Here is a 110645-nt window from a genome sequence, read left to right as displayed (position 1 = left end):
CGTTGGCGGGTTCGTTGGTCAGATCGCGGGTAAAGAACACGCCCTCGGCCAGCGCGGCCAGCGGGCGCGCGGCCTCGGCCACCGCCTCGGGCTTGGCGGTGACGAAGGTCACGGCGCCCGGCGCGGTCTTCTCGCCCGACTTGTAGATGTCGAAATCATAGGCCCGCAGCGCGCAGCCGAACGAGATCTCCGCCGCGCGCGGATGCGCGCCGGCCAGCACCGTGGCGCCGCCCGCGCCAAGGCTGCGGCCGATCGCGGCCCCGGCCTTGCGCGCCGCCGCCACCTCGGCCTTGCGGTCGAGCCGGATCACCTGCACCGCCTCTGCCGCCAGCCCCGCGGGCCAGCCAAGATCCGCCGCGTCGCCATTGCCCAGCTTGGCGAAGGCCGGCGAGGCGGCGAAGCGCGCAAGCGCGCCCTTCATCAGCCGGTCGAGCTTGCGGGCCAGCGGGTCGAGCGCGCCACCCTCGGGCAGGAAGACCGCGATGCGCCCGGTGACCGCGGCGAGATCGAGGGCTTCGGCCTCGCGGAAGGAAATGGCGGGCGGAACGGTCATGGGCGCACCTCGGGGCTGGGATCTGTCAGGCGTGGAGGGGGACGCGACCGGCGCGCCCGCCTCGGGGCCGGGCCATAGGCGGTCCGGCGCCGGGGACCCTAGCCGCTCGGCCCGGGCATGGCCAGATAGCAGTTTTCCCCCGCGCCGGTTTCGGCTAGCAAGGGAAAAAACACTCTAGGGGCAGCAGAGGACGGGCCGTGGCGAGATTCGACAGATACATGCTGTCGCAGCTGATGGCGCTGTTCGGCTTCTTCGCGCTGATCCTCGTGTCGATCTATTGGATCAACCAGGCCGTCGCGCTGTTCGAGCAGCTGATCTCGGACGGGCAGTCGGCGATGGTCTTCGTGCGCTTCTCGGCGCTGACCCTTCCCAACGTGATCCGCCTCGTGCTGCCGGTCGCGGCCTTCGTCGCCGCGGTCTATGTCACCAACCGGCTGTCGGCGGAAAGCGAGCTGACGGTGATGCAGGCCACCGGCTTCTCGCCCTGGCGGATGGCGCGGCCGGCGGTCTATTTCGGCGCGATCGTGGCGGCGCTGCTGCTGGTGCTGACCCATGTGCTGGTGCCCGCGACCCGGGGCGAGCTGGCGACGCAACGCTTCCAGATCGCCAACGACGCCACCGCGAAGCTGCTGGTCGAGGGCAGCTTCCAGCACCCCGCCAAGGGCATCACCATCTATATCCGCGAGGTCGCGACCGACGGGCAGCTGCATGACGTCTACATCTCGGACGCGCGCGACCCGGCCAGCCGCACCTCGTATTTCGGCAAGCGCGCGCTGCTGGCCCGCGACGACACCGGCCCGAAGCTGATCATGTTCGAGGGCATGGCCCAGACCTACAGCCCCGACAACCGGCGGCTGGCGGTCACGCATTTCACCGATTTCACCTATGACATCGGCGCGCTGATCACCCAGACCGAGCGCGGCACCATCGACATCCGCGAGTTGTCGACGATGCGGCTGGTGGCCGAGGATCCGGCCGATCTCGCGCTGACGGAATCGACGGTGCACGAATTCCGGGTCGAGGCGCAAAGCCGCATCGCCCAGCCGCTGACCGCGGCGGCGCTGGCAGTGCTGGGCGTGGCCACGATGCTGACCGCGGGCTTCAGCCGCTTCGGCAATGCCCGCACCATCGGCCTGTCCGTGCTGCTGGCGATCCTCGTGCAGCTGGCGGCCAATGTCGGCACGCAGCTGGCCGACAAGGAGGACGGTCTGGCCGCTGCCGTCTACCTGCCGGTGCTGGTGGGCGCGGTGATCGACTGCCTGCTGCTGTGGTGGGCCGGGCGGCCGCGCCGGGTGCCGGCGATGGCAGCGCCCGCGCAGGGGGCCACGGCATGACCCTGTCGCTTTACATCGCCAAGCGCTTCCTGAAGATCTTCCTCGGGGTCTTCGCCGTCTTCCTCGCGATCCTGTTCCTGATCGACATGATCGAGAAGGTGCGCGACTTCGGCGTCGACATCGGGCTGTCGGGCGCCGCGCATCTGGCCGCGCTCGACGCGCCGGCGGGGATCTACCGGATCCTGCCGCTGGTGATGATCCTGGCCTCGATCGCGCTCTGCCTCGCGCTCGCCCGCTCGTCGGAACTGGTGGTGATCCGCGCCTCGGGCCGCTCGGCGCTTCGCGCGCTGGTGCCGCCGGTCGCGACCGCCTTCCTGCTGGGGCTGGTCGCGGTCAGCTTTGGCAACCCGATCGTCGCCGCCACCCAGCGCCAGGCCGACATCCTGTCCGCGCGCTACAGCGGTCAGGACCGCTCGGCCCTGTCGATCACCTCGGAAGGGCTCTGGCTGCGTCAGGGCGGCCCCGAGGGACAGTCGGTGATCCATGCCACCCGCTCGAACAGCGACGGAACCGAGCTGAAGGGGGCGACCTTCCTCGCCTTCTCGCCCGATGCCGGCCCGATCAAGCGCGTCGACGCGGCGCGCGCGGTGCTGGCGAACGGGGCCTGGCAGCTGACCGACGTCAAGGAATGGGACCTGACCAGCGACAACCCGGAACGGGACGCCAAGGTGGTGCCCTCGCTGGTGATCCCCTCGCCGCTGACCGCCTCGGGCATCCGCGACAGCTTCGGCGCCCCGTCCGAGATCGGCATCTGGCAGCTGCCGGGCTTCATCCAGGGGCTGGCCGATGCCGGCTTCTCGACCCGCCGCCACGCCGTCTGGTTCCAGATGGAACTGGCGCTGCCGCTGCTGCTGTCGGCGATGGTGCTGCTGGGCGCGGGCTTCACCATGCGCCACGCCCGCTTCGGCGGCACCGGCATGCTGGTGCTGCTGGCCGTGGGTGCCGGCTTCGCGATCTTCTTCCTGCGCAATTTCGCGCAGGTGCTGGGCGAGAACGGGCAGATCCCGGTGACGCTGGCGGCCTGGAGCCCGCCGCTCGCCGCGGTGCTGCTCTCGCTCGGTCTGCTGCTTCACCTGGAGGACGGCTGATGCGTCGTTTCGCGTTTTCCGCCCTTGCGGCGCTTCTGCTGGGCACGGCCATCGCCGCCTATGCCCAGGACACCGGCGGCAGCGATGCCCCGGCCTCGCTGGTCGCCGACACGGTGTTCGTCGATCCCGACGGCAAGCTGACCGCGACCGGCCATGTCGAGGTCTTCCAGGGCAGCCGCCGCCTGTCGGCGGACAAGGTGGTCTACGATCCCGACAGCGAGCGCATCGCCATCGACGGCCCGATCACGATGATCGAGGCCGACGGCAGCGAGATCATCCTCGCCGACGAGGGCGACCTGTCGCGCGACATGTCCGACGGCATCCTCAAGGGCGCGCGGATGGTGCTGGACCGCCAGCTGCAGATCTCGGCCAACGAGCTGGCGCGCGTCGACAGCCGCTACACCCGCGCGACGCGGGTGCGCGCCTCATCCTGCGAGGTCTGCGCCTCGAACCCGACGCCGCTGTGGGAGATCCGCGCGACCCGCGTCACCCATGACACCGTGGAAAAGCAGATCTACTACGAGAACGCGCAGTTCCGCGTCGTCGGCGTGCCGGTGTTCTGGACGCCGCGCCTGCGCACCCCCGACCCGACGGTCGAACGCGCCCGCGGCTTCCTCGCGCCCTCGATCCGCGCGACCACCTCGCTGGGCACCGGGGTCAAGCTGCCGTATTTCATCCCGCTGGGGGCCGACAAGGACATCACCCTGACGCCCTACCTCTCGGCCGGCACCCGCACGGTCGAGCTGCGCTATCGCCAGGCCTTCCGCCGCGGCTCGGTCGAGTTCAACGGCGCCTTCACCCGCGACGACCTTGAAAGCGACACCCGCGGCTACCTGTTCGGATCGGGCAGCTTCCGCCTGCCCGCCGACTACCGGCTGAGCTTCGGGGTGCAATATGCCTCGGACGCCTCGTATCTGTCGGACTACGGCTATTACGACGACGTCGACCGGCTGACGAATTCGGTCGCGGTCAGCCGGGTGCGGCGCAACGAATACATCCTCGGCACGGTCCGCCACTACGAGACGCTGCGCAACAACGAGAAGAACGCGACGATCCCCTCGGTCGTCACCGACACGCTCTGGCACCGTCGCTTCGCCCCGGCCCTGCTGGGCGGCGAGGGCGGGCTGAAGTTCACCACCCATACCCACCGCCGCAGCTCGGGCGAGGACGTGATCGGCCGCGACGTCGCCTCGAGCGCGATCACCGGCGACTGGCGGCGCAACTGGGTCCTGTCGAACGGCATGGTCGTCTCGAGCCTTGCCGACCTGACCGCCGACATCTACCGCATCGGCGACGACAGCACCTATGACGACACGATCAGCCGCGGTTACGGCACCCTCGGGGTCGAGCTGCGCTGGCCCTTCCTGCGCGCCGCGACCGAGCCCGACGGCTCGTCCTGGCTGGTCGAGCCGATCGCCCAGCTGGCCTGGAGCCCGCGCTCGGGCGCCGAGGTGCCGAACGAGGACAGCACCCTGGTCGAGTTCGACGAGGGCAACCTGTTCTCGCTCGACCGCTATCCGGGCAGCGACGCCTACGAACGCGGCTTGCGCGCCAACCTCGGCGTCGGGGTCACCCGGCTGGACATGAACGGCTCGACCTTCAACCTGACCTTCGGCCGGGTGTTCCGCTCCGAGGATCTGGACCAGTTCAGCACCTCGACCGGGCTCGACGGCGTCACCTCGGACTGGATGGTCTTCACGCAATATGCGGCCGACTGGGGCTTCTCGGTGTCGAACCGGGCGGTGGTGTCGGACGGGATGGACTTCTCGCGCGACGAGCTGCGGGTGATCTGGAACCGCGACAAGCTCGACCTCGGCACCAGCTACACCTGGCTTGCCGAGGATGCCGAGGAACGCCGCAACGGCGCGACTTCCGAACTGGCCGTCGATGCGGCCTGGGACGTCTCGGACCGCTGGCGCACGACGCTGCAGAACCGCTATGACTTCGAGGCCAACCGCGCCTCGAAGACGAAGATCGGCCTGCAGTATTTCACCGAGTGCGTGACGGTCGAACTTTCGGCCTCGCGCCGCTACACAAGCTCCGATACTGTGCGCCCGACCACGAGCTTCAACCTCGGCGTCGAGCTTGCGGGCTTCGGCGCCAACACCCGCGGCAACGCGGCGCTGCGCCGCTGCAGCGGCTGAGGCCGGCGGACCAAGACCCCGGGCACCGCACGGCGCCCGCAACAGGCCCGGAGGCAGCCGGGCCACGACAGGACAGAGCAGGACGAACCGATGCGTGACACCTTCTCCCTCGCGGGCACCCTAACCGCCGCGGTTCCGGCCCTGGCGCTGGCCGCGGTCCTGGCGCTGGCGGCACCCGCCCCGGTGGCGGCGCAGGGCACCTTCCAGCCGCTCGTCTATGTCAACGGCTCGGCCGTCACCGTGTTCGAGCTGCAGCAGCGCGAGCGGTTCCTGACCCTGCTGAATGCCCCGCCCGAGCTTGTCACCGGCTCGCGCCAGGCGCTGATCGACGAGCGCCTGCGCGCCCAGGCGGCGGCCCAGGGCGACGTGAAGGTCAACCCCGAAGAGCTGCAGGCCGCGATGGAACAGTTCGCCTCGCGCGCGAACATGTCCGCCGACCAGTTCGTGACCGAGCTGGGCAAGGCCGGCGTCGCCGAACAGACCTTCCGCGACTTCCTCTCGGCGCAGATCCTGTGGCGCGACACGGTGCGCGCCCGCTTCCGCTCGCAGGTCACCGTCACCGACCGCGACGTCGACCGCGCCGCGCACGAGATCGACCAGCCGATCGACATGCCCCCGGGCACCCGCGTGCTGCTGTCCGAGATCATCGTGCGCCGCGGCCAGGACGAAGACGCGCGCGCCAAGACCCTGATCGACCGCGTGGCCACGCTGACCAAAACCCCGGCGCAGTTCGCGGCCTCGGCCCGCCAGTATTCCTCGGCGGCAAGCCGTGGCGACAGCGGCAAGCTGGAATGGATGCCGCTCGAGAACCTGCCGCCGGAAGTCCGCGGCACCGTCGCCGGGCTGAAGCCCGGCCAGATCTCGGCCCCGATCCATGCCGGACCCGGCACCTGGGCGATGTTCCTGCTGCACGAGCGCCGCGAAGAGAAGGGCCTGCTGCCCGAGGGGGTCGAGGCGCTCAGCTATGCCGAATACCTGATCCCCGGCGGCCGCTCGCCGCAGGCGCTGGCCGAGGCCGAGAAGCTGCGCGCCCGCGTCACCAGCTGCGACGACCTCTACGCGGTCAACAAGGGCCAGCCGGCCGAGCGGCTGAACTTCGCCACCGCCTCCTCGGCCAGCCTGCCGGCCGACCTGCGCGCCGAACTTGGGCGGCTCGACGCCGGCGAGGCCTCGACCGGCCTCACCCGCGGCAACGCGCTGGTCTTCCTGATGCTCTGCTCGCGCGGCAAGCTGATGGACACCACGACCGTGCCGCGCACCGCGCTGAAGAGCCGGCTCGAAGGCGAGCAGCTGACCCAGCTTGCCGAGGCCTGGATGGCCGAACTGCGCGCCACCGCGGTGATCCGGGAGCCGTGATGACCGCCCAGAAGCCTGCCGAGACCGCGCCCGTCGCCCTGACCTGCGGCGATCCCGCCGGCGTCGGCCCCGAGATCGCCGCCCGCGCCCGCGAGGTTCTGGGCGCGCGCCTGCCGTTCTTTTGGATCGGCGATCCCCGCCACCTGCCCCGCGGCACCCGCCATGCCGAGATCGCCCATCCGCACGAGGCGCTCTCGACGCCCTCGGCGATCCTGCCGGTGCTGCGCCACGACTTTCCCGAAGACGCCGTCCCGGGCGAGCCCTCGCTGGCCAATGCCCCGGCGGTGGTCGAGGTCATCGCCCGCGCGGTGAAGCTCGTCGAAACCGGCGCCGCCTCGGCGGTCTGCACCGCCCCGATCTCGAAGAAGGTGCTGAAGGACGGCGCGGCCTTCGCCCATCCCGGACACACCGAATATCTCGCGCATCTGGCCGGCGTCGACCGGGTGGTGATGATGCTGGCCTGCGAGGGCCTGCGCGTGGTGCCGACCACGATCCACATCCCGCTCTGCGAGGTTCAGGCCCAGCTCACCCCGGACCTGCTGTCGGACACGATCCGCATCACCCATGCCAGCCTGATCCGCGACTTCGGGATCGAGGGGCCGCGCATCGCCGTGGCGGGGCTCAACCCGCATGCGGGCGAGGGCGGCGCGATGGGCCGCGACGAGATCGACCGCATCACCCCGGTGCTCGACGCGCTGCGGGCCGAGGGCTATGCGCTCTCGGGCCCGCTGCCCGCCGACACGATGTTCCACGCCGCCGCCCGCGCCCGCTATGACGCGGCGGTCTGCATGTATCACGACCAGGCGCTGATCCCGATCAAGACCATCGACTTCGCCGGCGGCGTGAACGTGACGCTGGGCCTGCCCTTCATCCGCACCTCGCCCGACCACGGCACCGCCTTCGACATCGCTGGCCAGGGCCGCGCCGATCCTTCAAGCCTTATCGCCGCCCTCAAAATGGCGGTCGAGATGGCCGCCGCCCGCGCCAACCGCCCGGCCTGAACCGCTTTCGCTTTCTCATTGGCCCAAATATCCTCGGGGGTCCGGGGGCAGACAGCCCCCGGCCTTCCCAGCTGCATCCCCCGCCTGCATCCAAGGACCGGCACATGCCCGCGATCGACAGCCTCCCCCCTCTGCGCGAGGTGATCGCCACCCATGGCCTGCAGGCCAAGAAGCAGCTCGGCCAGAACTTCCTTCTCGACCTCAACCTCACCGCCCGGATTGCCCGCGCAGCGGGCGACCTTGCCGGCCATGACGTGCTCGAGGTCGGCCCCGGCCCCGGCGGCCTGACCCGCGGCCTTCTGGCCGAGGGCGCGCGCCGCGTCGTCGCGGTCGAAAAGGACAGCCGCTGCCTGCCGGCGCTGGCCGAGATCGCCGCGGTCTACCCGGGCCGGCTCGAGGTGATCTCGGGCGACGCGCTCGAGATCGACGAGGGCAAGCTGCTGAACGGCCCGTGGAAGGTCGTGGCGAATCTGCCCTACAACGTGGGCACCGAGCTTCTGGTGCGCTGGCTGACGCCGCCCGCCTGGCCGCCGGCCTGGTCGTCGCTGACGCTGATGTTCCAGAAGGAGGTGGCCGAGCGGATCGTCGCAAAGCCCGGCTCCAAGGCCTATGGCCGGCTCGCGATCCTTGCGCAGTGGCGGGCGGATGCGAAGATCGCTTTGACCCTGCCGCCCGAGGCCTTCACCCCGCCGCCGAAGATCCATTCCGCCGTCGTGCATCTGACCGCGCTGCCGGAACCGCGCTATCCCGCCGATGCCGCGATCCTGTCGCGCGTGGTGGCCGCGGGCTTCAACCAGCGCCGCAAGATGCTGCGCGCCTCGCTGCGCGGCGTCGCCCCCAACATCGAGCCCCTGCTCGAGGCCTCAGGCATCGCCCCCACGGCGCGCGCCGAGGAGATCGGGCTCGAGGCCTGGTGCCGGCTCGCCCGCGCCCTCGTCCCCCCCGGCTGAGGCCCCCGGCTCAGACTCAGCGTCTGGCTCCGAAGGTGCCTCCGGGCTTGCCCCGGGCGTCTCTGCGCGAAACCGCGCGATCCAGTCGCGGTTGACCGCGTCCGACAGCACCGCGACCTCGGGCGCGACCGGCGCCGTGGGCGGGCGGCCCAGCCGGGCGCAGATCGCGGCCAGCGCCGCCTGCGGGTCCGCGGCAAGATCCTCGTAGTCCAGCACCAGCGGCGTGACGCCCTCGGCCCGGAACCAGCGCGCCCAGCGCGCGGTGCCGACCGCCAGCCGGGCCTTGGCGCGGGCGATGGCGGGCGCGTCATAGACCGGCTCGGCCGGGGGCGAGAGCCGCTCGACCTCGGTGCCGTCCGGCGCCCGGTGCCAGAGCCCGGTCTGCCCCGCCTTCACCAGCGAGACCGCCTGCGCCAGCCGGTCGCGGCGGACGAGATGCAGGAAGACCGGCGCGCCAAGGGCGGCAGCGATCGCCTGCGCCTCGCCCGGGCTGTCGGGATGGGTGGCGCGGGCCAGCGTGACCAGCCGTGGCAGGTCGTCGGCCATCAGCCGCATGCCGAAGACCGCGCCCCCGTCGCGGCCGAGGCTTTTGACGGGGCTGCGCCCCGCCCAGCGCACCGCCGCCAGCATCGCCGCGGCATGTTCGGGATCGGCCGGATTGCCGCCGGGCGGCAGGCCCCAGCGGCGGCGCCACTCGGGCGCGGGATCGGGCATCAGGAACGAGTCGGGACGGCCGAGGCCCGCCGCGGTCAGCAGCGAGCAGAGCAGCGTGCTGCCGCTGCGGGGCGTCGTGCACAGAAGGAAACTCGCCATCGCGGCCATACTGGCGTCGATTCACGGCAGGGGAAAGGCGCGCGAGGCGCAGAACCGGGGCAGCGCGCCGCCCCGGTCCGGAAGGCGATCGGGCGTCAGCTCTCGTCGCCCGAGACGCTCTCGGGGGCGGATTCCGACTTCGGGCGGCGCGGACGGCGCGCGCGCGGCGCGGCGCCTTCGGCAGCCGGTGCCGGCGACGCGTCGGCGGGGGCCTCTGCGGCGGCCTCGCCCTCGGCGGGCTTCGCCGCCTTCGGCGCGCGGCCGCGGCGGGGCTTCGGCGCCTCGGCAGGGACGTCCGCGGCACTGTCCTCGGACAGCGGGGGCATCGGCGGCATCAGCCCGCCGGACTGGGCGACCGGCGCGGCGACAGGCGCCGCGGCGGGCACCACCGGCGCGGCTTCGGCGCGGGCCTCGGGCGTCTCGACCAGGCCGCTGTCCTCGCCGCCCAGCTCGATCGCCGGCTGCAGGCCGGCGGCGGGCGCGGGCTCGCGCGGCGCATCGCGACGGTCGCGGCGCTCGTTGTGACGGTCGTTCTGGCGGTCGTTGCGCTCGCCGCGCTCGTGCTGGCGCTCGCCCCGATCGTTCTGGCGTTCGTTCTGGCGGTCGTTCTGGCGGTCGTTCTGCCGATCGCTCTGGCGCTCATGCTGCCGATCGTTCGAACGCTCGTTCTGGCGGCCTTCGTGCGGACGGTCGCCCCGATCCTGCCGCTGCTCGTTCTGGCGACCATCGTTCTGGCGACCATCGTTCTGGCGGCCATCGTTCTGGCGGGCCTCATAAGGGCGCTGATCGCCGTTCTGGCCACCAGTCTGGCCGGCGTTCTGGCCCCCACTCTGGCCGTGCGCGCCCTGCGGCTGGCCCTGACGGCCCTCCTGCTCGCGCGCAAGCTCGCGCTGCGCCTCGCCCAGCATGCGGGTGTAATGCTCGGCATGCTGCAGGAAGTTCTGTTCGGCGACGCGGTCGTTCGAGAGCTGCGCGTCACGCGCCAGCATCAGATACTTGTCGATGATCTGCTGCGGCGTGCCACGCACCTTGCCTTCGGGGCCGGAGCTGTCGAAGACGCGGTTGACGATGTTGCCGAGGGAACGCTGGCGGTTCGACTTGGAACGCGAACGGGACTTGGATGATCTCATGTGCTTTCGCTTGTTGCGGCCCTGCGGGGCGTCACTCTTGGCGCCTTCGGTTTGGCTTGCTGGCCGTTGGTCCGTCCATGCGGCGATGGGCTTCAGCCCCGGGAAGCAGTTCGCAGCGGCGTTGCCGGTCGCTGGCGAGGCTTATTGCTTTCGGGCGAAGCGCGCGGGAGGTCCTCTCCATCCCGTCACATCGACGGTCTATGCATGGCCGGACCCCACAGGGCAAGAGGATTCTGGGCTTTCTCCCAGCTTTTCCCCACAAAAGCGTCCGGATGCGACATCTTGCCCCGAACGCCGGTTGATCCGTGGCCAGACGCGCACCGACAAGGCCGGGCGCGGTTCAGGCCCGCCGGGCCGCGACGACGCGGTCCCTGCCATCGAGATCGGTGCGGATCGCCGTCACGTCAAGGCCCGCGGCGCGGAACAGGCTGGCCACCGCCTGCCCCTGCGTGGGCCCGATCTCGACCATCAGTCGCCCGCCCGGCGCCAGATGCGCCAACGCGCCGGCGGCAATCGCGCGATAGGCGTCCAGCCCGTCGCCGCCCGGGGTCAGCGCCATCGCGGGCTCCCAGTCGCGGACCTCGGGGGCGAGCCCCGCCATCTCGTCGGCCGCGATATAGGGCGGGTTCGACACGATCAGGTCGAATTCGCCCTGCACGGCCGCGAACCAGTCAGACAGGCCGAACTCGGCCCGCCCGTCCAGCCCCAGCGCGGCGGCATTGCCGCGCGCGACCTCGAGCGCGGCGGGCGACAGATCGAGCCCGAGGCCGCTGGTTCCGGGGCGTTCCGCCAGCAGCGTCAGCAGGATGCAGCCGGTGCCGGTGCCAAGGTCGAGCACCCGGCCGAAGGGGGCCGACAGCGCCTCGGACACCAGTTCCTCGGTTTCGGGCCGAGGGTCGAGCGTGTCGCGGGTGACGCGGAAGCTGCGCCCGTAGAACAGCCGCGCGCCGGTGATCTGGCTGACCGGCCGGCGGCGCAGGCGCTCTTCGAGATGCGCCGCGAAGGCCGCGGCCTGCATCGGCGTCAGGTCGTCGCCCATGTGCAGCGAGATGCGCTCGGCCGCGACGCCCAGCGCATGGGCCATCAGCCGGCGCGCGTCGCGGGCCGGATCCTCGATCCCGGCGGCGGAAAGCCCCGGCAGGGCCGCGCGGATCGCCTCGCTGACGCGGCGGACGCGGATCATCCCTGCCCCTCCATCGCCGCCAGCTTCTCGGCCTGATCCTGCGCGACCAGCGCGTCGATGATCGCGCCCAGATCGCCCTCCATGATCTGCCCCAGCGCGTAGAGCGTCAGGTTGATCCGGTGGTCGGTCATCCGGCCTTGCGGGAAGTTGTAGGTGCGGATCCGCTCCGAGCGGTCGCCCGAGCCCACCTGCGACTTGCGGTCGGCGGCCCGCGCCGCATCGGCGCGCGCGCGTTCGGCGTCGTAAAGCCGCGCGCGCAGCACCGCCATCGCGTTGGCGCGGTTCTGGTGCTGCGACTTCTCGGACGAGGTCACGATGATCCCGGTCGGAATGTGGGTGATCCGCACCGCCGAGTCGGTGGTGTTGACATGCTGCCCACCCGCACCCGAGGCGCGCATCGTGTCGATGCGGATGTCGCTGGCCGGAATGTCGATATCCACCTCGGCCGCCTCGGGCAGGACCGCCACGGTCGCGGCAGAGGTATGGATGCGCCCGCCCGATTCCGTTTCGGGCACCCGCTGCACGCGGTGGACGCCGGATTCGTATTTCAGCCGGGCGAATACGCCCTCGCCCGCGATCCGGGCCATGGCCTCCTTGACGCCGCCAAGCTCGGTCGCGGCATATTCCAGCAGCTGGAAGTCCCAGCCCTGCGCCTCGGCATGGCGCTGGTACATGCGCAGCAGGTCGCCCGCGAACAGCGCCGCCTCCTCGCCCCCGGTGCCGGGCCGGATCTCGAGGATCGCGGGCCGCGCATCCGCCGCATCCTTGGGCAGCAGCGCGATCCGCAGCCGCGCCTCCATCTCGGGGATCCGCGCCTTCAGCTGCGGGATCTCGTCCTCGGCCAGCGCCCGCATCTCGGGATCGGCCAGCATCGCCTCGGCCTCGGCCAGGTCGGTGCCCGCCTGCCGCCAGGCCGCGATTTCGGCCACGACGGGGCGCAACTCCGTGTATTCGCGGGACAGTTCGGCAATCTCGGCCGGGCTCGCACCTTCATTGAGCCGCGCCTCGAGGAAGGCGAAGCGACGGGTGATCTGGTCGAGCGTCTCGGCAGGCAACATGGCCCGGGGTCTAGCGCAGCTTCGCGCGCGAGGGAAGCGTTCACGCCGTTGCGATCCGGGCCGGGCCATGTCTGGACAGCGGGGCCGCGGCTGCTAGGCTCGCCCCGCGGCGGTCGCCCCCAGCGCCCGCGCGCGACCAGCAGGAAGAAGGAGAGGCGCGATGGCGCGGGATGTTGAAGCGCAGGACGAGGGCCTGGCGAAGGTGCTCGACCGGATCGACGCGGATCTGCCAGAGGCGGTGCAGCGGCTGATGGAACTGCTGCGCATTCCCTCGATCTCGACCGACCCGGCCTATCACGCCGACTCTGCCCGCGCCGCCGACTGGCTGCGCGACGATCTGGCCGCGATCGGCTTCGACGCCTCGGTCCGCCCGACGCCGGGCCAGCCGATGGTCATGGGCCGCGCCGAGGGCCCGGGCCGCCACATCCTGTTCTACGGCCATTACGACGTGCAGCCGGTCGACCCGCTGGAGCTGTGGTCGCGCGATCCCTTCGATCCGGTCGTGGAAGAGACCCCGGCCGGCCCGGTGATCCGCGCCCGCGGCGCCTCTGACGACAAGGGCCAGTTGATGACCTTCCTCGAGGCCTGCCGCGCCTGGAAGGCGGTGCATGGCCGGCTGCCCGGCAACCTGACGATCTTCCTGGAAGGCGAAGAGGAATCGGGCTCGCCCTCGCTGGTGCCGTTCATGCGCGAAAACGCGGCAGAACTGAAATCCGACCTCGCGCTGATCTGCGACACCGGGCTTTTCGCGGAAAAGCCCGCGATCGTGACCATGCTGCGCGGCCTTGCAGGGGACGAGGTGACGATCACCGCACCCTCGAAGGACCTGCATTCGGGCATGTACGGCGGGCTCGCCATGAACCCGATCCGGGTGCTGACGAAGATCCTCGGGCAGATGTTCGACGACGAGGGCCACATCACCATCCCCGGCTTCTACGACGACGTGCGCGAGCTGCCCGAGGCGATGCGCGCCCAGTGGCAGGGCCTCGGCTTCGACCACGCGGCCTTCCTCGACGACGTGGGCCTCTCGGTCCCGGCCGGCGAGCAGGACCGCACGCCGCTGGAAATGCTCTGGTCGCGGCCGACGGCCGAGATCAACGGGATCTGGGGCGGCTATCAGGGCGCGGGCTCGAAGACGGTGATCCCCTCGCAGGCCCATGCCAAGCTGACCTTCCGCCTGGTGCCGGGCATGGACCCCGACAAGGTGCAGGCCGCGTTCCGGGCTTGGGTCACCGCGCAGATCCCCGCCGATTGCGAGGTCGCGTTCAAGGGCAAGGCCGGCGCGCCGGCATCGGAGATGGAGATCGACGACCCGGCCTTCGAGGCGGCCCGCGCGGCATTGTCAGAGGAATGGGGCGTTCCGGCGGCCTTTGTCGGCTGCGGCGGCTCGATCCCGATCGCGGGGCATTTCAAGACCGTGCTCGACACCGACGCGATGCTGGTGGGCTTCGGCCGCGACGACGACCAGATCCACAGCCCGAACGAGAAATACGACCTGCGCTGCTTCCACAAGGGCATCCGCTCTTGGGCGCGGATCCTCGCGCGGATCGCGGGCTGAGCCGATGGTGCTGCGAGACGCCGGCCCCGAGGACCGCGCGGAATGGGAACGGCTGTGGGAGGCGTATCTGAGCTTCTACGGCAAGACCCTTGCGCCCGGTGTGACCGCATCCACCTGGGCTCGGGCACTGGACCCGAAGGTGCCGCTGGGGCTGATCCTGGCCGAAGCCACCGATGGCAGCCTGTCGGGCTTCGCCACCTATGTCGTGCATCCCTCGACCTGGGTGGCGGGTGACGACATCTACCTGGAAGACCTCTATGTCGATGCCGCGGCCCGCGGCCAGGGCCTCGGGCGGGCGCTGATCAACACCGTCGCCCGCCGGGGCCGCGGGCTCGACTGCACGCGGCTCTACTGGATGGCGGACGAGGGCAACGCCACGGCGCGACGGCTTTACGAGACCTATGCGCGGCCCGACGGGCATCTGCGGTATCGCTTCGACCTGTGAGCGGCGGCGCGCCGAAAAACAGGGTCGGGGGGCCGACGCGGCCCCCCGCGCCCCCCCCGGCTTTGGGGCACGGTCCAGAGGGCGCGCAAACGGCAAACGGCCGGACCCGCGAGGGACCGGCCGTTGGCAGGTAGGGTGAATGGCGCGGTTGACGGGGCTCGAACCCGCGACCCCCGGCGTGACAGGCCGGTACTCTAACCAACTGAGCTACAACCGCAATTCACCGTTCGATGGCGATCCTGGAGGCTGGCGCGGTTGACGGGGCTCGAACCCGCGACCCCCGGCGTGACAGGCCGGTACTCTAACCAACTGAGCTACAACCGCTTGCAGCCGCCCGGATCGCCGTCCGAACGTGGGGGGTTCTTAGGGTCTGCCGCGGATGGCGTCAAGCACCTCTGTGCGGGTTTCGGCAGGTTGCCGTTACGACCCCCTGCGCCCTTTACACCGCCGCCCCGCCGGGCTACCCACCGCGCCTTCCTCCCGCCGCCTTCCCGCGCCCAGACCGGAGCGTTCCCATGTCCCAGCCCGCCCTTTCCTCTGCCTGCGGTATCGACTTCGGCACCTCGAATTCCACCGTCGGCCTTGTCGAACAGGGCCGCGCGCGCCTGATCGCGCTGGAAGGCGACCAGCCCACCCTGCCCTCGGCGCTGTTCTGGGACGAAGAGGGCGGCCCGCCGCTGTTCGGGCGGGCCGCGGTCGCCGCCTATGTCTCGGGCGAGGACGGGCGGCTGATGCGCTCGCTCAAGTCGACGCTGGGCACCGGGCTCATCCGCGAATCCACCCGCATCGGCCGCCGCGCCGTGCCCTTCGCCGAGGTGATCTCGCGATTCTTCGGCCACCTGCGCGCCCGCCTCGATGCCGAGGCCGGCCAGCGCCTGACCCGCGCCGTGCTGGGCCGGCCCGTGCATTTCGTCGATGACGACCCCGAGGGCGACGCCGCCGCCGAGGCCGCGCTGGCCCGGATCGCCAAGGATCAGGGCTTCGACGAGGTCTCGTTCCAGTTCGAACCCCTCGCCGCGGCGCTGAGCTACGAGGCGACGCTCGCGCGCGAGGAGCTGGTGCTGATCGTCGACATCGGCGGCGGCACCTCGGACTTCTCGCTGATCCGGCTCTCGCCCGAGCGCGCGCGGGCGGCGGACCGGGCGGCGGACATCCTCGGCAATGACGGCATCCGCGTCGGCGGCACCGATTTCGACCGCCAGTTCTCGATGGCCGAGGTGATGCCCGAACTGGGCATGGACAGCACCACCGGCGGCGGTCGCGGCCGGATGCCGCGGCACTACTATGTCGATCTCGCGACCTGGGTGCGGATCAACATGGCCTATTCCCAGCGCAACGAGACCGACATCAAGGCGCTGCTGAAGGAAGCGGACGCGCCCGAGAAGGTGGCGCGGCTGCTCAGGGTGATCGAGACCCGCGCCGGCCACGCGCTGGCGATGGCGACCGAGGCCGCGAAGATCCGGCTGACCGCCGACGAGGCGACCCGGCTCGAGCTGCACGCGCTGACCGGCGGGCCGAATCCGGTGGTGACGCGCCCGCGGCTGGAAGCGGCGCTGGAAGCCCCGCTGGCCCGGATCTCCGAACGTATCGGCACGGTGCTGGCGCAGGCCGGGCTGCAGGCGGGGGCGATCGACACGGTGTTCCTGACCGGCGGCGCGGCGCAGCTGCCGGCGCTCGCCCGCGCGGTGGGCAGCGCCCTGCCCGACACGCGGCTCGCGACCGGCGACATGCTGGGCTCGGTCGGCACCGGCCTCGCGATCGAGGCCGCGCGCCGCTACGGCTGACGCCCCGGGCGGCCGCCGATCACCTGTCGGGCTCTGGCGGATGCAGCGCGGCAGCCCGTCACCGGCAAAGGCGCCGACCGAACGCGCGGCCCGGTCAACGCAACGCCCTGCGATCCGCTACCGGTCCTTCCCTCGCGCTCCCGGCCGAAGCCGCCGGCTGGCGGCAGGTCATCGTGGGATCGGTGCCGCCAGTGGCCCCCTGTCGTGCCACCGACCGGGCCCTCTCGCCACGGACATTCGGCAACGGCTCCGGGCCGGTCCCGCGCCCGGACCGCCGCTTGCGGCCGCGTCCTGAAGACGCGACGGACCTCCCCCTGCCCCCGACTCCGCCCCCGGCCCGAGGCCTACCTGTCGGGCGCGGGCACGAATTCCGCGTCATCGCCCGGCGGCAGCCGGAACCGGCCCTGGAACCGGCCCGAGCGCCAGTCCTCCTTCGCGGCCTCGATCCGCTCGCGCGACGAGGCGACGAAGTTCCACCAGATGTAGCGCGGGCCGTTCAGCGTCTCGCCGCCCAGAAGCATCACCCGCGCCCCGAACGGCCCCGCCTTCATCGACACCCGGTCGCCGGGGCGGAACACCATCATCCGCCCGGCCTCGAACACCTGCCCCGCGATCTCGACCGCGCCGTCCAGCACATAGGCGCCGCGGTCCTCGTGATCGTCGGGCATCGGGATCGCCGCGAAGGGATCCAGCACCGCATCGGCATAGAAGGTCTCGGACGGCAGCGACAGCGGCGCGCGCGCCCCCCAGCCAGAGCCCAGGATCAGCCGCAGCCGCTTGCCCTCGGCCTCGAGCACCGGCAGGTCACCGGCCCCGACATGGGCGAAGCTCGCCGCGTCATCCTCGTGCCGCTCGGGCAGCGCGAACCAGGTCTGGATGCCGAACATCGTCTGCGGCTGCGCGCGGGCCGTGCCATCGGTCCGCTCGGAATGGGTGATGCCGTCGCCGGCCAGCATCCAGTTCACCGCCCCCGGCTCGATCCACTGGTCGGTGCCGATCGAATCGCGGTGATGCAGCCGGCCCGACATCAGGTAGGTCACCGTCGCCAGCCCGATATGCGGATGCGGGCGCACGTCGATGCCCTGCCCGGTCAGGAACTCGGCCGGGCCCATCTGGTCGAAGAAGATGAAGGGCCCGACCATCTGCCGCCGCGGCGCGGGCAGCGCGCGGCGCACCTCGAAGCCGCCGATGTCGCGGGCGCGGGGCACGATCACCGTCTCGATCGCGTCGACCGCGGTCGGGTCGGGCAGCATCGGGTCCAGCGCGGGGTTCCAGCTCATGGCATCCTCCTTGGTCCGGCCCCGATCCTGCCCTGCCCGGCCGCCGCGATCCAGCCGCAGGCGCGCACCGGGCCTGTGCGGGCCGCCTTGCCCCCTTTCGCCCTTCGCGCGACAGTGCCGCCCGGAAAGGGAGATCCCCATGTGCGGACGCTTCATCGACCCCAACCTGCGCGGCGGCGAGACCGAGCTGTCAGAGCTGAAGATCGACCCCTTCGCCCGGCGCTTCAACATCAAGCCGACGGAAGAGGTGCTGATCCTCGGCCGCCGGCCCGAGCAGGCGCGGATGGCGCGCTGGTGGCTGGTCCCCTCGTGGCACCGCGGCACGCTGGCCGAGTGGAAGGCCACCACCTTCAACGCGCGCATCGAGGACGCGGCCACCAAGCCCTCGTTCAAGGGGGCGTGGAAATACGGCCGCTGCCTGATCCCGGCGGGGGGCTATTACGAATGGACCGGCACGGCGGGGGCCAAGCAGCCGCATGTCATCCTGCCCGCCGGCAATGCCGAGACGCTGTATTTCGCCGGGCTCTGCTCGCTGTGGCAGGACCTGATGACCTGCACGATCCTGACCCGCGCCGCCACGCCCGAGGTCGCGGCGGTGCACAGCCGGATGCCGGTGATCCTGTCGCCGGACGAACGCGAGGACTGGCTCTCGGGCCGCGAGGGGCCTGACCTCGGCGCGGGCGCGCGGCTGCGCCACCACCCGGTCGCCCGCTTCGGGATCCGCGACGACGGGCCCGAGCTGATCGAACCGATCGAGGCCTGACGCCCCCGGCACGACAGGCGCCGTCGCCGCCCGGACCATCCCCGCCTGCCGACGCGGCAGAGCCTTGGGCGCGCCGCGGACCGCCCTCGGATCGACGGGTGCGGAGAGGTGTCGCCACGGCTGATCCGGTCGCCCGCGCGCGGCCCGTCGTCCCCGACCGTGCGTTCCCGCCCCGGCGAGTGCTCTCGCCGCGGTCCTCCCTGTCATCCCCGCCCACGCGGTCACCCAGTGCGCCCTGTCGCGCCCTCTCACCGCGATGACCCCGCCCCCGGCGCCGCGGCAGCCGCAATCCTCCCAGCCGACCCGGCGCGCCCTGTCGCCACCTTCGCACCGCCAGCCTCGGCCACCCAGCGCGCGCCCTCTCGATAGTTTGGGCACTGTCCTGCCGGCCGCCCCCGGCCCCCGGAGCGCCCTGCCGCAACGATGAGTCCTGCCGCCTCGGCCGACCCTGCCGCCCGGAAGGGCCCGACGTTGCCGGTCGAGACCCTCGCGCAGTGACACGCCGCTTGGACCCATTCTGTTGGTCCGGCGGCTCCGCGTGCCTCGCCGGTGCTACCGGCCCGGACAGATCCTCTCGCCGAGGTGGTCGCCGGCCCCGTCCGGTCGCGTCGCCACCGGCGGGCGCGGTCCTGCTTCGGGACGTACCACATCCAAGGTCGCGACAAGCCCGTCGGACCGACAACGAGACGCGATCCTCCGCAGGACGCCGAAATCGGCCCCGCACCCCCGAGCCGCCCGCAGGCGGCACCCGGGCGCCGACGACGCTACCGCCCCGGCTCGGGCAACCGCGCCGGCAGGTCGCCCGCCCCGAGCAGCCCGCGCAGCGCCAGCCAGTCCTCGACCAGCATCAGGCTGCGGCTGGTGGGCGGGTCGTACCACTGGCCCAGCACCCGCAGGCGCCGCCCCTGCAGCTCGTGCACCTCGGGCCAGTAGCGCCGCGCCAGCGCCTGCGGCAGGCCCGCGACCGGCGCCAGCACCGGGAAATTCACGTCGAAGGTCAGCTTCGACCACCGCGGTTCCTGCAACCGGGCAAGGTCGCCCGGATCCACCCGCCGGCAATGATCGAGTATCGCGGCCAGATGCCGCCTGACGAGCCGTCCAGTCCTCATGCGTCCGATCCCTCAAGATCCCGCGCCGTCCGTCACGATCCGCCCCGGCCCGCCGGCCGTCGGGCGCATCGCCCACTCCCCGCGCGCGAGATTGCCCTGCCCCCGCCCGGCCCGCAAGCACCGCGGTGACGCCCCCATCGCCCCCGATGACGCGGGCGCGCGACGGCAGGGCGGATTCGGACAAGCCCGCCCCGGGGGCCGCTGCTTGGCTGGCCGCGAAGGAGTCCGCCCATGCCCGATGCATCCTCCCCCGATCCGCTGGTGATCTTCACCCCCTCCGGCAAGCGCGGCCGCGTCGCGCGCGGCACCACGGTGCTGGCCGCGGCGCGCGCGCTGGGGGTCGATCTCGACTCGGTCTGCGGCGGGCGCGGCATCTGCTCGAAATGCCAGGTCGCGCCGCAGGTCGGCCAGTTCGCCAAGCACGGCATCACCGCGACCGAGGGCGCGCTGTCGCCCTGGAACGCGGTCGAGGCGCGCTATGCCGAAAAGCGCGGCCTCGCCCCCGGCCGCCGCCTTGGCTGCCAGGCCTGCATCGAGGCCGACACGCTGATCGACGTGCCGCCCGAAAGCCAGCTGCACCGGCAGGTGATCCGCAAGTCGGCCGACGCCCGCCCGATCGCGATGGATCCCGCCACCCGCCTTGCCTATGTCGAGGTGCAGGAACCCGACATGGACGATCCCTCGGGCGACTGGCAGCGGCTGACCGCCGCGCTGGCCACCGCCGGCCACCCGGTGACCGAAGCGCCGACGCTCGCGGGGCTCGCCAGCCTGCAGCCCGCGCTGCGCAAGGCCGGCTGGGCGGTCACCGCCGCCGTCCATACCGACGGCGCGGGCCGCTCGCGGGTGATCGACCTCTGGCCGGGGCTCAGGACCGAGGCCCTGAAGGGCATCGCCTTCGACCTCGGCTCGACCACCATCGCCGCGCATCTGACCGACCTTTCCGACGGCCATGTCATCGCCTCGGCCGGCGTGATGAACCCGCAGATCCGCTTCGGCGAAGACCTGATGAGCCGGGTCAGCTACTCGATGATGACGCCGGGCGGCGCGGCAGAGATGACCGCCGCCGTGCGCGCGGCCATCGGTGACCTCGCCCGCTCGCTCGCGGCCGAGGCCGGCATCGACGCGCGCGAGATCGTCGAGGCGGTGGTGGTCTGCAACCCGGTGATGCACCACCTGTTCCTCGGGATCGATCCGGTCGAACTGGGTCAGGCGCCCTTTGCGCTGGCCTCGGACGCGGCGCTCGACCTCGGGCTGGCAGAACTTGGCATCGCGGGCTTCAACCCGGCCGCGCGGCTCTACACCCTGCCGCTGATCGCGGGCCATGTCGGCGCCGACGCGGCGGCCGTGGCGCTCAGCGAATCGCCCGAGACATCGGACGACCTCGTGCTGATCGTCGATGTCGGCACCAATGCCGAGATCCTGCTGGGCGACCGGCAGGGGGTGCTGGCCTGTTCCTCGCCCACCGGCCCCGCCTTCGAAGGCGCCCAGATCTCCAGCGGCCAGCGCGCCGCCCCCGGCGCGATCGAGCGGGTCGAGATCGACCCGGTCACCAAGGAGCCGCGCTTCCGGGTCATCGGCTCGGACCTCTGGTCCGACGACCCGGGCTTCGCCGCGGCGGTCAAGGCCACCGGCGTCACCGGCATCTGCGGCTCGGGCATCATCGAGGCGCTGGCCGAGATGCGGATCGCGGGGCTGATGGACGCCTCTGGCCTGATCGGCTCGGCCGAGCAGACCGGGACCGAGCGTTCGGAACCGCAGGGCCGCACCCACAGCTACCTGCTGCATGACGGCACGCCCGAGGGCGGGCCCCGGATCACGGTGACGCAGGGCGACGTGCGGGCGATCCAGCTTGCGAAATCCGCGCTTTACGCGGGCGCACGACTTCTGATGGACGCGCGCGGCGTCGATCACGTCGACCGCGTGGTGCTGGCCGGGGCCTTCGGCGCCCATATCAGCCCGAAACACGCGATGGTGCTGGGGATGATCCCGGATGTGCCGCTGGCCCGTGTCGCCTCGACCGGCAATGCCGCCGGGACGGGCGCGCGGATCGCGCTGGTGAACCGTGGCGCCCGCGCCCGGATCGAGGCCGGCGTGCGCCGGATCGAGAAGATCGAGACCGCGACCCAGCCGCGCTTCCAGGAGCATTTCGTGAACGCCTCGGCGCTGCCGCATGCGACCGACGCCTTCCCGAACCTCGCGACCGAGGTGACGCTGCCGCAGGTCAGCTACAACCCCGCCGGCTCGGCTGAGGGTGGCCGACGGCGGCGGCGGGGCTGACCCGCGCACAGCAGCCACCGCAGGCCGGCGGCCCTGCCGGGCCCTGTCAACCGGCCAGGCGCCGCTCGAAGGTCATCGCTTGGGCGCAGGGGGTCCGGGGGAGCCGCGGCTCCCCCGGCCTTCGAAACGAAAAGGCCCGGCGGTGACGCCGGGCCTTTCCATGCGCGGTTGCTGCAGCGTCAGCTGCAGCCCGAGGTACCGCCGCAGGTGTTGCATTTCATGCAGGTGCCGTTGCGCACCAGCGTGTAGTTGCCACATTCGCCGCAGGCCTCGCCCTCGTAGCCCTGCATCTTGGCCTTGGTGCGCGCATCCATCGACACCACGCCGCTCGCGAGCGAGGTCGAGGTTTCCGGCACCAGCCGGTTCAGCGCGGTCACCGTGTCCAGATCGCCCATCAGCGCGGTCGCGGCACCGCCCTGCAGCACCACCAGTTCCTGCGGCAGGCGCTTGCGCAGATAGCCCGTGGACGAGATCTGCTTCAGCACCTCGAGCGATTTCGACGCGGCGCTTTCGCTGACCGGGGCGACATTCGGGCCGGTGACGTCATGCGAGCCGGTGCCGATGTCGTCGAAGCTCGCGCCCTTCGGGGCGACATGCGCAAGATCGGTGCGGTCGAGATAGCTGACCGCCAGTTCCCGGAATACGTAGTCAAGGATCGAAGTCGCCGACTTGATCGAGTCGTTGCCCTGCACCATGCCCGCGGGCTCGAATTTGGTGAAGGTGAAGGCGTCGACGAATTCTTCAAGGGGAACACCGTATTGCAGGCCGACGCTCACCGCGATTGCGAAGTTGTTCATCATCGCGCGGAAGCCGGCGCCTTCCTTGTGCATGTCGATGAAGATCTCGCCCAGCGACCCGTCCTTGTATTCGCCGGTGCGCAGATAGACCTTGTGGCCGCCGACCACCGCCTTCTGGGTATAGCCCTTGCGGCGCTCGGGCAGCTTCTCGCGGTGGGTACGGACGATCTCCTTGACGATCACCTTCTCGACGATCTTCTCGGCGATGACCTGCGCCTTCTCCATCGGCGTGCCGGTGGCGAGGATCTCTTCGGCCTCCTCGTCATCCTCGACCAACGCCGAGGCCAGCGGCTGGCTCAGCTTCGAGCCGTCGCGATAGAGCGCGTTGGCCTTCAGCGCCAGGCTGTGGCTCAGCTCGTAGGCGTCGAGCGCCTCGGCGATGCTGGCCGAGTTCGGCATGTTGATGGTTTTCGAGATCGCGCCCGAGATGAAGCTTTGCGCCGCGGCCATCATGTGGATGTGGCTGCTGACCGAGAGATAACGCTTGCCCTTCTTGCCGCAGGCATTGGCGCAGTCGAAGACCGGCAGATGCTCGTCCTTCAGGAACGGTGCGCCCTCCAGCGTCATCGTCCCGCAGACATGGTCGTTGGCGGCGTCGATCTGGGCCTTCGAGAAGCCGAGGTGGCGCAGCATGTCGAAGCTGGGGTCGTTCAGCTTTTCAGCAGGGATGCCAAGGGTTTCGCGGCAGAAGCTTTCACCCAGCGTCCATTGGTTGAACACGAAGCGGATGTCGAAGGCGGTGGGCAGCGCGGCCTCGATCTTCTCGAGCTCGCGGGCGCCGAAGCCATGGCCGATCAGCGCGGTGTGGTTGATGCCCGGGCAGTTGCCAAGGCTGGCATGGCCGACCGCATAGGCGATGATCTCTTCGATCTGCGCCGAGCCGTAGCCGAGCGTTTCCAGCGCGCCCGGGACCGAGCGGTTGATGATCTTGAAATAGCCGCCGCCGGCCAGCTTCTTGAACTTCACCAGCGCGAAGTCGGGCTCGATGCCGGTGGTGTCGCAATCCATCACCAGACCGATGGTGCCGGTCGGCGCGATGACGGTGGCCTGCGCGTTGCGGAAGCCGTGCTTCTCACCCAGCGACAGCGCCTCGTCCCAGGCGGATTTCGCAAGGGCGACAAGCGATTGGTCCGGGCAGTTCGCGTGATCGAGCGCGACCGGGGCGACGTTCAGCGCCTCGTATTTGCCCGAGCCATAGGCGGCCGCACGGTGGTTGCGGATCACCCGCAGCATATGCTCGCGGTTGCGGGCATAGCCCGGGAAGGCGCCCAGCTCGCCCGCCATCTCGGCCGAGGTCGCATAGGCCACGCCGGTCATGATCGCGGTCAGCGCCCCGCAGAGCGCGCGACCCTCGTCCGAGTCGTAGCCCAGACCCATGTTCATCAAGAGGCCGCCGATGTTGGCATAGCCGAGGCCGAGGGTGCGGTAGTCGTAGGAGCGCTGCGCGATCTCTTTCGACGGGAACTGCGCCATCGTCACCGAGATCTCAAGCGTCACGGTCCAAAGTTTCGACGCATGAACATAGGCTTGCGCGTCGAACTTCGCGTCCTTGTAGAATTGCAGAAGGTTCATCGAGGCCAGGTTGCAGGCCGTGTCATCGAGGAACATGTATTCCGAGCACGGGTTCGATCCGCGGATCTCGCCGTCTTCCGGGCAGGTGTGCCAGGCGTTGACCGTGTCGTGATACTGGATGCCCGGATCGGCGCAGGCCCAGGCGGCATGGCCGATCTGGTTCCAGAGCTCGCGCGCCTTCACGGTCTTGGCGACCTTGCCGTCGGTGCGGCGCACCAGCTCCCAGGGCGCGTCGTCGCGGACCGCTTTCAGGAAGGCATCGGTGACGCGGACCGAGTTGTTCGAGTTCTGGCCCGAGACCGAGATATAGGCTTCGGAATCCCAGTCGGTGTCGTAGGTCGGAAACTCAATCGAGCCAAAGCCTTGGCCCGCGTATTGCAGAACCCGGTTGATGTAGGTTTCCGGGATCGAGACCTTCTTCGCGGCGCGGATCGCCTTCTTCAGCCCGTCGTTCTTCGCCGGATCGACGGCATCTTCCGAGGACCCGTCCCAGGCGCGGATCGCCGCGAAGATCTCGTTCAGCTGGCGCTCGTGCATCTTCGAGCCGGCGACCAGCGAGGCCACCTTCTGCTCTTCGATGACCTTCCAGTTGATGAACTGTTCGATATCGGGGTGATCCATGTCGCAGATCACCATCTTCGCGGCGCGGCGCGTGGTGCCGCCCGACTTGATCGCGCCCGCCGCGCGGTCGCCGATCTTCAGGAAGCCCATCAGGCCCGAGGACTTGCCGCCGCCCGACAATTTCTCGCCCTCGCCGCGCAGGCTCGAGAAGTTGGTGCCGGTGCCCGAGCCGTATTTGAAGAGCCGCGCCTCGCGGACCCAGAGATCCATGATCCCGCCCTCGTTCACCAGATCGTCAGAGACGGACTGGATGAAGCAGGCGTGGGGCTGCGGGTGTTCATAGGCCGAGTCGGACTTCACCAGCTTGCCGGTCTTGAAGTCGACGTAATAGTGACCCTGCGCCGGGCCATCGACGCCGTAGGCCCAGTGCAGGCCGGTGTTGAACCACTGCGGGCTGTTCGGCGCGGCCATCTGCGCGGCCAGCATGAAGCGCATCTCGTCGAAATAGGCGGAGGCGTCGGCCTCGGTCGTGAAGTAGCCGCCCTTCCAGCCCCAGTAGGCCCAGGCCCCGGCGAGGCGGTCGAAGACCTGCTTGCCCGACGTCTCGCCGGTGAAGCGCTCGCCCTCGGGCAGCTTCGCCAGCTGGTCCTCGTCGGGGACCGAGCGCCAGAGGAACTCGGGCACGCCCTTCTCGCGCACCTTCTTCAGGCGGGCGGGCACGCCGGCCTTGCGGAAGTATTTCTGCGCCAGAACGTCGGCGGCGACCTGGCTCCAGCCCTCGGGCACCTCGACCGCCTCGTTGCGGAAGACGATCTTGCCGTCGGGGTTGCGGATTTCCGAGGTGGTGGTGGTGAAGGCAAGGGCTGCGTAGGCGTCGCGTCCGGCTTCGGTGAATCTGCGCTCGATCTTCATGACCTGTCCCGTCTGTCCTGTCCCCGGGGGCTTGCCGCCCCGCCTGTTCCATGGCGCCGCACAGGACACAGCCGCGCCCGTCCCCGGCGTGGCAGCGCCGGGGCACGGGTCGCTCGACCCTTGAGGTTCTGGCTGATCGCGGCCACTAAATATGGTGTGCGGTTCCGCTATGCCCACAACTTGCGGGCAAGCCCTGCGATGGTCAACGCTTATTCTCGGCGGCCTGTCCAAATAATCCGCTTGCCGATTCCGCAAGCCGGGCCGGTCGGCAGCCGCCACGATTCCTCCCACGGCTGCGCGTAACGACCTGTGGAAAAAAATCTCCTGCGTTCATGGGCCTTGCCGCGCGCCGCCCGCGACTTGTCCCCGCTTGTCCACAGGCAGGCTGGGGAAAAGCCCGGCTGTGGCCGGTTTGCCATGGCCGGCGCCGATCCTGCCCAAAACCCGGGCACCGCATCGGCTGGTGGGCCGATTGCTGCACTGCCACATCATCTTGTGGGAACCGGTGGCGAGAATCGCCCGGGGATCAGGGAAGGAAGTCGTCCGGCCCCAGCGGCGGTGCCTCGGGCGGCGGATGGCGGGTGCCGCAGACATGGCAGAGCGACGGCGGCACGAGTCGCAGGTCGATCGCCGACCAGGTCAGGCCACGGGACTCGAGCCTGTGGATGCGGCAGGTGGACCGTCCGGTGGTGTGGAGAAGATCGGCATGCAGAAGATCGGCCGGGGCCCGCGCCCAGTCGGCGATCGCAGCGTACAGCTGGTCCTCGTAATGCACATCGCAGACGAGCAGTTCGGCGCTGGTGTCCAGCTCCATGCAGATGCTCCCTGCCCCCGGGGGCAGGTTAGCGGCGATTTGCACGTGGGAAAAGAGGCTGCGGCGGGCCGCCGCTAGAACAGCGCGACCAGCGCCGTCGCCGCCCCGGTCATCACGAAGACCGCGATCAGGAACAGCCCGAGGATGCGCCGCTGGGTGGCCGGGGAGGCGGGCAGCGGAAGCTCTGCCTGCGGTCGCACGGGATGGTCGGACATGTACTGGTCTCTCGTCAACGGTAGCAATCCCGCTCAGGTTGCACGGCGCTTCGGCGGACACAAGGGGATACGAAAGTCATCCGCGTGGCAACTCTCGCCCCCGCCCACATTTTCGCCATATTCCAGACACCGCGCGGTCGCATCGGCCTGATAGGCGAAGACTGAGAGAGGTCCCAGATGCAGAATCGCATTGCCCCCGTCCGAGCCGCCAAGCGGCCGTGCCCCGCAGCCACCAAGGGTGGCCGGTGACCATGTCCCTGTCCCTCGGCTCGCTCGTTCCCGACGGTATCGCCAGGCCCGCCCTGCCGCTGCTGGCGCTGGCCTGCGCGGGCGGCCTCTGGGGGGCCTCGGTCTATTCGACGATCGACCGGATGCTGGTGGCCTCGGGGCTCGACACGCCGGTGACCAGCCTGCCGATGCAGTCCACCGCGCCGAAGCCGATGGTCTGCCAGCGCGCCGAGATCGCCGGCCGCTACTTCGACCTCGACACCGTTCTGAACGCCGGCTGATCCCCGCGCCGCGCGGGACAGCATCGGGCGGCCTGCGGCCAGCCCGCTGTGGGGCCGCGCAAGGCCATGGTCTGGCTAAACCTTCCGGATGAAGTGGTCGGGGCGATAGGATTCGAACCTACGGCCTACGGTACCCAAAACCGTCGCGCTACCAGACTGCGCCACGCCCCGACTGCCCCCGCTTTAGCCGGTCCGGCGGGGGACGGAAAGCCCCTTCGGGCGGGCCCGTGCCTGACGCTGCCGCCCGTGCCGCAGCCGGTCAGTCGCAGGGCCAGGCGGCCTGCGCCGGGTCGAGGCCCGGGTGCTGCAACTCGGCCCCCTCCGGGATGCCGATGCGCGCGGCGAGGCCGCCGTTGATCTCGAGCACCATGAACACCGAGTCGCCGCCCAGCAGCGGCGTCTCGTCGCCCGGGACCGCGTCGGCGCGGGTCACGGTCAGGCGTCCCTGCTGGTCGAAGAACAGGATGTCGAGCGGGATCAGCGTGTTGCGCATCCAGAACGCAGCTGGCTGCGGGTGATCGTAGATGAAGAGCATGCCGGCGCTGCGGGCCAGCCTCTCGCGGTGCATCAGGCCGCGGGCGCGTTCCTCGGCCGTGTCCGCGATCTCGACCGAGAAGCGGGCGCCGCCGCCGGGCCAGCGCAGGCTGACGGTATCGGGGGTGCAGGCGGCGCGCACCGGACCGGCCAGCGCGGCGAGAGCCGGTGCGATGAGCGCGAGCGCGCCAAGCGTCCGCCGCAGCCCTGCCATCGGGCCCGTCCTCCGGCCCGCCATGCTCACGCCTCGTCGGCTCCGGGGGTGCGCATGGCGCTTTCCCAAGACAGGATCTGCGCGGCCATCTTGCCGCGCTTGCCGTCGATCACCCGGATCGCGATCGCCTCGCCCGGGCCGAGATCGGCGAAACCGGCGCGGCGCAGGATCTCGGCATGGATGAAGACATCCTCGGGCCGGCCCCAGATGTTGGCGAAGCCGAAGCCCTTGCCCTTGTCGAACCACTTCACCCGCGCCGCCAGCATCGGCAGGCCGGCGATCTCTTCGGCATTGCCGTCGTCGACATCCTCGATCTGGGTGAGTTCCTCGCCCTCGGGCGGCTCGATCGCCAGCACCTCGGTCGCCTGGGCGCCGCGCTGGGTCTGCTGGACGCGCACCGAAATCCGCGCCCCGTCGGCCACCGAGCTTTGCCCGAAGTTCCGCAGGACGTTGGCATGCAGCAGGATGTCCGGACCGCCGGCATCAGACAGGATGAATCCGAAGCCCTTGGCAGGGTCGAACCATTTCACCCGCCCGTCGATCTGCGCCTGTTCGGTCATCATCTGCATCTTGTTTCGGTGTTTCTGATTTTGTTGTGCTCGACACGGATCGACTTGTCACACCTCTTTGCCGGGTTGCAAGGCCCATCGCCAGAAACAAGGGCCAATACCATTCGCGAAGCGTGAAAAACCGCCGAAAGCGCCGATTGCCCGCTCGCATTTTGCAATAATTCGCAACGATCCACGGGGTGTTTGGGCGCCTCCCGCAAGGTAAGGCGCCGGGTGCCGCGCAGGGCGAAGGTCCGGGTCGCGGGCCGGGACTGGGGCCGGGTCGGGGGCCGGATCAGGGCCCGGGTCAGGGATTGAGACGCTGCACCCGCCAGGGCGCCTCCAACGTCTCGCGGCGCCAGCGGAAGCGGTCGTGCAGGCGGAAGGCGCCGTCGGCCCAGAACTCGATCTCGACCGGGCGGATGCGCAGGCCGCCCCAGAACGGCGGGCGGGCCGGGTTCGGCCCCTGCCGCAGGGTGACTTTCGCGACCTCTGCCATCAGGGTCGCTCGGCTGTCGAGCGGCTGGCTTTGCTGGGATGCCCATGCCCCGAGACGGGATTTCAGCGAGCGGGACGCATAATAGTCATCGGCGGTCTTTCCCTCCTCTTTTTCTGTCAGGCCCCGGACCCGGATCTGCCGCCGAAGCGACTTCCAGTGCAGCACGAAGGCCGCCTTGCCGGCTGACGCGATCTCCTCCGCCTTCTTGCTACCATAGTTCGTGTAAAACACGAAACCTCCACCGCCGATTCCCGCGATTTCGATCTCTTTCAGAAGCACCATGCGAACATTGGGCAGGCCCTCGGGGTCGACCGTGGCCAGCGCGATGGCGTTGGGATCGTTCGGTTCGCTGCCCTCGGCGGTGGCAAGCCAGTCGCGCGCGATCTGGAAAGGATTTTCGCCGGCAAAGATGCCGTCTCTGTCGCTGGTCATGTCCGGTTCCTTCGATGGTGCCGCGCCGGCATTGCCCCCCTGCCCTTGATGCAGGACCGATCATCGCCTAATGGTCGGGCACTTGACGCAAGATGCGCGGAGCCAGCGAAATGTCAAACGGCCTCATGGCGGGCAAGCGCGGTCTCATCATGGGCCTCGCAAACGATAAATCCATCGCCTGGGGGATCGCAAAGGCCCTCGCCGACCAGGGGGCCGAAATCGCGCTCTCCTATCAGGGCGAAGCGCTGAAGAAGCGGGTCGAACCGCTGGCGGCGCAGATCAACTGCACCCAGATCCACGAATGCGACGTGGGCGACGCGGCCTCGATGGAGGCCTGCTTCGGCGCGCTGAAGGCGGCCTGGGGCTCGATGGACTTCGTCGTCCATGCGATCGGCTTCTCGGACAAGAACGAGCTGCGCGGCCGCTATGTCGACACCTCGGCCGAGAACTTCCGCATGACCATGGACATCTCGGTCTATTCCTTCACCTCGGTGTGCCGCTACGCCTCGGCGATGATGAACCCGGGCGGCGCCTGCCTGACGCTGACCTACTACGGCGCCGAGAAGGTCATGCCGCATTACAACGTCATGGGCGTGGCAAAGGCCGCGCTCGAGGCGAGCGTGAAATACCTGGCCGAGGACCTGGGCAAGGACGGGATCCGCGTCAACGCGATCTCGGCCGGGCCGATCAAGACGCTGGCGGCCTCGGGCATCGGCGACTTCCGCTATATCCTGAAGTGGAACGAGCTGAACTCGCCGCTGCGGCGCAATGTCACGCAGGACGAGGTCGGCAAGTCGGCGCTGTACCTGCTGTCGGATCTGGGCTCGGGCGTGACCGGCGAGACGCATCACGTCGACGCGGGCTATCACGCCGTCGGCATGAAGGCGGTGGATGCGCCGGACATCGACGTCGTGACGGGCCGCAAGGACCACTGACATGACGCTCGCGGCCTTTGCCACGATCTGGTTCGTGCATCTGCTGGCCGCGATCTCTCCCGGCCCGGCGGTCCTGATGGCCGCGCGGACCGGGATGCTGCAGGGCGCCGCGCGCGGGCTGGCCATGGCCGCGGGACTGGCGATCGGCGCCTGCTGCTGGGCGGCGGCGGCGATGTTCGGGCTGAAACTGGTGTTCGAGGTGGCGCCGGGGCTGATGCTGGCGCTGCGGCTGGCGGGCGCGGCCTATCTGCTGTGGCTGGCGGTGGCGATGTGGCGCGGGGCGCGCGACCCGCTGCCGGTCGAGAGCGCCGGGACCGAGCGGCGCCGCGGCGCGCTGGCCACGCTGCGGCGCGGGGTGACGACGCAGCTGGCCAACCCGAAACCGGCGGTGTTCTTCGGCGCGGTCTTCGCCAGCCTCGTGCCGGCCCATGCCGGACTTTCTGCATATGCCGCAATTCTTTGCGCGGTCTTCCTCAACGAGTTTCTCTGGAACGCCCTGGTGGCCCGGGTCTTCGCCGCGCCCCGCGTGCGGGCCGGCTACCTGGGGCTGAAGACCGTGATCGACCGTTGCTTCGGCGGGCTCTTGGCCGCGCTGGGGCTGAAACTGGCGCTGAGCTGAGGGAGAACCCGATGAACGACCGTCTTCCCCACGAGAAGGGCTTCCATGTGAGCTGGGACCAGCTGCACCGCGATGCGCGGGCGCTGGCCTGGCGGCTGGACGGCATGGCCCCCGAGGGCGGCTGGCGCGCGATCGTCGCGATCACCCGCGGCGGGCTGGTGCCGGCGATGGTGCTGAGCCGCGAGCTGGACATCCGGGTCGTCGACACGATCTCGGTCAAGAGCTACGACAACCAGGCCCAGCGCGAGGCGGTGGTGACGAAATCGCCGCAGGAAGAGCTGATGGGCGACGGCACCGGCATCCTGGTGATCGACGACCTCGTCGACACCGGCAAGACGCTGGAGCTGGTGCGCAAGCTCTATCCCAAGGCGCATTTCGCCACGGTCTATGCCAAGCCCAAGGGCCGGCCGGTCGTCGACACCTATGTGACCGAGGTCAGCCAGGACACCTGGATCTTCTTCCCCTGGGACATGGCGCTGCAATACGTGCAGCCCTACCGCGGGAAGGAGTGACCAAGGCGGGGGGCGCTGCCCCCCGGCGCCCGTGCCGGGCGCTCCCCCCGGAGTATTTTCACCAAGCCGAATGAGGGGCCGCGGCCCCGGGAGTGTCCGATGGCCCTGCCGCCCAATCCTGCCCCCCTCAATCCGGCGATGGCCGCGACCTTCGCGCCGCCGGTGCCCGAGGCCCGGCGCTGGATCGAGGGGGTGGTGTTCCCGCCCGAGCGGCCGCTGCTGAACGTGAGCCAGGCCGCGCCGGTCGATCCGCCGCCCGAAGCGCTGCGCCGCGCCATCGCCGAGTCGGTGATCGAGCGGCCGGAGATGCATCTCTATGGCCCGGTGCTGGGCATGGGGGCGCTGCGCGCGGAGGTGGCCGCGCAGTGGTCCGCGGCCTATGGCGGGCGGATCGAGCCGGCGCAGGTCGCGATCACCCAGGGCTGCAACCAGGCCTTCTGCGCGGTGATGTCGACGCTGGCCGGCGCCGGCGACGAGGTGATCCTGCCGACACCCTGGTATTTCAACCACAAGATGTGGCTCGACATGCAGGGCGTGCGCGCCGTGCCGCTGGCGACCGGCGACAGCCTGATCCCGGAGGCCGAAGCCGCGCGGGCGCTGATCGGGCCACGGACCCGGGCGATCGTGCTGGTCAGCCCGAACAACCCGGGCGGGGTCGAATATCCGGCAGAAACGCTCGCCGCCTTCCGCGATCTTGCGCGCGAGGCGGGCCTCGCGCTGATCGTCGACGAGACCTATCGCGACTTCGACGGGCGCGAGGGCGCGCCGCATGACCTGTTCGCCGACGCGCGCTGGGACGACACGCTGATCCAGCTTTACAGCTTCTCGAAAGCCTACCGGCTGACCGGGCACCGCGTGGGCGCGATCACGGCCAGCGTCGCGCGTCTGGCCGAGGTCGAAAAGTTCCTCGACACCGTGGCGATCTGCCCGAGCCAGATCGGACAGTATGCCGCGCTCTGGGGGATGCGGAACCTTGGCCCGTGGGTGGCGGGCGAGCGGGCCGAGATCCTTGCCCGGCGCGACGCGATGCGGGCGGGCTTCGCCGGGCTGCCGGGCTGGCGCCTGCTGGGCTGCGGCGCCTATTTCGCCTATGTCGAGCATCCCGATCCGCGCCCCTCGCCCGAATTCGCCCGGGCGCTGGTGCAGGAGGCCGGGATCCTGACCCTGCCCGGCACGATGTTCATGCCCGAAGGCGATCCGGCCGGGCAGCGCCAGCTGCGCATCGCCTTCGCCAATATCGACGTCCCGGCCATCACGGAGCTGTTCGCGCGGCTGGCGGCGCTTGCCCCGGCGGGGGCGAGCGCCTAAACAACCGCGAACCCGAGGGATCGGAACAACACGGGACGGAGGCGGCCCATGGCGACCAGCTTGCGCGGCAAGAAATCGAAGACGGTGTTCGCGGCGCTGGTGCTGCTGCTGCTGGTGGGTCTCGCCGGCTTCGGCGTGACGAATTTCGGCGGCTCGTCGCAGCAGGTGGCCAAGGTCGGCAGCCAGGAGATCGGCGTGCGCGACTATGGCCGCGCGCTGCAGGGCGAGCTGCAGGCCTTCTCGGCCCAAGTCGGCCAGCAGGTCAACATGGCGCAGGCCCAGCAGATGGGGCTCGACCGCAGCGTTCTGGGCCGGCTGGTGGCGATGGCCGCGCTGGACGACCGCGCGCAGGAGATCGGCGTGTCGGCCGGGGACGAGCAGGTGCGCGGCCAGATCACCGCCGCCGATGCCTTCAAGGGCGTGAACGGCCAATTCGACCGCGACCTCTACACCGAGGCGCTGCGCCGGCAGGGCCTGTCGCCGCGGATCTTCGAGGACCAGGTGCGCCGCGATGCCGCCCGCTCGGTGCTGCAGGGCGCGATCGCCGGCGGCGTCGCCGCGCCGGCCGGCTATCTCGACCTGCTGGCGAACTGGGCCGGCCAGTCGCGCGGCTTCAGCTATGTCACGCTGGGCCCCGGCGCGCTGGAGGCGCCGGTGGCCGCCCCCGGCACCGCCGATCTCGAGGCCTGGCTGAAGGACCATCCCGCCGACTTCACGGCGCCGGAAACCCGCAGCGTGACCTACGCCTGGCTCTCGCCCGAGATGATGCTGGGCAAGGTCGAGCTGGACGATCAGGCGCTGCGCGACCTGTATGAAAGCCGCATCGACGAATTCCGCCAGCCCGAGCGCCGCATGGTCGAACGGCTGGTCTTCAACACCGAGGCCGATGCCGCCGCCGCCAAGGCCGAGATCGACGCCGGCCGGCGCAGCTTCGAATCCTATGTCAACGAGCGCGGCCTGACGCTGGACGATGTCGACATGGGCGAGGTCAGCCAGGACGACCTCGGCGCAGCGGGCGCCGGCGTCTTCGCGCTGACCGGCCCCGGCGTCGCCGGCCCGTTCGAAAGCGATCTGGGCCCCGCGCTCTTCTCGATGAACGCGATCCTGAACGCCAAGGAGATCCCCTTCGAAGAGGCCAAGGCCGAGCTGTCGGACGAGGCCGCGATGGACCGCGCCCGCCGGATGATCGCCGACCGCCGCGCCGCACTCGAGGACGAGCTGGCGGGGGGCGCCACCGTCGAGGAGCTGGCCGCGAACACCGAGGGCATGGAGACGGGCAGCGTCGAGCTGACGCAGGAGGCCGCGGATGCGACCGGCTTCGCCGCCTATGCCGAGGTGCGCAAGGCCGCGTTCGAGACCCAGCCCGGCGATTTCGCCGAGATCCGCGACCTGTCGGATGGCGGCGTCTTCGCGATCGAGGTGACTGAGGTGAAGCCGCCGGCGGTGCGCCCGCTGGACGAGGTGCGCGGCGATGTCGCCATCGCCTGGACCCAGAACGCCACCGCCGAGGCGCTGAAGGTCAAGGCCGATGCGCTGCTGGCCGCGCCCGATTTCGCCGCCGCCGCGCAGGCTGCCGGGCTCGAGCTGCAGACGGTCGAGCCGATGAAGCGCGACGGCTTCATCGAGAACCTGCCGCAGGATCTGGTCGCCCGCGTCTTCACCCTGCCCGAGCATGGCACGCTGGCGCTGGCCGATGCCAAGACCGGCGCGGCGCTGGCGCTGCGGCTTGACAGCATCTCGGCGCCCGAGGCGGGCGATGCCGATGCCGGCAAGGCGCGCGCCGCCATCGAGCAGCAGCTGCGCCAGTCGCTGGCGCAGGACGTGCTGCAGTTCTACGTCAACGCCGCCGAGACCGAGGCCGGCGTCAGCATCAACCAGAACGCGGTCAACGCGGTCAACGCACAGCTCAACTGATCCCCGGGCCTGACCCGAGGGCGCACGACAAGGACGACGCACGTGGCACTCACCCCTTCCTATGCCGATTTCGAGGCCGGTTACGAGGCAGGGAAGAACCAGCTCGTCTGGACGCGGCTGGCGGCGGATCTGGACACGCCGGTCTCGCTGATGCTGAAACTGTCCGAGGCGGGGCCGCTGTCCTTCCTTCTGGAAAGCGTCACCGGCGGCGAGGTGCGCGGGCGCTATTCTATGATCGGGATGAAGCCCGACCTGATCTGGCAATGCGAGGGCGCGACCGCCCGGCTGAACCGTCAGGCCCGCTTCGATGCCACCGCCTTCGTCGACGAGGCCGCGGATCCGCTGGCCTCGCTGCGCGCGCTGCTGGCCGAGTGCCACATCGAGATGCCCGAGGGCCTGCCGCCCAGCGCGGCCGGGCTCTTCGGCTATCTCGGCTATGACATGATCCGGCTGGTCGAGAAGCTGCCGAACGTGAACCCCGATCCGATCGGCGCGCCCGACGCGATGCTGCTGCGCCCCTCGGTCGTGGCGGTGCTGGACGGGGTGAAGGGCGAGGTGACGGTGGTCTCGCCCGCCTGGGTCAGTTCCGGCCTGTCGGCGCGCGCGGCCTATGCGCAGGCGGCCGAGCGGGTGATGGACGCGGTGCGCGATCTCGAACGTCAGGCGGGCGAGAGCCGGAGCCTGGGCGAGCTGTCGAGCGTCGGCGAGCCGGTGTCGAATTTCGCGCATGCCGACTATCTTGCGGCGGTCGAGAAGGCCAAGGACTACATCCGCGCCGGCGACATCTTCCAGGTCGTGCCCTCGCAGCGCTGGACGATGGACTTCCCGCTGCCGCCCTTCGCGCTCTACCGCAGCCTGCGGCGCACCAACCCCTCGCCCTTCCTGTTCTATTTCAACATGGACGGCTTCCAGATCGTCGGCGCCAGCCCCGAGATCCTCGTGCGGCTGCGCGAGGGCGAGGTGACGATCCGTCCCATCGCCGGCACCCGGCCCCGCGGCGCCACGCCCGACGAGGACCGCGCGCTGGAAGAGGACCTGCTGTCGGACAAGAAGGAACTGGCCGAGCATCTGATGCTGCTGGATCTCGGCCGCAACGACGTGGGCCGGGTCGCGAAGATCGGCACGGTGAAGCCCACCGAGAAGTTCATCATCGAACGCTACAGCCACGTGATGCACATCGTCTCGAATGTCATCGGCGAGATCGCCGAGGGCGAGGATGCGCTCTCGGCTCTGCTGGCGGGGCTGCCGGCGGGCACCGTCTCGGGCGCGCCGAAGGTGCGGGCGATGGAGATCATCGACGAGCTGGAGCCCGAGAAGCGCGGCATCTACGGCGGTGGTGCCGGCTATTTCGCGGCCAATGGCGAGATGGACATGTGCATCGCCCTGCGCACCGCGGTGGTGAAGGACGGCAAACTTTACGTACAGGCCGGCGGCGGCGTGGTCTTCGACAGCGATCCGCAGGCGGAATGGCAGGAGACCGTCAACAAGTCCCGCGCCCTGATGCGCGCGGCCGAGGATGCGGGCCTGTTCGCCCGCGGCCGCGGGAATTCCTGAAGCGGATCAATAGTGGTAGCGGCACTGCGCGATCTCCAGCGCCTGTGCCGCGCCGGCCCCTGTCACGCGGTAGACCAGCCGGTGCTCTGACGTGATCCGCCGTAACCACCAACCCGACAGGTCGCCGCGCGGGGTCTCGGCCATGGCGTTCCGCTTGGTCGGCCTGTCCTGCCAAGCGCATGTCGTAGGATCACCTGCGCCATACCGGTCATGGACGGATCTCTGCATGGAAGGTGCGCCCCTACGCCTCACGCACGCCCAGTCTGCAGCTCGGCGATCGAGGCCAGCAGGCGCGCGGCATTGGCGGGTGAGGACAGCAGGTGTAGCGTGGTCTGGATCCCGTCCCAATCGGCCTTCGAGACGATGACCACAGCCTCTTGCCCATCGCGTGTCACCAGGGTTTCCTCGTGATCCTCGACCGCGCGGTCGATCACCCGATCCAGCTGCGCGTGGAGTTCGTCCTCGGTCATGGTCCGCATCCGGTGACCCTCCTGTTCCAGGGCTCAGGGTTCCGCAACTTCGCTTGCGGATCAGGCCCGATGCGCAGAGGTGCCGTCTCTTGGGGATGCGCAGCGCTTGCGACCTGCCCCGGTGCGGTCTAAGAGGCGCGCGATCCTTCGCACATCAAGCCCGAGGCCCCGATGATCCCGCGCTATGCCCGCCCCGAGATGGTCGCCATCTGGTCGCCCGAGACCAAGTTCAAGATCTGGTACGAGATCGAGGCCCATGCCTGCGACGCGCAGGCCGACCTGGGCGTGATCCCGCGCGAGAACGCCGAGGCCGTCTGGAAGGCGAAGGACGTGAACTTCGACGTCGACCGCATCGACGAGATCGAGGCCGTCACCAAGCATGACGTCATCGCCTTCCTCACCCATCTGGCCGAACACGTGGGCTCGGAAGAGGCGCGCTTCGTCCATCAGGGCATGACCTCGTCCGACGTGTTGGACACCTGCCTGAACGTGCAGCTGGTCCGCGCCGCCGACATCCTCTTGGCCGACATGGACCGGGTGCTGGCCGCGCTGAAGACCCGCGCCTTCGAGCACAAGATGACCGTCCGCGTCGGCCGCAGCCACGGCATCCATGCCGAGCCGACGACGATGGGCCTGACCTTCGCCCGCTTCTATGCCGAGATGGACCGCAACAAGGCCCGCCTGCAGGCGGCGCGCGCGGAAATCGCGACCGGCGCGATCTCGGGCGCGGTCGGCACCTTCGCCAACATCGACCCGCGCGTCGAAGAGCATGTCTGCGCCAAGCTGGGCCTGACGCCCGAGCCGATCTCGACGCAAGTCATCCCGCGCGACCGCCACGCGATGTTCTTCGCGGTGCTGGGCGTCATTGCCAGCAGCATCGAGAACGTCGCGATCGAGATCCGCCACATGCAGCGCACCGAAGTGCTGGAAGGCGCGGAATTCTTCTCGATGGGCCAGAAGGGCTCGTCGGCGATGCCGCACAAGAAGAACCCGGTGCTGACCGAGAACCTGACCGGCCTCGCCCGCCTCGTGCGGATGACGGTGATCCCGGCGATGGAGAACGTGGCGCTTTGGCACGAGCGCGACATCTCGCACTCCTCGGTCGAGCGCGGGATCGCGCCCGATGCCACGATCACGCTGGATTTCGCGCTGAACCGGCTGGCGGGCGTGGTCGAGAAGATGCTGATCTTCCCGCAGAACATGCTCGACAACATGAACAAGTTCCCCGGGCTGGTGATGTCGCAGCGCGTGCTGCTGGCGCTGACGCAGGCCGGTGTCAGCCGCGAGGACGCCTATTCGATGGTGCAGCGCAACGCGCTTAAGGTCTGGGAAGAGCGGCTCGATTTCCGCACGCTGCTGCTGGCCGACAAGGAGGTCGTGGCGGCACTGGGCGAGGACGGGATCAACGCCAAGTTTGACATGGACTACCACACCAAGCATGTCGACACGATCTTCGCCCGCGTTTTCGGCAAGGCCTGACCTGCCCGACCTGCGGAACCGATCCACGCGGCCGGTCACGGCCGCGTGATTTGGCGGGACTCGGCGGGGGATGCTTCCCTAGGGGAAGCTTCACCCGTCAGGAGAGACCCCGATGACCCAGCGCGCCGTGACCGTCCCTGCCCTGATCCTTCTGGCCCTGCTTCCGACCGCCGTGCTCGCCTCGCCCGGCTGCAACAGCCAGGCCGCGATGAGCTGTGCGCAGGGCACGGTCTGGGACGAGGCGACCAAGACCTGCGTCGCCACCACCAGCTGATCTCAAGCCCGTCTTAACCCCCGGCCCCGCATTCTGGCGCCGGGCCGCCGCGACCGGCCCGCACCGGCTGGCTGAGGCGGAACACGGGACATGGCCGATCTGACACCCTTCGCCCCGCGGGGCGGCGAGCTTGGCTTTGGCCGCGACATCGGTCTGACCGGCCGCCTGTCGGGCCCGAAGCGCCTGAGCGGCCGCGAAAAGGCCGCGATCATCGTGCGGCTGCTGCTGCAGGAAGGGGCGGACGTGCCGCTGGCCGACCTGCCCGAGGATCTGCAGGGCATCCTGACCGAACAGATCGGCACCATGCGCTCTGTCGACCGCGAGACGCTGGACGCCGTGGTCGCCGAGTTCATCGAAGGGGTCGAGGCGATCGGTCTGTCCTTCCCCGACGGGCTGACCGGGGCGCTGGACCTGCTGGGCCGGCACCTGTCGGCCGGCACCGCCAGCCGGCTGCGGCGGATCGCCGGGGCCACGCAGCGCGGCGATCCCTGGCAGCGGATCGCGGGTCTGGAACCCGACCGGCTGCTGCCGGTGCTGAACGAGGAAAGCATCGAGATCGGGGCGGTGCTGCTGTCGAAGCTGTCGGTGGCGAAGGCCGCGCAGCTGCTGGAACGGCTGCCGGGCGACCGGGCGCGGCGCATTGCCTATGCCGTCTCGCTCACCGGCAACATCGACCCCGACACCGTGCTGCGCATCGGCCAGTCGCTGGCCGCGCAGCTGGATGCGGAACCGCCGAAGGCCTTCGCCGACGGGCCGGTGCAGCGGGTGGGCGCGATCCTGAACCAGTCGAAGGCCGCCACGCGCGAGGATGTGCTGGCCGGGCTCGACGAGACCGATCAGGACTTCGCCAATGAAGTGCGCAAGGCGATCTTCACCTTCGCCAACATCCCGAAGCGGATCGAGGGGCGCGACATTCCGAAGGTGGTCAAGGGGATCGAGGCCGCGCAGCTGGTCATCATCGTCGCCGGCGCGCAGGGCCCGGACCGCGAGGCCGCCGAGTACATCCTGTCCAACATGTCGCAGCGCATGGCGCAGTCGATCCGCGAAGAGGCGCAGTCGGTCCAGCCCAAGGCCAAGGACCTCGAAGCCGCCTATGGCAGCGTCGTCGCCGCGATCCGGGGGCTGGAGGACCGGGGCGAGCTGTTCCTGATCGCCGCCGACGAAGGCTGAGCGGCCGCCCGCTCCGCCGCCGATGCCGGGGCGCCGATCGTGCCCGTCGCGGCGACGGGGCCCGGCGCAGCGAAGGCGCAGAAAAGGCGGGACCGAAACGGCGCGCGGGCCGTCGCCCGCCCTTACCTCGGGTCCGGCGCGGCACTCCGCCCCGTCTCGGCGACCGGACCCGGCGCAGCGAAGGCGTGGAAAGAACGGCGTCGAAACGCCGGCCGCGAAACGCGAACGGCGCCGGGGGGTGCCCGACGCCGCTGGAGACCGGTTCAGACGAGGGTCACTCGGCCTTCATCGCCTCGATCGAGATCTCGACGGTCACGTCGTCGCCGACATAGGGGACGAACATGCCAAGGTCGAAGTCGCTGCGCTTGACGACGGTCGTCGCGGTGAAGCCCGCCCAGGGCTTGTTCGCCATCGGGTGGGTGTCGGCCTTGGTCAGTGCCGCATCCAGAACCACCGGCTTGGTGACACCATTCAGGGTGAGGTCGCCGGTGATCTTGGCGGTCTTCTCGCCAGTTACTTCGATCGCGGTCGAGGTGAAGGTGACGGTCTTGTTCTCGGACTTGCCGAAGAAGTCGGGCGACAGGAAATGCTCGGTCCGGGCGTCGATGCCGGTGATCAGCGAGGTGATCGGGAAGGACACGGTCACCGACGAGGCGGTCGGCTCTTCCTGGTCGAAGGTGATCTCGCCGTCGAAGCCCGCGAACATGCCGTAACCGGTCGAGAAGCCGAGGTGATCGTAGTGGAAGACGATCTGGGTATGGGTGTTGTCGAGGACGTATTTCTCGGGGGCGGCGAAGGCGGCGGTCGCGGCGAGCGACAGGGCGAGGCCGGCGGCGAGGGCGCGGAGGGTCATGGGGATCAGCTCCTGGGAGGGGATTGCGATGGCGGAAAGCTGACCGCTCTGACCGATCCGCACAATTCCTTAGGCATCCACAGAATATGTGCGCCTTTGCGAAGACACCTTCGCGTCAGGCGAAGGGGGCCCGGCGCCCGCGCGAAGGTGACCGCACTGCTGCCCCGCGTGGCGGGAATCCGGTTGCGCCACGGGCCCGCGCGTGTATAAGGCCGCAGTCCTTCCGCCGCGTTCTTGAAACCGGCGTATCCTCTCGTGGCGGGAGCGGAAGGTCATCCCGCCTATGAAGTGCGCAGAGACATAGGAGCGTTCATGCCGCTTTACGAGCATGTCCTCATCGCGCGTCAGGACCTGTCCAACGCGCAGGCCGAAGGCCTCGTCGAACATTTCTCGACCGTTCTCGCCGACAACGGCGGCAAGGTCGTCACCTCGGAATACTGGGGTGTGAAGACGATGGCCTACAAGATCAACAAGAACCGCAAGGGCCACTACGCCTATCTGCGTTCGGAGGCCCCCTCGGCCGCCGTGCTGGAGATGGAGCGTCTCGCCCGTCTGCACGACGACGTCATGCGCGTGCTGACCGTCAAGGTCGACGCCCACGAGGAAGGCCCCTCGGTCCAGATGCAGCGCCGCGACGAGCGGAGCGAGCGTGGTGACCGTGGCGACCGTCGCGATGGCGACCGTCGCGAGCGTCGTTGATCTTCGGCTTCAGTTAAGGACCATAAACCATGGCCAGCAAACCCTTCTTCCGTCGTCGCAAGGTCGATCCGTTCGGGGGCGATAACGCGCCGAAGATCGACTACAAGGACGTCCGCCTTCTGCAGCGCTACATCTCCGAGCGCGGCAAGATCGTTCCCGCCCGCATCACCGCGGTCTCGGCCAAGAACCAGCGCAAGCTCGCCCAGGCGATCAAGCGCGCCCGGTTCCTCGCCCTGCTGCCCTACGCCGTCAAGTAAGGAGCAACGCAGATGCAAGTGATCCTGCTCGAACGCGTGGCCAAGCTTGGCCAGATGGGCGAAGTCGTCAACGTCAAGGACGGCTACGCGCGCAACTTCCTGCTGCCGCAAGGCAAGGCGCTGCGCGCCTCGGAAGCCAACATCAAATCCTTCGAAGGCCGCAAGGCCCAGCTCGAGGCCAACAACCTCGAGACCAAGAAGGAAGCCGAAGCCCTGGCCGAGAAGCTCGACGGCCAGTCGTTCATCGTCATCCGCTCGGCCTCGGACGCCGGCGCCCTCTACGGCTCGGTCACCCCGCGTGACATCGCCGAGGTCGCCGCGGACGCCGGCTTCACCGTCGACCGCAAGCAGGTCGTGCTGGTCAAGCCGATCAAGGACCTGGGCCTGCATGACGTCACCGTCGTGCTGCATCCGGAAGTCACGTCGCACGTGACCGTCAACGTCGCGCGTTCGACCGAGGAAGCCGAACTGCAGGCCTCGGGCAAGTCGATCCAGGAACTGGCTGCGGAAGAAGAAGCCGCCGCCGAGTTCGAGATCTCGGAACTGTTCGACGACATCGGCGGCGCCGCCGGCGACGACGAGTGATCGATCTCCCGGTCGCGAGGCCGGGATCCTTCGACAGGCGGGGCCGCTCCGAAAGGGGCGGCCCTTGCAGTTTCGGTCGGGCGGTTTTGAACAGGGTCGGGGGGCCAGCGTGGCCCCCCGCGCCCCCCCGGCCCGGGTGCCCCTGCCGCATGGCCCGCGCGGACGACGGGGCTTGCTTCGGGGGCTTGCTTCGGGACCCGGTCGGGGGGAACATCAGCGCCGACAGGACGTTGCCCCGGTGGACCACGGGGAGAAACGCCTGATGACAGTGACCGGAACCGAAGCGCGCCGCGGCGCGGCCCTCGAGGCCGATATCGTGGCGCTGGAAAGGCTGGCGGCGGCGATGAAGGACGGCAAGGACGGCGACGCACGTACGGACGACGGCGCGATGCGGGCCGGCGACCCGCCGGCGCCCGCCCCGGGCGACCCGATCCCGCCCGATCCGGCACCGGCACCGCCGCTGCCCGAACCGCCGCCGCCCCCCACAGCGACCGCCGCCGAGATCGAGGCGGCCGAAGAGACGCTGTCGACCGCGCTGGCGGCCGAACTTGCGGGGATCGATGCGCTGCTGCACGAGATCGACGCGGCCCGGGCCGCCGCGGGGGTGCCGATGCCGCCCGACGCACCGCCCGGAGCGCCCCCGGGGGACCTTCCGCCGATGCCCCTGCCCGACCCGATGCCGGATCCGGGGCCCGGCCCGCTGCCCGGTCCGATGCCGGATCCCGGTCCCGATCAGACGCCGGGGCCAGCACTGGGGCCAGAGATGGAGCCGACGCTGGCGGCGCCTGATCCGAGCGTGCTCGAGGCCGAGCTTGCCGTGATCGCGGCCGAGGTCGCGGCGCTGAAGCTGCGGCTGGCGACCATGGCGACGGGGACGACCGCGGCGGCGGAGCCGCCGGCTGCCGCGCGGCGCGATCCGTTGGCAGAGATCGCCGCGATCACAGCTTGGGTCGAGGCGCTGGCCCATCACTGGCCCGCCCATCAGGAGCCGCCGAAAGCGCTGAAGACGCTGGTCTTCGGCGCCGGCCTCGTCCGCGGGATGCTGCCGCCCGACAGCCTGTCCGGAACCCATCCGACCGCCGCACCGCGGGCCGAGGGCGTCGGCGCGGGCGCGGTTCCCCCCGTCACCCCCACGGCCGCCGCCGCGGGTCGCGCCGCCGAGAGCCCGGCCGCGATCCCCGCCGGGGGCTGGAGACGCATCGCCGCCCGCACATGGGACCAGATCTGGGAGGACCGGGTGCTGGCGGTGGCCGCGGGCGTCGCCTTCTACGCCCTGTTGTCGCTGTTCCCGGCGATCACCGCGCTGGTGTCGGTCTTCGGACTGTTTGCCGACCGGGCCATCGTTCTGGCGAACCTAGCGCAGCTCGACTATCTGCTGCCCCCCTCCGCGATCGAGCTGATCCGCATCCAGCTGGACGCGCTGCTGGCCACCGACCCGGCGACGCTGACCTTCGCCACCGTCTTCGGCCTGGCGCTGGCGCTCTGGACGGCAAACGGCGGGATGAAGGCGATGATCGAGGCGCTGAACGTCGCCTATGGCGAGCGCGAGCGGCGCAGCTTCCTGCAGCTGAACGCCTGGTCGTTGACGATGACCATCGGCGGGATCGGCATGGTGATCCTGCTTCTGGGCCTGTCGGCGGCGCTGCCTTCGGTGCTGGCACGGCTGCCCACGACCTTCGCCACCGACCGGATCATGCTGGTGCTGCGCTGGCCAGCGATGCTGGGGCTGCTGCTGTTCGTGCTGAGCGTGCTCTACCGCTTCGGCCCGTCGCGCGAGGACGCCAAGTGGCGCTGGGTCTCGCCGGGGGCGCTGACCGCGGCGGCGCTGCTGATCGCGGCCTCGGCGGGGTTCTCGTTCTACACCGCGAATTTCGCGTCCTACGACGCCACCTATGGCTCGCTGGGCGCGGTGGTGGCGCTGATGATGTGGGCCTGGATCGCGGCAGCGGTGGTGCTGCTGGGGGCCGAGATCAATTCCGAGGCCGAGCGTCAGACCGCCCGCGACACCACCACCGGCAGGCCGCAGCCGATGGGCGCGCGCGGGGCGTTCTCGGCCGATACGCTGGGCGAGTAGGCGCGCCTGCGCCAGCTGAGGCGAAGGCCCCTCCAAGCCGTCGGGGTGCATCGCCCCGGACTTTCGGTGAAGCGTTTTCGCGCGCCGGCCGTTAGTCGACCTGCTGACTGCGCCGCCACCCTCCGGCGGCGCGGTACGCTTGCCGCAGGTTCGGCTATCCGTCAGTCCTGCCCCCTGTGCCCTCATCGCGTTGCCGCGCATCGACATCAGCGGCACCGACGAAGGGGGCTTCGGAGGTCATGCGCACCCTCGCCGGCCGACCCGCCCCCAGGTTCGTCGGCCTGCGCCGGCGTCTCGCGGCCCGGGCTGCGCATGGCCCCGGTCACCGGTGGCAATGACAGGGCAGGCTAAAGTCTGGCCGGCCAAAACGCCGGCAGCAGGCCGGTCCGTGCAGTGCAGGCTGGCAATGACTCGATCGCGTCGGGCGGCGGCTGGATCCCGGGTTTGTCGTCCTACCCGGGTGCGGACGCGACGCTGGACATCGCGCGCCGCGGGGCCGTGTTCTAGAGCCCCTTCAACCAAATCTGCTTCAATCCCCGGACCCGATGAAGTGGCTCCGGCGGCCTTGCCGGCCGGCGGGGCGAGGCTTGCCCGCGCGCTCGCCACGGCGGCGGTCGCGGGTCGCGGGCGCCGCCGGGCCGGGCCCCGCGCCGGCTGCCCCGCTCTGGCCAACCCGGCAAACGGAAACGGGCCGCCCCTTTCGGAGCGGCCCGCCTGTCCTGCGATCCCGAGGGGATCAGAGCTCGTCGAGGGCCTCGATGGCCTTCTGCAGCTCGTCCTTCGAGACTTCCTTCTCGGAGACCTTGGCGCCCGAGACGATGTGGTCGACGACCTTGTCCTCGAAGATCGGCGCGCGCAGCTGCTGCTGCATCTGCGGGTTCTTCTGGACGAACTCGAAGAAGGCGCGCTCCTGGCCCGGGTACTGGCGGGCCTGGGCGAGAACCGCCTGGGTCATCTCGGCATCGGTGACCTCGATCTCGGCCTTGCGGCCCATCTCGGCCAGCAGCAGGCCAAGGCGCACGCGACGCTCGGCCAGCTTCTTGTGCTCGTCCGAGACCTCGATGTTGCCATGGTCATGGCCGTGGACGTGGGGGTTTTCCTCGTGCCACAACTGGTGGGCGATCTGGTTGGCTTCCGCCTCGACCAGCGCTTCCGGCAGGTCGAACGAGACGAGCCCGTCGAGCTGGTCGAGCAGCGCCCGCTTCATCACCGCGCGCGAGGCACCGGCGTATTCCGATTCCAGACGGCCCGAGATCTGGCCCTTCAGGCCCTCGAGGTCGTCGGCGCCGAACTTCTTGGCCAGCTCGTCGTCGATCTCGGCCGGTTTCGGGGCCTTCACGTCCTTGACGGTGGTCTTGAACAGGGCTTCCTTGCCGGCGAGGTGGGCGGCGCCGTATTCCTCGGGGAAGGTCACCTTGACCTCGACCTCTTCACCGGCCTTGGCACCGGTCAGCTGGTCTTCGAAGCCCGGGATGAACGAGCCCGAGCCGAGCACGAGCGGGTAGTCCTCGCCCTTGCCGCCCTCGAAGGCCTCGCCGTCGACGAAGCCCTCGAAGTCGATGACGACCTGATCGCCGTCCTTCGACTTGGTGCCCTTCTTGCGGCTTTCGAAGTTCTGCGACGACTTCGCGAGGTTTTCCAGCGCCTCGGTCACCGCGGCCTCGTCGGCCTTGACCACCAGCTTCTCGAGCGTCACGGCCGAGGTGTCGACCTCGGGGATCTCGGGCAGCGCGTCATAGGTCAGGTTGACCACGACGTCGTCGCCTTCCTTCCAGGTCTCGCCGTCCTGCATCTCGACCTTCGGCTGAAGCGCCGGGCGGTCGCCGGTCTTCTCGAAATGGTCCTTCATCGCGCCGTCGATGGCGTCCTGCATGGCTTCGCCCAGGATGCGCTGACCGAACTGCTTCTTCAGCAGCGCCATCGGCACCTTGCCCTTGCGGAAGCCCTTCATCTCGATCTCGGGCTGGGCCTCGACGAGTTTCTCGTTGACCTTGGCTTCGAGCTCGGCGGCCGGCACCGTGATGGTGTAACCGCGCTTGAGGCCTTCTTTCAGGGTCTCGGTGACCTGCATTCTGTCGTCCTTTATCCTCTGGTGCGGGTGAAGGGACTCGAACCCCCACGCCTTGCGGCGCCAGAACCTAAATCTGGTGCGTCTACCAGTTCCGCCACACCCGCGCACATCCGCGGGGGCCCGGCGCCCGAAGCCGCCGCCCCCCGAAAATCCGCGCCGTTCTAGCAACACTCTGGCGGTGATGCGAGAGGAAAAAGCGCCCCCGAAAACTCTCGCGATTAGCCAATTCTTGCCACATTCTGCCGGAAAAAATCGAGGCAGCAGATTTCGAGGGCAGCACCATGACGCAGGACAGCCGCGCGCGACCCCTGGACCGTATCGGGACCGGGACGGACGGCGGGATCACGCTAGGCTCCGGCGTGCTGACGCTGGAGGGCGAGTTGCCGGTCGAATACCTGTCGCCGGGCGACAGGGTCATCACGCGATCGGGCGCCCGCGTGCTGCGCGCGGTCTCGTCGCGGCGGGTGACCTCGGGCCTTTACCGCGTGGTGCCGCACACCTTGGGCGGCGACCGCCCCGAGGCCGAGATCCGGCTGGCGGCCGGCACCGGCCTTCTGATCCGCGACTGGCGTGCGCAGGCACTTTACGGGGCCCCGTCCGCGGTGGTTCCGGTCGAGCGGCTGGCCGATGGCCTGGCCATCGCCCCGGTCGAGGGCGAGGCGACGGTCTTCACGCTGGAGTTCGACGGCGACGAGGTCGTCTATGTCGAAGGGCTGGAAGTGGCCTGCGCCCGCGCCCGGGTCGAGGCCTGAGGTTCATAGCGCGGCCAGAACCTTCGGCAGCATCTCTGGCAGATCCTCTGCGATCAGGCCCGGCCCGAAGGCGCGCGCGGCGGCGGCATGCAGCAGCGCCGCGGTCTCGGCCGCGGCGAAGGGCGCGAAGCCGCGCGCAAGCAGCCCCGCGGTGATCCCGGTCAGCACATCGCCCGCCCCCGCCGTCGCAAGCCAGGGCGCGGCATCCTCGTAGACCGCGGCCGCCACGACCACCTCGCCCGAGGGCGCGGCGATCACCGTGTCAGGCCCCTTCAGCAGCAGGACCGCGCCAAGCCGTGCCGAGGCCTGCGCCGCGGCCTCGACCCGCGACAGTTGCCCCGTCGTCAGCGCCTGCGGCAGATCCGGCACGAGCCGCGCGAATTCGCCGCCATGCGGGGTCAGCACGACCTGCGGTGTCAGCCGCGCGGCAAGCTGCGGCGCCTGCGCAAGCGCAGTCAGCGCGTCGGCATCGAGCACCATCGCGCGCCCGGCCCCCAGTGCCACCTGCAGCAGCGCCGAGGCGCGGTCGACCCCGAGCCCCGGCCCAAGGCACAGCGCAGAGATCCGCGGGTCGTCCAGAAGCGCGGCCAGCGCCGCCGGCTCGTCGTCTCCAAGCCCGCGCAGCATCACCGCGTCGAGCCGCGCCGCGTTTTCCGGCAGCGCGGCCTCGGGGCAGGCGATCGTCACCAGCCCCGCCCCGGTCCTGAGCGCCGCCCGCGCCGCAAGCCGCGCGGCGCCGCCCTGCGCGGGCGGGCCGCCCAGCACCAGCGCGTGGCCGTGGCTGAACTTGTGCCCCGACCGCTTCTGCAGGCCGGGGGCGAGCATCGCCAGCCGCGGCGCTTCGGGCGCGCCCGGCGCCTCGGGCAGGCCAATGTCGACGACCGCCAGCGCACCGCAGGCTTCGGGACCCTGCGCGATGTAGTGGCCCAGTTTCGGCGCGTGGAAGGTCACGGTCAGATGCGCGGCCATACCGGGCGCCGCCGCGCTGCCAGGCGCCCAGCCGGTATCGGCGGACAGGCCGCTGGGCAGATCGACCGCGACGACGCGCGGGCCGGTTTCGGAGGCCGCGCAGGCCGCAACGGCCGACTGCAGTTCGGGATACCCAGTGAAGGGCCGCGAGAGGCCGGTGCCGAAAAGCGCATCCACGATCAGATCGGGCAGATCGGGCAGATCGGGCAGATCGGGCAGATCGGGCAGATCGGGCGCGCCGTCGAGACTGTCCTGCAGCGCCAGCACCTGCCCGGTCCAGCGCGCGCGCATCGTTGCGGCGTCGCCCGACAGCCGATCAGGGTTGCCAAGCGCCCGCAGCGTCACCGCCCAGCCGCGCTCCGCCAGCAGCCGCGCGATGACATAGCCATCGCCGCCGTTGTTGCCCGGCCCGGCCAGCACCAGCGCCCGGGCACCGGCCCGGTCGAGATCCGGCCAGCGCGCCAGAACCGCCGCCACCACGCCCGCCCCTGCCCGCTCCATCAGCCGGTCGCCGGAGACCGCCCCCGAGGCGATCTCGCGCGCCTCGAGCGCCCGCATCCGGGCAGAGGTGAACAGCTCGGTCCGCATTTTCCGAATAGTTTTCACTTCGCCCATATTTTCACCGCATCGCCTATTTTCTGACATCGGCGACGGATTTCCGACTGCCGCATCGGGCCTTGTCACCCTAGCCAATTGTGGCACTGTGCCGAAAGTGGTCAGGGATGGCCGAAGGATTAAGACGGGGGAGTCGGGGCTGACATGAAAAAGATCGAAGCGATCATCAAGCCCTTCAAGCTCGACGAGGTGAAGGAAGCCCTGCAGGAAGCGGGGATCCAAGGGCTCTCGGTGATCGAGGTGAAGGGTTTCGGGCGCCAGAAGGGCCATACGGAACTCTACCGCGGCGCCGAATATGTCGTTGATTTCCTTCCGAAAGTGAAGATCGAGGTCGTGCTGTCCGACGATATGGTCGAGACCGCCGTGGATGCGATCATCTCGGCCGCGCGCACCGACAAGATCGGCGACGGCAAGATCTTCATCTCGCCCGTCGAACAGGCTATCCGCATCCGCACCGGCGAGACCGGCGACGACGCCGTCTGACCCGCCGACTGCATGAATTTTTCGGGCCGCTGCCGGCGCCAGAACGGACAAAGGCGCAGCCCCCACTGCTCAACCGAAAGGGTGGAACAGCAATGAGCATCAAGGACGCCATCAAGCTGATGAAGGACGAGGAGGTCGAGTATGTCGACATCCGCTTCACGGACCCGCGTGGCAAGCTGCAGCACGTGACGCTGGTCTCGGACCTCGTCGACGAGGACTTCTTCGAAGAAGGCTTCATGTTCGACGGTTCGTCGATCGCCGGCTGGAAGTCGATCGACCAGTCCGACATGAAGCTGATCCCGGATGCGGCCTCGGTCTACATCGACCCGTTCTACGCCGAAAAGACCATGTGCGTGCACTGCGTCGTCGTCGAGCCGGACACCAACGAGGCCTATGACCGCTGCCCGCGTCAGGTCGCGCTGAAAGCGGAAGCCTACCTGAAGTCCTCGGGGATCGGCGATGCCGCCTACTTCGGCCCCGAAGCCGAATTCTTCCTCTTCGACGACGTGCGCTATTCGGTGACGCCGGCGAAGGTCTCGTACCAGATCGACGCCGACGCGGCCGCCTGGAACACCGACAAGGAATACGAGATGGGCAACATGGCCCATCGCGCCGGCCACAAGGGCGGCTACTTCCCGGTGAACCCGGTCGACGAGGCCCAGGACATCCGTGGCGAGATGCTCTCGACCATGAAGCGCATGGGCATCCGCGTCGACAAGCACCACCACGAGGTCGCGACCTGCCAGCACGAGCTGGGCATGATCTTCGGCGGTCTGGTCGAGCAGGCCGACAACATCCAGAAGTACAAGTACGTCATCCACAACGTGGCCCATGCCTACGGCAAGACCGTCACGTTCATGCCGAAGCCCATGAAGGGCGACAACGGCTCGGGCATGCACGTCAACATGTCGATCTGGAAGGACGGCAAGCCGCTCTTCGCCGGTGACAAGTACGCCGACCTGAGCCAGGAAGCCCTGTACTTCATCGGTGGCATCCTGAAGCACGCCAAGGCGCTGAACGCCCTGACGAACCCGTCGACCAACTCGTACAAGCGCCTGATCCCCGGCTTCGAGGCCCCGGTTCTGCGCGCGTACTCGGCCCGCAACCGCTCGGGCTGCGTCCGTATTCCGTGGACCGAATCGCCGAAGGCGAAACGCGTCGAAGCCCGCTTCCCCGATCCGTCGGCGAACCCCTACCTGTGCTTCGCCGCGCTGATGATGGCCGGCCTCGACGGCATCAAGAACAAGATCGATCCGGGTCCGGCTTCGGACAAGGACCTCTACGATCTGCCGCCGGAAGAACTGGCCGAGATCCCGACCGTCTGCGGTTCGCTCCGCGAGGCGCTCGAGTCGCTCGAAGCCGACATGGACTTCCTGCTGGCCGGCGACGTGTTCACCAAGGACATGCTGGAAGGCTACATCGCCCTCAAGTGGGACGAAGTCTACGCCTACGAGCACACGCCGCACCCGATCGAGTACCAGATGTACTACTCCTGCTGATCGCGGGACGAGCTTTCGGAAAGGGCGCCTTCGGGCGCCCTTTTCATTTTCCGCAGGGTTGTTTCACGAAATGCGCATAGGCGGACCTTCGCGCAGCCGCAGTTTCGCCACATTCACGGCAAGGTGGTGTCCGATTCCACCCGCATAAATTGTTTAACCAAGACCAATGAACCAAGAGGCGGTCATGCAGAACCCTGCGCGTACCACCGTCGCCAGCTTCCACTACGCTGGCCCCCTGTACCCCGTGTTCCAGTCCCTCGCAGAAATCCTGCACAACGATCTTGCCCTGCGCGCCGAAGAGGACTTCGCCGCGATCTGGAGCACCGACCGCTTCGTCTGCTTCACCCTGGACGGCGCAGAGATCGCGCTGGCCTATCATCTGCGCGACAGCGCCGATGCCGGCGGGCACCTCGCCTCGATCACGCTTGGCGTCAGTTCCGAAGCGGCGCCCGGCGACGCCCAGAGCGCGGCCCCCCGCCGCGGCATCTGCGAGCTGCTGGCCCGGCGGATCGCCGGCGACGCCCCGGCCGGGGCCGAGATCTGGATCGAGACCGACGCGCTGACCCCCGAGACGCTTCCGGCGCTGCTCGACAGCCTGCATGGCGTCGATCCGGCGACCATCGCCGGCCCGGGGGCCACGGCCTCGCCCGTCGGGCGGCCCCTGTCCGAGATCGTCGGCGCCGCCCGGGCGCGGATGGCTACGCGCAGCGCACCGCCGCCGGCGCCCGAGGTGAAGACCACGGTCGCCAACGACCTGCCCGACCTGCCCTCGCCGCAGGTGCTGAAGGCCGCGCAGATCCGCGATGCGCTCTATCTCGAGGAAGAGCAGCGCCCGAACCGCGTGCAGCGCGTGGCGCTCTATTCGATGAACATCACGCTTTGCGCGGTGGCGACGCCGATCGGGGTGGCGCTGCTGACCTACAATGCGCTGGGGCGCGAGAACCTGAAGGTCACCGCGCGGGTGATGGCGCTGACCGGCAGCGCGATCCTTCTGGCGCAGGGCCTGGGCCTGCAGGGCCTGTCGCTGATCTGACCCTCAGGCGGCGTGGCGCAGCGGAAACTCCGCCAGCGCCGCGCTCTGGTCTGCATCCAGCGCCTCGGGGCGGACGATGTAGGTGTGGATCGAGAACAGTACCAGCCGCGTCACCGGCAGCCGCACGAGGCATTGCCGCTCGACCCGGATGAACGGCAGTTCGGCGTCGATCGCGCGGCCCATCGCCTCGGTCCGGGGATTGAAGAGCCGCGAGTTGGTGTGATGCGCCGTGCCGCGGCACAGCGGCCGCCCGGGCTGCACGCCGTCCATCAGCCGCTGCACGCGCTTGCCGACGTCCTCGGTGTATTTCTCGACCGGCCTGTGGATGCGCATCATCGGGCGGTCGAACTTCTCGGACAGGCTCCAGCCGGCCGGGAAGCAGAGCACGGCGCCGGCGAAGACATGCTCGCCCGCCTCGCCCTCGTCCATCAGCACGAGGTCCTCCTGCACCAGCCGCCCGAGCGTCGCCAGCGGCCGCGCCCTGTCGAGCGGCACCGTCACCCCGTCGGGACGGCGGACCGCATCGGGCCCTGTCTGGAACCCCAGCGCAGGCAGCAGCGGCAGCAGCATGTCCCACAGCTCTTCCGCCGCGGGGCGCGCCCGCTCGGCCAGCGCCAGCACGGCGTCCGGGCGCTCGGCGATCAGCCGGTCGCGCAGCGCCATCTGCGCGGCATAGGCATCGTCGATCTGGATCCAGTCGTCGCCGCCGACCGGGATCGTGCCCGGAAGCTTGCGCGTGCGCGGATCGACCCATGGCGCGAAGGGCAGCGCCGATTGCAGGATGACGGGAATCTCGAAGCTCATGGCCCATCTAAGCCGCGCTGCAGCGCGGACGAAAGCCGGTGGGCGACCGCCGATGTCGCTTTCGGCGATGCAGCGCCCCGCCGCGCGCCCGAGGCTGGCCCAATCCCAGCGCAGGAGGCAGCCCGTGACCGACCGGCCCTATCGCGAGATCCGCAAGATCGACCCCGGCCGCGGCAGCCATCTGGGCGACGGCACCCCCAACGACAACGACCGGATCGAGATCGGCCCGACGCAGCTGGCGTTCCGAGAATGGGAGGCGGCGGGGCTGGCCCTGCCCGACCTGCCGCGGATGCGCGGGTTCCGCTTCGACCGGCTGGTCGCGGCGATCACCGCGCGGGACTACGGCGGGCTGCTGCTCTTCGATCCGCTGAACATTCGCTATGCGACCGACGCGCCGAACATGCAGTTGTGGAACACCCACAACCCGTTCCGGGCGCTGCTGATCTGCGCCGACGGGCACATGGTGATCTGGGACTACCGCTCGACCGGGTTCCTGACCGCGCACAACCCGCTGGTGCGCGAGGTGCGCCATGGCGCGGACTTCTTCTATTTCGATGCCGGCGACGGTGCCGCGCGGATGGCGCGGCGCTTCGCGGCCGAGGTCGACGCGCTGATGCGCGCCCATGCCGGGACGAACCGGCGGCTGGCGGTCGACAAGATCATGCTGCACGGGCTGCGCGCGCTGGAGGCGCAGGGGTTCGAGATCCTCGAGGGCGAGGAGCTGACCGAGAAGGTCCGCGCGATCAAGGGCCCCGACGAGATCGCGGCGATGCGCTGCGCCCATCACGCCTGCGAGGCGGCGGTGGCGGCGATGGAGGCGGCCTGCCGCCCCGGCCTGTCCGAGAACGAGGTCTGGGCGGTGCTGCATGCCGAGAACATCCGACGCGGCGGCGAGTGGATCGAGACGCGGCTTCTGGCCTCGGGACCGCGGACCAATCCCTGGTTCCAGGAATGCGGACCGCGGATCCTCCAGCCCGACGAGATCGTCGCCTTCGACACCGACCTGATCGGCAGCTACGGGATCTGCATCGACATCTCGCGGACATGGTGGATCGGCGAGGGCCGCCCCACGAACGCGATGATCGCGGCGATGGCCCATGCGGTCGAGCACATCGAGACGAACACCCGGCTGCTGCGCCCCGGCACCGCGTTCCGCGAGCTGACCTTCGGCGGCCATCAGCTGGCGCCCGAGTACCAGCGCCAGAAATACGGCTGCCGGATGCATGGCGTGGGGCTCTGCGACGAGTGGCCGCTGATCGTCTATCCCGATGCCTGGGAAGAGGGCAGCTTCGACTATCACCTCGAACCCGGGATGGTCCTGTGCGTCGAGGCGCTGGTCAGCCCCGAGGGCGGCGACTTCTCGATCAAGCTCGAGAACCAGGTGCTGGTGACCGAGACCGGCCCCGAGGTGCTGACCACCTACCCCTTCGACGCCCGACTGCTGGGCGGCTGAACCTGTCGATTGACAGGGGGCAAGACGCCGGGTGAACTCGCCCCATTGGTTTTGTTCACCGAGTTTTTCCGATGGCATTCATCATCAAGACGCGCCCGATCCCCCTGGCTGCAGGCGCGACAGTCACCCTGACCGAAAAGCCCTTCTTCGGAGGGCGCGCGATCGGGCCGGACGACCCGATTTATATCTGGACATCCGAGACTCAAGGCGGACAAGGGCTTGCAGCCCGTGGGATGGTGGTCGCCGAACGCCCGACGGGCCAGTCGACGACGGTCGAGGTCCGGATCGAGGCCTGCTGCGGCCCGGTGCTGTCCTATGACGATATCAGGCCCTATCGCGACGCGGGCACCGGGTCGGCCATCGCCGCGCTGGCCCGCAAGTTGTGCAGGCACGCGCACAACAAGATCGCGCGCATCGGGCCGGAAGAGCGCGCGCTGCTCGACACGCGCGGCGGGTTCCGCACCGTGATCGAGGCATCCTGACGTGACGCTTCGGTGAAACCTGATCCGCACCGGCGCGAAGCGAGCCGGTGCGGGTTGATGCGCTGGCCGGTTCCGACTAGGCAGGGATCGGCGGCATCCCGCCAGAACGGCAACCGGACAGGCGGGACCCATGCGCATTCTTGTGACCAATGACGACGGCATCAACGCACCGGGCCTGGCCGTGCTGGAACGCATCGCGGCCGAGATCGCCGGCCCCGAGGGCGAGGTCTGGGTCGTCGCCCCCGCCTTCGAGCAATCGGGCGTCGGGCATTGCATCAGCTACACCCATCCCACGATGATCGCCGAGCTGGGGCCGCGCCGCTGGGCGGCCGAGGGCAGCCCCGCCGACTGCGTGATGGCAGGCGTCCACGACGTGCTGCCGGGCAAGCCCGATCTCGTGCTGTCGGGCGTCAACCGCGGCAACAACTCGGGCGAGAACGCGGTCTATTCCGGCACGCTGGGCGGCGCGATGGAGGCGGCGCTGCAGGGCGTGCCCGCGATCGCGCTGTCGCAGTTCATGGGCCCGGGCAACAACCGGCTCGAAGACCCGTTCGAAGCCTCGGCCGCGCATGGTGCGGCGATCGTGCAGATGCTGCTCGACAAGGGGATCTGGGGCGGCGAGGGCTACCAGATGTTCTACAACGTCAACTTCCCTGCGCTGCCCGCCGGCGAGGTCAAGGGACACCGCGTCGGCCGTCAGGGCCTGCGCCCGGCCTTCGGCTTCTCGGTCGAGGGGCAGGTCTCGCCCTCGGGGCGGCGCTTCCTGTGGGTCCGCGGCTCGGAACAGGCCGTCGACACCGGCCCGGGTACGGACGTGACCGCGAACCTCGCGGGCTACATCTCGATCACGCCGATGCGCGCCGACCTGACCGCGCATGACGTGCTGGACAACCTGACCGAACGGCTGGGCTGAGGCGCGGATGAGCGACGGGGACGAGGGCACCGAGGAGACCGAGGCCGAGCGCAAAATGCGCTTCCTCTACGCGCTGCGCTCGCGCGGGGTCACCGATGCCCGCGTGCTGGGCGCGATGGAGAAGGTCGACCGCGGCGCCTTCGTCACCGGGCTGTTCGCCGAACGCGCCTATGAGGACATGCCGCTGCCGATCGCCTGCGGCCAGACGATCAGCCAGCCCTCGATCGTCGGGCTGATGACGCTGGCACTGGACGTGCAGCCGCGGCACACCGTGCTCGAGGTCGGCACCGGCTCAGGCTATCAGGCGGCAGTGCTCAGCCATCTGGCGCGGCGGGTCTACACCGTCGACCGCCACCGCCGGCTGGTGCGCGAGGCCGAGGCGCTGTTCCGAAGGCTGGATCTGACCAACATCACCGCCATGGTCGGCGACGGCAGCTTCGGCCTGCCCGACCAGGCGCCCTTCGACCGCATCATCGTGACCGCCGCGGCAGAGGATCCGCCGGGCCCGCTCTTGGCCCAGCTGAGGCCGGGCGGTATCATGGTGCTGCCCGTGGGCCAGTCCGACACCGTGCAGAGCCTGATCAAGGTCACCCGCGGCGCCGAGGGCTACGATTACGAGGAATTGCGCCCCGTGCGCTTCGTGCCGCTGGTCGAGGGGCTGGGGCAGGATTGACAAGCCGAAGACGGGCCGCCAAGCCCGCATCACCGTTGACGGAACGAGGATCGAGCCGATGTCCGAGATGAGCCTGACCCTGCCCCGGCGCGCCCCTGCCGCGCGCCGTCCCGCCCTGCGGGCGCTGATGCTCTGCGGGGTCGCGGCGGTGCTGGCCGGGTGCCAGACGATGGACTACGACCTGCGCGGCTACGGCAACGGCGGCTTCTCGACCGCGGAGGCCGCGCGCAATGCGGTGACCAACCGCCCGCTGCCCGACAGCCGCGGCGTGATCTCCTATCCGAACTACCAGGTCGCCGTCGCCCAGCGCGGCGACACCGTGCGCACCGTCGCCGCCCGCGTCGGCATGGGCGCCGACCAGCTGGCGCAGTACAACGCCACCAGCCCGGACCAGCCGCTGGACCTGGGCGCGGTGCTGGCGCTGCCCGCCCGCGTGGATGCGCCGCAGATCGCCGGCGCGGCCGGCGCCGGCGCCCCGATCACCGGCGGCACCATCGACGTGACCTCGCTGGCATCGAGCGCGATCGACCGCGCGCAGACCTCCGGCGGCGTCTCGACCTCGGCCCTGCCCGCCCCGGTCACGACCGCGGCGGCCACGCCGGCGACGGCGCCGGGCGCCTCGGGTCCCGAGCCGGTGCGCCACCGCGTCGCGCGCGGCGAAAGCGCCTATACGATCGCGCGGGCCTACAATGTGCCGGTGAAGTCGCTGGCCGAATGGAACGGGCTTTCGGGCGACCTGACGGTGCGCGAGGGGCAGTACCTGCTGATCCCGGTCGCGATGGCCGGACAGGGCGGCGCGCAAAGCGCCACGACCTCGGCCCCCGGCGTCGGCTCGACCACGCCGCTGCCGCCCTCGGCCTCGCAGCCGCTGCCGCAGGAGGTGCCGGCGGCCGCCAGCGTGAACACCGCCCCCGCCGCGCAGGGGATGGGCAGCCAGCAGACCGCCGCCTCGGCCTCGGGCAAATTCGTGATGCCGGTGCAGGGCTCGATCATCCGCAGCTATTCGAAGGGCAAGAACGACGGCATCGACATTTCGGCCGCCGCGGGCGCGGCGGTGAAGGCCGCCGATGCCGGCACCGTCGCCGCGATCACCCGCGACACGGATCAGGTGCCGATCATGGTCATCCGCCATTCGAACAACCTGCTGACGGTCTATGCCAACATCGACGGGATCACCGTCGCCAAGGGCGCGACCGTCACCCGCGGGCAGACCATCGCCAAGGTCCGCGCCGGCGGCTCGCCCTTCATGCATTTCGAGGTGCGCGACGGCTACAATTCCGTCGACCCGATGCGCTATCTGCAGTGATCCCGCCCGGCGGGCGCGACAGGTGACGGAAGGTCGCAAGCCCTTCCGCATCTTTACACTTCCGGCCCTTGCCCCCAGTCTGGCGCCGGGCGCCGGAGGAGAGGCCCCGTCAGGGAGGACCACATGATCGCAACCCGTATCCCGGGCCCGGCCACGCGCGCCGAGCCCGCCCGCAAGAGCGCAAATCTCGCCGCCAGCCTTGCCGCCCTCGCGTTGGGGACGACGCTCGTCGCCGGCCCGGCGCTGGCGCAGACCGAGGTCAACGTCGGCTTCGCGCTGGCCGCCACCTCGCATTACGGGGTTGCGGGCGAGAAGTGGAAGGAAGTCGTCGATGCCGGCACCGACGGCCGCTACAGCCTGACGCTGCACCCGTCCTCGGCGCTTGGCGGCGAGCGGGACGTGATCGAGGGCCTGCAGATCGGCACCATCGAGGCCACCATCGTCTCGTCCGGGACGCTGTCGAGCTTCGTGCCCGAGGTCGGTGTCTTCGACATCCCCTTCCTGTTCCGCGACCTCAACCATGCCCGCGCCGTGCTCGACGGACCGATCGGCGAGGCGATGCTGGCGAAGTTCGAGGATCAGGGCCTGGTCGCGCTGGCCTGGGGCGAGCAGGGCTTCCGCCACATCACCAACAACCGCAACGCCATCGCGACGCCGGCCGACGTGAAGGGCCTGAAGATCCGCACGATGGAGAACCCGGTCCACATCACCGCCTTCCAGACGCTCGGCGCCGCGCCGACGCCGATGGCCTGGCCCGAGGTGATCGTCGGCCTGCAGCAGGGCACGATCGACGGGCAAGAGAACCCGCTGTCGGTCATCACCTCTGCGCATCTGAGCGAGACGCAGAAATACCTGACGCTGTCGGGCCATGTCTATTCGCCGGCGATGATCCTGGTGTCGAAGATGTTCTGGGACGGGCTGACCCCTGAGGACCAGGAGGTCTTCCGCAAGGGCGCGATCGAGGCCAAGGCCGCGATGCGCGCCTTCGTCGACGCGGCCGAGACCAACGGCGAGGCGCAGCTGAAGTCCGAGGGGATGGAAATCACCAAGCTGTCGGACGAGCAGAAGGCCGCCTTCCGCGAGGCGCTGAAGCCCGCCTATGCCGAATACGCCAAGAAATACGGTCAGGACCTGATCGACCAGATCATCGCGACCAAGTGAGCCTTCCCGCCGCGGCCTGCCCCCTGCCGGCCGCGGCATTCCTTCCGCCCCCGCGCCCCTGTCGGGCCGCTGTCGGGCCGCTGCCGGGGCGGATAGACCAACCGGGTCCCCGCCCCTTGTCGAGGCCCGATGACCCCGCCCTTCCGGATCCGCCCGATGCGACCCGACGACTGGCCCGCGCTGCAGCGCCTGTCGGTCGCGGCCCGGGCGCGCTATGCGGCGATCCCGGTGCTGGCCGCCGTGGCGGCGGGCCCGCCGGTGTCGCTCGCGCGCTTCGCGGCCGGCGGCGGCTGGGTCGCCGAGGATAAGACCGGGCCGCTCGGCCACGCGCTGACCCGCCCGCTGGATGGCCTGCTGTATCTCGACAACATCTCGACCCGCGGGGCGGGCACGGTACGCGGCATCGGCACGGCGCTGCTGTTGCGGGTGATCGCGGCGGCGCGGCAGGAGGGTTTCGCGCGGATCGCGCTGACCACCTTCCGCGACCCTGCCTGGAACGGCCCCTGGTTCCGCCGCTTCGGCTTCGTCCCGATGCCGGCGCGCGACCTCGGCCCCGGACTTGCGGCAGTGGTGGCGGCGCAGGCGCTGACCCTGGACCCCGCGCTGCGCGAGGTGCTGGAGCTGCGCCTGACCGGCGGTTGAGGTCTTCGGCGTCAGTGCGCCGCGGCCGCCTTGTCGCCGCCGCGCAGCCGCGCCACGAGGCCCGCGACCGGGATCAGCGCAAAGCCGACAGCCAGTCCGAGGATCCCGTCGAAGAAGGCGGTGACCACCCAATGTGCGGCCCCCGCGAACCCGCCGAGCCCATCAGAGGCGACTTCGGCCATGTGTTCGATCCAGTGGCCGGGCGCGGTCAGCCCGAAGCTTTCCAGACCGTGGACCACGATCGAGCCGCCCACCCAGATCATCGCCGCGGTTCCGACCACGGTCAGCACCCGCATGAAGGCCGGCATCCAGCGCACGATCCCGCGGCCGAGCCCGCGCACCGCGCCCGACCGCCCCTCGCGCGCGAGGTGCAGGCCAAGGTCGTCGGCCTTCACGATCAGCGCGACCGAGCCGTAGACCACCGTCGTGATCCCGATGCCGACGATGGCAAGGATCACCGCCTCCATCCAGATCGCCTCTTCGGGAATCGCCGACAGCGCGATGGTCATGATCTCGGCCGACAGGATGAAATCGGTCTTGATCGCGCCCGAGACCTTCTGCTCTTCCAGATGCTCGACCGACAGCTTCGGCCCGGTCGCGGTGGCGTGGCCCTTGGGCGGGAACAGCGCGTGATGCACCTTCTCGGCGCCCTCGAAGCACAGGTAACCGCCGCCCAGCATCAGAAGCGGCATGATCGCCCAGGGTGCGAAGGCCGACAGCAGCAGCGCGATCGGCAGAAGGATGATCAGCTTGTTGCGGATCGAGCCCAGCGCGATCTTGCCCACGATCGGCAGTTCCCGCGCCGCCGGCAGGCCCTGAACATATTTCGGGGTCACCGCCGCATCGTCGATCACCGCCCCCGCAGCCTTTGCCCCTGACTTCACCGCCTGCGCGCCGATGTCGTCGATCGAGGCTGCCGCCAGCTTGGCGATTCCCGCCACGTCGTCGAGAAGTGCCAGCAATCCGCTCATGTCCGCCCGTTCCTGCGCAACCCGTGTCGCGCCCAAGCGTAATCCGCAGGCAGCGCAGGGCAAGGGCACGGCGCCGCGTCGCCGCGTCGCGGCAATGTTGGCGCAAACATCGAATGTTTCCGCTAACATACTGATTTTGCCTGTTTATTCACAGGTCGGCGCTATGTATACCAACATCGACCGAAAATGTGCCGTCGGGCGAGGCTCCCCTCTGAGGTCCTGAGCCCCGTCCGACCAGAGCCTCAGGAGCGCTTCATGACCATCACTCTCGGGATCAACGGGTTCGGACGCATCGGGCGCTGCACGCTGGCACATATCGCCGAGGCCGCGCGCAACGACGTGCAGGTGGTGAAGATCAACGCCACCGGCCCGATCGAGACCAACGCCCACCTGCTGAAATACGACTCGGTCCACGGCCGCTTCCCCGGCCAGATCCGCGTCTCGGGCAACACGATGGACCTTGGCCACGGCCCGATCGAGGTGATGTCGACCTACGAGCCGAACGAGCTCGACTGGGACGGCGTCGACGTGGTGCTGGAATGCACCGGCAAGTTCAACGACGGTCTGAAATCGGCGATCCACCTCGAGCGCGGTGCGAAGCGCGTGCTGATCTCGGCCCCGGCGAAGAACGTCGACGCGACCATCGTCTACGGCGTGAACCACCGCGCGCTGACGCTGGACCACAAGATCGTCTCGAACGGGTCCTGCACCACCAACTGCCTCGCGCCGCTGGCGAAGGTGCTGAACGACACCATCGGCATCGAGCGCGGGATCATGACCACGATCCACAGCTACACCGGCGACCAGCCGACGCTGGACCGCCGCCACAAGGACCTGTATCGCGCCCGCGCCGCGGCGATGGCGATGATCCCGACCTCGACCGGCGCCGCGAAAGCCATTGGCGAGGTGCTGCCGGAACTGAAGGGCCGCCTTGACGGCTCGGCGATCCGCGTGCCGACCCCGAACGTCTCGGCCGTCGACCTGACCTTCGAGGCGAAGAAGGATGTCACCGTCGCCGACGTGAACGAGGTGATCCGCGAAGCCGCCGCCGGCCACATGGGCGCGGTGCTGGCCTATGATCCGGAGCCCAAGGTCTCGATCGACTTCAACCACACGCCCTACTCGTCTATCTTCGCCCCCGACCAGACCAAGGTGATCGGCGGCCGCACCGTGCGCGTCCTCGCCTGGTACGACAACGAATGGGGCTTCTCGTGCCGGATGGCCGACGTCTCGGCCGCGATGGGCCGGCTGCTTCTGAACTGATCCGGCGCGGCGCGCCGGTGACCGCCGGCGCCCGCCCATGACCGACCGAGTCGCGCTCTGGGTCGGTGCCGTCATCCTTGCGGTTTTCCTGATCGATGCCCTCGCCTTCGGCGGGGGTCTTCCCGTTCTGATCCTGCAATATCTGGCAAAGCTCATCGATTGGCTCGAATTCTGGCGCTGAGGGCCATACCTTTCCGTTGACCTTCCCGGCGCTTTCGCGATGTTAGCGCCAACAGTGACCGGCGAGGACCGGTCACCTGAGCCAGAGGAGAGAGGCATGACGGTCAAAGTGGCGATCAACGGCTTCGGGCGGATCGGGCGCAACGTGCTGCGCGCGATTGTGGAATCGGGACGCAAGGACATCGAGGTGGTCGCGATCAACGATCTCGGCCCGGTCGAGACGAACGCCCATCTCATCCGCTTCGACTCGGTCCACGGGCGCTTCCCCGGCGAGGTGAAGACCGGTGAGGACTGGATCGACGTCGGCCGCGGCCCGATCCGCGTGACCGCGCTGCGCAACCCCGCCGAGCTGCCCTGGGGCGATGTCGACATCGCGATGGAATGCACCGGCATCTTCACCGACCGCGAGAAGGCCGCCCTGCACCTGCAGAACGGCTCGAAGCGGGTGCTGGTCTCGGCCCCGGCGACGGGCGCGGACAAGACCATCGTCTTCGGCGTGAACCATGACACGCTGACCAAGGACGACCTCGTCGTGTCGAACGCCAGCTGCACCACCAACTGCCTGTCGCCGGTCGCCAAGGTGCTGAACGACGAGATCGGGATCGTGAAGGGCTTCATGACCACGATCCACAGCTACACCGGCGACCAGCCGACGCTGGACACGATGCACAAGGACCTGTACCGCGCCCGCGCCGCGGCGATGTCGATGATCCCGACCTCGACCGGCGCCGCCAAGGCCGTGGGCCTCGTGCTGCCGGAACTGAAGGGCAAGCTCGACGGCGTGTCGATCCGGGTGCCGACGCCGAACGTCTCGGTCGTCGACCTGACCTTCGAGGCGGCGCGCGCCACCTCGGCCGAAGAGGTCAACGCAGCGATCCGCAAGGCCGCCGACGGCCCGCTGAAGGGGATCCTGGGCTATACCGAGCGCCCGAACGTCTCGATCGACTTCAACCACGATCCGCATTCCTCGACCTTCGCCTTCGACCAGACCAAGGTGATGGAGGGCACCTTCGTGCGCATCCTGACCTGGTATGACAACGAATGGGGCTTCTCGAACCGGATGAGCGACACCGCCGTGGCGATGGGCAAGCTGATCTGAGACGCGGATCCCCGCCGAAATCCTGTGCGCCGCCCGTTTGGGCGGCGCTATGTTACCGAATGGTAACGTGAAATTATCGCCCCTGCCGTTCCCTTGACCGCTTGTGCGGTTTAGGTGTGAACGCATGGATCTTGCTCTCGTCGTCGCCCTGATTGCCCTTATGTTTCTCGTCATCGGCTTGTCGGAGCCCTTGGCGGAACGATTGGCCCTGCCCTACACCGTGATCCTCGCCGCGATGGGGATCCTGATCGGCGGCGGCGCGACCTTCCTGTGGCGCACCGACATCACCGATGCGTTCAACCCGATCGCGCTGACGATCCTGAACCTGCCGATCCGGTCGTCGATCTTCCTTTACATCTTCCTGCCGATGCTGGTGTTCCAGGTCTCGCTGGGGCTGAACATCCGCCGGCTTCTGGACGACTGGGTGCCGATCCTGGTGCTGGCCGTGCTGGCCGTGGTCGTGGCGATGCTGGCGATCGGGCTTGCGCTCTATCCCTTCGCCGGGCTGCCGCTGGCCGCCTGCCTGCTGATCGGGGCGATCGTGTCGACCACCGATCCCTCCGCCGTGGTCTCGATCTTCAAGTCGACGCCGGCGCCGCTCAGGCTCGCCCGCATTGTCGAGGGCGAAAGCCTGCTGAACGACGCCGCCGCCATCGCGCTGTTCTCGCTGCTGATCGGCTTCGTGACCATCGGCAACCAGGACCCCGACATCGTCGCGGGCCTTGCGCGCTTCCCCTGGATCGTCGGCATCGGTGCGGTGGTGGGCGCGCTGATCGGTCGCGCCACGGTCGAGATCATCGCCCGGATGCCCGCGCATCCGCTGGGGCAGATCTCGGTCTCGATCGCGCTGCCCTATCTGACCTACATCATCGCCGAACATCTCTCGGCCTCGGGCGTGGTCGCGGTCGTGGTCGCGGGGCTGGTGCTGAACCTGCACGGTCCCGGCCGCTTCGGGCCCGAGCTGAACGGCCAGCTGCGCGAGACCTGGGACCTGCTCGCGCATTGGGCGGGCTCGCTGATCTTCGTGCTGGCCGCGCTGCTGATCCCGCGGCTGCTCTCCAACACCGACCTGCGCGATCTGCTGCTGGTCGGCGTGGTGGTGCTGGCGGCCTTCGCGGCCCGCGCGGCGATCCTGTTCGGGGTGCTGCCGCTGCTGACGCTTCTGAGGCTTTCGCCGAAGGTCGAGACGCCCTATCGCACCGCGATCCTCTGGGGCGGCCTGCGTGGTGCCGTCACGCTGGCGCTGGCGCTGGCGGTGACCGAAAACCGCTTCGTGCCGCCCGACATCAAGCAGACCGTCGGCGTCGTCGCCACCGGCTTCACGCTGTTCACCCTGATCGTGCAGGGCGGCACCCTGCGCCGGGTGATCTCGTTCCTCGGGCTCGACCGGCTCTCGCCGCTGGACGCGGCGCTCGGCAACCAGGTGCTGGCCGTCGCGCTGCAGTCGGTGCGCGAGGAGGTGGCAGAGACCACGCGCGATTTCGGCCTTGCCCGCGAGGTGGTGCGCGACGAGGCGAAGCGCTTCGGCGAGCGTCTGGACACCGCGGTGTCGAAGGCCGACGAGGCCGAGGCGATCCTCGACCGCGACCGGATCACCCTTGGCCTCGTGGCGCTGGCGGGCCGTGAGCGCGACCTGATCCTCGAGGAATTCCGCGCGCAGGTGATCGCCCCCGACCTGGCCGAACGGCTTCTCGCGAATGCCGACCGGATCATCGAGGCGACGCGGGCCGGCGGCCGCACCGCCTATCGCGCGGCGGCGCGCAAGAACCTGTCCTCGGGCGGGGTGCACCGGCTGGCGGACTGGCTGCATGTGACGCTGGGCTACGGCCGGCCGCTGGCGCGGGTGACCGAGGAACGCTTCGAGGTCCTCGTGACGATCGCGATGATCCTGCCGCAGCTGCATGGCTTCATCGACGACCGGATCCGGCGCATCCACGGCCGCCGGGTGGGCGAGTTGCTGCACGAGCTGCTCGAGCGCCGCGCCGAAGAGGTGCAGAAGGAACTCGAGGGGCTGCGCCTGCAGTTCCCCGGCTATGCCGAAGAGATGGAGCGCCGCCTGATCCGCCGCACCACCCTGCAGCTGGAAGAGCGTGAATACGACGCGCTGACCGAGGACGGGCTGATCGGGCCGGAACTGCGCAAGACGCTGGGCGAAGAGATCGCCGCGCGTCGCGCGGCCAATGCACGCCGCCCCTCGCTGGACCTCAAGCTGCGCCGCTCGGACCTGGTGAAGGAATTCCCGCTCTTCGCCGATCTCGACGAGGGCAAGCGCAAGATGCTGGCGAAGCGGCTGCGCACGATCTACGCCCGTCCCGGCCAGGTGATCCTGCCGCGCGACAGCCAGCCGAAGCAGGTCTGGTTCATCGCCTCGGGCGCGGTCGAGGTGCAGACCGCGGTGCATCGCATAAGGCTTGGCCGCGGCGAGATGTTCGGCCAGCTCGCCCTATTGGCGCGGGCGCGGCGGCGCACCCAGGTGGTGGCGATCACCCATTGCACGCTGCTGGCGCTGGACGAGCTGCGGTTCCGCAAGCTTCTGAACGCCTCGGCCCCGATCCGGCAGGCGGTGATCGACGGTGCCGCCCGGCGCGGCGTGAAGCTCGACCCCGAGCTTTTCGGGACGGATGCCCAGGCCGCGGTCGAGGCCGCGCGCCGCGCGATGCAGACCGAGCCCAAGGTGGCGGCCGACCTGGCCGAGCGGCTGGCGGCCACGACCGCAGCGGCCCCTGCGGCGCCCCTCGCCGGGGCCGTCGTCGACGCAGCCCCGGGCCCCGATGCGGAGCCGGCCGCGGTGCCGCCCGGCGCGGCCGACGCGGTTGCGCCGCCGGCGGGGGCGGCGCCGGCCGAGCCAGCGCCGGGCCGGGCCCAGACATCCCCGGACAGCGAAACGCCCGCCGAAGCGGGCGTCGAGACGGACGGCAAGCCGAGCGGAGAGGTGGCGGAGGCGGAGGCGGGCCCGGTCAGGCCCTGAGCCTGGCCGCCAGCGCCTCGGCCACCGGCCCGGGCACGAAGCGGGTCACGTCGCCGCCCAGCCGGCAGATCTCCTTGACCAGCTTCGAGGCGATCGCCTGCCGGCGCGCGTCTGCCATCAGGAACACCGTCTCGATCGAGCTGTCGAGCGCGCGGTTCATGCCGACCATCTGGAATTCGTATTCGAAATCCGCCACCGCGCGCAGGCCGCGCACGATCACGCTGGCCCCCACGTCGCGGGCGCAGTCGATCAGCAGGTTCTCGAAAGGATGGACCAGGATCTCGGTCCCGGTCTCGGCGGCGATGCGCGCAATCTCGGCCTCAATCAGCGCCACGCGTTCCTCGAGCGTGAACAGCGGCCCCTTGTCGCGGTTGATCGCCACGCCGATCACCAGCCGGTCGACCAACCGCGCCGCCCGCTCGATGATGTCGATATGGCCGAGCGTGACCGGGTCGAAGGTTCCGGGGTAAAGTCCGATGCGCATAGACGTCCTCCGCAGGGGGCCGGCCCGGGAACCTCCCGCCCCCGCTGCCCCGACCCCGAGGCTGAACGCACGCAACATTATTGCGCCGCGGAATGCAAGCCCTTGGCTGCCGAGGCGGGGGCTCCGCCCCCGGCTGCTGCGCAGCCTCCCCCCGGAGTATTTGGGCCAACACGAAGCCATGTTCGGCTTGGTCCAAACACTCCGGGGGTGAATTGGCCGCGAGGCCAAGAGCGGGCAGCGCCCCCTCCTGCCCCCGGTCAGTTCCCCATGATCATGCCTTCGAGCGCCTCGCGCTCCATCGCAAGCTCGGCCAGGCGCGCCTTGACCACGTCGCCGATCGATATGAGGCCGATCATCTCTTCGCCCTCCATCACCGGCATGTGGCGAAAGCGGCCCTCGGTCATCTTCTCGAGCACCGCCACCGCATCGTCCGAGCAGGAACAGGTGACGAGCTTCTTCGTCATCGCCTGTTCGACCGGGTCGGTCAGGCAGATCGCGCCCCGCCGCCCGAGTTCACGCACGATGTCGCGCTCCGAGACGATGCCCATCGGCACCCGCCCGTCGCGGCTGACGATCACCGCGCCGATCTTGCGCGCCGACAGCACCTCGGCCACCGACGCGAGGTTCCAGCCCGGCGCCACCGTCACGACGCCGTCATCGGTCTTTCCCTTCAGAATCTGCTGCACCAGCATCGCGTCCTCCTCACGCTCTGCACTCCTCCGGGGTTGAGGTTCGACCCCAAGCCCCTGTCCTGTCAAGGATACCGAGACCAAAGCACGATCGGCGCTAACATCCGCTTACCCGCCTATTGCGCGGCGGCCAGCCCTTCGAGCCGCGCGACCTCGCGCCGGACGCCCTGAACCAGCGCCTCTGCGAAGCGGGTCATGCGGTGCGAGCGGCGGTCGTCGGCATGGCGGATCAGCCAGAAGGCGCGGCTCAGCGCCACGTCGGGGATCGGGATCCGCCGCAGCCCCGGCGCGAAGGGCATCGCGAAGTCATGGACCACGCCGATCCCGGCCCCTGCCCGCAGCCACATCAGCTGCACCGCGACCGAGTTCGAGGCCAGCGGCACCGCGCCGCCGCCGAACTCGGCCAGGTAATCCAGCTCCTTGTCGAAGATCATGTCGGGGATGTAGCCCACGACGCGATGGCCGGTCACATCGTCCAGCGTGCGGATCGGCGGGTGGCGCGCAAGGTAGCCCTCGTCGGCGACAAGGCTCAGCCGGTAATCGGCCAGCTTCTGCACCAACTGCCGCCCCCCCGTCGGCTGGCTGACCGCGATCGCCATGTCGGCCTCGCGCCGCGACAGGTTGAAGACCCGCGGCAGCGCCACGATCTGCACCTCGAGCCCCGGATTCGCATCGCAGATCGCCGCCGTCACCTGCGGCAGCAGGTAGTTGGCGCAGCCGTCGGGCGCGCCCAGCCGGATCTGGCCGGACAGGCCCGAGGCCTGCCCCGCCAGATCCTCGGCCCCCGCGGCCATCGCGCGCTCTGCCGCCTCGGCATGGGGCAGCAGCCGGGCGCCGGCCTCGGTCAGCCGGTAGCCCTGCGGCGATTTCAGGAACAGCGCCTGGCCGGTGCGTTCTTCCAGCCGGCCCACCCGCCGCGCCACCGTCGCGGCGTCAAGCCTTAGCCCGCGCCCCGCGCCCGACAGGCTCTCATTGCGCGCGACCGCCAGGAAGATCCGGACATCGTCCCAGTTCATCGCCGACCCCTTTGCATTTTTGCAGGACTGTTTTGGGCAATTGGCCCTAGCCGGCGCAAAAACGCAAGATTAGGGTCCGCTCAGCGATAACGACCCCGCGGATGCACGCGGGGGGACGACCGGAGGACGCGATGCAAGAACTGACCCACTGGATCAACGGCAAGCATGTGAAGGGCACCTCGGGCCGCTTCGCCGATGTCTTCAACCCCGCCACCGGCGAGGTTCAGGCCAAGGTGCCGCTGGCTTCGAAGGCCGAGCTTGACGCCGCGGTCGAGGCCGCCGCCGCCGCCCAGCCGAAATGGGGCGCCACCAACCCGCAGCGCCGCGCGCGGGTGATGATGGAAGTGGTGCGCCTGCTGAACCGCGACATGGACAAGCTGGCCGAGGCGCTGAGCCGCGAGCATGGCAAGACCATCCCCGACGCCAAGGGCGACGTGCAGCGCGGTCTGGAAGTGATCGAGTTCTGCATCGGCGCGCCGCATCTGCTGAAGGGCGACTTCACCGACAGCGCCGGCCCCGGCATCGACATGTATTCGATGCGCCAGCCGCTGGGCGTGGCCGCGGGCATCACGCCGTTCAACTTCCCCGCCATGATCCCGCTGTGGAAGATGGGCCCGGCCCTCGCCGCCGGCAACGCCTTCATCCTGAAGCCCTCGGAACGCGACCCCTCGGTGCCGCTGATGCTGGCCGAGATCTTCCAGGAAGCCGGCCTGCCCGACGGCGTTCTGCAGGTGGTCAACGGCGACAAGGAGTCGGTGGACGCGATCCTCGACAATCCGCTGATCGCCGCGGTGGGCTTCGTCGGCTCGACCCCGATCGCCGAGTACATCTATTCGCGCGGCTGCGCGAACGGGAAGCGCGTGCAGTGCTTCGGCGGCGCGAAGAACCACATGATCGTCATGCCGGATGCCGACATGGACCAGGCCGCCGACGCGCTGGTCGGCGCGGGCTACGGCGCGGCGGGCGAGCGCTGCATGGCGATCTCGGTCGCGGTGCCGGTCGGTGACGCCACCGCCGACAAGCTGATCGAGAAACTGATCCCGCGGATCGAGAAGCTGAAGGTCGGCCCCTATACCGCCGGCAACGACATCGACTACGGCCCCGTGGTCACCGGTGCCGCCAAGGCCAACATCCTGAAGCTGGTCGAGACCGGCGTGGCCCAGGGCGCGAAACTGGTCGTCGACGGGCGCAACTTCAGCCTGCAGGGCTACGAGGACGGCTTCTTCGTCGGGCCCCATCTCTTCGACAACGTGACGCCGGACATGGACATCTACCGCAAGGAGATTTTCGGGCCGGTGCTCTCGACCGTGCGCGCCAAGACCTACGAAGAGGCGCTGGGTCTGGCGATGGACCATGAGTACGGCAACGGCACCGCGATCTTCACCCGCGACGGCGACACCGCCCGCGACTTCGCGGCCCGCGTCAACGTCGGCATGATCGGGATCAACGTGCCGATCCCGGTGCCGCTGGCCTATCACACCTTCGGCGGCTGGAAGAAATCGGCCTTCGGCGACCTGAACCAGCACGGGCCGGACGCCTTCCGCTTCTATACCCGCACCAAGACCATCACCGCGCGCTGGCCCTCGGGCATCAAGGAAGGCGCGAGCCTGAACTTCCAGGCGATGGAATGAAGAAACGGGGCGGCCCTGGGGGGCCGCCCCGCCCGTATCGGCGCCGGGGACCTGGCGCCGGGAAGGCTCGACCGGGACCGGCCCGGTGCGGCTGCTGACCCAAGGCCTAGCGCCCCGTCCGGCAGCGATCCAGAAAGATCGCGCGGACCGCCGCGATCAGCCCCCGCCCGCGCCGCCACCGTCACCGCCCCGGAACCAGACCCCGCACCGCGCGACGACTGTTGGGCGCGCCGTGCAGCCGCAGCGCAAACCGGCGCGACTCACCCGTGTCGTCGCGGCCCGGACCCCGTGACGCAACGACGCGCGGCAGGGGCCATTGCGCGGTCCCGGCCAGCCCCTAGGCTCGGAGCCGCACGCCACTTGGGAGGGAGGCCCGAGCCATGGATTTCGCACTGGGAGAGGAACAGCAGGCGATCTTCGCCATGGCCCACGGCTTCGGGCAGGAGCGCATCGCCCCCCATGCCCGGCAGTGGGAGGACGAGGGCACGATCCCCCGCGACCTCTGGCCCGATCTGGCAGAACTGGGCCTGGGCGGGCTCTACGTCTCGGAAGAGGCGGGCGGCAGCGGGCTCGGCCGGCTCGACGGCACGCTGGTGTTCGAGGCGCTGTCGATGGCCTGCCCCGCCACCGCGGCGTTCCTGTCGATCCACAACATGTGCGCGGGCATGATCGACCGCTACGGCACCCCCGACCAGAAGGCCGAATGGCTGCCGAAGCTGTGCACGATGGAGACCGTGGCGTCCTACTGCCTGACCGAGCCCGGCTCAGGCTCCGACGCGGCCTCGCTGCGCACCCGGGCCGAGCGGACCAGCGAGGGCTTCACCCTGAACGGCACCAAGGCCTTCATCTCGGGCGGCGGCTATTCGGACCTCTACGTCACCATGGCGCGCACCGGCGGCGCGGGGCCGAAGGGCATCTCGACCCTGCTCGTGCCCTCGGACGCGCCGGGGCTCAGCTTCGGCGGGCTCGAAGACAAGATGGGCTGGCGCGCCCAGCCCACGCGTCAGGTGCAGTTCGACGACTGCCGGGTCGGGGCCGGGGCTTTGATGGGCGAAGAGGGCCGCGGCTTCAGCTATGCGATGGCCGGGCTCGACGGCGGGCGGCTGAACATTTCTGCCTGCGCGCTGGGCGCGGCACAGGCCGCCTTCGACGCGACGCTGGCCTATATGCGCGACCGGCAGGCCTTCGGCCAGAAGCTGACCGAGTTCCAGGCCCTGCAATTCCGCCTGGCCGAGATGGAGACCCGCCTGCAGGCCGCCCGCGTCTTCCTGCGCCAGGCCGCCTGGAAGGTCGACACCCGCGCGCCCGACGCCACCAAGGCCTGCGCGATGGCGAAGCTCTTCGTCACCGACGCCTGCTTCGACATCGCCAACCAGTGCCTGCAGCTGCACGGCGGCTACGGCTACCTCGCCGATTACGGGATCGAGAAGGTGGTTCGCGACCTGCGCGTCCACCAGATCCTCGAAGGCACCAACGAGATCATGCGGCTGATCATCAGCCGCGAGCTTCTGAAGGAGGCCGCGTGACCCAAGTGCAGACCGACGCCATCCTGACCCATGTCACCGGCCGCGCCGGTCGGGTGCATTTCAACCGGCCGAAGGCGCTGAACGCGCTCGATCACCCGATGGCGCTGAAGCTCGAGGCCGCGCTCGACGCCTTCGCCACCGACCCGGCGGTCGAGGTCGTGGTGATCACCGCCGAGGGCGAGCGCGCCTTCTGCGCCGGGGGCGATGTCGCCTCGCTCTACCACGCGGGGCGCGCGGGCGACCTGAAGATGCCGCAGGACTTCTGGCGCGACGAATACCGGCTGAACGCGAAGATCGCCGAATTCCGGAAACCGGTCGTGGCCTTCATGCAGGGCTTCGTGATGGGCGGCGGCGTCGGCGTCGGCGGCCATGCCACCTGCCGGGTGGTGGGCGCGACCACGCAGATCGCCATGCCGGAAACCGGGATCGGCCTCGTGCCCGATGTCGGCGGCTCGCTGCTGCTGGCAGAGGCGCCGGGGGCGCTTGGCGAATATTACGGTCTGACCGGCGCGCGGATGTCGGGGCCGGACGCGATCCTGACCGGTTTCGCCGATCTCTTCCTTCCCGAAGCCGACTGGCCGGCGCTGGTCGCGGGGATCGAGGCCTCGGGCCGGCTCGACGCGCTGCGCGCCGCGGCCGCGCCGCCGCCGCCCGCGCCAATCGCGGCCGAGCGGGCGATGATCGACCGCGTCTTCGCCGCGCCGACCCTGCCCGGGATCCTTGCGGCGCTGGCCGAGGAACCGGGCGAGTTCGCCGCCGCCACGCTGAAGACGCTGCGCCGCCAGTCGCCCCTGTCGATGGTGACGACGCTGGCGCTGCTGCGGCAGGTGCGCGGCACCGACATCCGCACCGCGCTCGACGCCGAGTTCCGCGTCACCTCGCGCGCGGTGGCGCAGGCCGACTTCCTGGAAGGCGTGCGCGCGCAGCTGATCGACAAGGACCGCACCCCGCGCTGGCGCCATCCCGGGCCAGAGGCGGTGACGGCGGCAGAGGTTGCGGCGCTGCTTGCGCCGCTCGAGGTGGCGCCGATCGACTTCGGCGCTCCGGCAAGGGTTGCGGCCTGACGGGCCGAAGGGAGAGGACGACATGAAGATCGCATTCATCGGGCTGGGCAACATGGGCGCGCCGATGGCCGCCAACCTGGCCGCCGCCGGGCACGAGGTCACGGGCTTCGACCCGGTGACCGCCCCGCCCGAGGGCGTGACCGCCGCCGCCAGCGGCCCCGCCGCCGTCGAGGGCGCCGAGGTGGTGATCACCATGCTGCCGAACGGCGCGATCCTGCGCGACGTGGCCGCGGGGCTGATCCCGGCGATGGCGCCGGGCGCGGTGCTGTGCGACTGCTCGACCGTCGACGTGGACAGCGCCCGCGCGGTGTCGGCGCAGGCCGAGGCCGCGGGCCTGTCGGCGCTTGACGCGCCGGTGTCGGGCGGGATCGGCGGCGCGGCGGCCGGCACGCTGACCTTCATGGTCGGCGGCCCCGACCCGGCCTTCGAACGGGTGAAGCCGCTCTTCGACATCATGGGTCAGAAGGCCGTGCATTGCGGCGCCGCCGGCGCCGGCCAGTCGGCGAAGATCTGCAACAACATGATCCTCGGCGTCACGATGATCGCCACCTGCGAGGCCTTCGCGCTGGCCGACAAGCTGGGCCTCGACCGCCAGAAGATGTTCGACGTGGTGTCGACCTCGTCGGGCTATTCCTGGTCGATGAATGCCTATTGCCCCGCCCCCGGCGTGGGTCCAAAGAGCCCGGCCGACAACGGCTACAAGCCCGGCTTCGCGTCAGAGCTGATGCTGAAGGACCTGCGCCTGTCTCAGCAGGCGGCGCAGGGCTCGGATGCCGACACGCCGATGGGGGCGCTGGCCACGATGCTTTACGAAACCTTCGTCGAGCAGGAAGACGGCCGCGGCACCGACTTCTCGGCGATGCTGCCGCGGTTCGAGAAGCGTCACCGCGGCTAAGCCCTTGATCGGCGGCCGTGTGCCGCCACAGGCGGAACCCCGCCCGTCGGGGTTCCACCGCAGGCTGACCCCTCTGGCGGCGGGAACGAAAGCGTGGTGAATGACGTTGATCTCGCAAGAAGCGAAGGAGACGCACCATGAAACGCAACATCTTTGCCGTTCCGATGCTGTCGATCGCACTCGCCACCGCCACTCTCGCTGGCGGGGCCGCGATCGTCGCCCCGACCGCCGCCGCAGCCAAGGACGGCTGCCCGCCGGGCCTGGCCAAGAAGCACAACGGCTGCCGCCCGCCGGGCCATGCCTGGAAACAGGAGGTCCGTCGCGAGTACCACCGCGACTACCGCCGCGATCGTGACAGCTATGCCCGCCGGGACAGCTATCGCGACACCTACCGCGACGGCTACAGCGAGGGCTACCGCGAAGCCCAGCGCGACAACTACTACGAAAACCGCCGTCAGGGCAGCGATCTCGACACCGCCGCGCGCGTTCTGTCGAACATCCTGAACTGACACGGCGATCCGAATCGGACGGCCGGAGGGCTTCGTCGGCCCCACCGGCTTCCCTCTGAAAGTCCGTGGCGCGTCGGCCTTCTGGTCGGCGCGTCTCTTATTGTCCGACGCCCGTGGCGGCCGCCGCCCCCGGCCTCAGAGCGGACGGATCCGCAGCTTGGCCAGACGGTTGTCGATCCGCTTCACCACCTGGAAGCGGAAGCCGTGGAAGCTGAACACCTGCCCCTCGGCCGGGATCGTCTGCGCCTCGTGGATCACCAGCCCCGCGACGGTGTTCGCCTCGTCATCGGGCAGCGACCAGTCCATCGCGCGGTTCAGGTCGCGGATCGTCATCACCCCGTCGACCAGATAGTCACCCTCTGGCGTGGGCTTCACCGGATGCTCGACCGTCGGGTCGAACTCGTCCGAGATCTCGCCCACGATCTCCTCGATGATGTCCTCGAGCGTGATCAGCCCCTGCAGATCTCCGTATTCGTCCACCACCAGCGCGAAATGGCTGCGCCGCTTCAGGAAGGCGCGCATCTGCTCGTCCAGCGTCGTCGTCTCGGGCACGAAATAGGCCGGCATCGCCACAGCGGTGATGTCCAGTTCCCTGAGCTTCGCCATCCCGCTCTGCGGGTCGCGCACCTTCTCGACCGCGCGCAGCAGGTCCTTCGAATGCAGCACGCCCACGATGTTCTCGCGCTCGCCCCGATACAGCGGCAGCCGGGTGTGGGGCGAGTTGATCACCGCCGACAGGATCGCGGCTGGCGTCGCGTCGGCGTCGATCATCTTGATCTGGCTGCGGTGCAGCATGATCTCTTCCACGGTGCGGTCGCTCAGGTCCAGCGCTCCCAGCAGCCGGTCGCGGTCCTCTTTCTCGACCACGCCCTCGCTGTGGCCGATCGCCAGCGCGCCCGCGATCTCGTCGCGGATCGACAGCATGTGGCCGGGGTCGGTGCGCACGCCGAACAGATAGAGGATGCCGCGCACGATCACCCGCACCACCGACACGATCGGCGACAGCACCACGACGAAGATCTTCACCGGCCGTGCGACGCGGGCCGCAAGGCTTTCGGGCTGGGTGATCGCATAGGTCTTCGGCAGCACTTCCGAGAAGATCAGCACCAGCGCCGTCATCACCAGCGTCGCCAGCGCCACGCCGGACTGCCCGAACACCCGGGTCAGCAGCGCCGTCGCCAGCGAGGTCGACAGGATGTTGACCACGTTGTTTCCCAGCAGGATCGACCCGATCAGCCGCTCGCTGTCCTCGGTCACCTCGAGCGCCGCGGCGGCACCGCTTTCGCCCTTGTCGGCGCGCGAGCGCAGCTTGCCGCGTGACGCGGCGGTCAGCGCGGTCTCCGAGCCGGAGAAGAAGGCCGAGGCGGCCAGAAGCACCAGGATGACGGCGGCGGTGGCCCAGAAGGCGAAGTCGAGAACGGTGTCGGTCATGGGTCCGGGATCGGGATGGGTCGCCCCGTTTATCGGGCATCGGGCCTGCCTTCCGCAAGGGCGCGGCGGCCGGTTTTCCGGTCAGCGACCGATCACCGGCGGCGCCGACTTCTTTACCATTTTTTTACCGACAGTCCTTTTCGGCGGGCGCGGCACGCGGCGCTGGATCGCGGCGGGCGGCGGCGGTACGAGGCGCGGCAGGGGCAGAAAGTGAAAATTCGATGAAGCGATGGCGGCTCGATGCCATCGGTCCGGTGCGGCGCGCGGCTGCACTGGGGCTGATCCTCTGCGCCCTGGCACTGCCCGCAACCGCGGGCCCCCAGTCCGTGGCACCTCGGACCGAGGCCCCCGGCGACGGCTGGCTCGGCTTCGGGCGGCTGCTCAGCGACGACGTCCTCGCCGGGCCGCATGACCGCTGGCGCACCGGCGCCTACCAGCTGTCGGCGGTCTTCGGCCCGCGCTGGGACGGGCGTCTGCCCGCTTCCCCCGGCACGGTGATCGAGCTGCGCCTGCGCGCCGAGGCGCTGGCCCCCGCGCGCCTCGCCTTCCCCGCGCCCGGCGACCGGCGCTATGCCGGGGTGCTGTCGCTGGGCCTGCACACGCCCTGGGCCATCGGCCGGTCCGAGGCAGAAGCGGGGCTCGACCTCGTGGCCGTCGGGCCGCAGACGGGGATCGACAGCCTGCAGGACGCGATCCACTGCGGCTTCGGCAAGCCGCTGCTGGGCGCGGACGTGCTGGCAGCCCAGCTTGGCAACCGGCTGATCCCCAGCCTGTCGGCCGAGATCGCGCGCCCCCTCGCGCTCGGTCGCAATGCCCGGCTGCGCCCCTACCTGGAAGCGCGCGCCGGCGACGAGACGCTGCTGCGCGCGGGGGTGGACCTGGATCTGGGTCGGCTGGAACCGGGCGCGCTCTGGTCGCGCGACACCGGCACCGGGTGGCGCTACCTGACGGTCAAGGGACCGCCCGCGCCGGGGATCAGCCTGACGCTGGGCGCCGATGTCGCCCATGTCTGGGACAGCGCCTTCCTGCCACCGGATGGTCCGGCCGCACGCGACACGCGGGTCCGCCTGCGCGCGGGAGTTTCAACGCGATCCCGGCATCTTGGCGTCTTCTATGGCCTTACCTGGCTCGGCCCGGAATTCGAGGGCCAGCCCGAGGGCCAGCTGACCGGTGCCCTGCGCCTGACGCTGGAGTTCTGAACCGTCAGGCCAGCGCCTTGGTGGCGGCGGTGATCCCCTCGAGCGTCAGGGGATACATCCGCCCGTCGAAGATCCGCCGGATGATCTCGGTCGACTGGGTATAGCGCCAGTGCTCCTCGCGCACCGGGTTCAGCCAGGCATGATAGGGCCAGGCGGCGCGCAGCCGCTCCAGCCAGACCTGCCCCGCCTCGGGGTTCCAGTGCTCGTTGGCGCCGCCCGGATGCAGGATCTCGTAGGGCGACATCGCCGCGTCGCCCACCACCACCAGCCGCCAGTCCGGGCCATAGGTGTTCAGCACCTCCAGCGTCGGGGTCTGCTGGTCCCAGCGCCGGGCATTGTCGCGCCAGAGCCCCTCGTAGGGGCAGTTGTGGAAATAGAACTGCTCGAGGTGCCGGAACTCGGTCTTCGCGGCGCTGAAGAGTTCCGACACCAGCCGGACGTGATCGTCCATCGAGCCGCCGACATCCAGCAGCAGCAGGATCTTCACCGCGTTCTGCCGCTCGGGCCGCGTCTTCACATCCAGAAACCCGTGCTCGGCGGTGGCGCGGATCGTGCCGGGCAGGTCCAGCTCTTCCCGCGCCCCCTCGCGCGCCCAGCGGCGCAGGCGCTTCAGCGCGACCTTGATATTGCGGGTTCCCAGCGCGACCTGATCGTCGAAATCGCGGAATTCGCGGCGGTCCCAGACCTTCACCGCCCGCCGGTGACGGCTTTCGTCCTGCCCGATCCGCACGCCTTCGGGGTTGTAGCCATAGGCCCCAAAGGGCGAGGTCCCGGCGGTGCCGATCCATTTCGAGCCGCCCTGATGACGGCCCTTCTGCTCGGCCAGCCGCTCCTTAAGCGTCTCCATCAGCTTGTCGAAGCCGCCGAGCGCCTCGATCTGGGCCTTCTCCTCGTCGGTCAGCGTCTTCTCGGCCAGCTTCCTCAGCCAGTCCTCGGGCAGGTCCAGCGCCTCGACCAGCGCCGCCGGGTCGATCGCGTCGAGCCCGCCGAAGCTTTCCGCGAAGGCGCGGTCGAAGCGGTCGATGGCGCGCTCGTCCTTCACCAGTGTCGCGCGGGCGAGGTAATAGAACCCCTCGGCGTCATAGGTGACCAGATGCGCCTGCATCGCTTCCAGAAAGGACAGATATTCCCGCAGGCTGACGGGGCATCCGTTCCGGCGCAGGCTTGCGAGGAACGGGCGGAACATCGGCTCAGCCCGCGCGCAGCACGACGATCGAGACGAACAGCCCGACCATCCCCAGGATCAGCCCGTGCGCCGCGGCATATTGCGCCACGTCGAAGCCCGAGCCGCCGCGCCGCTTCGCGCGGACGCCGCCCCAGAGCGCGCCGATCACCAGGCCCGCGATGCTCAGCATGTCCCCTCCCTTCGGTCCCGCCGCGTCCGAATGCCCGCCTCAGCCCTGCGCCGCCACCGCGGCGGCGGCCCGGTTCAGCTGCGCCGCGGGCGACAGCGCGCGGATCTCGGCCAGACGCCGCCAGACCTCGTCATCCGAGCCGAAGCCATAGCGCGCCCAGCCCAGACCGTCCAGCCGCACCGCCGCGGCGGCAGCCTTCTGGCCCTTCAGCTCCAGCGCCTCGGCCCGCACGAACAGAAGCGTCGCCAGCAGTGCAGCATTCTGCGCCTTGCGCGCCGCCGGGATCGCCCGGTCCGCGAAGATCAGCGTGTCCTCCGCCTGCCCCGCCGACAGCGCGAAGGCTGCCAGTTGCATGTCGACATGGGCGGCCTGGATCTCCATCCCCGGGTGCGAGCGGAAGATCAGCGCCGCGCGCAGGAAGCTGGTGAAGGCGGTTTCCAGATCGCCGTTCAGGCTGAGCCGCCCGAGGATGAACCACGAAAATCCCGCCCGCCCGTCGCGCCAGTGCTGGCGTTCGGCGATCTCGACCGCCCGACGCGCCGCCGACCGCCGCCCGGTGGCGGAAACCCCCGGCCCCAGCGCGGTCTCGACCGCCCGGACCCACTCGCGCGGGGTCTCGTCCGCCGGCGCGCTCTGGCGGACCTTCCCGCCGGCGGGGTTCACCCGTTCCAGCACCTTCGGCAGCAGCGCCGCGACCTCGGCCCGGGTCATGCCCGAATGCAGTTCCGGCGCGTTGTAGGTGCGCAGCATCACCATGTCGAAGCCGCTCAGAGCCGAGACGAAGTTGTCGTCGTTGAAGACGGTGTCATGCAGCGAATACAGGTCGTTCAGCGGCCCCATCGCCTGCGCCACCTCTTCGTGCAGGCAGTCGCGCACCTCCTGCGGCGAGGTATCGGCAGGGATGAAGACCGCCGCGCGTTCGCGCGTGGCCAGCGTGCCCCAGTCCATGGCCTTCGTCCGCCGCACATTGCGGTATTCGGCCCAGCTCGAGATCCGCGGCACCACGAAACAGGCCGCCTCGGGCACCAGCTTGTGCATCTCTGCCCGCGGCAGGAACTCGACGCTGACCAGCCCCTCGGCCGGATGCGGCGGGTTGGCGCCATCGGCCAGACGCACCGGAATCCGCGCCTCGCTCCGCAGCCGGCCGACCAGCGCCTGCGCCTCGGCCACCGCGGTCGGCGGCACCGCGCCACCCAGCCGCACCGCGATCGGCCCCTCGAACCGCGACAGCGTCGGCAGCGCCCGCCCGCTTTCCATCAGGAACGACAGGTCGAGGAAATCCCGCGCCAGCTCGGCATTGGCCCGGCGCGAGGGCGTGTCGGGGCGGCCGGTGAAGCGCTTCATCGGCGGCAGCGGCGGATGCGCGATCGCCACGGGGGCCGGGCCGGCCCGGCTGGCCTCGGGCCCGGCGGCACAGTTGGCAAGCAGGATCGACAGGCCAACCCCGGCGAGAAGACGGCCAAGGCGGCGGGTACGGGGGGCCGGTTGAGTCGCGACGGTCAAGGGAGGTCCGATCGGTGATATCCTTCCGGCTTAGCGCCGATCGCGCCGCCGGTCACCCGGCTTTTCGCCGCTTCCGCGGGAAGATGCCGGTAGCGTGATCGCCGCGGGCCAAACCGCTTCGCGCACAGCGAAAAGGGGCCCCGAAGGGCCCCTTCCCGTTCCGCCGCAAGCGGAAAGGCGGTCAGTTCACGACGCGCACGACAGTGCGGTTCGAGCTGTCGACGAGGACCGGCTGGCCGTCGACATAGATGTACGAATACTGCTTGGCTTCCGGCACCGGGGTCAGGGTGACGGTGTCCGGCACCACGACGCCGGTGCGCACGCCGCCGTCGATCACCACCGGGGGAACCGGGTTCGACTGAACGTAGGTGGTTACCTCGCGCGAGGGCGTGGCAAGCGAGCCGCCGACAGCGCCGACAACCGCGCCGATGCCCGCACCGACCGGACCGCCGACGGCCGCACCCGTGGCAGCGCCGCCAACGAAGCCGGCAGCGGCACCGGTTTCCTTGGCCGAGTTGTCGGTGGTGGTGGTGACGGTGGTCTGGGCGAAGGCGCCGGTGGCGGCGATGACGGCGGCACCGGTCAGGGCGAAGAGCTTCTTGTTCAGCATTGTCTTTACCTCATGTGCTATGGACGATGTCTCGTCCTGCGATGGTCAGACAACACCGATGCCCCGATTTCGGATCCACGGGATTTCGCAGATCGTGGCGGAAGATCGCCCGCCGGGCTCACGCCGGCGGGGCGGCCACCGGCACAAGCGACAGCCAAGCGTCTGATCAGACGGCCTTTTCCGTGCGATCACCAAGTGTTTCAACGCTGTCGGAATCCGTTTCCGCCGCGGCGGCCTCGGCCTCGATCGCTGCCGCCTTCTGCTCGACCAACTCGACGATGTGGTCGATCATCTGCTCGTTCGACAGCTTGTGGGCCTGCTTTCCGGCCAGATAGACCATGCCCGACCCCGCCCCGCCGCCGGTGAAACCGATGTCGGTCATCAGCGCCTCGCCCGGGCCGTTCACCACGCAGCCGATGATCGACAGCGACATCGAGGTGGTGACATGCGCCAGCCGCTCTTCCAGCTTGCCCACGGTGTCGATCACGTTGAACCCCTGCCGCGCACAGCTGGGGCACGAGATGATCGTCACGCCGCGGTGGCGCAGGCCCAGCGACTTCAGGATCTCGTAGCCGACCTTCACCTCTTCCTCGGGATCGGTGGACAGCGACACCCGCAGCGTGTCGCCGATGCCCATCCACAGAAGATTGCCCAGCCCGATCGCGGATTTCACCGTGCCCGAGACCCGGCCCCCCGCCTCGGTGATCCCGAGGTGGATCGGCGCATCCGTCGCCTCGGCCAGCGCCTGATAGGCGGCGGCGGCCAGGAACACGTCCGAGGCCTTCACCGAGATCTTGAACTCGTGGAAGTCGTTGTCCTGCAGAAGCTTGATATGGTCCATGCCGCTTTCGACCATCGCGTCGGGGCACGGCTCGCCGTATTTCTCCAGCAGGTGCCGTTCGAGCGAGCCGGCGTTGACCCCGATCCGGATCGAGCAGCCGTGGTCCTTCGCGGCCCGCACCACCTCGGCCACGCGTTTCGCGTCACCGATGTTGCCGGGGTTGATCCGCAGGCAGGCGGCGCCGGCCTCGGCGGCCTCGATGGCGCGCTTGTAGTGGAAATGGATGTCGGCGACGATCGGCACCGGGCTTTCGCGGCAGATCTCGCGCAGCGCCTGGGTCGAGGACTCATCAGGCGTCGAGATCCGGACGATATCGGCCCCGACATCGGCGCAGCGGATCACCTGCGCCAGCGTCGCCTTCACGTCCGAGCTGTCGGTGTTGGTCATCGTCTGCACCGAGATCGGCGCATCGCCCCCGACCGCGACCTTGCCCACCATGATCTGGCGCGACTTGCGGCGGTAGATGTTCTTCCAGGGGCGGACGTGGTTAAGCGACATGAGGGCCTCTCCTGATCGCGGCTGGGGCAGACGCGCCCTAGATACGCGCGCCCCGACGCAGCCGCAACCGCAGCCGCTTTCGCATTGGATCAAATATCCCGGGGGGAGGCCCGTCACGGGCCCGGGGGGCAGAGCCCCCCGCCTTGCTCGCCGCGGGCAGAGCCCCCAGCCTTGGTCGGTTTGGGCAGTCCCCATCCCGACCTCAGGCGGCGCGGATCAGGCTCAGCGGCTCGCCGGCGCGATCTGCGCCTCGGCGACATTGGTCGCCTTCACCAGATCGGGGTCCTGGTTCAGGTCGGCCAGCGCATAGCGCCCGGTCAGCGCATCGGCGGTCAGCGCGACGCTCTTCACCACCTGCGCGCCCGGCGCGGCGGGGCCGTAGGTCTGGCCGTTGACCGCGAAATAGACCGAGCCGGAGTTGCCGGCGCGCAGGGTCGGCGCCTCTTCCATCTTCGGAACGGAATAGCGCTCGCCGGCGGCGAGGATCTTCTCGAGCAGCACGGTGCCGTCCGCGGCAGAGACGCGCACCCAGCTCGGGCGCACCGCCACAACCTCGACGCCCGCGCCCGGCTGAGCCAGCGTGCGCACGGTGCCGGCCGCCAGCTGCTGGGTCTCGGGCTGCTGCGCGGCCTCGGCCGGCTGCACGCCAAGCGCCTCGGCCAGCGCGGCATCGATGCCGCCCCGCTGCCCCGGCATCTCTTCGGTCGTGCCGGCCATCCCGGCCAGCGCGCCGACGGTGCGCGGGTCGATCGAGGCGATCGGCCCGTCGCGCGGCACCATCACCGGCACGTCCAGCGTCTCGGGCCGCCAGACGCGGTCCTGCACCTCGGGGCGCGGCAGGTTCAGGCCGGCGGTCTGCACCGGATCGGTGTCGCCGCCCAGCGTGCGGGCCCCGTCGAGCGGGTCGATGTCGGCGACGATCGGCGCGGTCTCGACCGGGCCCAGCGTCACCTTCTGCATCTGCTGCAGCACCATCCAGCCGCCGTAGCCAAGGCCACCGGCCAGCGCCGCCAGCACGAGGATCGAGCCCACGGCGCCGGGGCGCACCTGCGCGAAGGCCGAGCGGCCGCGCGGCACGAAAAGCGCGTTCGGGTTGGCAAGCGGATCGCCCTCATGGGCGCGGCGGGCCTTGGCCGGGCGCGCGACGACTGCGGGCTTCGGGCCCGAGGCGGCGGCGGCAAGGCCATGCGCGGGCTCGAAACCGGCCTCGGCGCAGAAGCGACCGAAGGCCCATTCCGGGTCCATGCCGAGGTAGCGGGCATAGGACCGGACGTAGCCGGCGATGAAGCCCGGGGTCTCGAAGGCGCCGATATCGGCGTTCTCGATGGCGGCGATGTAGCTGGCCTTGATCTTCAGCTCGCGCTGGACGTCGAGGAGCGACTTGGAGAGCGTCGCCCGCTCTCCGCGCATCACGTCCCCGAGCCGCAGTTCGAACTCGTCGAAGCCCTTCGGCTTGTCGAGTTCCTGCGTCGAAGGAGCACTCCTCCGTCCGATCATGCGCCTGCCCCTACTGTCCCCAACGGTCGACGATTCGTCTTTTGCCAGTCTCGCTCGACCTATTGAGATTCCCTTAGCACAGGGCAAGGGGTCATGCATCCGCAGATGATCTCAGGCAGAAAGCTCGGCACGATTCAGCGCACAATGTGCCCACAGATTGTCCATCGCCGAGACCAGACGCGATATCTGGTTTCCGTCATGCACGGGCGACGGGGTAAAGCGCAGACGCTCGGTTCCGCGGGGAACTGTCGGGAAGTTTATCGGCTGCACGTAGATCCCGAACTGCGACAGCAGCATGTCCGAGATCAGCTTGCAGTGCACCGGGTCGCCGACATGCACCGGCACGATATGGCTGCCGTGGTCGTCGATCGGCAGGCCCAGCCCCTTCAGCCGCATCTTCAGCGTCCGGGCATTGGCCTGCTGGGCGTCGCGCAGCGCCTGCCCGCCCGCGGTCTTCAGGAAGGCGATCGAGGCCGCGGCCCCCGCGGCAACGGCCGGCGGCAGCGAGGTGGTGAAGATGAAGCCCGGCGCATAGGACCGGATCGCGTCGACCATCTTCGCCGAGGCCGCGACATAGCCGCCGAAGACCCCGAAGGCCTTGCCCAGCGTACCGTTGATCATGTCGATCCGGCCCGCCAGCCCGTCGCGCTCGCTGACCCCGCCGCCGCGCGGCCCGTACATGCCCACGGCATGGACCTCGTCGATGTAGCTCAGCGCGCCGAATTCCTCGGCCAGATCGAGGATCGCCTCGATCTTCCCGAAGTCGCCGTCCATCGAATAGATCGACTCGAAGGCGATCAGCTTCGGCGCCGCCGGGTCGTCGGCCTCCAGCAGCGCGCGCAGGTGACCCAGATCGTTGTGCCGGAACACGCGCTTGGGCGCGCCCGAGCGCTTGATGCCCTCGATCATGCTCGCGTGGTTCAGCGCGTCGGAATAGATGATCAGCCCGGGGAACAGCTTCGGCAGCGTCGAAAGCGTCGCGTCATTGGCGATATAGGCCGACGAGAAGACCAGCGCCGCCTCTTTCCCGTGCAGGTCCGCCAGCTCGGCCTCGAGCCGCTTGTGATAGACCGTGGTGCCCGAGATGTTGCGCGTCCCGCCCGAGCCCGCGCCGGTCGCGTCCAGCGCCTCGTGCATCGCCGCCAGCACCGCCGGATGCTGCCCCATGCCCAGATAGTCGTTGCCGCACCAGATCGTCACCTCGGAAGAGCTGCCGTCCGCATGGCTCCAGACGGCGGTCGGATAGGCCCCCTTGCGACGCTCGAGATCGATGAAGGTGCGATAGCGCCCCTCGTCGTGCAGCGTCTGAAGAGCGGTATCGAGAGCCTTGTCGTAATCCATCGTCATCTCCTGGCCGTCTGGCTTGGGCCGGTCCGCACACGCCCGCGGACAGTCCCCTGTCCACGGTTTGCCGTGCCGGATCTAGGGCCGTTTCCGGCCCCGGACCTTGATACCGATCAAATCATGAGTTTTCGACCGCGCAAATTGCCGCAAAAGTAGCATTTTCGGGAAACGCCCCCGCGACATGGCGTCACGGCGGCCCCGGATCACCGCTCCGGCGCCATCCGGTAGAGCACGCCGTCGTTCACCGACAGGAACCAGATCGCCCCGTCCGGCCCTTCGCGGATGTCGCGCACGCGGCCGGTCTCGGGCGCCTCGATCCGCTCTTCCTCCCATGTCGCGGGGTCCAGCCGGGCGATGTAGTCGAACTTCAACGAGCCTACGAAGTGATCGCCCGCCCAGTCGGGAATGCCCGCGCCGCGCAGCACCATGTGCCCCGAGGGCGCGATCGAGGGATCCCAGTAATGCGCGGGCGGCTCGACATCGGCGCGGGTGGCGCCGCCCGGGAAGGGCGTGCCGTCGTAGTTGGTGCCATGGGACACCTCGGGCCAGCCGTAATTCGCGCCCTCGCGGATCAGGTTTACCTCGTCGCCGCCGCGCGCCCCGTGCTCGGACAGCCAGAGCTGCCCCCCGGCGTCGAAGGCCAGCCCCTGCGGGTTGCGATGGCCATGACTGACGACGGTGCCGCCGCCGCCCTCCCGCGGGATGCGGATCACCGCGCCGATCCCGCTGCCTGCGTCCTGCGCCGGGGCGCCTAGGCCGCGCTCGCCGGTGGTCAGGTAGATCGCACCGTCCGGCCCCTCGGCGAGGCGCCCGCCGTAATGGCGCGTGGTGCTGCCGCCGTCCCGCATCTGCCAGAGCACCCGCAGGTCACGCAGCACCGTGCCGTCAAGCCGCGCGACCGCGACCGTGGTGCCGATGCCGTCGCCGGTCTCGGCGGCGTAGGAGATCAGGATCTCGCCCGCTGCCGCGAAATCGGCCGGCACCAGCACGTCGAAGAGCCCGCCCTGCCCGCCCGTCCGCACCTCCGGAAGGCCCGAGACCTCGGCCCCCGCGCCGCCCGTCGCCGGATGGCGGGTCAGCCGCCCGTCGCGCTCGGTCACCAGGATTTCGCCGCCGGGCAGGAAGGCCAGCGCCCAGGGCTCGTCCAGTTCCTCGACCACCGGCGCGATCCGCATCACCCCGGCCGAGGTCCGCACCTCGGAGGCCAGGGCAAGCGTCGGCAGCAGCGCCAACACCAGCCCGGCCATGCCCGCCCGCACCGCAATCACCGGCCTCGCGGCCCCCGGTTGCCCTGTCGTCATGGTCGCTCTCCCTCTCTGGATCGTCGGTTCCGGACCTTACGCGCGGCAGGCCCCTTTCCAAGGTGGGGACGCGCGCGGGCCAGGGAAGATGACGCGGCTGTCCTGCCAAGGCAGGACGCTTCACAACAGGGTCAACGCGCCGTAACCTCTTCGCAGGACAACGTTCCGCACAGGGAGTAATTCGATGAAAAAGCTTCTTCTGGCCAGCACCGCCGTGGCCCTGATGGCCGGCGCCGCAGGGGCCGAAGAGATCAAGCTCGGCGTTTCGCTGGGCTTCACCGGGCCGCTGGAATCCATGTCGCCCGACATGGAGAAGGGCGCGATGCTGGCGATGAAAGAGGTCTCGGACTCGGGCAAGCTGCTGGACGGTTCGACCGTCAGCGCCGTCCGCGCCGACTCGACCTGCATCGACGCCGCCGCCGCCACCGCCGCCGTGACCCGGATCATCACCCAGGACAAGGTGAAGGGCATCGTCGGCGGCATGTGCTCGGGCGAGACCATCGCCAGCCTGCAGAACGTCGCCATGCCGAACGGGATCGTGATGATCTCGCCCTCGGCCACCTCGCCCGCGCTCTCGACGCTGGAAGACAACGGCCTGTTCTTCCGCACCTCGCCCTCTGACGCGCGTCAGGGCGTGGTGATGACCGAGATCATCAAGGAGCACGGCATCAATTCGGTCGCCGTGACCTACACCAACAACGACTATGGCAAGGGCCTGGCCGAAAGCTTCGAGGCGGCCTTCAAGGAAGCCGGGGGCACGGTGACGATCAACGCGCCGCACGAGGACGGCAAGGCCGACTATTCGGCGGAAGTCGGCGCGCTGGCCTCGGCCGGCGGCGAGGCGCTGGTGATCGCGGGCTACATCGACCAGGGCGGCGCAGGCATCCTGCGCGCCGCGCTCGACACCGCGGCGTTCCAGACCTTCGTCTTCCCCGACGGGATGATCGGCGCGACGCTGGAAACCCAGTTCGGCAAGGAGATCGAAGGGTCCTTCGGCCAGAACCCGGCCTCGGCCGGCGCAGGCCGCGACGCCTTCCTGAAGATGGCGACCGACGGCGGCTTCGACGGCACGACCTCGTTCGCGGCGGAAAGCTATGACGCGGCGGCGCTGATCCTGCTGGCGATGGCCAAGGCGGGCTCGTCGGATCCGGCGAAGTACAAGGACGCGGTGATGGACGTGGCCAACGCCCCGGGCGAGCCGATCCTGCCGGGCGAGTTGGGCAAGGCGCTGGACCTGATCGCCGCCGGCAAGGACGTGGACTATGTCGGCGCGACCTCGGTCGAGCTGATCGGGTCGGGCGAAAGCTCGGGCTCGTACCGCGAGTTGGCCTTCAAGGACGGCAAGATGACCGAAGTCGGCTACCGCTGATCTTCCGGCCCGGGCGAGCAATCGCCCGGGCCGTTTCGCTTCCAGAACAGCCGATAACGGCGCGGACCTCGTGCATCGCATGAGGATCAGGGGGTAAGATATTGATCCAGGTTGAAAACCTGCACCGCCATTTCGGCGGCTTCCGGGCCGTGGACGGCGCGAGCCTGACGATCGCCAAGGGCTCGATCACCGGGCTGATCGGCCCGAACGGCGCCGGAAAATCGACGCTCTTCAACGTGATAGCGGGCGTCCTTCCGCCAACGTCCGGCCGCGTGCTGATGGATGGCGAGGACATCACCGGCCTGCCGCCGCACGACCTGTTCCACAAGGGCCTGCTGCGCACCTTCCAGATCGCGCATGAATTCCCGACGATGACGGTGCGCGAGAACCTGATGATGGTGCCCGGCGCACAGACCGGCGAGTCGATCCTGTCGGCATGGTTCGCGCGCAGCCGCATCCGCGACGAGGAGCGCGCGCTCAGGGCGAAGGCGGACGAGGTGCTCGACTTCCTCACCATCCCGCATCTGGCCGAGGAGAAGGCGGGGAACCTGTCCGGCGGGCAGAAGAAGCTCTTGGAACTGGGCCGCACGATGATGGTCGAGGCGAAGATCGTCTTTCTCGACGAGGTCGGTGCCGGTGTGAACCGCACGCTGCTGAACACGATCGGCGATGCCATCGTCCGGCTGAACCGCGACCGCGGCTATACCTTCTGCGTCATCGAGCATGACATGGATTTCATCGGCCGCCTCTGCGACCCGGTCATCGTCATGGCCGAGGGCAAGGTGCTGGCCGAGGGGCCGGCCGCCCATATCATGGAGAACGAGGCGGTGATCGAGGCCTATCTGGGCACCGGCCTGAAGAACAAGGTGACTGGGGGTGACCGTTGAACGGGCGGTTGACCGCAGGCCTGTTGCTGATCGCCGCCCATCCGGTCGGCGCGATGGCAAAGGTAATCGATTTCGAGTGTCACTTCGTTCGTACCTGCAGCGAAGCCAATGAATGTGGCCAGACCGATTTTAACCTCCAGTTCAAATACGATACGTCGACCTCCAAGGCCTTTATCATCGGCAATGCAGGCCTTTCGGAGGTCGAAGCCTACGGAGAGGGGCCGGGGCTTTCGTTCCTCGAACGACTGTCCAGTGGTGCCATACAGTCGACCACGATCAACCTCGCAGATCAGCGCGCCGTGCATTCCCGCCACACGATCATCGCTGAACAGGCGGCCTATTCGCAGTTCTATGGTAGGTGCAAGATACATGTCTAATGGCACAGAACCCTTCTTGCTCGCCAAGGAGATGACCGGCGGCTATGGCGCGGCCGACATCCTGCATTCCTGCACGCTGGCCGTCGAGAAGGGCCGGATCGCGGTGATCGTCGGCCCGAACGGCGCGGGCAAGTCCACCGCGATGAAGGCCGTCTTCGGGATGCTGCCGCTGCGCGCGGGCAGCGTCACGCTGGACGGGCGCGACATCACCGCCCTCTCGCCGCAGGCCCGCGTCGCCGCCGGCATGGGCTTCGTGCCGCAGGTCAGGAACGTCTTCCCCTCGATGAGCGTGGAAGAGAACCTGGAAATGGGGGCCTTCCTGCGCCGCGACGACATCGCCGACACCATCGCCGAGGTCTATGACCTTTTCCCGATCCTGAAGACCAAGCGCCGCCAGCCGGCGGGCGAGCTGTCGGGCGGCCAGCGCCAGCAGGTCGCCGTGGGCCGCGCGCTGATGACGCGGCCGAAGCTTCTGATGCTGGACGAACCCACCGCCGGCGTCTCGCCCATCGTCATGGACGAGCTCTTCGACCGGATCATCGAGGTCGCCCGCACCGGCATCTCGATCCTGATGGTCGAGCAGAACGCCCGACAGGCGCTGGAGATCGCCGATCAGGGCTATGTGCTCGTGCAGGGCGCCAACCGCTTCACCGACACCGGGGCCGCGCTGATGGCCGACCCCGAGGTGCGGCGCACCTTCCTGGGGGGCTGAGATGCGGCTGTTCCTGACACTCGCCGCCCTCGCCCTGCCGCTTCCCGCCGCGGCCGAGGGCGCGCGGATCGTGCTCGACTGCACGACGCAGACCCGATGCGACCCGCAGGGCGGCTGCGCGTCCGCCACCGGCAGCGCCCGCTTCACGCTGGCCCCGGTGACGACCGATGCCGGCGGCGCGGGCAGCTACAGCCTCTCGCTGGGCGATGGCGCGGCGCTGGAGGCGAAAGCCCCGTCGCGCACCGGGCCCTGGGTCTGGCTGCAGGGGGGCGAGGTGCTGATGACGCTGGCGCTGAGCGGCGAGACCTCGGCGGTCTGGATCCGCCAGAGCCTTGCGGGGGGCGGCAGCGCCCCCGCCACGATCGACCTGATGACCTGCGAGGTGACGGCGTGACCGACCTGCTGAACGCCGTCGTGGCGCTTCTGAACTTCGTGGTGATCCCCGCCACCGCCTATGGCGCGCAGCTGAGCCTGGGCGCGCTGGGGGTGACGATCATCTATGGCATCCTGCGCTTCTCGAACTTCGCGCATGGCGACACCATGGCCTTCGGCACCGCCTGCGTGATCCTTGTCACATGGCTGTTCCAGTCCTGGGGCCTGTCGATCGCGCCGCTGCCGACGGCGCTTCTGGCCCTGCCCTTCGGCATCCTCGCCTGCGTGGCGCTGGTGCTGGGCACCGACCGCGTCGTCTACCGCTTCTACCGGCGGGTGAAGGCCGCGCCGGCGATCCTCGTCATCGTCTCGCTGGGGGTGATGTTCGTGATGAACGGCGTGACCCGCCTGCTGATCGGCGTCGACAGCATCACCTTCGCCGATGGCACCCGCTTCGTGATCAACGCCCGCGACTTCATGACCGCGACCGGCCTGCAGGAGCCGCTGGCGCTGCGCGCGACGCAGGTGATCACCGTGGTCACCGCGGTGATCGTGGTGGCCTGGCTCTTCTGGTTCCTGAACCACACCCGCACCGGCAAGTCGATGCGGGCGTTTTCCGACAACGAGGACCTGGCGCTGCTGTCGGGCATCAACCCCGACCGGGTGGTGCGGGTGGCCTGGATCATCGCCGCGGGCCTCGCGACGATCGCGGGCACGCTTTATGGCCTCGACAAGGCGTTCCGCGCCTTCGACTACTTCCAGCTGCTGCTGCCGATCTTCGCCGCGGCCATCGTCGGCGGCCTCGGCAATCCGCTGGGCGCGATCGCCGGCGGCTTCGTCATCGCCTATTCCGAGGTGGCGGTGACCTATGCCTGGAAGAAGGTGGCGGGCTATGTCCTGCCCGAGATGCTGCAGCCCGAGGGGCTGGGGCAGCTGCTGTCGACCGAATACAAGTTCGCGGTCAGCTTCCTGATCCTGATCGCCGTCCTGCTGGTGAAGCCCACCGGCCTCTTCAAGGGGAAATCGGTATGAGCGGCCATGTCGGAACCCGCCCCGCCCAGCCCTGGCGCGCGCCCGCAATGTTCGCGGGGCTGGCGGCGCTGCTGATCCTGGAAGGCGTCACCGGGTCTTGGAACTCGGCGCTGGGGATCCTGAACATGGGTCTGATCTCGGCGGTGATGGCGCTGGGGCTGAACATGCAGTGGGGCTATGCCGGGCTGTTCAACACCGGCGTCGTCGGCATGGTGGCGATCGGGGGGCTGGCGCCCGTGCTGATCGCGATGCCGCCGGTGGGCGCGGCCTGGGCGGGCGGCGGACTGCGCATGGCGCTGGCGCTGCTGGTCGCGGCGGCGGTGGTGGGCCTTGCCATCGGCGTGGCGCGGCGGATGGCGAAGGGCCTGCCGCGGACGCTCGCCGTGATCGCGGTGCTGGTCGGGGGCTTCTTCCTGTACCGCGCGCTCTTCGATCCGGCGGTGGCCGCGATCGAGGGCGTGAACCCGGCGTCGGAAGGCTATCTGGGCGGGCTCGGCCTGCCGGTGTTGCTGGCCTGGCCGGTGGGCGGCCTGCTGGCTGCCGGCGCGTCCTGGATGGTGGCGAAGACCGCGCTGGGGCTGCGCTCGGACTACCTTGCCATCGCGACGCTGGGGATCGGCGAGATCATTGTCTCGGTCCTGAAGAACGAGGACTGGCTGGCGCGCGGCGTGAAGAACGTGACGGGCATCCCCCGCCCGGTGCCCTACGAGGTCGCGCTGCAGCAGGACCCGGGCTTCGTCGCGCAGGCGGCGCGGGTCGGGCTCGCGCCGGTCCAGGCCTCGACGCTCTGGGTGCAGCTTTGCTGGTCCGGGCTGTTCCTGGTGGTGCTGCTGGTCCTGATCTTCCTGATGGAGCGGGCGCTCAACTCGCCCTGGGGCCGGATGATGCGGGCGATCCGCGACAACGAAACGGCGGCCGAGGCGATGGGCAAGGATGTGAAGCGTCGCCACCTGCAGATCTTCGTGCTGGGCGGCGCGGTGATCGGCCTTGCGGGGGCGATGATGATCACGCTCGACGGGCAGATGACGCCGGGCAGCTACACGCCGCTGCGCTTCACCTTCGTGGTCTGGCTGATGGTGATCCTGGGCGGATCGGGCTCGAACTGGGGGGCGGTGCTGGGCGGCGTGCTGGTCTGGTACCTGTGGGTGAAGGTCGAGCCCTGGGGCAACTGGCTGATGGGCTGGCTCGCCGCGCCGCTGCCCGAGGGCGCGCTGAAGGCGCATCTGATCGGCTCGGCCGCGCATATGCGGCTGCTGACTATGGGCCTGATCCTGCTGGTGGTGCTGCGCTTCTCGCCGCGCGGGCTTTTGCCCGAGAAGTGACGCCCGCCAGGGGCGCCCGAGCGCAGGGGGGCGCGGGGGGAGGCCGCGCCTCCCCCCGACCTGTTTCTCTGTAAACGACATCAACCTGTCGCTCTCTGACATGAGGTTGCGGCCCTCTCGCGTTCGGATGCCCCGGACGGCAGCAGGGAGCAGTCCAATGAAATCGCATGTGCGCGTGGTGGTGATCGGTGGCGGGGTCGTGGGCTGCTCGGTGCTCTACCACCTCACGAAGCTCGGCTGGTCGGACGTGATGCTGATCGAGCGGTCCGAGCTGACTTCGGGCTCGACCTGGCACGCGGCGGGCGGCTTCCACACGCTGAACGGCGACACCAACATGGCGGCGCTGCAGGGCTACACGATCCGGCTCTACAAGGAGCTGGAGGCGCTGACCGGCCTGTCCTGTGGCCTGCACCATGTCGGCGGCATCACGCTGGCCGACACGCCGCAGCGCTTCGAACAGCTGAAGGCCGAACGCGCCAAGCACCGCTACATGGGGCTCGAGACCGAGATCCTCGGCCCGCAGGAGGTGCTGAAGTTCACCGAGGGCCTCGTGAACCTCGAGGGCATCATCGGCGCGCTCTACGACCCGCTCGACGGGCACCTCGACCCCTCGGGCACCACGATGGCTTACGCGAAGGCCGCGCGGATGGGCGGGGCCGAGATCGTGCTGCACAACCGCGTGCTGGAGACGAACCCCCGCCCCGACGGATCGTGGGAGGTCGTCACCGAAAAGGGCACCGTCATCGCCGAGCATGTGGTGAACGCCGCCGGCCTCTGGGCGCGCGAGGTGGGCGCGATGGCGGGCGTCTACCTGCCGCTTCTGCCGATGGCGCACCAGTATCTGGTCACCGACGACGTGCCCGAGATCATGGAGATCCTCGCCCAGGGCCGCGAATTCCCGCATGTCATGGACCCGGGCGGCGAAAGCTACCTGCGGCAGGAGGGCCGCGGCTTCTGCATCGGCTTCTACGAAAAACCCTGCGAGCCCTGGTCGCTGAACGGCACGCCCTGGACCTTCGGCCATGAACTCTTGAACGAGGATTTCGACAAGATCGAGGACTCGGTCACCTTCGCCTACCGCCGCTTCCCGGTGCTGGAACGCTCGGGCGTCAAGCGGGTGATCCACGGCCCCTTCACCTTCGCCCCCGACGGCAACCCGCTGTTGGGTCCGGTGCCGGGGCTGCGCAACTACTGGTCGGCCTGCGCGGTGATGGCGGGGTTCAGCCAGGGCGGCGGCATGGGTCTGGCCCTTGCCCAGTGGATGATCGAGGGCGAGGTCGAACGCGACCCGCGCGGCTTCGACGTCGCCCGCTTCGGCCAATGGACGACGCCCGGCTACACCGTTCCGAAGGTGATCGAAAACTACCAGACCCGCTTCTCGGTCAGCTATCCGAACGAGGAAAAGCCCGCGGCGCGGCCGTTCCGCACCACGCCGATGTACGACATCTTCAGTGGCATGGGCGCGGTCTGGGGCCAGCAATACGGGCTCGAGGTGGTGAACTACCACGCGCTTCCGGGCGAGCCTCTGTATGAAACCCCGTCCTTCCGCCGCTCGAACGCCTTCGCCGCAACCGCGGCCGAGGTGAAGGCCGTGCGCGAGGCCGTGGGCATCAACGAAATCCAGAACTTCGGCAAATACCGCGTGACAGGCCCGAAGGCGCGCGCCTGGCTCGACCACCTGCTGGCCGGCCGGATCCCGAAGCCGGGGCGCATCGCGCTGAACCCGATGCTGAGCCCCAAGGGCCGGATCATCGGCGATTTCACCGTCACCTGCCTGTCCGAGACCGAGTTCCAGGTCACCGGCTCCTACGGCGCGCAGGGCCAGCACATGCGCTGGTTCGAACAGAACCTGTCCGAGGGCGTCAGCGTCGAGAATGTCTCGGACCGGCTGACCGGCTTCCAGATCGCGGGGCCGATGGCACGGCGCGTGCTGGAAAAGGTGACATCCGCCGATGTCTCGGGCGAGGCTCTGCGGTTCATGGACGCGAAGCGCATGGTGATCGGCATGACCGACTGCCTCGTGCAGCGCGTCAGCTACACCGGCGATCTGGGCTACGAGATCTATTGCGACGCCATGTGCCAGCGGCAGCTCTGGCACACGCTCTGGGCCGCGGGCGAGGAATTCGGCATGCGCCCCTTCGGCATGCGGGCGATGATGTCGCTGCGTCTGGACAAGTTCTTCGGCAGCTGGGGGCGCGAGTTCAGCCCCGACTACATGCCCGCCGAGACCGGCATCGACCGCTTCATCACCTGGGACAAGGACTTTATCGGCAAGGTCCCCGCGCAGGCCGAGAAGCCGACCCGCAAGCTCGCGGCCTTCGTGGTCGACGTGCCGCAGGCTGCGGACAGCGCCGATGTGGTGGCCTATGAACCGATCTGGATCGACGGCACCGTGCAGGGCTTCTGCACCTCGGGCGGCTACAGCCATGGCACCGGCAAATCGGTCGCGATGGGCTTCGTGCCGGTCGAAAAGCTTGCCCCCGGCCTGATCGCCGAGATCGAGATCCTGGGCGAACGTTATCCCGCCACCCTCGTCACCGAACCGCTCTGGGACGCCGACGGCGCGCGGATGCGCAAAGGCTGAAAGGCCGGGGGGATGCATCCCCCCGGACCCCCGCGTGCACGGGCAGCCAGATGGCGACCCCCGCTTTCTGTTTTGGCCGGTTAACAGGGCCCGCAAGGGCCCCCGGCCGACCGCCCCCTCGGGCGACCGCTTTGCAACCTCGGCGCGGGGCGCAGCGTCGGCAGACTGTGTCACCATGAGGCGCCCGGCTGTCACCCTCGGCCGGCCACCCGGCGGTCCGCCGCTGGCCTCTCGTCGCGCAAGATCCCGCAGGGGGTCGCCATCGGTCCGCCATCGGTCCGAGGACCGCTGGCGACGGGAGCCGCGGCTCCCCCGGCCTTCCCCTTGACTGTCTGCCTGCCCCCGGATAGCGCGAGGGCATGGCACGCGCACCCCTCCTCCAGCTTTCCGGCATCTCGCTCACCCATGGTGGCAACCCGATCTTCGACGGTCTCGACCTTGTCGTGCAGCCCGGCGACCGTGTCGCGCTCGTGGGCCGCAACGGATCCGGCAAGTCGACGCTGATGAAGGTCATGGCGGGCCTCGTCGAAGCCGACAAGGGTTCGAAGGTGATCCCCGCCGGCGTCACGGTCGGCTACATGGAGCAGGAGCCGAGCCTCGAGGGCTACGCCACCCTGCGCGACTTCGCCTGCGAGGGGCTGGAGCATGGCGAGGAATGGAAGATCGAGGCGGTGGCCGAGGGGCTGAAGCTGCGCCTCGACGCCGATCCCGCGGCGGCCTCGGGCGGCGAGCGGCGGCGCGCGGCGCTGGCCAAACTGCTGGCGCGCGAGCCGGAGCTGATGCTTCTGGACGAGCCGACGAACCATCTCGACATCCAGGCGATCGGCTGGCTGGAAGAGCATCTGAAGGACACCCGCGCAGCCTATGTGCTGATCTCGCACGACCGCGCGTTCCTGAAGGCGCTGACCCGCGCCACGCTCTGGATCGACCGCGGCGAGGTGCGCCGGCAGGAGCGCGGCTTCGAAGGCTTCGAGGACTGGCGCGAGGCGACCTGGGCCGCCGAGGACGACGCCCGCCACAAGCTCGACCGCAAGATCAAGGCGGAAGCCAAATGGGCCGTCGAGGGGATCTCGGCCCGGCGCAAGCGCAACATGGGCCGGGTGCGGGCGCTGGCGGACCTGCGGGCCGAGCGTGCGGGCCAGATCCGCCGGCAGGGCACCGCGGCGATGGAGCTGGAAAGCGGGCCGACGTCGGGCAAACGGGTGATGGAGGTCAAGGGCATCTCGAAGACCTTCGGCGACCGGGTGATCGTCAAGGATTTCGACCTGCGCGTGCTGCGCGGCGACCGGGTGGCCTTCGTGGGCCCGAACGGCGTCGGCAAGACGACGCTGCTGAAGATGCTCACCGGCGAGATCGCCCCCGACGAGGGCACGGTCACGCAGGGCACCAACCTCGACATCGCGGTCTTCGACCAGGCGCGGGCGACGCTCGACTTCACCATGTCGCTCTGGGACGGGCTGGTGAACGACCCCGAGATGCGGGTCTCGGGCCGCTCGGATCAGGTGATGGTCCGCGGCACGCCCAAGCATGTCGTGGCCTATCTCAAGGACTTCCTCTTCGACGAGGCACAGGCGCGGGCGCCGATCGGCTCGCTCTCGGGCGGCGAACGCGCCCGGCTGCTGCTGGCGCGGATCATGGCGCGGCCCTCGAACCTGCTGATCCTCGACGAACCGACCAACGATCTGGATGTCGAGACGCTGGACCTGCTGCAGGACATTCTCGGCGAATACGACGGCACGGTGCTGCTGGTCAGCCACGACCGCGACTTCATCGACCGGGTCGCGACGACGACGATCGCGATGGAGGGCGACGGCCGCGCCACCGCCTATCCGGGCGGCTGGAGCGACTACCAGGCGCAGCGCGGCGAGACCGCCACCGCCGCGACGCCCGCACCAAGGCCTGCGTCTGCCGCGCTTCCCGACGACGGGAAGCCTGGGTCCCCCGCGCCGCAACCGGCGAAACCCGCGGCCGCCGGGCTCAGCTATACTGAGCGGCACCGGCTGGACGAGCTCCCGAAGGTGATCTCGCGGCTCGAGGCCGAGATCGCGAAGCTGACCGAGTTCCTCGCCGATCCCGAGCTTTTCACCAAGGCACCGGCGAAGTTCCAGAAGGCCTCGGACGGCCTCGTCGAGCGGCAGGCGGCACTGGCGCAGGCCGAGGAAGAATGGCTCGATCTCGAGGAACGCGCGGGCAGCTGAGGCAAAGAGGGGGCGCTGCCCCCTCGGGCTTCGCCCTCACCCCCGGAGTATTTCGACAAAGTCGAAGCCGCGCGGCGGTCACGCCATCCTGAGCGCGCCGTCGAGACGGATCACCTCGCCGTTCAGGTAGCCGCAGGTCAGGATGAAGGCCGCGAGATCGGCGAATTCCGCCGGATCGCCGAGGCGTTTCGGGAAGGTGACCGAGGCCGCGAGGCCGGCCTGCACCTCTTCTGTGAAGCCCGACATCATCGGCGTCGCGAAGATGCCCGGCGCGATCGCGCAGACCCGGATGCCCTGTTTCGCAAGATCGCGTGCCAGCGGCAGCGTCAGCCCGGCGATCCCCGCCTTCGAGGCCGCATAGGCCGCCTGCCCCGCCTGACCGTCCATCGCCGCGACCGAGGCGGTGTTGATCACCACGCCGCGCTCGGGCCCCTCGTTCGCCGCCATCACCTCGGCCGCGAGGCGCAGCACGTTGAACGAGCCCACCAGGTTGATGTCCACGGTGCGCCGGAAGCTGGCCAGCGCATGCGGGCCCGACCGGCCCAGCACCCGCTCGCCGATCACCACGCCCGCGCAGTTCACCAGCGCGTCGATCCCGCCCATCCGCGCGACCGCCTGCGCGATCCCGGCCGCGACCGAGCCCTCGTCGGTCACGTCGACCTCGGCGAAATCCGCGCCATGCAGCGCGCGCGCCGCGGGGTCGCGGTCGAAGACCACCACCTGCGCGCCGCGCGCCCGCCAGCCCTCGGCCACCGCCCGGCCAAGGCCCGAGGCCCCGCCCGTCACCACCACCCGCGCGCCCTCGATCCGCATCGCGATCCTCCCTGTTGCGGGAAGGCTAGCAGCGCGGGCCGCGCCCGGAACCCGGACGTCACGTCAGGAGCGGAGGCGTCAGGAGAAGTCCCGCTTGGCCTCGACCATCAAGCAAAGCTCCTCGAACAGCAGGGTTGCCCCCAGCCAGGCGGTGTTGCCGCCCTGGTCGAAGGGCGGCGAGACCTCGACGAGGTCGGCCGCGACCACGTTCACGCCCCGCGCCAGCCGCAGCACCTCGATCGCCTCGCGTGCGATCGGCCCGCCCCATTCCGGCGTGCCGGTGCCCGGGGCGACCGACGGATCCACGAAGTCGATGTCATAGCTGAGATAGGTCTCGCCCTGCCCGAGGATCTCGCGCGCCTCGGCCATCACATCCGCGAGGCCGCGGGCGAACAGCTCTTCGGCGCGCACGATGCGGATGCCGTGGGCCTTGGCGAAATCGGTGTCGGCATGGTCGTAGGTGGTGCCGCGGATCCCGATCTGGATCATCCGCTTCGGGTCCAGCAGGCCTTCCTCGACCGCGACGCGGAACGGGTTGCCATGGGTCAGGGTGCGTCCGCCGAAATAGACCGGGTAAAGGTCGGTGTGGCTGTCGAAATGCAGAAGGCCCAGGGCCGCGCGCCCCTTCACGAGTCCGCGCAGCACCGGCAGCGTGCAGAGGTGGTCGCCGCCGGCGGTGAGCGGACGGATGCCCTCGGCCGCGAGGCCGGCATAAGCCGCCTCGAACCGGTCGAGCGTGTCCATCACGTCGACCGGGTTCGGGCCGACATCGCCCAGATCGGCGCAGGCGAAGGTCTCGAACGGGCGCAGGCCGGTCGCCCCGTTCTGGGCGCGCAGCATGGTCGAGGCATCGCGCAGCGCCCGCGGGCCGTGGCGGGTGCCCGGGCGGTTCGACACGGCCGAATCGAAGGGCAGTCCGAGGATGCCGATCTGGACCTCGTCCCGGCGCGGGGCGCCGACCGGCAGGTAGGGCAGCCGCATGAAGCTGGGCAAGCCCGCGAAGCGCGGCATCTCCATGCCGGAGACAGGGTGGAAGAAGGGATCGGTCGCCATCTGGTCTATCCTTCGGCCGTGGAACGCTTTTCGGAACGCTTTCCGCGGCCGGAGCGTTGCAGGGGAAAGCCCGGCCCGCAAGAGGGCCCGGGCAGACCGAAGGAGTTCCCATGGACCTGATCCGCATCATCTTCGCCATCCTGCTGCCGCCCCTGGGCGTGTTCCTGCAGGTGGGCCTGCGCGGGGCCTTCTGGCTGAACATCCTGCTGACGCTGCTGGGCTACATCCCGGGCATCGTCCACGCTGTGTGGATCATCGCCCGGCGCTGAGCCCCGCCGTCAATGCTTCTGCGCCGCCTGGGAGTGATCCCGGGAGGCGTTAATATTTCTTTAACCTCTCATTAATGCTCATCCACCAGCTTCGTCCCGTGATCGCATTTCGATCGCGCCCCCGAGTGATAGCCCGGCGGGCAACGGGGATTTCATCTGGATGAGGGCGTTTCATGTCTTGGATTTCCGATACCGTTTCATTTGCCGAGCGGAACATCGACCGCAGTCGTCTGAACGGCGCGCTGTCCGGGGCGAAGAACACCACGATGCGCAGCCTGATTGGCGAACCCTGCGCGCGCTACAGCGACCAATGCGCGATGCCCACCAATCCGCATGTCTCAGCGCTGATGGCGACCCAGGACGTCGGGCCGTTCCGGGCCACCGGGATGAAACTCGCACTCGCAGCGCTGCGCGAGATCTTCGCCGAAGTGAAGGCCGAGCATCCGGAGATCCACGCGGCGCTCGGCTCGGCCGGGATGCTGTGCTGCCGGTATGTCCGCGGCTCGCAATCGGCGGTGTCGAACCACAGCTGGGGTGCGGCGATCGACGTGACCCTGGAAGGCAAGCTCGACAAACGCGGCGACGGGCGCACGCAGCGCGGCCTGCTGACGATCGCGCCGATCTTCAACCGCCACAAGTTCTTCTGGGGCGCGGCCTTCCCGACCGAGGACGCGATGCATTTCGAGGCCTCGGACCAGTTGATCCGGGACTGGGCAGCGGCCGGGGCGTTCGGGGCCGGTGCCAAGACGGTGATCGCCGCGCAGGAGCCGGCGCAGCTGAGCTTCGGGGACCGCGGGATGGACGTCGAAGAGCTGCAGCGCGGGCTGGCGCTCGCCCTGGCGATGGACATCGCCATCGACGGCATCTTCGGCCGCGACACACGCGCCGCAGTGCTGGAGTTGCAACGACGCGAGGGGCTGAAGATGGATGGCATCGCCGGGCCGAAGACCCTGGCCGCGCTGGGTGCCAGAAGCGTGACGCTGGCCGCGGCTGAGTGAGGCGGCGGCGCATGGCCCGGCAGGAAGCGGCCGAGGGCGCGCCATCATCGCGCCTCGAGGCCTGGCTCGGTTTCGGGAAGGTCTTCTTCGGAACCGGGTTCGCGGCCGCCGTGGCCGCGGCCTTCCCCTATCTCACGCGGCAGGCCGAGCTGGGCTACCGCGCGCAGGAGATCGCGCTGGAGCATGACGCGCAGCTGCGGGAGTTCCTGTACCAGATGGGCAGCGAGGGTCGCAGTGGGGATATCGACGTCAGGATCCGGCTGGCCGAGTTCTACAGCTTCGTGTCGACCGACCCCGCCGAGGTGAAACGTTGGATGGAATTTCTGGCGTATCTGAAGACCCTTCTCAGGGAACAGACCGACAAGCGCGAAGCCGCACTGCGGGTGAAATACGATCCCACGTCAACGCCGCTGGAGCTTGCCTTGGCAGAGGAGAACATATTCGACGTCTCGCAACGTCTGACGCCGTCGCGGCTCCCATCGACGGGCTGGTCTGCGACGGCCCCGCTTGATCGACGCGAGGTCGAGGCGATGAATGGCTTCATCGAACCGGCGCGGAGCGCGCGGCTCGTCGAGCTGTTCGGCGATCCCGGCGCGACGGGCGACAAATGCGGCCCGCCCGGGGCGCAGCTGGCGGCTCGGATGGGGACGGAGGACGTCGGTCCGTTCACCGTCACGCTGCAGGCGCCCGCCCTCGCATCGCTGCGCGCGATCTTTGGCGAGATCCGCGCGACCGACCCCGATCTCTATGCTGCGATCGGCTCGGCGGATGGGCTGTGCGTGCGCTATATCCGCGGAACCACAACTCAGCTGTCGAACCACAGCTTTGGGACAAGTATCGATCTGACCATCGACGGCCAAGTCGGCCCGTGGGGAGATGGACGAACGCTGACCGGCTTGGCCGAACTCGCCCCTTATTTCACCCGTCATGGCTGGTACTGGGGCGCGGGCTTCAACAGGACGGAGCCCGGGCATTTCGAGGCGGGCCGGGTCCTTGTCGAGAGCTGGGCGGCCGCGCCGGCGGCGACCGACACGGTCGCGCCGGTCATCGAGGATTAGGCACGGGACCAGCCCGGCTCACGCTTCCAGCTCGGCGTCCCAGTAGAGGAAGTCGACCCAGCTGGCGTGCAGGTAGTTCGGCGGGAAGCGGCGGCCGATGTTGCGCATGTCTTCCGAGGTCGGCTGGCGCGCGGGCTTGCGCAGCTGCATGCCGGTCTGCTTCAGCAGCTTGTTCGCCTTCTTCAGGTTGCAGGGCGAACAGGCGGCGACCACGTTTTCCCAGCTGGTGATCCCCCCGCGCGAGCGCGGCAGGACGTGATCGAAGGTCAGGTCCCCGCGCGAGCCGCAGTACTGGCAGCAGAATTCGTCCCTCAGAAAAAGATTGAAGCGCGTGAAGGCCACGCGCTTCTGGGGTTTGACGAAATCTTTCAGGACCACGACCGAGGGTATCCGTATCTCGGCCCGCTGGCTGCGCACCACCTCGTCGTATTCGGCGAGGATCTGCACCCGGTCGAGGAACACCGCCTTGATCGCCTCTTGCCAGGGCCAGAGCGACAGCGGGTAGTAGCTGAGCGGTCGGTAGTCGGCGTTGAGCACCAGCGCCGGATGATGTTTCAGCGCCGAGGGTTCGCGGACGAAGCTCGTCCGGAAGTCCGCCGTCTCGCCGATGTCTTCCCTGTGATCGAGCATCGTCACTCTCGTCCCTGACTTCATCGCCGGCCCGGACCTGCTGGCCGGGCGGAGACGTCTTTCGCGGTCCGCGGACGGGGCGGGGAAACCGACCCGACCTAAGGTCAACTATATCTGGCGTCACGAGGCTGGCAAGCCCCGCGATCTCGCGATGGACGCCCAGAACAGGGGTATCGCGACAAGGTGACAGGGCGGTGACGGAAAAAGCGGCAGAGCGAAAACGCAAACGCCCGGGACGGGCCCGGGCGGTCGGTTCATCTCGTCTGTGCCGCCGTGCGGCGCGGCCTCAGCGGCGGGGCTGGCCCGGACGGCGCTTGCGGTCGGACTCGACCGGGATCGGCTTCAGTTCCGGGGTCGGGCGCAGGCGCTGTACCACGAGCGAGGCCACCTGCACGATCACGAGGATCGCTGCGGTCATCAGGGCGGCATTCACGGCGTGGGACATAGCGACCTCTCCTCGACTGCTACCCTATGAATGTAGCCCCGATTCCCGGACCATCAAGGGGTTTCACGCGGGAAGGTTCTGCCGCAGGAAATAAAGTGCCGAAGATAGACCATCTGGCGCAATTCCGTGGCCGGTGCCGCGCATCACATGGGCAAAGACCTCGAACCCAGCCCCCGAAAGCGCGTTTCCGGCCGCCTCGAGCGAGGCGAAGGGCACGACCTCGTCGGCGTCACCGTGCAGGAGCAGAATCGGTGGCGTGGCACGCTTTTCGGCCGCCAGCCGCTCGGGCGCGATCAGCCGGCCCGAGAAGCCGACCACGCAGGCGATCTGCGCGTCCCGCCGCGGCGCGACTTCCAGCGACATCATCGTGCCCTGCGAGAAGCCGACCAGCGCCAGCGCCGCATCGGGCAGCCCGGCCTCGGCCAGCCGCTCGTCGAGGAAGGCCTGCAGATCAGCGGCGGACTGCGCCAGCCCCTCGGCCGCGGCGCTTTCCGGCGAGCCGTCGAGCCAGGGGATCGGGAACCACTGCCGGCCGAAGGGATTGCCGCGGCAGGGCTCTGGCGCATCGGGGGCGATGAACAGCGTGTCGGGAAGATGCGGGGCCAGCGGATCGGCCAGGCCCAGAAGGTCGGCCCCGTCGGCGCCGTAGCCGTGCAGGAAGACGACGATCGACTTCACCGTGCCCGACTGCGGGCCCTTGGTGTTGTAATCCAGCTTGCGCGTCATCGGATCCCCTCGCGTCCCCTGATCTGGCGGTAGTAGACCCAGAGCGCCCGCGCCGCAACCGAGCCCCAGGGCGACCACGCCGCGGCCCGCGCCCTGAGCGACCGCTCGTCGGGGCGCGCGGGCAGCTCGAAAAGCACGCGCGCGGCCTCTTGCAGGGCGAGGTCGCCAGCGGGGAAGGCATCGGCATGGCCAAGGCAGGACAGCGCGTAGATCTCGGCCGTCCAGCGCCCGATGCCGGGCAGCGCCACCAGCCGCGCCACCGCCTCGGCCACCGGCAGATCCTGCAGCGCGGCGTAGTCCAGCCCCGAGCGGGCCAGCGCCGAGACATAGCGCACCTTCGGGCGCGACAGGCCACAGGCGCGCAGTTCGTCCTCGGTCGCCGCGGCGGCGCGGGCCGGATCGTTCAGCCCCGCCGCCACCAGCCGCGCGGTGATCGCGGCGGCCGAGGCGGTCGAGACCTGCTGCCCGACGATCGCCTCGAGCAGTGCCGCGAAGCCCGCGGGTTTCAGGCGCGGGGGCAGCGGCTCGGCCAGGGCGGGGGCGAAGCGGGGCTCGGCCCGCAGCAGCCAGGCGGCGCCCTCGGCCAGGCAGGCGGGGCCGAGGATGCGGCGGGCGGAGGGGTCCTGGGGCATGGCTTGGGTCCGGGATGGCACGGGAAGGGGGCGCTGCCCCCTCGCGGGCTGCGCCCGCTCACTCCCGGGATATTTGTCCCAGTGCGAAAGGAAAAGGGGCTGACGGGGCGTCGGGCTTTCTTCGGGGCGGCGGGCGGGCTAGGCAGGCGGCAGGAGATCCGGGATGGCAGAGATGACGAGCGAGACGGCGGTGCCGGGGGCGAGCCTGTCGCGGGCGCGGCGCAACGTGGCGGTGCTGGTGCTGGCGCAGGCGGTGCTGGGCGCCCAGATGCCGATGATCTTCACCGTCGGCGGGCTGGCCGGACAGGGACTGGCGCCGAACCCCTGCCTTGCGACGCTGCCGCTGTCGGTCATCATTCTGGGCAATGCGCTGGCCTCGACCCGGCTGTCGGGCTTCATGGCCACGCACGGGCGGCGCGCCGGCTTCGCGCTGGCCACCGGCGCGGGCGCGCTGGGCGCGGCGCTGGCGGCGCTGGGGTTGTGGAGCGGCAGCTTCTGGCTGTTCCTCGCCGGCGGGCTCTTCACCGGGATCTACATGAGCGCGCAGGGTTTCTACCGCTTCGCCGCCACCGATGCCGCGCCGCGCGACTACCAGCCGCGGGCGATCTCCTATGTCATGGCCGGCGGGCTGGTCGCGGCGGTGCTGGGGCCGCAGCTGGTGAAGCTGACCGCCGAGGCGATGGTGATCCCGTTCCTGGCCACCTATCTGGCCGCGATCGCGCTGAACCTGCTGGGGCCGCTGCTGTTCTGGTGGCTCGACGCCCCTGCCCCGCCGGCGGCGACCGGCCCGGCGCCGGCGGCGCGGCCGCTGCGCGAGATCCTCGCTCAGCCCGAGGTTCGGGTGGCGATGATCTGCGGCATGGTCAGCTATGCGCTGATGAACCTGGTGATGACCTCGACCCCGCTTGCCGTCGTCGGCTGCGGGTTCAGCCGCGCGGACGCTGCCGACGTGGTGTCATCGCATGTGCTGGCGATGTATGTGCCCTCGTTCTTCACCGGGGCGCTGATCCAGCGCTTCGGGGCACGGGCGATCGTGGGAACCGGTCTGTCGATCCTGGCCGTAGCCGGGCTGGTCGCGCTGTCGGGCATCGAGCTTGGCCATTTCTTCGCGACGCTGGTGCTGCTGGGGCTGGGCTGGAACTTCGGCTTCATCGGCGCTACGGCGATGCTGACCCGGGCGCAGCGACCGGAAGAGCGCGCGCGGCTGCAGGGTCTGAACGACCGGGTGGTGTTCGGGGGGGTGTTCCTCGCCTCGCTGTCCTCGGGCGGGCTGATGAACTGCGCCGGCGGCTCGGTCGTCGCGGGCTGGCACGCGGTCAACCTCGCGATGATCCCGTTCCTGGCGCTGGCCGGGGCGGCGCTGATCTGGCTGTGGCTGCGCCCCGCCGCGGAGGGCGCGGCGCGGACGCGCTGACGCCTCAGACGATCGCGCGCTCCAGGAAAGGCTCGCCCGCCAGCACCCGCTCGATCCCGAAGGGGGTCAGGTCGATGCTGCGATAGGCGCCGGTCAGGATCAGCTCGGCCAGGCCGCGGCCCGCGGCAGGGGCCTGTTGCAGCCCGTGGCCCGAGAAGCCGTTGATCAGGTAGAGGTTGGCCAGCCGCGGGTCGCGGCCGATGATCGCGTTCTGGTCGAAGGCGTTGAATTCGTAATGCCCCGCCCAGAGCCGCAGCACCTTGGCCGCGTCGAAGCCCGGGACGCGGTTCCAGATCCGCTCCCAGATCAGCTCTTCGAACTCGCCGGCGTTGGGCTCGAAATCGTCGGGGTCGCAGGGGCCGTCGATGTCGGGAACGGTCGCGGTGATCCAGGCCTCGCCCTCGGGGCGCATCCAGTAGCCGGCCGGGTCGATCATCAGGGGCGCGTCGGGATGGCGGGCGTTCGGAGCATCGACCATGAACACCGTGCGCTTGCGCGGCTCGACCGGCAGGTCCTCGCCCATCATCCGCAGCAGTTCGCCCGCGCGCGGCCCGGCGGCCGAGACGAAGCGCTCCGCTGCGATCCGCCCGCCCGAGGCGAGCCGCGCGGCGACGAGGCGGTCGCCGTCCCGCTCGAAGCCGGTGACGCGATCGGTGACGAAGCGCGCGCCCTGCGCCCGCGCGGCGGCGCGCAGGCCGTTGACCAGCCCCATGTTGTCGAACCAGCCCTCCTGGCTCGGGCCGAAGCTGCCGGCGCTGAGGGCCTCGGTCGACAGCCAGGGGAAGCGGGTCGACAGCTCGGCCGGGGACAGCACCTGCGTCTCGGCCCCGAGGCCGCGCTGCATCGCCGCCAGCTCTTCAAGCAGGGCCGCGCCCTCGGCGGTTTCCGACAGGAACAGGTAGCCGTTCTCGCGCAGGCCGAGCGAGCCCGCGCCGACGTCGCGCCCGAGATGGCTCTGGAAGTCGCGCAGGAAGTCGATGCCGAAGCGCGAGATCTCGACATTGACGGGGTTCGAGAACTGCTGGCGCACCGAGGCCGCCGACAGCGCCGAGGACGAGCGCGCGAAGCTCGGGTCCATCTCGACCACAGTCACCGAAAGCGTGGGGTCCATCCGGGTCAGCCAGAAGGCGGTCGAGGCCCCCATCACCGCCCCGCCGATCACCAGAATATCGGTGCCCGCAGCCTTGTCGTCGCCCGTCATCTCTCGCCCCGTCGCCTGTCGTGGTCCTGCCATCGGCGAAGTGCTAGCGCGGCCCGAGGGTGGGCGGAAGCCCCCCTCGCGCGGGGCGACGGGACGGCGGGTGCGAGGGATCGCTCGTCGCCGATGCCGGGCCGGCGGACGGGCCCGCGGGCGCGATTCGAAACGGCATCACGGGCGGCGCGGCGAACCGGGACGGGCCATGCAACCAAAAATTGAGTTTGCCCAACTGCTAGGCGAGATCATGCCAGTTGCAGGATCATTTCTGATCGAATGATCAGAACTTTGTCGGGGTTGCCTTCACCTTGCCGCCCGCTCACGGCATTATGAGATCGTTCCGTGAGTGGTGGCTTTGGCCAGGAACATTTCCGTTCGGACTGTGCCCGTCGACTTAAGGCGGGGGTCCGGACGGGTCCGGGAAACCGGTCGGCTGCGGCACGTTTCCGTGTCACCAGTCCAGATCGCACGGCCGGCCTTCCCCAAGCCGGTACTTAAGAGTGTGACGGCGTGACCCCTGGTCGCGCCGTCGTTTCTTTTGGGGTTCCGCAGCGCCGCCGCCCGCAGGGTGCTCTGACATGAAAGCCGTCTCGCCGCGGACGGTGGCGCAAAGAAAAGGGGCCGGCACCCTGCGGCCCGGCCCCTTCCGATCTGCGATGCGCCGCTCTCAGGCGCCGCGGGTCTTCGCGACTTCGGCGGCGAAGTCCTCTTTCTCTTTCTCGATGCCTTCGCCGACCATCACGCGGGCGAAGCCGGTGATCTCGACGCCGGCCTCTTTCGCGGCCTGCTCGACCGTCAGGTCGGGGTTCACGACGAAGGCCTGGCCCAGCAGCGTGACTTCCGCGAGGAACTTCTTCATCCGGCCCGGGATGATGTTGTTCTGGATCACGGCTTCGGGCTTCGGCTTGGCCGAGGCGGCGTTCTCTTCGAGCGCCTTCGAGGTCTGCACGGCCAGCTCGCGCTCGACCACGACCGGGTCAAGCTGGGCTTCCGACAGGGCCAGCGGCGAGGTCGCGGCGATGTGCATCGCCAGCTGTTTGCCGATGCCGTTGTCGGCGCCCTTCAGCGCGACCAGCACGCCGATCTTGCCCATGCCCTCGGTCGCGGCGTTGTGGACGTACGAGACGACGGTCTCGCCTTCCACGACTTCCATCCGGCGCAGGGTCATGTTCTCGCCGATCACGGCGATGGCTTCGGTCAGCACGGTCTCGACCGGCTTGCCGTCGACCGTCGCGGCCTTCAGCGCCTCGAGGTCGGACACGCCGAGGGCGGCGGCGGTGATGCCGCGGACCAGCGCCTGGAAGTCGGCGTTCTTGGCGACGAAGTCGGTTTCCGAGTTCACCTCGACGGCGACACCCTTGCCGCCGGCCACGGCGACGCCGACGAGACCTTCGGCCGCGACGCGGTCCGCCTTCTTGGCGGCCTTGGCGAGACCCTTGGTGCGCAGCCAGTCGACCGCCGCTTCCATGTCGCCGTTGGTTTCGGTCAGCGCTTTCTTGGCATCCATCATGCCGGCGCCGGTCGATTCGCGCAGTTCCTTCACCATCTGTGCGGTGACAGCCATGTCGGGCTCCTTCGATCTCGAAATGTCATGGGGCGCGCAGGGGATGATCCCGGGCCCAGTCGTCAGTCAGGCGGGGAGTATCCCCGCCTGATGAAAGTTCCTTGACGAAGCGCGAGGGGCGCGGCCGCGAACCGGCGCGCCGCCCCGGGCCGGATCAGGCTTCGGCGCCGTCTTCCAGCTCTTCGGCCGGAGCGACTTCCAGCTCGCCGAGGTCGACGCCGGCGGCGCCCATCTGGGCGGTCATGCCGTCGATGGCGGCACGGGCCACGAGGTCGCAGTAGAGCGAGATCGCGCGGGCGGCGTCATCGTTGCCCGGGATCACGTAGTCAACGCCCTTGGGCGAGCAGTTGGTGTCGACGATCGCGACGACCGGGATGCCCAGCTTCTGGGCTTCGAGGATCGCGAGGTCTTCCTTGTTGACGTCGATGACGAACAGCAGGTCCGGCAGACCGCCCATTTCACGGATGCCGCCCAGCGAGGCCTGAAGCTTGGCCTGCTCGCGCTCCATGTTCAGGCGCTCTTTCTTGGTCAGGCCTTCGGCGCCCGAACCCATGATCTCGTCGATGGCCTTGAGGCGCGCGATCGACTGGGAAACGGTCTTCCAGTTGGTCAGCGTGCCACCGAGCCAGCGGTGGTTCATGTAATACTGGGCCGATTTCTCGGCGGCTTCGGCGATGGCCTTGGCGGCCTGACGCTTGGTGCCGACGAAGAGGATGCGGCCGCCCTTGGCGACGGTGTCGCGGATGACGGTCAGCGCCTGGTCCAGCATCGGGACGGTCTGGGTCAGGTCGATGATGTGGATGCCGTTGCGGTCGCCGTAGATGTACTCGGCCATCCGCGGGTTCCAGCGTTGCGTCTGGTGACCGTAGTGAACGCCAGCTTCGAGCAGCTGACGCATCGAGAAGTCGGGAAGCGCCATATCCATGTCCTTTCCGGTTTTGCGCCTGAGCAGGGGATTTCAGGCTTTCGCCCAACCGGCGGACCCATCGGGGGATGTCTCTCCCGCGGGCCCAGCCCCTGCCTGTGAAGTGCGGTGCGCTTAGCCGATCCCCGGCCCCACGGCAAGGGCGAAACGCCCGCAGCCGGCGCGCGCGGGCTCAGGCCCCGCCGAAATGGCTGAACTTGGTGGGCGAGACCCCGTATTTGCGCCGGAAGCTGCGGGCGAAATGCGCGGCCGAGGAGAAGCCGCAGGACAGCGCGATCTCGAGGACCGAGAGATTGGTCTCGGCCAGCAGTCCCCGGCCCTTCCGCAGCCTGAGCGTGGTCAGGTATTCCTTGGGCGTCATGCCCAGCTTCTCGCGGAACAGCCGTTGCAGCTGGCGGCTCGTGACGCCGATGTGCTCGGCACACTCAGCGACCTGCACCTCTTCCTCGAGCCGGCTCTCGATATAGACCGCGGCGGCGAGGATGTGGGGGTTGCGCGTCCCCAGCCGCGAGGCGAGCGAGGCGACCTGGTCATCCTCGGCCCGGCGGTTCTGCGTGAGCAGGCACATGTCCATCACCGCCTGCGCCACCACCGGCCCGACATGGTCCGAGATGATCTTCAGCACCATCTCGGCCCCCGCGACGCCCCCCGCGCAGGTGACGATGCGGTCGTCCATGCAATAGAGCCGGCGCAGCGGTTCGAGCTGCGGATAGACTTGGCAGAAGCCCGCGATGTTTTCCCAGTGAAGGGTGAAGCGCCGCCCGCCGAGGATGCCCGCCCGCGCCAGCGTGTAGGCGCCGCTGCACAGGCTGCCGACGGTGCGCCCGCGCCGCCATTGCGAGCGGATCCAGTCGGCCAGCGCCTGCGAGGTGTTGGTGTCGGGTTCGACGCCGCCGCAGATCAGCACGTAGCCGGGCTGGGTGTCCTTCGGGATCGGCCCGTCGACGATCACCGACAGCCCGTTCGACCCGGTCACGGGCGTGCCGCCCTCGGACCAGACATGCCATTCGAAGAGCCGCCGGCCGGTGAGCTGGTTGGCGACCCGCAGCGGTTCGACCGCCGAGGTGAAGGCCAGCATGGTGAAGCCCGGTGTCAGCACGAAGGACAGCACGACCGGCGCCGCCGGCGCGGTTGCGTCCACCTGCGCCACGCCGCGGGCGACATAGCGGCGGCTGCGGTCTTCCTCGGTCGCGTCGCTCACCCTGCGTCTCCGGTCCCTGGCATCGATTCGCGGTGATACATCTTCCGCGCCGTCACGCAAACGGGATGCATGCGCCGCCCGGCTTGCGCGGGCGCCTGCGCAGGCGGATAGTCGCGCGACAGGAGACCCGACGTGCCCCCCGAACCCGCCCCTTCCGCCCCGATCCTGTGCATCGGCGCGCTGAACCGCGACCTGATCGCCCGCCACGACGGCCCCCTGCCCGCCGGTGCCGACCGTCCGGGGCGGATCGAGGCGCGGGCCGGCGGCGTCGCCTTCAACGTCGCGCGGGCGCTTGCGCGCGAGGGTCTGGCGGTGGCGCTTCTGGCCGCGCTCGGCAGCGATGCCGAGGGCGCGGCGCTGGCGACCGAGGCCGCGGCCGAGGGGATCGACACTGCGGGACTGATCCGGATGCCGGGCCGCGCCTCGGACCGCTACCTGGCGATCGAGGCCGGGGGCCGGCTGCATGCCGCCATCGCCGACACCGCCACGCTCGAGGCCGCGGGCCCGCGGATCCTCGCCGCCGTGGGGGCGTGGCCCGCCGGGCCGGCCGCACTGACGGTGATCGACGGCAACCTGCCGGTGCCGGTGCTCGAGGCGCTGGCCCGCGCGCCGCGGCTGGGCGCGGTGGCGCTGGTCTCGGCCGGCGACGGCAAGGCCGCGCGGCTCGCGGGCTTCTTCCACCGCCCGGCGACGCGCTTCCACCTGAACCGGACCGAGGCCGAGGCGCTGCTGGCCCGCCCGCTCGCCGATGCCGCCACGGCCGCCAGGGCGCTGCGGGACGCCGGCGCGCACGAGGCGCTGGTGACGGACGGGGCCGCAACGCTTGCCTGGGCCGCGCCAGAGGGCACGCTGCGGCGCGATCCGCCCCCGGCCCGCGCGCGCCAGGCCACCGGTGCCGGCGACAGGCTGCTTGCCTCGCTGATCGCCGCACTCTATCGCGGTGCCGACCGCGCGGCGGCGCTCGACGCCGCCCTTGCCGCCGCCCGCGCCCATGTCGAGGGAGAGACCGCATGACCCCCATTCCCAACACCGCCCCGCTCAACCCCTCGCCCGAGGTGCGCGCGGCGCTGGCCGAGGGCCGCCCGGTCGTCGCGCTGGAATCGACGATCATCACCCATGGCATGCCCTGGCCGCAGAACCTGCAGACCGCCCGCGCGGTCGAGGACGAGGTCCGCGCCGCCGGCGCCGTGCCCGCGACCATCGCGCTGATGGGCGGCGAGATCCGCGTCGGCCTCGAGGGGGCGGCGCTGGAACAACTGGCGCAGAGCCGCGACGCGATGAAGGTCAGCCGCGCCGACATGGCGGTGGCGCTGGCGCGCGGCGCGACCGGGGCCACGACGGTGGCCGCGACGATGATCGCGGCACGGCTGGCCGGGATCGAAGTCTTCGCGACCGGCGGCATCGGCGGCGTGCACCGCGGGGCCGAGCAGACCATGGACATCTCTGCCGACCTGCGCGAGCTGGCCGAGACCCGGGTGACGGTGGTGGCGGCGGGGCCGAAGGCGATCCTCGACCTGCCGAAGACGCTCGAGGTGCTGGAAACGCTGGGGGTGCCGGTGATCGCCTTCGGGCAGGACGAACTGCCGGCCTTCTGGTCGCGCCGCTCGGGCCTCGCCGCGCCGCTGCGGATGGACGACCCGGCCGAGATCGCCGCCGCGCACCGGATGCGGGCGCGGCTGGGGCTGCCGGGCGGCCAGCTGGTCGCGAACCCGGTGCCGGGCGATGCCGAGATCCCGATCGACGAGATCACGCCGGTGATCGAGGCGGCGCTGGCCGAGGCCGAGGGCGCAGGCATCGCGGCCAAGGCGGTGACGCCCTTCCTGCTGGGCCGGATGCTCGACCGCACCGCCGGGCGTTCGCTGACCACGAACATCGCGCTGGTGAAGAACAACGCCCGCCTCGCCGCCCGGATCGCGACCGCGCTCGCCCGGCCCTGAACACTCGCCCTGACCGCCTGTCCTGACCGCGGGCAGGCGCACCCGCGCGCAGGGGGGCGGGGGGGG

The 110645-nt window shown here is 69.7% G+C and carries 102 protein-coding genes, 4 tRNA genes and 1 pseudogene (1 of these 107 cut by a window edge); 61 read left to right on the top strand and 46 right to left on the bottom strand.

Features of this window, described 5'->3' with window-relative positions; genetic code table 11:
- Nucleotides 1-553 carry the beginning of a leucyl aminopeptidase gene (locus V8J36_RS13585; protein WP_336467832.1) on the bottom strand. Its footprint begins 920 nt before the window's first position, so only the first 553 of its 1473 coding nucleotides appear in the window; its start codon is at nucleotides 551-553; the stop codon falls past the left edge of the window.
- Between the two features lie 197 nt (nucleotides 554-750).
- On the opposite strand from V8J36_RS13585, the gene lptF reads away from it, so the two are divergent.
- The 6 genes from lptF (at nucleotide 751) to rsmA (ending at nucleotide 8426) form a co-directional block, all read left to right on the top strand.
- Nucleotides 751-1887: an LPS export ABC transporter permease LptF gene (gene lptF, locus V8J36_RS13580; RefSeq protein WP_336467831.1), complete on the top strand. Its 1137-nt coding sequence runs from the start codon at nucleotides 751-753 to the stop codon at nucleotides 1885-1887.
- Nucleotides 1884-2975 (top strand): LPS export ABC transporter permease LptG, encoded by a 1092-nt coding sequence (gene lptG / locus V8J36_RS13575; RefSeq protein ID WP_336467830.1) that lies wholly within the window; start codon nucleotides 1884-1886, stop codon nucleotides 2973-2975. The genes lptF and lptG overlap by 4 nt, the downstream gene beginning before the upstream one ends.
- Nucleotides 2975-5119 (top strand): LPS-assembly protein LptD, encoded by a 2145-nt coding sequence (locus V8J36_RS13570; RefSeq protein WP_336467829.1) that lies wholly within the window; start codon nucleotides 2975-2977, stop codon nucleotides 5117-5119. The genes lptG and V8J36_RS13570 overlap by 1 nt, the downstream gene beginning before the upstream one ends.
- Nucleotides 5120-5209: 90 nt before the next feature.
- Nucleotides 5210-6475, top strand: a complete 1266-nt coding sequence (locus V8J36_RS13565) for a peptidylprolyl isomerase (RefSeq protein WP_336467828.1) — start codon at nucleotides 5210-5212, stop codon at nucleotides 6473-6475.
- Nucleotides 6475-7476 (top strand): 4-hydroxythreonine-4-phosphate dehydrogenase PdxA, encoded by a 1002-nt coding sequence (gene pdxA / locus V8J36_RS13560; RefSeq protein ID WP_336467827.1) that lies wholly within the window; start codon nucleotides 6475-6477, stop codon nucleotides 7474-7476. The genes V8J36_RS13565 and pdxA overlap by 1 nt, the downstream gene beginning before the upstream one ends.
- A gap of 104 nt (nucleotides 7477-7580) precedes the next feature.
- A complete protein-coding gene (gene rsmA / locus V8J36_RS13555) occupies nucleotides 7581-8426 on the top strand; it encodes a 16S rRNA (adenine(1518)-N(6)/adenine(1519)-N(6))-dimethyltransferase RsmA (protein WP_336467826.1) in 846 nt (281 codons plus the stop codon).
- Here rsmA and V8J36_RS13550 read toward each other — a convergent pair.
- The 4 genes and pseudogenes from V8J36_RS13550 to prfA all read right to left on the bottom strand — a co-directional run bounded on the left by V8J36_RS13550 (nucleotide 8340) and on the right by prfA (nucleotide 12610).
- On the bottom strand, nucleotides 8340-9239 hold the full coding sequence (locus V8J36_RS13550; RefSeq protein ID WP_336467825.1) for a Stf0 family sulfotransferase: 900 nt from the start codon (nucleotides 9237-9239) through the stop codon (nucleotides 8340-8342). The two genes, rsmA and V8J36_RS13550, sit on opposite strands and share 87 nt — an antisense overlap.
- Nucleotides 9240-10120: 881 nt before the next feature.
- Nucleotides 10121-10369, bottom strand: a pseudogene (locus V8J36_RS22875) (DUF4167 domain-containing protein); the annotation flags it as partial.
- A 340-nt stretch (nucleotides 10370-10709) separates the two neighbouring features.
- Entirely contained in the window at nucleotides 10710-11552 is an 843-nt protein-coding gene (prmC, locus tag V8J36_RS13540) for a peptide chain release factor N(5)-glutamine methyltransferase (RefSeq protein ID WP_336467823.1), read from the bottom strand.
- Nucleotides 11549-12610: a peptide chain release factor 1 gene (gene prfA, locus V8J36_RS13535; protein WP_336467822.1), complete on the bottom strand. Its 1062-nt coding sequence runs from the start codon at nucleotides 12608-12610 to the stop codon at nucleotides 11549-11551. Before prfA ends, prmC begins: the two co-directional genes overlap by 4 nt.
- 160 nt (nucleotides 12611-12770) lie before the next feature.
- Between prfA and V8J36_RS13530 the strand changes: the two genes are divergently transcribed.
- Together V8J36_RS13530 and V8J36_RS13525 are read left to right on the top strand one after the other, a co-directional pair.
- Nucleotides 12771-14168, top strand: a complete 1398-nt coding sequence (locus tag V8J36_RS13530) for a M20/M25/M40 family metallo-hydrolase (protein ID WP_336467821.1) — start codon at nucleotides 12771-12773, stop codon at nucleotides 14166-14168.
- A gap of 4 nt (nucleotides 14169-14172) precedes the next feature.
- Nucleotides 14173-14613: a GNAT family N-acetyltransferase gene (locus tag V8J36_RS13525; protein ID WP_336467820.1), complete on the top strand. Its 441-nt coding sequence runs from the start codon at nucleotides 14173-14175 to the stop codon at nucleotides 14611-14613.
- Nucleotides 14614-14753: 140 nt separating this feature from the next.
- On the opposite strand, the gene V8J36_RS13520 is transcribed toward V8J36_RS13525, so the two are convergent.
- A tRNA-Asp gene (locus V8J36_RS13520) sits at nucleotides 14754-14830 on the bottom strand.
- A gap of 30 nt (nucleotides 14831-14860) precedes the next feature.
- Nucleotides 14861-14937, bottom strand: a tRNA-Asp gene (locus tag V8J36_RS13515).
- A 191-nt stretch (nucleotides 14938-15128) separates the two neighbouring features.
- On the opposite strand from V8J36_RS13515, the gene V8J36_RS13510 reads away from it, so the two are divergent.
- Complete coding sequence (locus tag V8J36_RS13510; RefSeq protein ID WP_336467819.1) at nucleotides 15129-16397, top strand: Hsp70 family protein; 1269 nt, start codon at nucleotides 15129-15131, stop codon at nucleotides 16395-16397.
- A gap of 344 nt (nucleotides 16398-16741) precedes the next feature.
- Here V8J36_RS13510 and V8J36_RS13505 read toward each other — a convergent pair whose 3' ends face one another.
- Nucleotides 16742-17677, bottom strand: a complete 936-nt coding sequence (locus V8J36_RS13505) for a pirin family protein (RefSeq protein ID WP_336467818.1) — start codon at nucleotides 17675-17677, stop codon at nucleotides 16742-16744.
- A 139-nt stretch (nucleotides 17678-17816) separates the two neighbouring features.
- On the opposite strand from V8J36_RS13505, the gene V8J36_RS13500 reads away from it, so the two are divergent.
- The gene (locus V8J36_RS13500; protein ID WP_336467817.1) at nucleotides 17817-18440 is read left to right on the top strand and encodes an SOS response-associated peptidase; all 624 of its coding nucleotides are present in this window, start codon (nucleotides 17817-17819) and stop codon (nucleotides 18438-18440) included.
- Between the two features lie 764 nt (nucleotides 18441-19204).
- Here V8J36_RS13500 and V8J36_RS13495 read toward each other — a convergent pair.
- Nucleotides 19205-19549, bottom strand: coding sequence for a hypothetical protein (locus tag V8J36_RS13495; protein WP_336467816.1), 345 nt, complete (start codon nucleotides 19547-19549; stop codon nucleotides 19205-19207).
- A 231-nt stretch (nucleotides 19550-19780) separates the two neighbouring features.
- On the opposite strand from V8J36_RS13495, the gene V8J36_RS13490 reads away from it, so the two are divergent.
- Complete coding sequence (locus V8J36_RS13490; RefSeq protein ID WP_336467815.1) at nucleotides 19781-21826, top strand: ASKHA domain-containing protein; 2046 nt, start codon at nucleotides 19781-19783, stop codon at nucleotides 21824-21826.
- A gap of 179 nt (nucleotides 21827-22005) precedes the next feature.
- On the opposite strand, the gene V8J36_RS13485 is transcribed toward V8J36_RS13490, so the two are convergent.
- The 3 genes from V8J36_RS13485 to V8J36_RS13475 all read right to left on the bottom strand — a co-directional run bounded on the left by V8J36_RS13485 (nucleotide 22006) and on the right by V8J36_RS13475 (nucleotide 26697).
- Nucleotides 22006-25668 (bottom strand): vitamin B12-dependent ribonucleotide reductase, encoded by a 3663-nt coding sequence (locus tag V8J36_RS13485; protein ID WP_336467814.1) that lies wholly within the window; start codon nucleotides 25666-25668, stop codon nucleotides 22006-22008.
- Between the two features lie 526 nt (nucleotides 25669-26194).
- Nucleotides 26195-26482 (bottom strand): hypothetical protein, encoded by a 288-nt coding sequence (locus tag V8J36_RS13480; RefSeq protein ID WP_336467813.1) that lies wholly within the window; start codon nucleotides 26480-26482, stop codon nucleotides 26195-26197.
- Between the two features lie 74 nt (nucleotides 26483-26556).
- On the bottom strand, nucleotides 26557-26697 hold the full coding sequence (locus tag V8J36_RS13475) for a hypothetical protein (protein WP_336467812.1): 141 nt from the start codon (nucleotides 26695-26697) through the stop codon (nucleotides 26557-26559).
- Nucleotides 26698-26942: 245 nt separating this feature from the next.
- On the opposite strand from V8J36_RS13475, the gene V8J36_RS13470 reads away from it, so the two are divergent.
- Nucleotides 26943-27206, top strand: a complete 264-nt coding sequence (locus V8J36_RS13470; RefSeq protein WP_336467811.1) for a hypothetical protein — start codon at nucleotides 26943-26945, stop codon at nucleotides 27204-27206.
- Nucleotides 27207-27300: 94 nt separating this feature from the next.
- Here the strand turns inward: V8J36_RS13470 and V8J36_RS13465 are convergent.
- The 4 genes from V8J36_RS13465 to pdxH all read right to left on the bottom strand — a co-directional run bounded on the left by V8J36_RS13465 (nucleotide 27301) and on the right by pdxH (nucleotide 29433).
- Nucleotides 27301-27377, bottom strand: a tRNA-Pro gene (locus V8J36_RS13465).
- Nucleotides 27378-27465: 88 nt separating this feature from the next.
- On the bottom strand, nucleotides 27466-27954 hold the full coding sequence (locus V8J36_RS13460) for a DUF192 domain-containing protein (protein ID WP_336467810.1): 489 nt from the start codon (nucleotides 27952-27954) through the stop codon (nucleotides 27466-27468).
- 26 nt (nucleotides 27955-27980) lie between these two features.
- The gene (locus V8J36_RS13455; RefSeq protein WP_442902492.1) at nucleotides 27981-28523 is read right to left on the bottom strand and encodes a cold-shock protein; all 543 of its coding nucleotides are present in this window, start codon (nucleotides 28521-28523) and stop codon (nucleotides 27981-27983) included.
- A gap of 286 nt (nucleotides 28524-28809) precedes the next feature.
- Complete coding sequence (gene pdxH / locus V8J36_RS13450; RefSeq protein WP_336467809.1) at nucleotides 28810-29433, bottom strand: pyridoxamine 5'-phosphate oxidase; 624 nt, start codon at nucleotides 29431-29433, stop codon at nucleotides 28810-28812.
- 110 nt (nucleotides 29434-29543) lie between these two features.
- Between pdxH and fabI the strand changes: the two genes are divergently transcribed.
- The 6 genes from fabI to trpE all read left to right on the top strand — a co-directional run bounded on the left by fabI (nucleotide 29544) and on the right by trpE (nucleotide 36275).
- Nucleotides 29544-30368, top strand: coding sequence for an enoyl-ACP reductase FabI (gene fabI / locus V8J36_RS13445; RefSeq protein ID WP_336467808.1), 825 nt, complete (start codon nucleotides 29544-29546; stop codon nucleotides 30366-30368).
- A 1-nt stretch (nucleotide 30369) separates the two neighbouring features.
- Nucleotides 30370-30987, top strand: coding sequence for a LysE family translocator (locus V8J36_RS13440; RefSeq protein WP_336467807.1), 618 nt, complete (start codon nucleotides 30370-30372; stop codon nucleotides 30985-30987).
- Nucleotides 30988-30998: 11 nt separating this feature from the next.
- On the top strand, nucleotides 30999-31499 hold the full coding sequence (gpt, locus tag V8J36_RS13435) for a xanthine phosphoribosyltransferase (protein ID WP_336467806.1): 501 nt from the start codon (nucleotides 30999-31001) through the stop codon (nucleotides 31497-31499).
- Between the two features lie 99 nt (nucleotides 31500-31598).
- Complete coding sequence (locus tag V8J36_RS13430; RefSeq protein WP_336467805.1) at nucleotides 31599-32807, top strand: aminotransferase; 1209 nt, start codon at nucleotides 31599-31601, stop codon at nucleotides 32805-32807.
- A 48-nt stretch (nucleotides 32808-32855) separates the two neighbouring features.
- A complete protein-coding gene (locus tag V8J36_RS13425) occupies nucleotides 32856-34721 on the top strand; it encodes a peptidylprolyl isomerase (protein ID WP_336467804.1) in 1866 nt (621 codons plus the stop codon).
- 42 nt (nucleotides 34722-34763) lie between these two features.
- Nucleotides 34764-36275: an anthranilate synthase component I gene (gene trpE / locus V8J36_RS13420; RefSeq protein ID WP_336467803.1), complete on the top strand. Its 1512-nt coding sequence runs from the start codon at nucleotides 34764-34766 to the stop codon at nucleotides 36273-36275.
- Nucleotides 36276-36281: 6 nt separating this feature from the next.
- On the opposite strand, the gene V8J36_RS13415 is transcribed toward trpE, so the two are convergent.
- Together V8J36_RS13415 and V8J36_RS13410 are read right to left on the bottom strand one after the other, a co-directional pair.
- Complete coding sequence (locus V8J36_RS13415) at nucleotides 36282-36419, bottom strand: type II toxin-antitoxin system YoeB family toxin (RefSeq protein ID WP_336467802.1); 138 nt, start codon at nucleotides 36417-36419, stop codon at nucleotides 36282-36284.
- A 104-nt stretch (nucleotides 36420-36523) separates the two neighbouring features.
- Entirely contained in the window at nucleotides 36524-36754 is a 231-nt protein-coding gene (locus V8J36_RS13410) for a type II toxin-antitoxin system Phd/YefM family antitoxin (RefSeq protein ID WP_336467801.1), read from the bottom strand.
- Between the two features lie 162 nt (nucleotides 36755-36916).
- On the opposite strand from V8J36_RS13410, the gene purB reads away from it, so the two are divergent.
- The 3 genes from purB to V8J36_RS13395 all read left to right on the top strand — a co-directional run bounded on the left by purB (nucleotide 36917) and on the right by V8J36_RS13395 (nucleotide 39668).
- Nucleotides 36917-38224 carry an adenylosuccinate lyase gene (purB, locus tag V8J36_RS13405; RefSeq protein WP_336467800.1) on the top strand — a complete coding sequence of 436 codons (1308 nt, stop codon included), beginning with the start codon at nucleotides 36917-36919 and terminating at the stop codon, nucleotides 38222-38224.
- 112 nt (nucleotides 38225-38336) lie between these two features.
- Nucleotides 38337-38498, top strand: coding sequence for a hypothetical protein (locus V8J36_RS13400; protein WP_336467799.1), 162 nt, complete (start codon nucleotides 38337-38339; stop codon nucleotides 38496-38498).
- A 90-nt stretch (nucleotides 38499-38588) separates the two neighbouring features.
- The gene (locus V8J36_RS13395) at nucleotides 38589-39668 is read left to right on the top strand and encodes a flagellar motor switch protein FliG (protein WP_336467798.1); all 1080 of its coding nucleotides are present in this window, start codon (nucleotides 38589-38591) and stop codon (nucleotides 39666-39668) included.
- A gap of 274 nt (nucleotides 39669-39942) precedes the next feature.
- Here the strand turns inward: V8J36_RS13395 and V8J36_RS13390 are convergent, their stop codons facing one another.
- Complete coding sequence (locus tag V8J36_RS13390) at nucleotides 39943-40521, bottom strand: YceI family protein (RefSeq protein ID WP_336467797.1); 579 nt, start codon at nucleotides 40519-40521, stop codon at nucleotides 39943-39945.
- A gap of 312 nt (nucleotides 40522-40833) precedes the next feature.
- On the opposite strand from V8J36_RS13390, the gene rpsF reads away from it, so the two are divergent.
- The 4 genes from rpsF to V8J36_RS13370 all read left to right on the top strand — a co-directional run bounded on the left by rpsF (nucleotide 40834) and on the right by V8J36_RS13370 (nucleotide 44136).
- On the top strand, nucleotides 40834-41220 hold the full coding sequence (gene rpsF, locus V8J36_RS13385; protein WP_336467796.1) for a 30S ribosomal protein S6: 387 nt from the start codon (nucleotides 40834-40836) through the stop codon (nucleotides 41218-41220).
- Between the two features lie 29 nt (nucleotides 41221-41249).
- A complete protein-coding gene (gene rpsR / locus V8J36_RS13380) occupies nucleotides 41250-41477 on the top strand; it encodes a 30S ribosomal protein S18 (protein WP_336459492.1) in 228 nt (75 codons plus the stop codon).
- A gap of 12 nt (nucleotides 41478-41489) precedes the next feature.
- Complete coding sequence (rplI, locus tag V8J36_RS13375) at nucleotides 41490-42062, top strand: 50S ribosomal protein L9 (RefSeq protein WP_336467795.1); 573 nt, start codon at nucleotides 41490-41492, stop codon at nucleotides 42060-42062.
- Nucleotides 42063-42324: 262 nt separating this feature from the next.
- On the top strand, nucleotides 42325-44136 hold the full coding sequence (locus tag V8J36_RS13370; RefSeq protein WP_336467794.1) for a YihY/virulence factor BrkB family protein: 1812 nt from the start codon (nucleotides 42325-42327) through the stop codon (nucleotides 44134-44136).
- A 736-nt stretch (nucleotides 44137-44872) separates the two neighbouring features.
- On the opposite strand, the gene tig is transcribed toward V8J36_RS13370, so the two are convergent.
- Nucleotides 44873-46207 carry a trigger factor gene (gene tig / locus V8J36_RS13365; protein WP_336467793.1) on the bottom strand — a complete coding sequence of 445 codons (1335 nt, stop codon included), beginning with the start codon at nucleotides 46205-46207 and terminating at the stop codon, nucleotides 44873-44875.
- A gap of 19 nt (nucleotides 46208-46226) precedes the next feature.
- A tRNA-Leu gene (locus V8J36_RS13360) sits at nucleotides 46227-46311 on the bottom strand.
- A gap of 177 nt (nucleotides 46312-46488) precedes the next feature.
- Here V8J36_RS13360 and V8J36_RS13355 point away from each other — a divergent pair.
- Complete coding sequence (locus V8J36_RS13355) at nucleotides 46489-46959, top strand: Hint domain-containing protein (RefSeq protein WP_336467792.1); 471 nt, start codon at nucleotides 46489-46491, stop codon at nucleotides 46957-46959.
- 3 nt (nucleotides 46960-46962) lie between these two features.
- Here the strand turns inward: V8J36_RS13355 and V8J36_RS13350 are convergent, their stop codons facing one another.
- Nucleotides 46963-48516: an NAD(P)H-hydrate dehydratase gene (locus tag V8J36_RS13350; protein WP_336467791.1), complete on the bottom strand. Its 1554-nt coding sequence runs from the start codon at nucleotides 48514-48516 to the stop codon at nucleotides 46963-46965.
- Between the two features lie 171 nt (nucleotides 48517-48687).
- On the opposite strand from V8J36_RS13350, the gene V8J36_RS13345 reads away from it, so the two are divergent.
- The 3 genes from V8J36_RS13345 (at nucleotide 48688) to V8J36_RS13335 (ending at nucleotide 51558) form a co-directional block, all read left to right on the top strand.
- Nucleotides 48688-49026 carry a P-II family nitrogen regulator gene (locus V8J36_RS13345; RefSeq protein ID WP_336467790.1) on the top strand — a complete coding sequence of 113 codons (339 nt, stop codon included), beginning with the start codon at nucleotides 48688-48690 and terminating at the stop codon, nucleotides 49024-49026.
- Between the two features lie 92 nt (nucleotides 49027-49118).
- Nucleotides 49119-50525: a type I glutamate--ammonia ligase gene (gene glnA, locus V8J36_RS13340; protein WP_336467789.1), complete on the top strand. Its 1407-nt coding sequence runs from the start codon at nucleotides 49119-49121 to the stop codon at nucleotides 50523-50525.
- A 184-nt stretch (nucleotides 50526-50709) separates the two neighbouring features.
- The gene (locus V8J36_RS13335) at nucleotides 50710-51558 is read left to right on the top strand and encodes a hypothetical protein (protein ID WP_336467788.1); all 849 of its coding nucleotides are present in this window, start codon (nucleotides 50710-50712) and stop codon (nucleotides 51556-51558) included.
- Nucleotides 51559-51561: 3 nt separating this feature from the next.
- On the opposite strand, the gene V8J36_RS13330 is transcribed toward V8J36_RS13335, so the two are convergent.
- Nucleotides 51562-52362: a heme-dependent oxidative N-demethylase family protein gene (locus V8J36_RS13330; RefSeq protein WP_336467787.1), complete on the bottom strand. Its 801-nt coding sequence runs from the start codon at nucleotides 52360-52362 to the stop codon at nucleotides 51562-51564.
- 124 nt (nucleotides 52363-52486) lie between these two features.
- Here V8J36_RS13330 and dddP point away from each other — a divergent pair, with 124 nt between their 5' ends.
- The 7 genes from dddP to V8J36_RS13295 all read left to right on the top strand — a co-directional run bounded on the left by dddP (nucleotide 52487) and on the right by V8J36_RS13295 (nucleotide 58992).
- Nucleotides 52487-53815: a dimethylsulfonioproprionate lyase DddP gene (gene dddP, locus V8J36_RS13325; protein WP_336467786.1), complete on the top strand. Its 1329-nt coding sequence runs from the start codon at nucleotides 52487-52489 to the stop codon at nucleotides 53813-53815.
- A 71-nt stretch (nucleotides 53816-53886) separates the two neighbouring features.
- On the top strand, nucleotides 53887-54297 hold the full coding sequence (locus V8J36_RS13320; protein ID WP_336467785.1) for a hypothetical protein: 411 nt from the start codon (nucleotides 53887-53889) through the stop codon (nucleotides 54295-54297).
- Nucleotides 54298-54427: 130 nt separating this feature from the next.
- Nucleotides 54428-55210: a 5'/3'-nucleotidase SurE gene (gene surE, locus V8J36_RS13315; RefSeq protein ID WP_336467784.1), complete on the top strand. Its 783-nt coding sequence runs from the start codon at nucleotides 54428-54430 to the stop codon at nucleotides 55208-55210.
- Nucleotides 55211-55217: 7 nt separating this feature from the next.
- On the top strand, nucleotides 55218-55883 hold the full coding sequence (locus tag V8J36_RS13310; RefSeq protein WP_336467783.1) for a protein-L-isoaspartate(D-aspartate) O-methyltransferase: 666 nt from the start codon (nucleotides 55218-55220) through the stop codon (nucleotides 55881-55883).
- A gap of 67 nt (nucleotides 55884-55950) precedes the next feature.
- Nucleotides 55951-57189, top strand: a complete 1239-nt coding sequence (locus tag V8J36_RS13305) for a peptidoglycan DD-metalloendopeptidase family protein (protein ID WP_442902497.1) — start codon at nucleotides 55951-55953, stop codon at nucleotides 57187-57189.
- A gap of 123 nt (nucleotides 57190-57312) precedes the next feature.
- The gene (locus V8J36_RS13300; protein ID WP_336467782.1) at nucleotides 57313-58350 is read left to right on the top strand and encodes a TRAP transporter substrate-binding protein; all 1038 of its coding nucleotides are present in this window, start codon (nucleotides 57313-57315) and stop codon (nucleotides 58348-58350) included.
- A gap of 129 nt (nucleotides 58351-58479) precedes the next feature.
- Complete coding sequence (locus tag V8J36_RS13295; protein ID WP_336467781.1) at nucleotides 58480-58992, top strand: GNAT family N-acetyltransferase; 513 nt, start codon at nucleotides 58480-58482, stop codon at nucleotides 58990-58992.
- Nucleotides 58993-59003: 11 nt separating this feature from the next.
- On the opposite strand, the gene V8J36_RS13290 is transcribed toward V8J36_RS13295, so the two are convergent.
- On the bottom strand, nucleotides 59004-59963 hold the full coding sequence (locus V8J36_RS13290; protein ID WP_336467780.1) for a DUF808 domain-containing protein: 960 nt from the start codon (nucleotides 59961-59963) through the stop codon (nucleotides 59004-59006).
- 255 nt (nucleotides 59964-60218) lie between these two features.
- Here V8J36_RS13290 and gap (V8J36_RS13285) point away from each other — a divergent pair, with 255 nt between their 5' ends.
- The 4 genes from gap (V8J36_RS13285) to V8J36_RS13270 all read left to right on the top strand — a co-directional run bounded on the left by gap (V8J36_RS13285) (nucleotide 60219) and on the right by V8J36_RS13270 (nucleotide 65473).
- A complete protein-coding gene (gene gap / locus V8J36_RS13285) occupies nucleotides 60219-61226 on the top strand; it encodes a type I glyceraldehyde-3-phosphate dehydrogenase (protein WP_336467779.1) in 1008 nt (335 codons plus the stop codon).
- Nucleotides 61227-61263: 37 nt separating this feature from the next.
- Nucleotides 61264-61407 (top strand): hypothetical protein, encoded by a 144-nt coding sequence (locus V8J36_RS13280; RefSeq protein WP_336467778.1) that lies wholly within the window; start codon nucleotides 61264-61266, stop codon nucleotides 61405-61407.
- A 96-nt stretch (nucleotides 61408-61503) separates the two neighbouring features.
- Nucleotides 61504-62505: a type I glyceraldehyde-3-phosphate dehydrogenase gene (gene gap / locus V8J36_RS13275; RefSeq protein WP_336467777.1), complete on the top strand. Its 1002-nt coding sequence runs from the start codon at nucleotides 61504-61506 to the stop codon at nucleotides 62503-62505.
- A 124-nt stretch (nucleotides 62506-62629) separates the two neighbouring features.
- Complete coding sequence (locus V8J36_RS13270) at nucleotides 62630-65473, top strand: cation:proton antiporter (RefSeq protein WP_336467776.1); 2844 nt, start codon at nucleotides 62630-62632, stop codon at nucleotides 65471-65473.
- On the opposite strand, the gene coaD is transcribed toward V8J36_RS13270, so the two are convergent.
- The 3 genes from coaD to V8J36_RS13255 all read right to left on the bottom strand — a co-directional run bounded on the left by coaD (nucleotide 65463) and on the right by V8J36_RS13255 (nucleotide 67662).
- Entirely contained in the window at nucleotides 65463-65957 is a 495-nt protein-coding gene (gene coaD / locus V8J36_RS13265) for a pantetheine-phosphate adenylyltransferase (protein ID WP_336467775.1), read from the bottom strand. The genes V8J36_RS13270 and coaD overlap by 11 nt on opposite strands.
- 257 nt (nucleotides 65958-66214) lie before the next feature.
- Complete coding sequence (locus V8J36_RS13260) at nucleotides 66215-66649, bottom strand: CBS domain-containing protein (protein WP_336467774.1); 435 nt, start codon at nucleotides 66647-66649, stop codon at nucleotides 66215-66217.
- A 113-nt stretch (nucleotides 66650-66762) separates the two neighbouring features.
- Nucleotides 66763-67662 (bottom strand): LysR family transcriptional regulator, encoded by a 900-nt coding sequence (locus tag V8J36_RS13255; protein WP_336467773.1) that lies wholly within the window; start codon nucleotides 67660-67662, stop codon nucleotides 66763-66765.
- Nucleotides 67663-67793: 131 nt separating this feature from the next.
- Between V8J36_RS13255 and V8J36_RS13250 the strand changes: the two genes are divergently transcribed.
- The 5 genes from V8J36_RS13250 to V8J36_RS13230 all read left to right on the top strand — a co-directional run bounded on the left by V8J36_RS13250 (nucleotide 67794) and on the right by V8J36_RS13230 (nucleotide 73287).
- Nucleotides 67794-69293, top strand: coding sequence for a CoA-acylating methylmalonate-semialdehyde dehydrogenase (locus V8J36_RS13250; protein WP_336467772.1), 1500 nt, complete (start codon nucleotides 67794-67796; stop codon nucleotides 69291-69293).
- Nucleotides 69294-69673: 380 nt separating this feature from the next.
- On the top strand, nucleotides 69674-70819 hold the full coding sequence (locus V8J36_RS13245) for an acyl-CoA dehydrogenase family protein (RefSeq protein ID WP_336467771.1): 1146 nt from the start codon (nucleotides 69674-69676) through the stop codon (nucleotides 70817-70819).
- Nucleotides 70816-71883: a 3-hydroxyisobutyryl-CoA hydrolase gene (locus V8J36_RS13240; protein WP_336467770.1), complete on the top strand. Its 1068-nt coding sequence runs from the start codon at nucleotides 70816-70818 to the stop codon at nucleotides 71881-71883. Before V8J36_RS13245 ends, V8J36_RS13240 begins: the two co-directional genes overlap by 4 nt.
- 22 nt (nucleotides 71884-71905) lie before the next feature.
- Nucleotides 71906-72778 carry a 3-hydroxyisobutyrate dehydrogenase gene (gene mmsB / locus V8J36_RS13235; protein WP_336467769.1) on the top strand — a complete coding sequence of 291 codons (873 nt, stop codon included), beginning with the start codon at nucleotides 71906-71908 and terminating at the stop codon, nucleotides 72776-72778.
- A gap of 137 nt (nucleotides 72779-72915) precedes the next feature.
- Nucleotides 72916-73287, top strand: a complete 372-nt coding sequence (locus V8J36_RS13230) for an excinuclease ABC subunit A (protein WP_336467768.1) — start codon at nucleotides 72916-72918, stop codon at nucleotides 73285-73287.
- A gap of 135 nt (nucleotides 73288-73422) precedes the next feature.
- On the opposite strand, the gene V8J36_RS13225 is transcribed toward V8J36_RS13230, so the two are convergent.
- A complete protein-coding gene (locus V8J36_RS13225; protein WP_336467767.1) occupies nucleotides 73423-74718 on the bottom strand; it encodes an HlyC/CorC family transporter in 1296 nt (431 codons plus the stop codon).
- 221 nt (nucleotides 74719-74939) lie between these two features.
- On the opposite strand from V8J36_RS13225, the gene V8J36_RS13220 reads away from it, so the two are divergent.
- Nucleotides 74940-75917 carry a lipid A-modifier LpxR family protein gene (locus tag V8J36_RS13220; protein ID WP_336467766.1) on the top strand — a complete coding sequence of 326 codons (978 nt, stop codon included), beginning with the start codon at nucleotides 74940-74942 and terminating at the stop codon, nucleotides 75915-75917.
- Nucleotides 75918-75921: 4 nt separating this feature from the next.
- Here V8J36_RS13220 and V8J36_RS13215 read toward each other — a convergent pair whose 3' ends face one another.
- The 8 genes from V8J36_RS13215 to V8J36_RS13180 all read right to left on the bottom strand — a co-directional run bounded on the left by V8J36_RS13215 (nucleotide 75922) and on the right by V8J36_RS13180 (nucleotide 84866).
- Complete coding sequence (locus V8J36_RS13215; RefSeq protein ID WP_336467765.1) at nucleotides 75922-77103, bottom strand: vWA domain-containing protein; 1182 nt, start codon at nucleotides 77101-77103, stop codon at nucleotides 75922-75924.
- Nucleotides 77104-77107: 4 nt separating this feature from the next.
- The gene (locus V8J36_RS13210) at nucleotides 77108-77272 is read right to left on the bottom strand and encodes a hypothetical protein (protein ID WP_336467764.1); all 165 of its coding nucleotides are present in this window, start codon (nucleotides 77270-77272) and stop codon (nucleotides 77108-77110) included.
- 39 nt (nucleotides 77273-77311) lie between these two features.
- On the bottom strand, nucleotides 77312-78775 hold the full coding sequence (locus tag V8J36_RS13205; RefSeq protein ID WP_336467763.1) for a DUF2927 domain-containing protein: 1464 nt from the start codon (nucleotides 78773-78775) through the stop codon (nucleotides 77312-77314).
- 181 nt (nucleotides 78776-78956) lie between these two features.
- A complete protein-coding gene (locus V8J36_RS13200; RefSeq protein WP_336467762.1) occupies nucleotides 78957-79385 on the bottom strand; it encodes a DUF1236 domain-containing protein in 429 nt (142 codons plus the stop codon).
- A gap of 166 nt (nucleotides 79386-79551) precedes the next feature.
- Entirely contained in the window at nucleotides 79552-80724 is a 1173-nt protein-coding gene (gene ispG / locus V8J36_RS13195; protein WP_336467761.1) for a flavodoxin-dependent (E)-4-hydroxy-3-methylbut-2-enyl-diphosphate synthase, read from the bottom strand.
- Between the two features lie 222 nt (nucleotides 80725-80946).
- Complete coding sequence (locus tag V8J36_RS13190) at nucleotides 80947-82221, bottom strand: helix-turn-helix domain-containing protein (RefSeq protein ID WP_336467760.1); 1275 nt, start codon at nucleotides 82219-82221, stop codon at nucleotides 80947-80949.
- 111 nt (nucleotides 82222-82332) lie between these two features.
- Nucleotides 82333-83562, bottom strand: coding sequence for a 5-aminolevulinate synthase (gene hemA / locus V8J36_RS13185; RefSeq protein ID WP_336467759.1), 1230 nt, complete (start codon nucleotides 83560-83562; stop codon nucleotides 82333-82335).
- A 206-nt stretch (nucleotides 83563-83768) separates the two neighbouring features.
- Nucleotides 83769-84866 (bottom strand): PQQ-dependent sugar dehydrogenase, encoded by a 1098-nt coding sequence (locus V8J36_RS13180; protein ID WP_336467758.1) that lies wholly within the window; start codon nucleotides 84864-84866, stop codon nucleotides 83769-83771.
- 184 nt (nucleotides 84867-85050) lie between these two features.
- On the opposite strand from V8J36_RS13180, the gene V8J36_RS13175 reads away from it, so the two are divergent.
- The 9 genes from V8J36_RS13175 (at nucleotide 85051) to V8J36_RS13135 (ending at nucleotide 95719) form a co-directional block, all read left to right on the top strand.
- Nucleotides 85051-86235: an ABC transporter substrate-binding protein gene (locus tag V8J36_RS13175; RefSeq protein WP_336467757.1), complete on the top strand. Its 1185-nt coding sequence runs from the start codon at nucleotides 85051-85053 to the stop codon at nucleotides 86233-86235.
- Between the two features lie 101 nt (nucleotides 86236-86336).
- Nucleotides 86337-87122: an ABC transporter ATP-binding protein gene (locus V8J36_RS13170; RefSeq protein WP_336467756.1), complete on the top strand. Its 786-nt coding sequence runs from the start codon at nucleotides 86337-86339 to the stop codon at nucleotides 87120-87122.
- A gap of 8 nt (nucleotides 87123-87130) precedes the next feature.
- Entirely contained in the window at nucleotides 87131-87499 is a 369-nt protein-coding gene (locus V8J36_RS13165; protein WP_336467755.1) for a hypothetical protein, read from the top strand.
- Nucleotides 87492-88211: an ABC transporter ATP-binding protein gene (locus tag V8J36_RS13160; protein WP_336467754.1), complete on the top strand. Its 720-nt coding sequence runs from the start codon at nucleotides 87492-87494 to the stop codon at nucleotides 88209-88211. Before V8J36_RS13165 ends, V8J36_RS13160 begins: the two co-directional genes overlap by 8 nt.
- Before the next feature lies 1 nt (nucleotide 88212).
- The gene (locus tag V8J36_RS13155) at nucleotides 88213-88605 is read left to right on the top strand and encodes a hypothetical protein (RefSeq protein ID WP_336467753.1); all 393 of its coding nucleotides are present in this window, start codon (nucleotides 88213-88215) and stop codon (nucleotides 88603-88605) included.
- Nucleotides 88602-89615, top strand: a complete 1014-nt coding sequence (locus V8J36_RS13150) for a branched-chain amino acid ABC transporter permease (protein WP_336467752.1) — start codon at nucleotides 88602-88604, stop codon at nucleotides 89613-89615. The genes V8J36_RS13155 and V8J36_RS13150 overlap by 4 nt, the downstream gene beginning before the upstream one ends.
- A complete protein-coding gene (locus tag V8J36_RS13145) occupies nucleotides 89612-90937 on the top strand; it encodes a branched-chain amino acid ABC transporter permease (RefSeq protein WP_336467751.1) in 1326 nt (441 codons plus the stop codon). The genes V8J36_RS13150 and V8J36_RS13145 overlap by 4 nt, the downstream gene beginning before the upstream one ends.
- A 157-nt stretch (nucleotides 90938-91094) precedes the next feature.
- Nucleotides 91095-93521: a GcvT family protein gene (locus V8J36_RS13140; RefSeq protein ID WP_336467750.1), complete on the top strand. Its 2427-nt coding sequence runs from the start codon at nucleotides 91095-91097 to the stop codon at nucleotides 93519-93521.
- 359 nt (nucleotides 93522-93880) lie between these two features.
- Nucleotides 93881-95719, top strand: coding sequence for an ABC-F family ATP-binding cassette domain-containing protein (locus tag V8J36_RS13135; protein WP_336467749.1), 1839 nt, complete (start codon nucleotides 93881-93883; stop codon nucleotides 95717-95719).
- A gap of 78 nt (nucleotides 95720-95797) precedes the next feature.
- Here V8J36_RS13135 and V8J36_RS13130 read toward each other — a convergent pair whose 3' ends face one another.
- Entirely contained in the window at nucleotides 95798-96532 is a 735-nt protein-coding gene (locus V8J36_RS13130) for an SDR family NAD(P)-dependent oxidoreductase (protein WP_336467748.1), read from the bottom strand.
- A gap of 78 nt (nucleotides 96533-96610) precedes the next feature.
- Nucleotides 96611-97585 (bottom strand): agmatinase, encoded by a 975-nt coding sequence (locus V8J36_RS13125; RefSeq protein ID WP_336467747.1) that lies wholly within the window; start codon nucleotides 97583-97585, stop codon nucleotides 96611-96613.
- Nucleotides 97586-97695: 110 nt separating this feature from the next.
- Between V8J36_RS13125 and V8J36_RS13120 the strand changes: the two genes are divergently transcribed.
- The 3 genes from V8J36_RS13120 (at nucleotide 97696) to V8J36_RS13110 (ending at nucleotide 99910) form a co-directional block, all read left to right on the top strand.
- A complete protein-coding gene (locus V8J36_RS13120; RefSeq protein ID WP_336467746.1) occupies nucleotides 97696-97854 on the top strand; it encodes a YqaE/Pmp3 family membrane protein in 159 nt (52 codons plus the stop codon).
- Between the two features lie 173 nt (nucleotides 97855-98027).
- The gene (locus tag V8J36_RS13115; protein ID WP_336467745.1) at nucleotides 98028-98852 is read left to right on the top strand and encodes a peptidoglycan-binding protein; all 825 of its coding nucleotides are present in this window, start codon (nucleotides 98028-98030) and stop codon (nucleotides 98850-98852) included.
- Between the two features lie 11 nt (nucleotides 98853-98863).
- On the top strand, nucleotides 98864-99910 hold the full coding sequence (locus V8J36_RS13110) for a M15 family metallopeptidase (RefSeq protein WP_336467744.1): 1047 nt from the start codon (nucleotides 98864-98866) through the stop codon (nucleotides 99908-99910).
- Between the two features lie 18 nt (nucleotides 99911-99928).
- On the opposite strand, the gene V8J36_RS13105 is transcribed toward V8J36_RS13110, so the two are convergent.
- The 4 genes from V8J36_RS13105 to V8J36_RS13090 form a co-directional block, all read right to left on the bottom strand.
- A complete protein-coding gene (locus V8J36_RS13105; RefSeq protein WP_336467743.1) occupies nucleotides 99929-100540 on the bottom strand; it encodes an HNH endonuclease in 612 nt (203 codons plus the stop codon).
- A 286-nt stretch (nucleotides 100541-100826) separates the two neighbouring features.
- Nucleotides 100827-100985 (bottom strand): hypothetical protein, encoded by a 159-nt coding sequence (locus tag V8J36_RS13100; protein WP_336467742.1) that lies wholly within the window; start codon nucleotides 100983-100985, stop codon nucleotides 100827-100829.
- 63 nt (nucleotides 100986-101048) lie between these two features.
- Entirely contained in the window at nucleotides 101049-101711 is a 663-nt protein-coding gene (locus V8J36_RS13095; RefSeq protein ID WP_336467741.1) for an alpha/beta hydrolase, read from the bottom strand.
- Nucleotides 101708-102343: a DNA-3-methyladenine glycosylase family protein gene (locus V8J36_RS13090; protein WP_336467740.1), complete on the bottom strand. Its 636-nt coding sequence runs from the start codon at nucleotides 102341-102343 to the stop codon at nucleotides 101708-101710. Before V8J36_RS13090 ends, V8J36_RS13095 begins: the two co-directional genes overlap by 4 nt.
- 172 nt (nucleotides 102344-102515) lie before the next feature.
- Here V8J36_RS13090 and V8J36_RS13085 point away from each other — a divergent pair, with 172 nt between their 5' ends.
- A complete protein-coding gene (locus V8J36_RS13085; protein WP_442902496.1) occupies nucleotides 102516-103757 on the top strand; it encodes an MFS transporter in 1242 nt (413 codons plus the stop codon).
- Between the two features lie 4 nt (nucleotides 103758-103761).
- On the opposite strand, the gene V8J36_RS13080 is transcribed toward V8J36_RS13085, so the two are convergent.
- From V8J36_RS13080 to V8J36_RS13065, 4 genes are all read right to left on the bottom strand, one after another.
- On the bottom strand, nucleotides 103762-104958 hold the full coding sequence (locus tag V8J36_RS13080) for an NAD(P)/FAD-dependent oxidoreductase (protein ID WP_336467738.1): 1197 nt from the start codon (nucleotides 104956-104958) through the stop codon (nucleotides 103762-103764).
- 661 nt (nucleotides 104959-105619) lie between these two features.
- On the bottom strand, nucleotides 105620-106516 hold the full coding sequence (gene tsf, locus V8J36_RS13075) for a translation elongation factor Ts (RefSeq protein WP_336467737.1): 897 nt from the start codon (nucleotides 106514-106516) through the stop codon (nucleotides 105620-105622).
- Nucleotides 106517-106670: 154 nt separating this feature from the next.
- Complete coding sequence (gene rpsB, locus V8J36_RS13070; RefSeq protein ID WP_336467736.1) at nucleotides 106671-107441, bottom strand: 30S ribosomal protein S2; 771 nt, start codon at nucleotides 107439-107441, stop codon at nucleotides 106671-106673.
- Nucleotides 107442-107613: 172 nt separating this feature from the next.
- Nucleotides 107614-108642, bottom strand: coding sequence for a GlxA family transcriptional regulator (locus tag V8J36_RS13065; protein WP_336467735.1), 1029 nt, complete (start codon nucleotides 108640-108642; stop codon nucleotides 107614-107616).
- 132 nt (nucleotides 108643-108774) lie between these two features.
- Between V8J36_RS13065 and V8J36_RS13060 the strand changes: the two genes are divergently transcribed.
- Together V8J36_RS13060 and V8J36_RS13055 are read left to right on the top strand one after the other, a co-directional pair.
- On the top strand, nucleotides 108775-109656 hold the full coding sequence (locus V8J36_RS13060) for a PfkB family carbohydrate kinase (protein ID WP_336467734.1): 882 nt from the start codon (nucleotides 108775-108777) through the stop codon (nucleotides 109654-109656).
- Complete coding sequence (locus tag V8J36_RS13055) at nucleotides 109653-110579, top strand: pseudouridine-5'-phosphate glycosidase (protein ID WP_336467733.1); 927 nt, start codon at nucleotides 109653-109655, stop codon at nucleotides 110577-110579. Before V8J36_RS13060 ends, V8J36_RS13055 begins: the two co-directional genes overlap by 4 nt.
- The last annotated feature ends 66 nt before the right edge of the window (nucleotides 110580-110645 follow it).

It is taken from the genome of Frigidibacter sp. MR17.14 (assembly GCF_037095735.1).
Lineage (GTDB): Bacteria > Pseudomonadota > Alphaproteobacteria > Rhodobacterales > Rhodobacteraceae > Frigidibacter.
Note: the sequence above shows the minus strand (reverse complement) of the source record. Positions and strands in the feature narration are given on the sequence as shown.

Excerpts from the sequence above, each read along its gene's own strand:
- purB (WP_336467800.1), top strand. The coding sequence starts at position 36,917 with ATGATCCCGCGCTATGCCCGCCCCGAGATGGTCGCCATCTGGTCGCCC.
- gap (WP_336467779.1), top strand. The coding sequence starts at position 60,219 with ATGACCATCACTCTCGGGATCAACGGGTTCGGACGCATCGGGCGCTGC.
- V8J36_RS13525 (WP_336467820.1), top strand. The coding sequence starts at position 14,173 with ATGGTGCTGCGAGACGCCGGCCCCGAGGACCGCGCGGAATGGGAACGG.
- V8J36_RS13085 (WP_442902496.1), top strand. The coding sequence starts at position 102,516 with ATGACGAGCGAGACGGCGGTGCCGGGGGCGAGCCTGTCGCGGGCGCGG.
- V8J36_RS13175 (WP_336467757.1), top strand. The coding sequence starts at position 85,051 with ATGAAAAAGCTTCTTCTGGCCAGCACCGCCGTGGCCCTGATGGCCGGC.
- tsf (WP_336467737.1), bottom strand. The coding sequence starts at position 106,516 with ATGGCTGTCACCGCACAGATGGTGAAGGAACTGCGCGAATCGACCGGC.
- V8J36_RS13455 (WP_442902492.1), bottom strand. The coding sequence starts at position 28,523 with ATGCAGATGATGACCGAACAGGCGCAGATCGACGGGCGGGTGAAATGG.
- V8J36_RS13500 (WP_336467817.1), top strand. The coding sequence starts at position 17,817 with ATGTGCGGACGCTTCATCGACCCCAACCTGCGCGGCGGCGAGACCGAG.
- rpsB (WP_336467736.1), bottom strand. The coding sequence starts at position 107,441 with ATGGATATGGCGCTTCCCGACTTCTCGATGCGTCAGCTGCTCGAAGCT.
- V8J36_RS13390 (WP_336467797.1), bottom strand. The coding sequence starts at position 40,521 with ATGACCCTCCGCGCCCTCGCCGCCGGCCTCGCCCTGTCGCTCGCCGCG.
- V8J36_RS13505 (WP_336467818.1), bottom strand. The coding sequence starts at position 17,677 with ATGAGCTGGAACCCCGCGCTGGACCCGATGCTGCCCGACCCGACCGCG.
- prmC (WP_336467823.1), bottom strand. The coding sequence starts at position 11,552 with ATGATCCGCGTCCGCCGCGTCAGCGAGGCGATCCGCGCGGCCCTGCCG.
- V8J36_RS13125 (WP_336467747.1), bottom strand. The coding sequence starts at position 97,585 with ATGGCGACCGATCCCTTCTTCCACCCTGTCTCCGGCATGGAGATGCCG.
- V8J36_RS13345 (WP_336467790.1), top strand. The coding sequence starts at position 48,688 with ATGAAAAAGATCGAAGCGATCATCAAGCCCTTCAAGCTCGACGAGGTG.
- V8J36_RS13230 (WP_336467768.1), top strand. The coding sequence starts at position 72,916 with ATGAAACGCAACATCTTTGCCGTTCCGATGCTGTCGATCGCACTCGCC.
- V8J36_RS13245 (WP_336467771.1), top strand. The coding sequence starts at position 69,674 with ATGGATTTCGCACTGGGAGAGGAACAGCAGGCGATCTTCGCCATGGCC.
- V8J36_RS13120 (WP_336467746.1), top strand. The coding sequence starts at position 97,696 with ATGGACCTGATCCGCATCATCTTCGCCATCCTGCTGCCGCCCCTGGGC.
- V8J36_RS13550 (WP_336467825.1), bottom strand. The coding sequence starts at position 9,239 with ATGGCGAGTTTCCTTCTGTGCACGACGCCCCGCAGCGGCAGCACGCTG.
- V8J36_RS13200 (WP_336467762.1), bottom strand. The coding sequence starts at position 79,385 with ATGCTGAACAAGAAGCTCTTCGCCCTGACCGGTGCCGCCGTCATCGCC.
- V8J36_RS13295 (WP_336467781.1), top strand. The coding sequence starts at position 58,480 with ATGACCCCGCCCTTCCGGATCCGCCCGATGCGACCCGACGACTGGCCC.
- V8J36_RS13335 (WP_336467788.1), top strand. The coding sequence starts at position 50,710 with ATGCAGAACCCTGCGCGTACCACCGTCGCCAGCTTCCACTACGCTGGC.
- V8J36_RS13215 (WP_336467765.1), bottom strand. The coding sequence starts at position 77,103 with ATGTTCCGCCCGTTCCTCGCAAGCCTGCGCCGGAACGGATGCCCCGTC.
- V8J36_RS13155 (WP_336467753.1), top strand. The coding sequence starts at position 88,213 with ATGCGGCTGTTCCTGACACTCGCCGCCCTCGCCCTGCCGCTTCCCGCC.
- V8J36_RS13490 (WP_336467815.1), top strand. The coding sequence starts at position 19,781 with ATGCCCGATGCATCCTCCCCCGATCCGCTGGTGATCTTCACCCCCTCC.
- coaD (WP_336467775.1), bottom strand. The coding sequence starts at position 65,957 with ATGCGCATCGGACTTTACCCCGGAACCTTCGACCCGGTCACGCTCGGC.
- V8J36_RS13090 (WP_336467740.1), bottom strand. The coding sequence starts at position 102,343 with ATGCCCCAGGACCCCTCCGCCCGCCGCATCCTCGGCCCCGCCTGCCTG.
- V8J36_RS13430 (WP_336467805.1), top strand. The coding sequence starts at position 31,599 with ATGGCCCTGCCGCCCAATCCTGCCCCCCTCAATCCGGCGATGGCCGCG.
- V8J36_RS13145 (WP_336467751.1), top strand. The coding sequence starts at position 89,612 with ATGAGCGGCCATGTCGGAACCCGCCCCGCCCAGCCCTGGCGCGCGCCC.
- V8J36_RS13510 (WP_336467819.1), top strand. The coding sequence starts at position 15,129 with ATGTCCCAGCCCGCCCTTTCCTCTGCCTGCGGTATCGACTTCGGCACC.
- V8J36_RS13330 (WP_336467787.1), bottom strand. The coding sequence starts at position 52,362 with ATGAGCTTCGAGATTCCCGTCATCCTGCAATCGGCGCTGCCCTTCGCG.
- gpt (WP_336467806.1), top strand. The coding sequence starts at position 30,999 with ATGAACGACCGTCTTCCCCACGAGAAGGGCTTCCATGTGAGCTGGGAC.
- lptG (WP_336467830.1), top strand. The coding sequence starts at position 1,884 with ATGACCCTGTCGCTTTACATCGCCAAGCGCTTCCTGAAGATCTTCCTC.
- tig (WP_336467793.1), bottom strand. The coding sequence starts at position 46,207 with ATGCAGGTCACCGAGACCCTGAAAGAAGGCCTCAAGCGCGGTTACACC.
- fabI (WP_336467808.1), top strand. The coding sequence starts at position 29,544 with ATGTCAAACGGCCTCATGGCGGGCAAGCGCGGTCTCATCATGGGCCTC.
- rplI (WP_336467795.1), top strand. The coding sequence starts at position 41,490 with ATGCAAGTGATCCTGCTCGAACGCGTGGCCAAGCTTGGCCAGATGGGC.
- V8J36_RS13425 (WP_336467804.1), top strand. The coding sequence starts at position 32,856 with ATGGCGACCAGCTTGCGCGGCAAGAAATCGAAGACGGTGTTCGCGGCG.
- V8J36_RS13530 (WP_336467821.1), top strand. The coding sequence starts at position 12,771 with ATGGCGCGGGATGTTGAAGCGCAGGACGAGGGCCTGGCGAAGGTGCTC.
- prfA (WP_336467822.1), bottom strand. The coding sequence starts at position 12,610 with ATGTTGCCTGCCGAGACGCTCGACCAGATCACCCGTCGCTTCGCCTTC.
- V8J36_RS13290 (WP_336467780.1), bottom strand. The coding sequence starts at position 59,963 with ATGAGCGGATTGCTGGCACTTCTCGACGACGTGGCGGGAATCGCCAAG.
- V8J36_RS13280 (WP_336467778.1), top strand. The coding sequence starts at position 61,264 with ATGACCGACCGAGTCGCGCTCTGGGTCGGTGCCGTCATCCTTGCGGTT.
- V8J36_RS13460 (WP_336467810.1), bottom strand. The coding sequence starts at position 27,954 with ATGGCAGGGCTGCGGCGGACGCTTGGCGCGCTCGCGCTCATCGCACCG.
- V8J36_RS13395 (WP_336467798.1), top strand. The coding sequence starts at position 38,589 with ATGGCCGATCTGACACCCTTCGCCCCGCGGGGCGGCGAGCTTGGCTTT.
- V8J36_RS13440 (WP_336467807.1), top strand. The coding sequence starts at position 30,370 with ATGACGCTCGCGGCCTTTGCCACGATCTGGTTCGTGCATCTGCTGGCC.
- V8J36_RS13255 (WP_336467773.1), bottom strand. The coding sequence starts at position 67,662 with ATGAACTGGGACGATGTCCGGATCTTCCTGGCGGTCGCGCGCAATGAG.
- mmsB (WP_336467769.1), top strand. The coding sequence starts at position 71,906 with ATGAAGATCGCATTCATCGGGCTGGGCAACATGGGCGCGCCGATGGCC.
- V8J36_RS13250 (WP_336467772.1), top strand. The coding sequence starts at position 67,794 with ATGCAAGAACTGACCCACTGGATCAACGGCAAGCATGTGAAGGGCACC.
- V8J36_RS13350 (WP_336467791.1), bottom strand. The coding sequence starts at position 48,516 with ATGCGGACCGAGCTGTTCACCTCTGCCCGGATGCGGGCGCTCGAGGCG.
- surE (WP_336467784.1), top strand. The coding sequence starts at position 54,428 with ATGCGCATTCTTGTGACCAATGACGACGGCATCAACGCACCGGGCCTG.
- rpsF (WP_336467796.1), top strand. The coding sequence starts at position 40,834 with ATGCCGCTTTACGAGCATGTCCTCATCGCGCGTCAGGACCTGTCCAAC.
- hemA (WP_336467759.1), bottom strand. The coding sequence starts at position 83,562 with ATGGATTACGACAAGGCTCTCGATACCGCTCTTCAGACGCTGCACGAC.
- glnA (WP_336467789.1), top strand. The coding sequence starts at position 49,119 with ATGAGCATCAAGGACGCCATCAAGCTGATGAAGGACGAGGAGGTCGAG.
- V8J36_RS13260 (WP_336467774.1), bottom strand. The coding sequence starts at position 66,649 with ATGCTGGTGCAGCAGATTCTGAAGGGAAAGACCGATGACGGCGTCGTG.
- V8J36_RS13115 (WP_336467745.1), top strand. The coding sequence starts at position 98,028 with ATGTCTTGGATTTCCGATACCGTTTCATTTGCCGAGCGGAACATCGAC.
- V8J36_RS13310 (WP_336467783.1), top strand. The coding sequence starts at position 55,218 with ATGAGCGACGGGGACGAGGGCACCGAGGAGACCGAGGCCGAGCGCAAA.
- V8J36_RS13270 (WP_336467776.1), top strand. The coding sequence starts at position 62,630 with ATGGATCTTGCTCTCGTCGTCGCCCTGATTGCCCTTATGTTTCTCGTC.
- V8J36_RS13400 (WP_336467799.1), top strand. The coding sequence starts at position 38,337 with ATGACCCAGCGCGCCGTGACCGTCCCTGCCCTGATCCTTCTGGCCCTG.
- V8J36_RS13100 (WP_336467742.1), bottom strand. The coding sequence starts at position 100,985 with ATGTCCCACGCCGTGAATGCCGCCCTGATGACCGCAGCGATCCTCGTG.
- ispG (WP_336467761.1), bottom strand. The coding sequence starts at position 80,724 with ATGTCGCTTAACCACGTCCGCCCCTGGAAGAACATCTACCGCCGCAAG.
- V8J36_RS13475 (WP_336467812.1), bottom strand. The coding sequence starts at position 26,697 with ATGTCCGACCATCCCGTGCGACCGCAGGCAGAGCTTCCGCTGCCCGCC.
- V8J36_RS13180 (WP_336467758.1), bottom strand. The coding sequence starts at position 84,866 with ATGACGACAGGGCAACCGGGGGCCGCGAGGCCGGTGATTGCGGTGCGG.
- V8J36_RS13410 (WP_336467801.1), bottom strand. The coding sequence starts at position 36,754 with ATGCGGACCATGACCGAGGACGAACTCCACGCGCAGCTGGATCGGGTG.
- V8J36_RS13300 (WP_336467782.1), top strand. The coding sequence starts at position 57,313 with ATGATCGCAACCCGTATCCCGGGCCCGGCCACGCGCGCCGAGCCCGCC.
- V8J36_RS13140 (WP_336467750.1), top strand. The coding sequence starts at position 91,095 with ATGAAATCGCATGTGCGCGTGGTGGTGATCGGTGGCGGGGTCGTGGGC.
- V8J36_RS13130 (WP_336467748.1), bottom strand. The coding sequence starts at position 96,532 with ATGCGGATCGAGGGCGCGCGGGTGGTGGTGACGGGCGGGGCCTCGGGC.
- pdxA (WP_336467827.1), top strand. The coding sequence starts at position 6,475 with ATGACCGCCCAGAAGCCTGCCGAGACCGCGCCCGTCGCCCTGACCTGC.
- V8J36_RS13160 (WP_336467754.1), top strand. The coding sequence starts at position 87,492 with ATGTCTAATGGCACAGAACCCTTCTTGCTCGCCAAGGAGATGACCGGC.
- rsmA (WP_336467826.1), top strand. The coding sequence starts at position 7,581 with ATGCCCGCGATCGACAGCCTCCCCCCTCTGCGCGAGGTGATCGCCACC.
- V8J36_RS13080 (WP_336467738.1), bottom strand. The coding sequence starts at position 104,958 with ATGACGGGCGACGACAAGGCTGCGGGCACCGATATTCTGGTGATCGGC.
- V8J36_RS13110 (WP_336467744.1), top strand. The coding sequence starts at position 98,864 with ATGGCCCGGCAGGAAGCGGCCGAGGGCGCGCCATCATCGCGCCTCGAG.
- V8J36_RS13190 (WP_336467760.1), bottom strand. The coding sequence starts at position 82,221 with ATGATCGGACGGAGGAGTGCTCCTTCGACGCAGGAACTCGACAAGCCG.
- pdxH (WP_336467809.1), bottom strand. The coding sequence starts at position 29,433 with ATGACCAGCGACAGAGACGGCATCTTTGCCGGCGAAAATCCTTTCCAG.
- V8J36_RS13480 (WP_336467813.1), bottom strand. The coding sequence starts at position 26,482 with ATGGAGCTGGACACCAGCGCCGAACTGCTCGTCTGCGATGTGCATTAC.
- V8J36_RS13105 (WP_336467743.1), bottom strand. The coding sequence starts at position 100,540 with ATGCTCGATCACAGGGAAGACATCGGCGAGACGGCGGACTTCCGGACG.
- V8J36_RS13320 (WP_336467785.1), top strand. The coding sequence starts at position 53,887 with ATGGCATTCATCATCAAGACGCGCCCGATCCCCCTGGCTGCAGGCGCG.
- V8J36_RS13355 (WP_336467792.1), top strand. The coding sequence starts at position 46,489 with ATGACGCAGGACAGCCGCGCGCGACCCCTGGACCGTATCGGGACCGGG.
- V8J36_RS13210 (WP_336467764.1), bottom strand. The coding sequence starts at position 77,272 with ATGCTGAGCATCGCGGGCCTGGTGATCGGCGCGCTCTGGGGCGGCGTC.
- V8J36_RS13565 (WP_336467828.1), top strand. The coding sequence starts at position 5,210 with ATGCGTGACACCTTCTCCCTCGCGGGCACCCTAACCGCCGCGGTTCCG.
- V8J36_RS13095 (WP_336467741.1), bottom strand. The coding sequence starts at position 101,711 with ATGACGCGCAAGCTGGATTACAACACCAAGGGCCCGCAGTCGGGCACG.
- V8J36_RS13225 (WP_336467767.1), bottom strand. The coding sequence starts at position 74,718 with ATGACCGACACCGTTCTCGACTTCGCCTTCTGGGCCACCGCCGCCGTC.
- V8J36_RS13055 (WP_336467733.1), top strand. The coding sequence starts at position 109,653 with ATGACCCCCATTCCCAACACCGCCCCGCTCAACCCCTCGCCCGAGGTG.
- V8J36_RS13495 (WP_336467816.1), bottom strand. The coding sequence starts at position 19,549 with ATGAGGACTGGACGGCTCGTCAGGCGGCATCTGGCCGCGATACTCGAT.
- V8J36_RS13305 (WP_442902497.1), top strand. The coding sequence starts at position 55,951 with ATGAGCCTGACCCTGCCCCGGCGCGCCCCTGCCGCGCGCCGTCCCGCC.
- V8J36_RS13415 (WP_336467802.1), bottom strand. The coding sequence starts at position 36,419 with ATGGCCGAGACCCCGCGCGGCGACCTGTCGGGTTGGTGGTTACGGCGG.
- V8J36_RS13220 (WP_336467766.1), top strand. The coding sequence starts at position 74,940 with ATGAAGCGATGGCGGCTCGATGCCATCGGTCCGGTGCGGCGCGCGGCT.
- V8J36_RS13370 (WP_336467794.1), top strand. The coding sequence starts at position 42,325 with ATGACAGTGACCGGAACCGAAGCGCGCCGCGGCGCGGCCCTCGAGGCC.
- V8J36_RS13485 (WP_336467814.1), bottom strand. The coding sequence starts at position 25,668 with ATGAAGATCGAGCGCAGATTCACCGAAGCCGGACGCGACGCCTACGCA.
- rpsR (WP_336459492.1), top strand. The coding sequence starts at position 41,250 with ATGGCCAGCAAACCCTTCTTCCGTCGTCGCAAGGTCGATCCGTTCGGG.
- V8J36_RS13570 (WP_336467829.1), top strand. The coding sequence starts at position 2,975 with ATGCGTCGTTTCGCGTTTTCCGCCCTTGCGGCGCTTCTGCTGGGCACG.
- V8J36_RS13135 (WP_336467749.1), top strand. The coding sequence starts at position 93,881 with ATGGCACGCGCACCCCTCCTCCAGCTTTCCGGCATCTCGCTCACCCAT.
- gap (WP_336467777.1), top strand. The coding sequence starts at position 61,504 with ATGACGGTCAAAGTGGCGATCAACGGCTTCGGGCGGATCGGGCGCAAC.